The sequence below is a fragment of the Maricaulis virginensis genome (genome assembly GCF_027922185.1).
Classification (GTDB): Bacteria; Pseudomonadota; Alphaproteobacteria; order Caulobacterales; family Maricaulaceae; genus Maricaulis; species Maricaulis virginensis.
The window spans coordinates 278219-389663 of sequence record NZ_BSFE01000002.1 but is presented as its reverse complement, the minus strand read 5'-3'; the positions used below and the strand labels follow the sequence as shown (position 1 = coordinate 389663).

Annotated in this window: 115 protein-coding genes and 1 tRNA gene (2 of these 116 cut by a window edge); 50 read left to right on the top strand and 66 right to left on the bottom strand. The window is 65.6% G+C overall.

Features of this window, described 5'->3' with window-relative positions:
* From PKE71_RS05350 to PKE71_RS05340, 3 genes are all read left to right on the top strand, one after another.
* Positions 1-301, top strand: the 3' portion of a protein-coding gene (locus PKE71_RS05350) for an NADP-dependent isocitrate dehydrogenase (RefSeq protein WP_271185933.1). It extends 923 nt beyond the left edge of the window; 301 of the gene's 1224 nt are visible here — the last part of the coding sequence; its start codon lies off the left edge, out of view; it ends in the stop codon at positions 299-301.
* A 116-nt stretch (positions 302-417) separates the two neighbouring features.
* Entirely contained in the window at positions 418-807 is a 390-nt protein-coding gene (locus tag PKE71_RS05345) for a hypothetical protein (protein ID WP_271185932.1), read from the top strand.
* 86 nt (positions 808-893) lie between these two features.
* Positions 894-1304 carry a hypothetical protein gene (locus PKE71_RS05340; RefSeq protein WP_271185931.1) on the top strand — a complete coding sequence of 137 codons (411 nt, stop codon included), beginning with the start codon at positions 894-896 and terminating at the stop codon, positions 1302-1304.
* Here PKE71_RS05340 and sigJ read toward each other — a convergent pair.
* Together sigJ and PKE71_RS05330 are read right to left on the bottom strand one after the other, a co-directional pair.
* Complete coding sequence (gene sigJ / locus PKE71_RS05335; protein WP_271185930.1) at positions 1301-2176, bottom strand: RNA polymerase sigma factor SigJ; 876 nt, start codon at positions 2174-2176, stop codon at positions 1301-1303. The two genes, PKE71_RS05340 and sigJ, sit on opposite strands and share 4 nt — an antisense overlap.
* Entirely contained in the window at positions 2173-3099 is a 927-nt protein-coding gene (locus tag PKE71_RS05330) for a hypothetical protein (protein WP_271185929.1), read from the bottom strand. The genes sigJ and PKE71_RS05330 overlap by 4 nt, the downstream gene beginning before the upstream one ends.
* Positions 3100-3266: 167 nt before the next feature.
* Between PKE71_RS05330 and PKE71_RS05325 the strand changes: the two genes are divergently transcribed.
* The gene (locus tag PKE71_RS05325) at positions 3267-4250 is read left to right on the top strand and encodes a glycerophosphodiester phosphodiesterase family protein (protein ID WP_271185928.1); all 984 of its coding nucleotides are present in this window, start codon (positions 3267-3269) and stop codon (positions 4248-4250) included.
* Here the strand turns inward: PKE71_RS05325 and PKE71_RS05320 are convergent.
* The 3 genes from PKE71_RS05320 to recA all read right to left on the bottom strand — a co-directional run bounded on the left by PKE71_RS05320 (position 4247) and on the right by recA (position 8714).
* Positions 4247-4705, bottom strand: a complete 459-nt coding sequence (locus PKE71_RS05320; protein WP_271185927.1) for a nuclear transport factor 2 family protein — start codon at positions 4703-4705, stop codon at positions 4247-4249. The two genes, PKE71_RS05325 and PKE71_RS05320, sit on opposite strands and share 4 nt — an antisense overlap.
* Positions 4705-7359 carry an alanine--tRNA ligase gene (gene alaS, locus PKE71_RS05315; RefSeq protein WP_271185926.1) on the bottom strand — a complete coding sequence of 885 codons (2655 nt, stop codon included), beginning with the start codon at positions 7357-7359 and terminating at the stop codon, positions 4705-4707. The genes PKE71_RS05320 and alaS overlap by 1 nt, the downstream gene beginning before the upstream one ends.
* 278 nt (positions 7360-7637) lie before the next feature.
* On the bottom strand, positions 7638-8714 hold the full coding sequence (gene recA / locus PKE71_RS05310) for a recombinase RecA (protein ID WP_373878790.1): 1077 nt from the start codon (positions 8712-8714) through the stop codon (positions 7638-7640).
* A gap of 161 nt (positions 8715-8875) precedes the next feature.
* Here recA and mltF point away from each other — a divergent pair, with 161 nt between their 5' ends.
* Positions 8876-10246 (top strand): membrane-bound lytic murein transglycosylase MltF, encoded by a 1371-nt coding sequence (mltF, locus tag PKE71_RS05305; protein WP_271185924.1) that lies wholly within the window; start codon positions 8876-8878, stop codon positions 10244-10246.
* A gap of 9 nt (positions 10247-10255) precedes the next feature.
* Here mltF and PKE71_RS05300 read toward each other — a convergent pair whose 3' ends face one another.
* Complete coding sequence (locus PKE71_RS05300; protein ID WP_271185923.1) at positions 10256-11128, bottom strand: DUF5694 domain-containing protein; 873 nt, start codon at positions 11126-11128, stop codon at positions 10256-10258.
* Between the two features lie 116 nt (positions 11129-11244).
* On the opposite strand from PKE71_RS05300, the gene PKE71_RS05295 reads away from it, so the two are divergent.
* The 3 genes from PKE71_RS05295 to PKE71_RS05285 are packed head-to-tail and all read left to right on the top strand — an operon-like array spanning position 11245 to position 12661.
* On the top strand, positions 11245-11778 hold the full coding sequence (locus tag PKE71_RS05295; protein WP_271185922.1) for a DUF305 domain-containing protein: 534 nt from the start codon (positions 11245-11247) through the stop codon (positions 11776-11778).
* A gap of 31 nt (positions 11779-11809) precedes the next feature.
* Positions 11810-12073, top strand: a complete 264-nt coding sequence (locus PKE71_RS05290; protein WP_271185921.1) for a DUF7218 family protein — start codon at positions 11810-11812, stop codon at positions 12071-12073.
* 18 nt (positions 12074-12091) lie between these two features.
* Positions 12092-12661, top strand: coding sequence for an NADPH-dependent FMN reductase (locus PKE71_RS05285; RefSeq protein ID WP_271185920.1), 570 nt, complete (start codon positions 12092-12094; stop codon positions 12659-12661).
* A 24-nt stretch (positions 12662-12685) separates the two neighbouring features.
* Here PKE71_RS05285 and PKE71_RS05280 read toward each other — a convergent pair whose 3' ends face one another.
* The 6 genes from PKE71_RS05280 to fliQ all read right to left on the bottom strand — a co-directional run bounded on the left by PKE71_RS05280 (position 12686) and on the right by fliQ (position 18600).
* Complete coding sequence (locus PKE71_RS05280) at positions 12686-13456, bottom strand: DpnI domain-containing protein (protein ID WP_271185919.1); 771 nt, start codon at positions 13454-13456, stop codon at positions 12686-12688.
* 94 nt (positions 13457-13550) lie between these two features.
* Positions 13551-13769, bottom strand: coding sequence for a hypothetical protein (locus PKE71_RS05275; protein WP_271185918.1), 219 nt, complete (start codon positions 13767-13769; stop codon positions 13551-13553).
* 130 nt (positions 13770-13899) lie between these two features.
* Positions 13900-16440, bottom strand: a complete 2541-nt coding sequence (locus tag PKE71_RS05270; RefSeq protein ID WP_271185917.1) for a hybrid sensor histidine kinase/response regulator — start codon at positions 16438-16440, stop codon at positions 13900-13902.
* A 36-nt stretch (positions 16441-16476) separates the two neighbouring features.
* Positions 16477-17577 (bottom strand): flagellar biosynthesis protein FlhB, encoded by a 1101-nt coding sequence (gene flhB, locus PKE71_RS05265; RefSeq protein ID WP_271185916.1) that lies wholly within the window; start codon positions 17575-17577, stop codon positions 16477-16479.
* A 10-nt stretch (positions 17578-17587) separates the two neighbouring features.
* Complete coding sequence (gene fliR, locus PKE71_RS05260) at positions 17588-18340, bottom strand: flagellar biosynthetic protein FliR (protein WP_271185915.1); 753 nt, start codon at positions 18338-18340, stop codon at positions 17588-17590.
* Positions 18337-18600, bottom strand: coding sequence for a flagellar biosynthesis protein FliQ (fliQ, locus tag PKE71_RS05255; RefSeq protein ID WP_271185914.1), 264 nt, complete (start codon positions 18598-18600; stop codon positions 18337-18339). Before fliQ ends, fliR begins: the two co-directional genes overlap by 4 nt.
* Before the next feature lie 112 nt (positions 18601-18712).
* Here fliQ and PKE71_RS05250 point away from each other — a divergent pair, with 112 nt between their 5' ends.
* The 3 genes from PKE71_RS05250 (at position 18713) to PKE71_RS05240 (ending at position 24613) form a co-directional block, all read left to right on the top strand.
* Positions 18713-20626, top strand: coding sequence for a DUF885 domain-containing protein (locus PKE71_RS05250; RefSeq protein ID WP_271185913.1), 1914 nt, complete (start codon positions 18713-18715; stop codon positions 20624-20626).
* Positions 20627-20792: 166 nt separating this feature from the next.
* The gene (locus PKE71_RS05245; RefSeq protein ID WP_271185912.1) at positions 20793-22685 is read left to right on the top strand and encodes a DUF885 domain-containing protein; all 1893 of its coding nucleotides are present in this window, start codon (positions 20793-20795) and stop codon (positions 22683-22685) included.
* Positions 22686-22696: 11 nt separating this feature from the next.
* The gene (locus PKE71_RS05240) at positions 22697-24613 is read left to right on the top strand and encodes a DUF885 domain-containing protein (protein WP_271185911.1); all 1917 of its coding nucleotides are present in this window, start codon (positions 22697-22699) and stop codon (positions 24611-24613) included.
* A 76-nt stretch (positions 24614-24689) separates the two neighbouring features.
* On the opposite strand, the gene fliE is transcribed toward PKE71_RS05240, so the two are convergent.
* The 3 genes from fliE to flgB are packed head-to-tail and all read right to left on the bottom strand — an operon-like array spanning position 24690 to position 25912.
* On the bottom strand, positions 24690-25004 hold the full coding sequence (fliE, locus tag PKE71_RS05235; protein ID WP_271185910.1) for a flagellar hook-basal body complex protein FliE: 315 nt from the start codon (positions 25002-25004) through the stop codon (positions 24690-24692).
* Between the two features lie 38 nt (positions 25005-25042).
* Positions 25043-25456: a flagellar basal body rod protein FlgC gene (flgC, locus tag PKE71_RS05230; protein WP_271185909.1), complete on the bottom strand. Its 414-nt coding sequence runs from the start codon at positions 25454-25456 to the stop codon at positions 25043-25045.
* 15 nt (positions 25457-25471) lie between these two features.
* Positions 25472-25912 (bottom strand): flagellar basal body rod protein FlgB, encoded by a 441-nt coding sequence (gene flgB, locus PKE71_RS05225; protein ID WP_271185908.1) that lies wholly within the window; start codon positions 25910-25912, stop codon positions 25472-25474.
* A 106-nt stretch (positions 25913-26018) separates the two neighbouring features.
* Between flgB and PKE71_RS05220 the strand changes: the two genes are divergently transcribed.
* The gene (locus tag PKE71_RS05220) at positions 26019-26348 is read left to right on the top strand and encodes a flagellar biosynthetic protein FliO (protein ID WP_271185907.1); all 330 of its coding nucleotides are present in this window, start codon (positions 26019-26021) and stop codon (positions 26346-26348) included.
* Positions 26345-27100 (top strand): flagellar type III secretion system pore protein FliP, encoded by a 756-nt coding sequence (fliP, locus tag PKE71_RS05215; RefSeq protein WP_271185906.1) that lies wholly within the window; start codon positions 26345-26347, stop codon positions 27098-27100. Before PKE71_RS05220 ends, fliP begins: the two co-directional genes overlap by 4 nt.
* A gap of 100 nt (positions 27101-27200) precedes the next feature.
* Here the strand turns inward: fliP and PKE71_RS05210 are convergent, their stop codons facing one another.
* The 5 genes from PKE71_RS05210 to PKE71_RS05190 form a co-directional block, all read right to left on the bottom strand.
* A complete protein-coding gene (locus tag PKE71_RS05210; RefSeq protein ID WP_271185905.1) occupies positions 27201-30644 on the bottom strand; it encodes a tetratricopeptide repeat protein in 3444 nt (1147 codons plus the stop codon).
* Positions 30628-31389: a MotE family protein gene (locus PKE71_RS05205; protein WP_271185904.1), complete on the bottom strand. Its 762-nt coding sequence runs from the start codon at positions 31387-31389 to the stop codon at positions 30628-30630. The genes PKE71_RS05210 and PKE71_RS05205 overlap by 17 nt, the downstream gene beginning before the upstream one ends.
* 3 nt (positions 31390-31392) lie before the next feature.
* Complete coding sequence (locus PKE71_RS05200) at positions 31393-31794, bottom strand: DUF6468 domain-containing protein (protein WP_271185903.1); 402 nt, start codon at positions 31792-31794, stop codon at positions 31393-31395.
* Positions 31791-32876, bottom strand: a complete 1086-nt coding sequence (fliM, locus tag PKE71_RS05195) for a flagellar motor switch protein FliM (protein WP_373878794.1) — start codon at positions 32874-32876, stop codon at positions 31791-31793. Before fliM ends, PKE71_RS05200 begins: the two co-directional genes overlap by 4 nt.
* Before the next feature lie 69 nt (positions 32877-32945).
* A complete protein-coding gene (locus PKE71_RS05190) occupies positions 32946-33521 on the bottom strand; it encodes a flagellar basal body-associated FliL family protein (protein ID WP_271185901.1) in 576 nt (191 codons plus the stop codon).
* 259 nt (positions 33522-33780) lie between these two features.
* On the opposite strand from PKE71_RS05190, the gene flgF reads away from it, so the two are divergent.
* Genes flgF through flgH form a run of 4 tightly spaced genes read left to right on the top strand, consistent with a single transcriptional unit; the run spans position 33781 to position 37055 of the window.
* Positions 33781-34533, top strand: coding sequence for a flagellar basal-body rod protein FlgF (gene flgF, locus PKE71_RS05185; RefSeq protein ID WP_271185900.1), 753 nt, complete (start codon positions 33781-33783; stop codon positions 34531-34533).
* A gap of 14 nt (positions 34534-34547) precedes the next feature.
* Positions 34548-35333: a flagellar basal-body rod protein FlgG gene (gene flgG, locus PKE71_RS05180; RefSeq protein ID WP_271185899.1), complete on the top strand. Its 786-nt coding sequence runs from the start codon at positions 34548-34550 to the stop codon at positions 35331-35333.
* Positions 35334-35345: 12 nt separating this feature from the next.
* On the top strand, positions 35346-36290 hold the full coding sequence (gene flgA, locus PKE71_RS05175) for a flagellar basal body P-ring formation chaperone FlgA (protein WP_271185898.1): 945 nt from the start codon (positions 35346-35348) through the stop codon (positions 36288-36290).
* Between the two features lie 18 nt (positions 36291-36308).
* On the top strand, positions 36309-37055 hold the full coding sequence (flgH, locus tag PKE71_RS05170) for a flagellar basal body L-ring protein FlgH (protein ID WP_271185897.1): 747 nt from the start codon (positions 36309-36311) through the stop codon (positions 37053-37055).
* Positions 37056-37491: 436 nt separating this feature from the next.
* Here flgH and dksA read toward each other — a convergent pair whose 3' ends face one another.
* Together dksA and PKE71_RS05160 are read right to left on the bottom strand one after the other, a co-directional pair.
* On the bottom strand, positions 37492-37920 hold the full coding sequence (gene dksA, locus PKE71_RS05165) for an RNA polymerase-binding protein DksA (protein ID WP_271185896.1): 429 nt from the start codon (positions 37918-37920) through the stop codon (positions 37492-37494).
* A 176-nt stretch (positions 37921-38096) separates the two neighbouring features.
* Positions 38097-38516, bottom strand: coding sequence for a flagellar assembly protein FliX (locus tag PKE71_RS05160; protein WP_271185895.1), 420 nt, complete (start codon positions 38514-38516; stop codon positions 38097-38099).
* Positions 38517-38765: 249 nt separating this feature from the next.
* Here PKE71_RS05160 and PKE71_RS05155 point away from each other — a divergent pair, with 249 nt between their 5' ends.
* From PKE71_RS05155 to PKE71_RS05140, 4 genes are all read left to right on the top strand, one after another.
* Complete coding sequence (locus PKE71_RS05155; RefSeq protein WP_271185894.1) at positions 38766-39887, top strand: flagellar basal body P-ring protein FlgI; 1122 nt, start codon at positions 38766-38768, stop codon at positions 39885-39887.
* A 5-nt stretch (positions 39888-39892) separates the two neighbouring features.
* Positions 39893-40222 (top strand): rod-binding protein, encoded by a 330-nt coding sequence (locus PKE71_RS05150; protein ID WP_271185893.1) that lies wholly within the window; start codon positions 39893-39895, stop codon positions 40220-40222.
* A 1-nt stretch (position 40223) separates the two neighbouring features.
* Positions 40224-40673, top strand: coding sequence for a flagellar basal-body protein FlbY (locus tag PKE71_RS05145; protein WP_271185892.1), 450 nt, complete (start codon positions 40224-40226; stop codon positions 40671-40673).
* Positions 40674-40757: 84 nt separating this feature from the next.
* Entirely contained in the window at positions 40758-41408 is a 651-nt protein-coding gene (locus tag PKE71_RS05140; RefSeq protein WP_271185891.1) for a class I SAM-dependent methyltransferase, read from the top strand.
* A gap of 16 nt (positions 41409-41424) precedes the next feature.
* Here PKE71_RS05140 and PKE71_RS05135 read toward each other — a convergent pair whose 3' ends face one another.
* Positions 41425-44178 carry a hypothetical protein gene (locus PKE71_RS05135; protein ID WP_271185890.1) on the bottom strand — a complete coding sequence of 918 codons (2754 nt, stop codon included), beginning with the start codon at positions 44176-44178 and terminating at the stop codon, positions 41425-41427.
* A 228-nt stretch (positions 44179-44406) separates the two neighbouring features.
* On the opposite strand from PKE71_RS05135, the gene pseB reads away from it, so the two are divergent.
* A complete protein-coding gene (gene pseB, locus PKE71_RS05130; protein ID WP_271185889.1) occupies positions 44407-45480 on the top strand; it encodes a UDP-N-acetylglucosamine 4,6-dehydratase (inverting) in 1074 nt (357 codons plus the stop codon).
* Between the two features lie 154 nt (positions 45481-45634).
* Here the strand turns inward: pseB and pseC are convergent, their stop codons facing one another.
* The 7 genes from pseC to flbT all read right to left on the bottom strand — a co-directional run bounded on the left by pseC (position 45635) and on the right by flbT (position 51399).
* Entirely contained in the window at positions 45635-46801 is a 1167-nt protein-coding gene (gene pseC, locus PKE71_RS05125) for a UDP-4-amino-4,6-dideoxy-N-acetyl-beta-L-altrosamine transaminase (RefSeq protein ID WP_271185888.1), read from the bottom strand.
* A gap of 108 nt (positions 46802-46909) precedes the next feature.
* Positions 46910-47743 carry a flagellin gene (locus PKE71_RS05120; protein ID WP_271185887.1) on the bottom strand — a complete coding sequence of 278 codons (834 nt, stop codon included), beginning with the start codon at positions 47741-47743 and terminating at the stop codon, positions 46910-46912.
* A 216-nt stretch (positions 47744-47959) separates the two neighbouring features.
* Positions 47960-48289, bottom strand: coding sequence for a flagellar protein FlaG (locus tag PKE71_RS05115; RefSeq protein WP_271185886.1), 330 nt, complete (start codon positions 48287-48289; stop codon positions 47960-47962).
* 137 nt (positions 48290-48426) lie between these two features.
* Positions 48427-49251 carry a flagellin gene (locus tag PKE71_RS05110; RefSeq protein WP_271185885.1) on the bottom strand — a complete coding sequence of 275 codons (825 nt, stop codon included), beginning with the start codon at positions 49249-49251 and terminating at the stop codon, positions 48427-48429.
* A gap of 349 nt (positions 49252-49600) precedes the next feature.
* The gene (locus PKE71_RS05105) at positions 49601-50428 is read right to left on the bottom strand and encodes a flagellin (protein ID WP_271185884.1); all 828 of its coding nucleotides are present in this window, start codon (positions 50426-50428) and stop codon (positions 49601-49603) included.
* A 201-nt stretch (positions 50429-50629) separates the two neighbouring features.
* Entirely contained in the window at positions 50630-51013 is a 384-nt protein-coding gene (gene flaF, locus PKE71_RS05100) for a flagellar biosynthesis regulator FlaF (RefSeq protein ID WP_271185883.1), read from the bottom strand.
* Complete coding sequence (flbT, locus tag PKE71_RS05095; protein ID WP_271185882.1) at positions 51013-51399, bottom strand: flagellar biosynthesis repressor FlbT; 387 nt, start codon at positions 51397-51399, stop codon at positions 51013-51015. Before flbT ends, flaF begins: the two co-directional genes overlap by 1 nt.
* 172 nt (positions 51400-51571) lie before the next feature.
* Here flbT and PKE71_RS05090 point away from each other — a divergent pair, with 172 nt between their 5' ends.
* From PKE71_RS05090 to PKE71_RS05065, 6 genes are all read left to right on the top strand, one after another.
* Positions 51572-53365, top strand: a complete 1794-nt coding sequence (locus PKE71_RS05090; RefSeq protein ID WP_271185881.1) for a tetratricopeptide repeat protein — start codon at positions 51572-51574, stop codon at positions 53363-53365.
* Complete coding sequence (locus PKE71_RS05085; RefSeq protein ID WP_271185880.1) at positions 53365-54336, top strand: glycosyltransferase; 972 nt, start codon at positions 53365-53367, stop codon at positions 54334-54336. Before PKE71_RS05090 ends, PKE71_RS05085 begins: the two co-directional genes overlap by 1 nt.
* A gap of 83 nt (positions 54337-54419) precedes the next feature.
* Positions 54420-55379 carry a sulfotransferase family protein gene (locus PKE71_RS05080; RefSeq protein WP_271185879.1) on the top strand — a complete coding sequence of 320 codons (960 nt, stop codon included), beginning with the start codon at positions 54420-54422 and terminating at the stop codon, positions 55377-55379.
* Positions 55376-56425 carry a carboxylate--amine ligase gene (locus PKE71_RS05075; protein ID WP_271185878.1) on the top strand — a complete coding sequence of 350 codons (1050 nt, stop codon included), beginning with the start codon at positions 55376-55378 and terminating at the stop codon, positions 56423-56425. The genes PKE71_RS05080 and PKE71_RS05075 overlap by 4 nt, the downstream gene beginning before the upstream one ends.
* Positions 56422-57150 (top strand): cytidylyltransferase domain-containing protein, encoded by a 729-nt coding sequence (locus tag PKE71_RS05070; protein WP_271185877.1) that lies wholly within the window; start codon positions 56422-56424, stop codon positions 57148-57150. Before PKE71_RS05075 ends, PKE71_RS05070 begins: the two co-directional genes overlap by 4 nt.
* Positions 57150-58067 carry an N-acetylneuraminate synthase family protein gene (locus PKE71_RS05065; protein WP_271185876.1) on the top strand — a complete coding sequence of 306 codons (918 nt, stop codon included), beginning with the start codon at positions 57150-57152 and terminating at the stop codon, positions 58065-58067. Before PKE71_RS05070 ends, PKE71_RS05065 begins: the two co-directional genes overlap by 1 nt.
* A gap of 22 nt (positions 58068-58089) precedes the next feature.
* On the opposite strand, the gene PKE71_RS05060 is transcribed toward PKE71_RS05065, so the two are convergent.
* From PKE71_RS05060 to PKE71_RS05050, 3 genes are all read right to left on the bottom strand, one after another.
* The gene (locus PKE71_RS05060) at positions 58090-58398 is read right to left on the bottom strand and encodes a GIY-YIG nuclease family protein (RefSeq protein ID WP_271185875.1); all 309 of its coding nucleotides are present in this window, start codon (positions 58396-58398) and stop codon (positions 58090-58092) included.
* Positions 58399-59187: 789 nt separating this feature from the next.
* On the bottom strand, positions 59188-59901 hold the full coding sequence (locus PKE71_RS05055) for a cupin domain-containing protein (RefSeq protein WP_271185874.1): 714 nt from the start codon (positions 59899-59901) through the stop codon (positions 59188-59190).
* Positions 59902-60000: 99 nt separating this feature from the next.
* A complete protein-coding gene (locus PKE71_RS05050) occupies positions 60001-60795 on the bottom strand; it encodes a glycosyltransferase family protein (protein ID WP_271185873.1) in 795 nt (264 codons plus the stop codon).
* A 100-nt stretch (positions 60796-60895) separates the two neighbouring features.
* Here PKE71_RS05050 and pseG point away from each other — a divergent pair, with 100 nt between their 5' ends.
* The 8 genes from pseG (at position 60896) to PKE71_RS05010 (ending at position 67481) form a co-directional block, all read left to right on the top strand.
* Positions 60896-61972, top strand: coding sequence for a UDP-2,4-diacetamido-2,4,6-trideoxy-beta-L-altropyranose hydrolase (gene pseG, locus PKE71_RS05045; RefSeq protein ID WP_271185872.1), 1077 nt, complete (start codon positions 60896-60898; stop codon positions 61970-61972).
* Positions 61959-62534, top strand: coding sequence for a UDP-4-amino-4,6-dideoxy-N-acetyl-beta-L-altrosamine N-acetyltransferase (gene pseH / locus PKE71_RS05040; RefSeq protein WP_271185871.1), 576 nt, complete (start codon positions 61959-61961; stop codon positions 62532-62534). Before pseG ends, pseH begins: the two co-directional genes overlap by 14 nt.
* 4 nt (positions 62535-62538) lie before the next feature.
* Positions 62539-63618 (top strand): pseudaminic acid synthase, encoded by a 1080-nt coding sequence (gene pseI, locus PKE71_RS05035; protein WP_271185870.1) that lies wholly within the window; start codon positions 62539-62541, stop codon positions 63616-63618.
* 51 nt (positions 63619-63669) lie between these two features.
* Complete coding sequence (locus PKE71_RS05030) at positions 63670-64551, top strand: AAA family ATPase (RefSeq protein WP_271185869.1); 882 nt, start codon at positions 63670-63672, stop codon at positions 64549-64551.
* A gap of 77 nt (positions 64552-64628) precedes the next feature.
* Positions 64629-65087 carry a hemerythrin domain-containing protein gene (locus PKE71_RS05025; protein ID WP_271185868.1) on the top strand — a complete coding sequence of 153 codons (459 nt, stop codon included), beginning with the start codon at positions 64629-64631 and terminating at the stop codon, positions 65085-65087.
* A 91-nt stretch (positions 65088-65178) separates the two neighbouring features.
* Positions 65179-66354, top strand: coding sequence for a vWA domain-containing protein (locus tag PKE71_RS05020; protein WP_271185867.1), 1176 nt, complete (start codon positions 65179-65181; stop codon positions 66352-66354).
* Positions 66355-66423: 69 nt separating this feature from the next.
* Entirely contained in the window at positions 66424-66981 is a 558-nt protein-coding gene (locus PKE71_RS05015) for a DUF1131 family protein (protein ID WP_271185866.1), read from the top strand.
* Positions 66978-67481 carry a hypothetical protein gene (locus PKE71_RS05010; protein WP_271185865.1) on the top strand — a complete coding sequence of 168 codons (504 nt, stop codon included), beginning with the start codon at positions 66978-66980 and terminating at the stop codon, positions 67479-67481. The genes PKE71_RS05015 and PKE71_RS05010 overlap by 4 nt, the downstream gene beginning before the upstream one ends.
* Positions 67482-67639: 158 nt before the next feature.
* On the opposite strand, the gene PKE71_RS05005 is transcribed toward PKE71_RS05010, so the two are convergent.
* Positions 67640-68263 (bottom strand): glutathione S-transferase family protein, encoded by a 624-nt coding sequence (locus PKE71_RS05005; protein WP_271185864.1) that lies wholly within the window; start codon positions 68261-68263, stop codon positions 67640-67642.
* A 151-nt stretch (positions 68264-68414) separates the two neighbouring features.
* Between PKE71_RS05005 and PKE71_RS05000 the strand changes: the two genes are divergently transcribed.
* The gene (locus PKE71_RS05000) at positions 68415-68732 is read left to right on the top strand and encodes a chorismate mutase (RefSeq protein ID WP_271185863.1); all 318 of its coding nucleotides are present in this window, start codon (positions 68415-68417) and stop codon (positions 68730-68732) included.
* On the opposite strand, the gene PKE71_RS04995 is transcribed toward PKE71_RS05000, so the two are convergent.
* Positions 68729-69067: an Hpt domain-containing protein gene (locus PKE71_RS04995; protein ID WP_271185862.1), complete on the bottom strand. Its 339-nt coding sequence runs from the start codon at positions 69065-69067 to the stop codon at positions 68729-68731. The two genes, PKE71_RS05000 and PKE71_RS04995, sit on opposite strands and share 4 nt — an antisense overlap.
* Positions 69068-69258: 191 nt before the next feature.
* Here PKE71_RS04995 and PKE71_RS04990 point away from each other — a divergent pair, with 191 nt between their 5' ends.
* From PKE71_RS04990 to PKE71_RS04980, 3 genes are all read left to right on the top strand, one after another.
* The gene (locus PKE71_RS04990) at positions 69259-70359 is read left to right on the top strand and encodes a Vgb family protein (protein ID WP_271185861.1); all 1101 of its coding nucleotides are present in this window, start codon (positions 69259-69261) and stop codon (positions 70357-70359) included.
* A 110-nt stretch (positions 70360-70469) separates the two neighbouring features.
* A tRNA-Lys gene (locus PKE71_RS04985) sits at positions 70470-70545 on the top strand.
* Between the two features lie 129 nt (positions 70546-70674).
* Positions 70675-71811 (top strand): alpha/beta hydrolase, encoded by a 1137-nt coding sequence (locus PKE71_RS04980; RefSeq protein ID WP_271185860.1) that lies wholly within the window; start codon positions 70675-70677, stop codon positions 71809-71811.
* An 84-nt stretch (positions 71812-71895) separates the two neighbouring features.
* Here PKE71_RS04980 and PKE71_RS04975 read toward each other — a convergent pair whose 3' ends face one another.
* From PKE71_RS04975 to PKE71_RS04960, 4 genes are all read right to left on the bottom strand, one after another.
* On the bottom strand, positions 71896-73593 hold the full coding sequence (locus tag PKE71_RS04975) for a methyl-accepting chemotaxis protein (RefSeq protein ID WP_271185859.1): 1698 nt from the start codon (positions 73591-73593) through the stop codon (positions 71896-71898).
* Between the two features lie 73 nt (positions 73594-73666).
* Positions 73667-75682 carry a TonB-dependent receptor plug domain-containing protein gene (locus PKE71_RS04970; protein WP_271185858.1) on the bottom strand — a complete coding sequence of 672 codons (2016 nt, stop codon included), beginning with the start codon at positions 75680-75682 and terminating at the stop codon, positions 73667-73669.
* A 29-nt stretch (positions 75683-75711) separates the two neighbouring features.
* On the bottom strand, positions 75712-76221 hold the full coding sequence (locus tag PKE71_RS04965; protein WP_271185857.1) for a hypothetical protein: 510 nt from the start codon (positions 76219-76221) through the stop codon (positions 75712-75714).
* A gap of 225 nt (positions 76222-76446) precedes the next feature.
* Entirely contained in the window at positions 76447-76920 is a 474-nt protein-coding gene (locus tag PKE71_RS04960) for a MarR family winged helix-turn-helix transcriptional regulator (RefSeq protein ID WP_271185856.1), read from the bottom strand.
* Between the two features lie 84 nt (positions 76921-77004).
* Here PKE71_RS04960 and PKE71_RS04955 point away from each other — a divergent pair, with 84 nt between their 5' ends.
* Together PKE71_RS04955 and maiA are read left to right on the top strand one after the other, a co-directional pair.
* Positions 77005-77652 carry a fumarylacetoacetate hydrolase family protein gene (locus PKE71_RS04955; protein WP_271185855.1) on the top strand — a complete coding sequence of 216 codons (648 nt, stop codon included), beginning with the start codon at positions 77005-77007 and terminating at the stop codon, positions 77650-77652.
* Positions 77649-78296: a maleylacetoacetate isomerase gene (maiA, locus tag PKE71_RS04950; RefSeq protein WP_271185854.1), complete on the top strand. Its 648-nt coding sequence runs from the start codon at positions 77649-77651 to the stop codon at positions 78294-78296. Before PKE71_RS04955 ends, maiA begins: the two co-directional genes overlap by 4 nt.
* Before the next feature lie 90 nt (positions 78297-78386).
* On the opposite strand, the gene PKE71_RS04945 is transcribed toward maiA, so the two are convergent.
* Positions 78387-79559, bottom strand: coding sequence for a DUF418 domain-containing protein (locus PKE71_RS04945; protein WP_271185853.1), 1173 nt, complete (start codon positions 79557-79559; stop codon positions 78387-78389).
* 140 nt (positions 79560-79699) lie between these two features.
* On the opposite strand from PKE71_RS04945, the gene PKE71_RS04940 reads away from it, so the two are divergent.
* Positions 79700-79975 carry a hypothetical protein gene (locus tag PKE71_RS04940; protein WP_271185852.1) on the top strand — a complete coding sequence of 92 codons (276 nt, stop codon included), beginning with the start codon at positions 79700-79702 and terminating at the stop codon, positions 79973-79975.
* A gap of 159 nt (positions 79976-80134) precedes the next feature.
* The gene (locus PKE71_RS04935; RefSeq protein ID WP_271185851.1) at positions 80135-82150 is read left to right on the top strand and encodes a coiled-coil domain-containing protein; all 2016 of its coding nucleotides are present in this window, start codon (positions 80135-80137) and stop codon (positions 82148-82150) included.
* 12 nt (positions 82151-82162) lie between these two features.
* Here PKE71_RS04935 and PKE71_RS04930 read toward each other — a convergent pair whose 3' ends face one another.
* Genes PKE71_RS04930 through PKE71_RS04910 form a run of 5 tightly spaced genes read right to left on the bottom strand, consistent with a single transcriptional unit; the run spans position 82163 to position 86873 of the window.
* Positions 82163-82813 carry an ABC-type transport auxiliary lipoprotein family protein gene (locus PKE71_RS04930; protein WP_271185850.1) on the bottom strand — a complete coding sequence of 217 codons (651 nt, stop codon included), beginning with the start codon at positions 82811-82813 and terminating at the stop codon, positions 82163-82165.
* Entirely contained in the window at positions 82810-83760 is a 951-nt protein-coding gene (locus PKE71_RS04925; RefSeq protein ID WP_271185849.1) for an MlaD family protein, read from the bottom strand. The genes PKE71_RS04930 and PKE71_RS04925 overlap by 4 nt, the downstream gene beginning before the upstream one ends.
* A gap of 2 nt (positions 83761-83762) precedes the next feature.
* Positions 83763-84539, bottom strand: a complete 777-nt coding sequence (locus tag PKE71_RS04920; protein ID WP_271185848.1) for an ABC transporter ATP-binding protein — start codon at positions 84537-84539, stop codon at positions 83763-83765.
* Positions 84536-85690, bottom strand: a complete 1155-nt coding sequence (locus PKE71_RS04915) for an MlaE family lipid ABC transporter permease subunit (protein ID WP_271185847.1) — start codon at positions 85688-85690, stop codon at positions 84536-84538. Before PKE71_RS04915 ends, PKE71_RS04920 begins: the two co-directional genes overlap by 4 nt.
* Positions 85691-85700: 10 nt before the next feature.
* Positions 85701-86873 (bottom strand): MFS transporter, encoded by a 1173-nt coding sequence (locus PKE71_RS04910; protein WP_271185846.1) that lies wholly within the window; start codon positions 86871-86873, stop codon positions 85701-85703.
* Positions 86874-86994: 121 nt separating this feature from the next.
* Between PKE71_RS04910 and PKE71_RS04905 the strand changes: the two genes are divergently transcribed.
* From PKE71_RS04905 to PKE71_RS04895, 3 genes are read left to right on the top strand one after another with little or no spacing between them, the layout of a single operon-like run.
* Positions 86995-88299, top strand: a complete 1305-nt coding sequence (locus tag PKE71_RS04905; protein ID WP_271185845.1) for a glycosyltransferase family 4 protein — start codon at positions 86995-86997, stop codon at positions 88297-88299.
* A complete protein-coding gene (locus tag PKE71_RS04900; protein ID WP_271185844.1) occupies positions 88293-89012 on the top strand; it encodes a class I SAM-dependent methyltransferase in 720 nt (239 codons plus the stop codon). Before PKE71_RS04905 ends, PKE71_RS04900 begins: the two co-directional genes overlap by 7 nt.
* Positions 89012-90109 (top strand): prenyltransferase/squalene oxidase repeat-containing protein, encoded by a 1098-nt coding sequence (locus PKE71_RS04895; RefSeq protein WP_271185843.1) that lies wholly within the window; start codon positions 89012-89014, stop codon positions 90107-90109. The genes PKE71_RS04900 and PKE71_RS04895 overlap by 1 nt, the downstream gene beginning before the upstream one ends.
* Here the strand turns inward: PKE71_RS04895 and PKE71_RS04890 are convergent.
* A complete protein-coding gene (locus PKE71_RS04890) occupies positions 90066-90671 on the bottom strand; it encodes a class I SAM-dependent methyltransferase (protein WP_271185842.1) in 606 nt (201 codons plus the stop codon). The two genes, PKE71_RS04895 and PKE71_RS04890, sit on opposite strands and share 44 nt — an antisense overlap.
* Complete coding sequence (locus tag PKE71_RS04885) at positions 90671-91336, bottom strand: hypothetical protein (protein ID WP_271185841.1); 666 nt, start codon at positions 91334-91336, stop codon at positions 90671-90673. The genes PKE71_RS04890 and PKE71_RS04885 overlap by 1 nt, the downstream gene beginning before the upstream one ends.
* A gap of 117 nt (positions 91337-91453) precedes the next feature.
* On the opposite strand from PKE71_RS04885, the gene pip reads away from it, so the two are divergent.
* Entirely contained in the window at positions 91454-92419 is a 966-nt protein-coding gene (gene pip, locus PKE71_RS04880; RefSeq protein ID WP_271185840.1) for a prolyl aminopeptidase, read from the top strand.
* 72 nt (positions 92420-92491) lie between these two features.
* On the opposite strand, the gene PKE71_RS04875 is transcribed toward pip, so the two are convergent.
* From PKE71_RS04875 to PKE71_RS04790, 18 genes are all read right to left on the bottom strand, one after another.
* Entirely contained in the window at positions 92492-93844 is a 1353-nt protein-coding gene (locus PKE71_RS04875; protein WP_271185839.1) for a sodium-dependent transporter, read from the bottom strand.
* 142 nt (positions 93845-93986) lie between these two features.
* Positions 93987-95132 (bottom strand): rod shape-determining protein RodA, encoded by a 1146-nt coding sequence (gene rodA / locus PKE71_RS04870; protein ID WP_271185838.1) that lies wholly within the window; start codon positions 95130-95132, stop codon positions 93987-93989.
* Positions 95132-97009 (bottom strand): penicillin-binding protein 2, encoded by a 1878-nt coding sequence (mrdA, locus tag PKE71_RS04865; RefSeq protein WP_271185837.1) that lies wholly within the window; start codon positions 97007-97009, stop codon positions 95132-95134. Before mrdA ends, rodA begins: the two co-directional genes overlap by 1 nt.
* Positions 97010-97021: 12 nt before the next feature.
* Positions 97022-97543, bottom strand: coding sequence for a rod shape-determining protein MreD (gene mreD, locus PKE71_RS04860; protein ID WP_271185836.1), 522 nt, complete (start codon positions 97541-97543; stop codon positions 97022-97024).
* Positions 97540-98532 (bottom strand): rod shape-determining protein MreC, encoded by a 993-nt coding sequence (gene mreC, locus PKE71_RS04855; protein ID WP_271185835.1) that lies wholly within the window; start codon positions 98530-98532, stop codon positions 97540-97542. The genes mreD and mreC overlap by 4 nt, the downstream gene beginning before the upstream one ends.
* A gap of 36 nt (positions 98533-98568) precedes the next feature.
* Entirely contained in the window at positions 98569-99609 is a 1041-nt protein-coding gene (locus PKE71_RS04850; RefSeq protein WP_271185834.1) for a rod shape-determining protein, read from the bottom strand.
* A 125-nt stretch (positions 99610-99734) separates the two neighbouring features.
* On the bottom strand, positions 99735-100469 hold the full coding sequence (locus PKE71_RS04845; RefSeq protein ID WP_271185833.1) for a TVP38/TMEM64 family protein: 735 nt from the start codon (positions 100467-100469) through the stop codon (positions 99735-99737).
* A 60-nt stretch (positions 100470-100529) separates the two neighbouring features.
* Complete coding sequence (locus tag PKE71_RS04840) at positions 100530-101054, bottom strand: hypothetical protein (RefSeq protein WP_271185832.1); 525 nt, start codon at positions 101052-101054, stop codon at positions 100530-100532.
* A gap of 61 nt (positions 101055-101115) precedes the next feature.
* A complete protein-coding gene (gene ilvC, locus PKE71_RS04835) occupies positions 101116-102108 on the bottom strand; it encodes a ketol-acid reductoisomerase (RefSeq protein ID WP_271185831.1) in 993 nt (330 codons plus the stop codon).
* Positions 102101-102610 (bottom strand): YybH family protein, encoded by a 510-nt coding sequence (locus PKE71_RS04830; protein WP_271185830.1) that lies wholly within the window; start codon positions 102608-102610, stop codon positions 102101-102103. The genes ilvC and PKE71_RS04830 overlap by 8 nt, the downstream gene beginning before the upstream one ends.
* A gap of 1 nt (position 102611) precedes the next feature.
* The gene (gene miaA, locus PKE71_RS04825) at positions 102612-103547 is read right to left on the bottom strand and encodes a tRNA (adenosine(37)-N6)-dimethylallyltransferase MiaA (RefSeq protein ID WP_271185829.1); all 936 of its coding nucleotides are present in this window, start codon (positions 103545-103547) and stop codon (positions 102612-102614) included.
* On the bottom strand, positions 103544-104935 hold the full coding sequence (locus tag PKE71_RS04820; protein ID WP_271185828.1) for a Do family serine endopeptidase: 1392 nt from the start codon (positions 104933-104935) through the stop codon (positions 103544-103546). The genes miaA and PKE71_RS04820 overlap by 4 nt, the downstream gene beginning before the upstream one ends.
* A gap of 108 nt (positions 104936-105043) precedes the next feature.
* Positions 105044-105232 carry a DUF2065 domain-containing protein gene (locus PKE71_RS04815; protein WP_271185827.1) on the bottom strand — a complete coding sequence of 63 codons (189 nt, stop codon included), beginning with the start codon at positions 105230-105232 and terminating at the stop codon, positions 105044-105046.
* Positions 105232-106110, bottom strand: a complete 879-nt coding sequence (gene hflC, locus PKE71_RS04810) for a protease modulator HflC (RefSeq protein ID WP_271185826.1) — start codon at positions 106108-106110, stop codon at positions 105232-105234. Before hflC ends, PKE71_RS04815 begins: the two co-directional genes overlap by 1 nt.
* Entirely contained in the window at positions 106107-107258 is a 1152-nt protein-coding gene (hflK, locus tag PKE71_RS04805) for an FtsH protease activity modulator HflK (RefSeq protein ID WP_271185825.1), read from the bottom strand. Before hflK ends, hflC begins: the two co-directional genes overlap by 4 nt.
* 113 nt (positions 107259-107371) lie before the next feature.
* Positions 107372-107929 (bottom strand): dihydrofolate reductase, encoded by a 558-nt coding sequence (locus tag PKE71_RS04800; protein ID WP_271185824.1) that lies wholly within the window; start codon positions 107927-107929, stop codon positions 107372-107374.
* Positions 107893-108213, bottom strand: coding sequence for a nucleoside triphosphate pyrophosphohydrolase family protein (locus PKE71_RS04795; RefSeq protein ID WP_271185823.1), 321 nt, complete (start codon positions 108211-108213; stop codon positions 107893-107895). Before PKE71_RS04795 ends, PKE71_RS04800 begins: the two co-directional genes overlap by 37 nt.
* Positions 108214-108224: 11 nt before the next feature.
* Positions 108225-109091, bottom strand: a complete 867-nt coding sequence (locus PKE71_RS04790) for a thymidylate synthase (RefSeq protein ID WP_271185822.1) — start codon at positions 109089-109091, stop codon at positions 108225-108227.
* Positions 109092-109378: 287 nt separating this feature from the next.
* Here PKE71_RS04790 and PKE71_RS04785 point away from each other — a divergent pair, with 287 nt between their 5' ends.
* On the top strand, positions 109379-109831 hold the full coding sequence (locus PKE71_RS04785) for a helix-turn-helix domain-containing protein (protein ID WP_271185821.1): 453 nt from the start codon (positions 109379-109381) through the stop codon (positions 109829-109831).
* Between the two features lie 142 nt (positions 109832-109973).
* Positions 109974-110342 carry a VOC family protein gene (locus PKE71_RS04780; protein WP_271185820.1) on the top strand — a complete coding sequence of 123 codons (369 nt, stop codon included), beginning with the start codon at positions 109974-109976 and terminating at the stop codon, positions 110340-110342.
* A gap of 109 nt (positions 110343-110451) precedes the next feature.
* Here the strand turns inward: PKE71_RS04780 and PKE71_RS04775 are convergent, their stop codons facing one another.
* Positions 110452-111445, bottom strand: the 3' portion of a protein-coding gene (locus PKE71_RS04775) for a DUF1254 domain-containing protein (RefSeq protein ID WP_271185819.1). It continues 413 nt past the right edge of the window; only the last 994 of its 1407 coding nucleotides appear in the window; the start codon falls outside the window, past its right edge; its stop codon occupies positions 110452-110454.

Genomic DNA, 111445 nt, shown 5'->3' with positions numbered 1-111445 from the left:
CGGCACCGTCACCCGCCACTACCGCCAGCACCAGCGCGGCGAGCAGACCTCGACCAACTCCATCGCCTCCATCTTCGCCTGGACGCAGGGCCTGACCCATCGCGGCCGCATGGACGGCAATGAAGATCTGCAGAAATTCGCCAAGACGCTGGAAGACACGATCATCAAGACCGTCGAGGCCGGCTACATGACCAAGGACCTCGCACTTCTGGTCGGCGAGCAGCAGGGCTGGCTGTCCACCGAGGGCTTCCTGGACAAGGTCGACGAGAACTTCCAGAAGGCCATGGCCAACTGGGGCTGATCCTTCGATCGGACGAACCTCAAGAGGGGCGGAGCCGGCGGCTTCGCCCTTTTTTGTGTCCTCCCCTTGACGGGTGCGGTCTCAAACGACACCACTGGGCCGTGCAAGGGACCAGGATGACAAACGACCTGACCGGCGTCTGGTTCGGCGAGTACGGCTATCCGCTCGGCGAAGCGCCTGTGACGTTCATCGCCAGTATCGACGATCGCGGCGGCCTGCTGACCGGCCGGACCGACGAGCCCAACACGTTCGCAATGCCCGGCGCAGCGCGTCTGTTTGCCCATGTCCAGGGCGCCTGCAGGGACGGGATCGTCTCCCTCACCAAGACGTATGACGGTACGGGCGGCGCCATTCATTCCGTGGCCTATACGGGCGAATTGAGTGCCGATGGCAACATGATCGCCGGCATATGGCGGACGCGCGGATGGTCCGGCCGCTTCTCCATGTCGCGCCCTGTTGTTCCCGCGGCAGAATTCGACGAAGCGCTGGAAACCGTCGACGAGTAACGCGCGACCTTGATTTTGAGCGCCCAGCGCCGATACTCGGAAAGTTGTCATAAAGGACAGCCCGCTGCCGGGCACGGGGACGCAGGGTGAATTTCAGCATCGACTTCGAAGCCGAGAACGGTCTGTGCGTCTACCGCATATCCGGAAAGCTCGCGCCCGACGAACTCCTGTCCGTGTTCGCCATGGCCCGGATCCAGCCCGGCTGGTCGGACGATTATGACTTCCTGACCATTCTCGATCATGTCTCGCTGAGCGATATCCGGGCCGATTCCGTGACGCGCATGATGGACACCATGCGCGAGAATGACGATGCCAGACCGTCGCACAAGCGCCGCGCCGCCATTGTCTGCAACGACCCGTTTTCCAAGGCCACGCTGACCTATTGGGAGCTGGCCAGCCGCAACAGGCTGACCACCGAGGAACGTGTCTTCCAGCACGAAACGCAGGCCCGGGCCTGGCTCGCCGCCGCCCGCACCATGAGCAATGCAGCGAATTAGAGCGGCAGTTTCAGCGGGTTTCGCATGACATAGATCCAGCCGATGCGGGACGGATTGTCCACCGCCGGCGTAACGGTCATCAGGAAATCACTCGCGCCCCCGTCGAGAATACCGATCGCCGGACGGCCGTTCATCCAGACCAGATCCGGCACCCGGTCCGGCGGTTTTCGCGTCGCCAGGGCGTGCATGACCTGCGCGGTCTCTGCCGCCCCCATGAGCGGACGCAGGGCTGCGCGCGCCTTGCCGCCGCCATCGCTGATCGCGACGACCTCCTCGGACAGAAGCGCCGCAATCTGCCGGATATCGCCCCTGGCATAGGCCGTCATGATGCCCGCCAGCAATTCCATGATGGCCTCCGGCGCGCTTCCCGGGCGTGCCGGGCCCCCGCGCGTCTTGCGCCGGGCTCGCGAGACCAGCTGGCGGCAGGCCGCCTCGGTGGTATCCAGAACCCCGGCCAGGGCCTCGTAGCCGGTGTCGAAGGCCTCGTGGAGAATGAAGGCCGCACGCTCGCGCGGTGTCAGGGCCTCCATCGCCCACAGAAGGGCGAGTTCGGCCTGCTGCGCCGTCTCGATGCGCGCCAGCAGATCGTCTGCAGGGTCATGCAGCCAGGGTTCGGGCAGCCAGGGACCGGTATAGGCCTCCCGGCGCACCCGCGCCTTGCGCAGGGCATCGATCGCCAGCCGTGTGGTGGCAGCGGTCAGCCAGGCCTGGGGATTGGCGACCTCGCCGGTATCGGCACGGTCCCAGCGCAGCCAGACATCCTGAACCACATCCTCGGCGGCCGCCCGTTCGCCCAGCATGCGATAGGCAATCGAGATCAGGCGCGGACGTTCGGCCTGGAAGGCCGACAGGTCGGTTTGAAGAGCGGTCATGCGGCTGCCACTGTTTCGGTCTGGCCGGCCACGTCAAGCCTCTGGCAGGCCGCGCCGAAGCCCGTCAGCGTCTTCATCGTCGGATAGGTCCGCGAGACCACGACCGCCAGCGCGAGTTCCGACAACGCTGCCTCGCCGTACCGTTTGACGATCTCGTCGCGCATCGCCATGGCCTCTGCTTCACCAGCCAGGACCGCGGCCGTATAGCTGAATCCGAGCGCGGACACCGGATCGGCCCGCCCGAAGTCCCGCCGGATAAGCGCGCGCACCGTTTCCGGCTCGGCACCGTCGGCACAGACCTTGTCGATCGTGATCTGTGCGCAAGGCCCGCAATCCTCGTGCAGCGATGCGGCCAGCGAGGCACCATGAAGCAGCGCGGGCGGAGCCTGCCTGGAAAGACCGGAGAGGCCCTGCAAGGCTGTCAGGAAGCGCACGCTGTCCGGCACCGTATCGACAAGCCGGTGCAGATAAGCGGCATCGTAGGACCACTGCGCCTCGAAACGCCGCAGCCCCGCATGCACCAGGCGCGGCATGCCTGTACCCAGCCCCGCAAGCGGCACCCGCAGCGCAAGAACGACAAGAACCAGCGCCGGCAGGATCACCCCGCCGGTCTCGACCACCCAGGCGGCGTGTGACACCGCGCCGTGCATGGCGAGGCCTGCCGTGTGGAAAGCGGCATGCAGGACCGGCCAGGCCAGCCCGGCCAGGATCAGGCTGCGCTGGCGCAGCCAGACGCCGGCCGCCATCGCCCCGGCGGAGACCAGAAAGGCAAATCCGATATCGACGATGAAATGCATATTGTATCCGCCGGTCGCACTGACACCCGCCGTGCCGTCGAAAAAGCCCTGCGGATCCGCGATCATTCTGACGCCATTGAGCAAATAGAAGACGGCACCGAGATAGAGAAGACTGCGCTGGATCATCTGGAACTCCCTTGCTTTCGGGTTCCAGACGGACGGATGGCCTTCTTTGTGACAGTCCGGCCCTGAAAATTCCGGCTTCAAGCCCCGGCCGTGTCCGTTTTCAGCCGCGCATTGGCCCGATTTCCGCGCCACCCTCGCATCAGGGACAGACGATCGAGGGGATTTTCATGCGATATGGCCGCCTTGCCGTTGCCGCGATCGGTGCGACGGTGCTCGCCGCTTATCTGGGCAACGCATCCTGGCTGGCGCCGGAACCGGACCAGCCCTACTTCATTTCCCATCGCGGGGTGCATCAGACATTCGACCCGACCGGCGTCGGACCGCAGGACTGCACGGCCACGCGCATCGCCCCGATCACGCACACCTTCATCGAAAACACCCTCCCCGCGATTGGCGCCGCATTCGACGCCGGCGCAGAGATCGTCGAGATCGATATCCACCCCACCACAGACAACGAGTTTGCCGTCTTTCACGACTGGACACTGGATTGCCGCACTGACGGCACCGGCATCACCCGGGAGCACAGCATGGCGGAAATCCGCTCGCTGGATGCGGGCTGGGGTTATACGGCGGATGACGGCGCGACCTACCCGCTTCGCGGTACCGGCATCGGCCTCATCCCGTCGCTCGGCGAGGTTCTCGATGCCTTTCCGGGACGCCGTTTCGTGATCAATATCAAGAGCAATGACCCGCACGAGGCCGAACGCCTCGCGGTTTATCTGGATGCGCGGAACATCGACCCCGAACGCCTGATCGTCGTGGGAGCGCCCGCACCCCTGACCCGCCTCGCTGAATTGCGGCCGGGCATTCGCCAGCTGTCCCGGCGCGGACTGAAGGATTGTGCCCTGCGCTATCTGCTGACGGGGTGGAGCGGCTTTGTCCCGCAGGCCTGCCGGAACACCGTGCTGATACTGCCGAAGAATTATGCGCGCCTCGCCTGGGGCTGGCCCCGGCGGCTCGAACAGCGCATGGCGGATGCCAACACACTTGTCTGGGTGATGGGCGATCTGGACCGGGCGACGATGAACTCCACCGGCATCGATACGCTGGATGCTCTCGATGCGTTGCCGGACGGCTATTCGGGCGGCATCTGGACCAACCGGATCGAGCGCGTGAATCCGTCCGCCCTGGGTCGGCAGGAAGTCCGCTAGCCGGCTCCGCCGGTGCGTTTCATGGTCACGAAGGTTTCCGCCTCGATGCGCCAGGCGGTGCCGTCATGGCGCCATTTGGCGAAGTAGCGGCCGGAATAGCGCACCGACATCCCGTCCATCGACCAGCTGCCCCGCCAGCGGCCGGTTTCGGCGGCCAGCAATCCATCCTCGCTGATCTCGATGCGGGCCGGTGCGCGGACATAGGCGATGTCCGGCATGCTGGCGAACACTGCTTCCCAGGCGTCCAGCTGGGCCTGGCGGCCGGTGATCAGCTGGGCCTCGTCGCCTGGCACCAGCATCGCCTCCTCGCTCAGCACGTCAGCGATCGCAGGCATGTCGCGCGCGTCGAGCGCGGTGTTGAAGGCCTCCCGCGCCGACGCGACCTGCCGCGCCAACGCCTTGTCGCCGGTTAGCTGGACATCGCGGGACGCGGATGGTCTGGCCTTGCGGGACATCAGCCGGCCAGCGCCGTGCGGATGGCATCCAGCCCGGCCGCGGCATTGGCGCCATCCGGACCGCCGGCCTGGGCGAAGTCGGCCCGGCCGCCCCCGCCCTTGCCGCCGACAGCACCGGCCCCGGCGCGCACCAGCTCGACCGCGCTGAACTGTCCGGTAAGATCATCGGTGACGCCGACCGCCAGAGCCGCCTTGCCCTCATTGACGCCGATGAAGGCGGCCACGCCCGAACCCATCGAAGCCTTCGCCTCGTCGATCAGGCCGCGCAGATCCTTGCCGCCCACGCCCTCGACCACGCGGCCGATGAATTTGGTGCCGGCGATCTCTTCCGGACCGGCCGGCGCGGCGCCGCTGCCGCCGCCCATGGCAAGCTGTTTCTTGGCTTCGGCGAGCTGGCGTTCCAGCTTCTTGCGCTCTTCCATCAGGGAGGTGACGCGCGCGGCCAGATCGGCCGGTGTGACCTTCAGCGCATCGGCCGCAGCCCGGCCGAAACCGATCTGCTCGTCGACATAGCGGCGGGCGCCCTCGCCGGTCATCGCCTCGATCCGGCGTACGCCCGACGAGACGGCACTTTCCGACACGATCTTGAACAGGGCGATATCACCGGTGCGGTCGACATGGGTACCGCCACACAATTCAACCGAATAGGCCGTGTCGGCATCGGCCAGGGCACGGCCCATGGTGAGCACACGCACCTTGTCGCCATACTTCTCGCCGAACAGGGCCAGCGCGCCGGCTTCGATGGCCGCATCCGGGCTCATCTCGCGGGTCGACACGGCAACATTCTGGCGGATCACGGCATTCACCTGCGCCTCGATCGCCGCAATCTCCTCGGCTGTCACCGACTTGTTGTGGCTGAAGTCGAAGCGAAGCCGGTCCGGACCGACATAGGAGCCCTTCTGGGTCACGTGCGGTCCGAGCACGTCGCGCAGGGCAGCGTGCAGCAGGTGCGTGGCCGAGTGGTTCGCCTTGGTCGACACGCGGCGCGGCGCATCGACCGAGAGACGCGCCGTGTCACCGGCCTTGATCGCGCCCTTCTCCAGAACGCCGATATGGGCATGCAGATCGCCGGCGCGCTTTTGCGTGTCCTCCACCCGGAACACGGCACCGTTCTCGAACAGGATGACGCCGGTATCGCCGCACTGGCCGCCGCTTTCGCCATAGAAGGGCGTGCGATCGAAGACGAGTTCTGCTGTCTCACCGTCCGCCAGGCTGCCGGCCTCGGCCCCGCCGGAGACGATGGCGGCCAGACGGCCCTCGCCTTCGGTGCCGTCATAGCCGAGGAATTGCGTCGCCCCGGCTGTGTCGCGCACGCCGAACCAGACGGCTTCGGGCGCTGCATCGCCGGAGGAGAACTTGCTGGCGCGGGCATCCGCACGCTGCTTGTCCATCGCCTTGTCGAAACCGGCCTCGTCGACCGTCATACCCTTGGCGCGAAGCGCATCCTGGGTGAGATCGAGCGGGAAGCCGTAGGTGTCATAGAGCTTGAACGCCGTCTCGCCGGGCAGCACACCGCCCTCGCCCAGACCTTCGGTGGCCTCTTCAAGCAGGGACAGGCCGCGGCCGAGGGTGCGCTGGAAACGCTCTTCCTCGACTTTCAGCGTGTCTTCGAGCAGCGCCTGGGCGCGGCCGAGTTCGGGATAGGCATCGCCCATCTCGGCCTTGAGGGCCGGCACCAGCTTCCACATCACCGGTTCGGTCGCGCCCAGCAGGTGGGCGTGGCGCATGGCGCGGCGCATGATCCGGCGCAACACATAGCCGCGCCCCTCATTCGACGGCGACACGCCATCGGCCATCATGAAACAGGTCGAGCGCAGATGGTCCGCGATGACCCGGTGGCTTGCCAGGGCATCGCCCTGCGCCTTCACACCGAGCACGTCTTCACCGGCGTGGATCAGATTGGCGAACAGGTCGACATCGTAATTATTGTGCTTGCCCTGCAGGATCGCCGCGATCCGCTCCAGCCCCATGCCGGTGTCGATGGACGGTTTGGGCAGGTCGATCCGGGTGTCGGCATCGATCTGCTCGAACTGCATGAAGACGAGGTTCCAGATCTCGATGAAGCGGTCGCCATCCTCGTCGGGCGAGCCGGGCGGGCCGCCCGGAATGTCCTCGCCATGGTCGAAGAAGATCTCCGAACACGGACCGCACGGACCGGTATCGCCCATGGACCAGAAATTGTCGGAGGTGGAGATGCCGATGATCTTCTCGTCCGGCAGGCCGGCAATCTTGCGCCACAGCGCCCGGGCCTCGTCATCCTCGGAGAAGACCGTGACGAGAAGTTTGTCCTTGGGCAGGGCGAATTCCTTCGTCACCAGCTCCCAGGCATGGCTGATCGCGCGCTCCTTGAAATAGTCGCCGAAGGAAAAATTCCCCAGCATCTCGAAGAAGGTGTGGTGGCGCGCCGTATAGCCGACATTGTCGAGGTCATTATGCTTGCCGCCGGCGCGCACGCATTTCTGCGACGAGGTCGCGCGCGGAATGGCGCGCTTTTCCTTGCCGGTGAACACATTCTTGAACGGCACCATGCCCGCATTGACAAAGAGCAGGGTCGGGTCGTCCTGCGGCACCAGCGGAGCCGATTGCACCACTTCGTGATCGTGGCTCGCGAAATAGTCGAGGAAGGTGGCACGGATGTCGCGCAGGCTGGCCATGGATTACGGTCCGTCGTGTTGCGGGCGCGGGCGAGACCATGATGGTCGCAAACCCGCCGATTTTTCTGGATATCATATAGAAACGGGTGCCCGGCCTAGCCAAGCACCCGTTTACAATCAAGCTGCGATTGCCGGAGCGGTGTGTCGCTGGAGCCTGTTCCGCGCCGGCGCTTGCCGTTCTCCGGCCCTTTTCAACCAGCCAGACTGCCAACCCGCCGGCGCCAGAGACAATCAACAAAGACCGGCTTGCGCCTCATCCTTCCGCCAGTCCGGAACGATCAACCGGCTGCGACCTCGTCGTCCGCATCGGGACCGGTGAGCATCTCGTTGGCGATCAGGCCGGCATTGGCCCGCACCTTCTTTTCGATCTCGTCGGAGATATCCGGGTTGTCGAGCAGGAATTGGCGCGCATTCTCGCGGCCCTGACCGATGCGTTCGGAATTGTAGGAGTACCAGGACCCCGACTTCTCGATCACATCGCCCTTGACGCCGAGGTCCAGCAGCTCGCCCATCTTCGAGATGCCTTCGCCATAGAGGATGTCGAACTCGACCTCGCGGAAGGGCGGCGCAACCTTGTTCTTGACCACCTTGACGCGGGTCTGGTTGCCGATCACCTCATCGCGGTTCTTGATCGCACCGATGCGGCGGATATCGAGACGGACGGACGAGTAGAATTTCAGCGCATTACCGCCGGTCGTGGTTTCCGGAGACCCGAACATCACGCCGATCTTCATGCGGATCTGGTTGATGAAAATCACCAGGCATTTCGACTTGGAAATCGAGCCCGTCAGCTTGCGCAGCGCCTGGCTCATCAGGCGCGCCTGCAGACCCGGCAGACTGTCGCCCATCTCGCCTTCCAGCTCGGCGCGTGGCGTGAGTGCCGCCACGGAGTCGATCACGAGGACGTCGACAGCACCGGAGCGCACCAGCGTATCCGCGATCTCGAGCGCCTGTTCGCCGGCGTCCGGCTGGGACACCAGAAGCTCGCTGACATCAACGCCCAGCTTGCCGGCATAGACCGGGTCGAGCGCGTGTTCGGCATCGACGAAAGCGGCGACGCCGCCGGCCTTCTGGGCCTCGGCGACGGTGTGCAGGGCGAGCGTGGTCTTGCCCGAGCTTTCCGGACCGTAGATCTCGATGATCCGGCCTTTCGGCAGGCCGCCGATGCCCAGGGCAATGTCGAGCCCCAGCGAACCTGTGGAAATCGCTTCGATATCCATCGAGGGACGCTGGCCGAGCTTCATCACGGAGCCCTTGCCGAAGGCCTTGTCGATCTGGCTCAGCGCCGCCTCGATGGCCTTCTGCTTGTCGGTGTTTTTGTCGTCCTTCACGAGTCGAATCGCGCCCTTGCTCATAGCCTTCATCCCTTATTTCACGCCCCCGGGGTGCGGGCAACCGATGTCAGGCGTACCAGTTTTGTTCCGGGAACACAAGTGGAACATTTATGGTTAACAAAACGGAACAAACGGGTACATTCCGATTGCACAACGGCGCATTCGCGCTACAGTCCGGGATCATGGGACGTCCGTTTCTGTCAGTGGCGAAGGCGGTGCTGGCCGTCATTGCCGGGCTCATTCTCGTTCAGTGCGCGCCGGACCGGCAGGGTCTGGACGACACCTCTCTGGCCGATGTCCAGGCCCGGGGCGAGCTCGTCGTGCTCACCCTGGAGGGACCGACCAGTTTCGAGGCCGGTGACAGCATGCCGACCGGCTACGAGGTCGAGCTGACGCAGGCGTTCGCGGACAGTCTGGGGGTTGCCGCCCGGTTCGAACCGCGGCGCGACATCGACAGCCTGTTCGACAGCCTGGACGCCGGCGAGGGCCATATCGCCGCCGCCAATCTCACTGTCACGCCGGCACGGCGCACACGGGTCTCGTTCGGCCCGGCCTACAAGTCTGTCACCGAGCAGCTGATCTGCCGGCGCGGCGGGCGCGAGCCGACCACGCCGGACGCTCTGCCGGGCACCACGATCCGCGTGCTGGCAGGATCGAGTTACGAGGAAACGCTGGAAACCCTGGCGCGGCAGCAGCCGGGGGTGCGCTGGAGCGCGCGAACCGCCGGCTCGGCCATGCCGCTCCTGGAAGGCGTCGATCGCGGCACGTTCGACTGTACCGTCTCGGACAGCCATCTCGCGGACTTCGCGCGCCGCCGGCATCCCGAGCTCGATGTCGCCATGACGCTGACCGAGGAACGCCCGCTCGCCTGGGCCCATACGGGCCGTATCGAAGGCCTGGACCAGGCGATGGCGGACTGGTTCGCCTCGGCGCACGAAACCGGCCTGCTCGCCGATCTGGACGAACGCTGGTTCGGCCGTTTCGGCGCTTTCGACTATGTCGATGTGGCGCGCTTCGTACGCCGTGTGCAGAGCCGTCTGCCGCAATACCGCCCGGCCTTCGAACGGGCCGCCGCAGACCTGCCCTTCGACTGGGAGCTGCTGGCGGCGCAGGCCTATCAGGAATCCCACTGGGATCCCGATGCCGTCAGTGCGACGGGCGTGCGCGGCCTGATGATGCTGACCCTGTCGACCGCGCGCCGGGTGGGCATCGAGGACCGCAACGACCCCGAACAGAGCATTGCCGGGGGCACGGCCTATCTCGCCGATCTCTATGAGCGCGTGCCGGACGGGGTGACGGGCGAGGACCGGATCTGGTTCGCCCTCGCCGCCTACAATGTCGGCATGGGGCACATGTATGATGCGCGGGCCCTCGCCGAACGCCTCGGGCGCGACAAGAACTCCTGGGACGACCTTGCCCGCACCCTCCCCCTGCTCTCGGACCCGCGCTATTACGAGACATTGCGCCATGGCTATGCCCGCGGCCACGAACCAGTGCGCTATGTGGAGAAGGTGCGGGAATACCGGGCCCTGCTGGACGCCCAAGGCATCTAGGTTACAACACTATTCCACCGCCGGTGCCGGCGGCACATCCGGCAGGTAGTCGAGCGGATCGGCCAGTGTCAGCCAGGGCGAGGCCGCCACCAGATCGCGCAGGATCGCCGCATGCCCCTGGCCGACGATCATGAGAACGCGTTCGTCCTCTCGTCCCTCCAGCTCGTAGAGCAGATTCTGCAGCATCAGGATGTTGCGCGTGTACCAGTTGCCCACCGTATAGGCGCCAGCGGGACTGCCATCGGGCTCCCAGCGGCGGATCTGGTAGGCGAGATAGAAATCCAGGTTGGCGTCGAGCGCCGCGTCGGTATTCATCCAGGCCAGCACTTCCCCGACGGTATGCGCCGCCTGCCGCGCCTCGGTCTCGGCCGTGAAGCCGCGCCCGAGCGCATTGGTCGCCGCCTCGACAGCGGCGAGGTGCGGATCCGGCTCCGATCCCGCCAGCTGCTGGTAGGCGAGCAGCAGGTCCTCATAGGCCATGAAACGATGATCGGCATCGATCGGCGCAACCCGGTCCAGCCCCATGCGATCCGCCATGCGGAAGCCGATCTGCTGGCGTTCATTGACTGACAGCTCGGCCTCGCCCGCCCGCCAGGCGGCGTAGCCCTCATTGATGGGAGATGACCGGCCGGCCTCCACGGCGACCATGGTCGGCGCGAAAACGGCAAGACCGTCAAGCAGGTCTGCGATCTCGGCCTGGCGGCGCTCCGACAGCATGTCATCAGCACGCGCATTGTACTGGTCCCGCCCCGGATTGGAGAAATGATACGTCCCCAGGATCAGCACTTCGGCGACCGGTTCGGGCCGCGGTGGCGTCTGGGCAGGTGTTGCGGACGTGGCGGCTGCAAGCGTGACCGCGGCCATGATGACTGTTCGCAGCATGAGTAGCTCCCTCTCGTCTCGAACAGGAGATGCCCGGGGGCGAGCAAACAGATGCAACGGAACTCCACCGGTCCCGCGCCCGTTGCATGGGCACAAGCCGGCACAGAGCTCGCACGATGTCCCCGACTGCCCAACGCTATCTGAAGTTTGCTGCGATGATCCTCACCTCCATGGTGGTGATGTTCGCGATCAAGTATCTCAACACCTACACGGCCGACCACGTGCATTTCTCGCGCACACGCTTCTTCATGACCTTCATGATGGGGGCGGCCATGGCCGTGGTGATGCTGTCCTTCATGCTGTCCATGTACCGCAGCTCACGGATCAATCTGGCTATCTATGCCGGTAGTGTGGTGGTGTTTCTCGCCGCGCTCTGGCTCACACGAAGCCAGACCACGATCCACGACGAAGCCTGGATGCGGGCCATGATCCCGCACCACTCGATCGCCATTCTCACCTCCGAACGCGCCGAAATATCCGATGTCCGCGTCCGCGAGCTGGCTGACGGCATCATCGAGGCCCAGCGGCGCGAGATCGACGAGATGCACTGGCTGCTCGAGGACATCGCTGCCAATGGCGAAGCGCAAACGGCCGCGGAAGCGGCTGAACGTCCGGTGCCGGAATTCTCGGCCGGCAACGGGCCGTCATGAACCCCAACACCCGCAACGGAAAGGTCCCGCCATGCCACAGAGAGATCCCGGCCCCTCGGTCAAGGATGACGAACTCTACGAAAAGCTCCGCGACGAGGGCATGAGCAAGGAAAAGGCCGCGCGTATCGCCAATGCAAAAGCGGCCGGCGACCGGCCGATGCAGGCCGGCGGCAAGTCGCCGCCCTACGAGGAGTGGACCAAGGAGGAGCTTTACGAACGTGCGCAGGAGATCGGCATCGAAGGCCGCTCCGGCATGGACAAGGCAGCGCTGATCGATGCCCTGCGCAACCACTAGAAATAGAGGAGGTGTGTCATGACCCGCCCCATCACGATTGCCGGCATTTCCGGCAGCCTGCGGCAGGATTCCTTCAACACGGCGGCCCTGCAGGCCGCGGCCGAACTGGCCCCGGACAAGGTGACAGTGAACCTGCTCACACTGCACGATATCGAACCGTTCAGCGAGGACACCGAGGCCGGAGGCTGGCCGGACGGCGTTGCCGCGCTGCGCGAGAAGATCGCCCCGGCAGACGGGGTGCTGTTCGCGACGCCGGAATACAACTACTCGATCCCGGGCGTCCTGAAGAACGCCATCGACTGGCTGTCGCGCCCGACCGGCGAGGGCCCGATCACCGGCAAGCCCGCCGCGATCATCGGCGCCTCGCCCAGCCCCTTCGGCACCGCCCGCGCCCAGGCGCATCTGCGCCAGGTCGTGTTCTACAATGCCATGCCGCTGCTGCCCTATGACGAAGTGCTGGTGATGAAGGCCGGCAGCAAGATCGAGGACGGCCGCCTCGTCGACGAGGAAAGCCGCGATTTCGTCAAGGAATTGATGGCCGACTTCGCCGACTGGGTGCGCCTGCACACGGAGAGGAAGGCGGGGTAGGGGCCGGGGCAGCACAGGCGGCCGCTATCTGCCGACAATTCTGTAGCGACCGCGTGAGACAAATTCCAGCCAGCCATTATCACGCAAGACCTGTAGCTGCTGGCGAATTTTCTCTTTCACGTGGCGGTTGTTGGGATAGATCGCCTGGAGTTCACCCGCGAACCCATAGGCATCGTCCGTCGTGAACTCCTGACGCTCCAACGCATCCACGCAGCGCATGACGTTAACGAGCCATCCCCGCGACGCTTCATTCTTGTCCGCTAAAAAAAGGCTGCGCCGCCAACGGGATATAACCTCGTCCTGCGGAAGCGGATGCCCGTCTTCGACAATCGGTATGCGCCCTGCTTTGGGGACGCGGTCGTACAGGATATTGCAGCCAACCCAGCCGGCACGCCGTGCATTGGGACCGAGCGGCCTTCGCTTTTCGATGATCCCCATTGTGAAGAAGTGTTTGGGAACCACGATCAGGTTCTTTACCGCCAAGCGGTCCCGGTCATAGGCAAGCAAAAGCAGACTTGGATTGCTCCCGCTCGACAGCCTTTCGGACATAGCCGAATAGGCACCGTCGACAACCTTCTTTCCGAATGATCGCTTCGAACTCTTTAGCTCGAATTCCTCAGCGCACCCCCCGCAATGGAGGTCGGCAACCGGCCGATTGTTCTCATACCCGGTGAGAGGACGAGACCCGCATCCTGGACAATATAGTTCCGTCGCCGCCCATTGTTCCGTCCAGACGCGAGCGGACTGGGCGCCGCTTTGGTACGGCGTCTGCGCTTCCTCGAACTTCAGCTTCAATGCGTGTCTCTACTATGGAGCGATTAATACGCGTTGAAACTAGCGATGCCCCTCTCCGGGGCAATCGAAAACTTGTTCAAATAGCGACAGGCGCTCATGCATTCCTGCGCGAGATACCCTCCACCTCATCACCACTATTGTCGATGACAGCTACCCGTACGTCATCGAATTCGGTCACGCCGTCCCGCTCCCAGTCATAGCTGCCACCATCGTCATATGCCCAGTCAACCGCTGTTTCGGCGTCTGGGGCATCAATAAAGGCAACGTAGTTCACATATGCATCGACCTGCTTGCGCACCCGGAACGTCGGCATATTCGCCTCCACAATCTACTTATAATTGCATGTTTATACAAAACAATCAATAGCGACTGCAGGGGATTTATCTGCCAAGAGAGACGATCCACCGAAGCAAGAAGCTGCCAGTGAAGTTAGGGGGTCGCCCCTACCCCGCCTGCTCTCCCAGCTCTTCCTTCACCTTCTCGGCCAGCTGCGTCAGCGTGAAAGGCTTGGGCAGGAAGCTCACATCCTGTTCCTTGGACAGCGTGTCGGAGAACTGCTCGGCGGCATAGCCGGAAATGAACACCACGCGGGTGCCTTCCAGCATGTCACGGGCCTTTTCCAGGAGGCCGGGACCGTCGAGGCCCGGCATCACGACGTCGGAGATCAGGAGGTCGAACCCTTCTTCGTCATCCTCGAGGATTTCATAGGCTTCCTCGCCGTCACAGGCTTCCACCACGTCATAGCCGCGCTTGGCGAGCGTCTTGGCCGCGATGGCCCGCACCGCGTCCTCGTCCTCGACCAGGAGGATGCGGCCACGGCCGGACAGGTCCTCGGGCGCCTTCTCGACGGTCTTCTCGGCTTCGGCTTCGCGCAGTTCGACCGTCTCTTCCTCGGTCGGTTCGTGGCCTGGCAGGTAGATGGTGAAAGTCGTGCCGACACCGACCTCGGAATCGGCGAACAGGAAGCCGCCGGACTGTTTGACGATGCCGTAGACGGTGGCGAGGCCAAGCCCCGTGCCCTTGCCCGCCTCCTTGGTGGTGAAGAAGGGCTCGAAAATCTTCTCCATCGTCGCCTTGTCCATGCCGTGGCCCTCGTCGGTGACGGCAATCGACAGCCAGTCGCCCTCGCGCGGATTGGGAGCGCCGGCATTGCGCACGACATCATCGCTGACACGGGAGGTCTTCACGGTCAGCGTGCCGCCGCCCTTCTCGCGCATCGCGTCGCGGGCATTGGCGGCCAGGTTGATGATGGCCGTTTCCAGCTGGCCCTTGTCGGCCTTGATCATCGGCAGGTCACGGCCATGGATGATGTCGAGCCTTACGGTCTCCTCGACGATCTGCCGCAGGAGAACGGAAACGTCGGACAGGAGATCGCCGATATCCAGCGTCTCCATGCGGAAGGTCTGCTTGCGCGAGAAAGCCAGCAGCTTGCGCACCAGGCCGGCAGCGCGGGCGACGGTCTGGTTGATCGCCTGCAGCTCGGAATAGTCCGGATCGCCGACCGGATGACGATTGAGCAGCTCGTCGGTATTCAGCCGGACGGCGGTGAGCAGGTTGTTGAAGTCGTGGGCCACCCCCCCGGCCAGCTGGCCGACTGCCTGCATCTTGTTGGACTGGGAGAGCTGGCGCTCCATCTCCTTCCACGCCGTCACGTCGATAACGTAGGCAACGCGCTTGCCGCCACGGGCGGGCGCAAAGGCGAGATGGACATAGAGTTGACCGTCCGGCGTCACCAGCCGGGCTTCGGCCGGATCGCCACTGCCGGCCATGGCGGCTGAGAAGGCATCGACCGGCGAACGGCCGTCATCCCAGTTGAACAGGTCGCAGAAACGCGTGCCGGGGATGGCGCGGCCGCCGGTGAGCTGCATCAGCGCCGGATTGGTATCCTCGATGATGGCGGTTTCCGGATCGGCACCGTCCAGGCGCACCACGCCGAACGGCGTGGTGGCGAACATGTCTTCCATGGCCGTACCCGCCGCCGTGCAGCTCTCGGCCATGGACTGGGCCACGCCCGGAGGCGCACCGGTCCGCGACAGGCCGTACATCACGGCCCGCCCCAGCGCGCCCTCGCCGGGCAGCCATTCGACCACGATCGCGACCGGGCTCTCGATACCGTCGCGTGCCTTCAGGCGGGCGTCGATCCGGGCAGCGCCCTCGCCGCCGCGGCTGTAAAGCACGCTGCGCGCGCCGTCGCCGGCCAGGATATCGCGCAGCGACGGGAAAGGCGCGCCTTCAGTAAGGCCCAGCCACTCGCGGAAAGTGGCATTGCCGCCGACGATGTCGCCATTGGCGCGCAGGGAGAACAGCGCCACCGGTGCATGCAGGCTCCAGTCGGCGGACACCGGCTCCGCGCCGGCTTCGCCACCGCGTTCACCGGCGCCGACGAGACGCCACAGGATCAGCCCGTCGGCCTGTGGCGAAGCCTCCAGGTGGAAACGCCGGATATCGCCCTCGCCCAGATCGAGCGGCGGCATCCTCTCGCAGGCCCCCTCGCCACGGGCCGCGGCCCGCGCCAGACGGTAGACCGTGCCGTCGCCGCCACCGGCTCCGGCCCAGAGGCGGTCAATGGTCGGCAGACCGAAACTCTGGCCGAAACCGCCCGCCTTGCGTGCCAGCGCATGATAAGCCGCATTGCCCCAGCGCGGCGCGCCACGCCGGTCGGAAATCAGCACGGGCTCGGGAAAGGTCTCGATCGCCCGGAAAGCCAGCGCCGCGGGCGTGGGAGCACGATTCTTCTCGATCTTGCGGCGCAGATTGCGCCCCGCCGTCTCGCCGGCGGCGATGGCGTACAGCACCAGGAAACCGACCGCAGCCAGGCCCGACAGATAGACAAAGCCCTGCCAGCCATCCTCGCCCGCAGCAACGACCGCCGCCCCGAAGGCGACCACGGCGATGGCGCCGCAGACCCAGAAGGCCACCCGGCCGATCGGCCGCGACCAGAGCGGCTTGCGGGATTTGGGTTCGGGGGCAGACGTCTCGGCCATGGGATGCTCCGGCACGGATCGGTGGAAGGCGTGAGCCTATTCGGTCGACTCGCTCGGACGATAGCGTGCGCGGCGTCCCTGTGCGAGCGAGAGAACATAACCGATCACCTTGGCGACTGCCTGGAAGTGCTCGGTGGGGATTTCCGTATCGAGGTCGGCTGTCGCATGCAGGGCGCGCGCCAGCGGCGGATCCTCGACGATGGGAATGGAGTGCTCGGTAGCGATCTCGCGGATACGCAGGGCCACGGCATCGACGCCCTTGGCGACACAGATCGGTGCCGGGGTCACCCCCTGCTCGTATTTCAGCGCGATGGCATAGTGGGTCGGGTTGGTGACGATCACCGTCGCGTCCGGCACCTGGGCCATCATGCGGCGCTGTGAGCGTTCCTGGCGGATCTGGCGCAGCTTGGCGCGCACCATGGGATCGCCTTCGGACTGCTTCAGCTCGTCCTTGATCTCGCGCTTGGACATGCGGTTGCGCTTCATGAAGCTCTGCCGCTGGAACATGTAGTCGAGCCCGGCAATGATCGCGTAGACGATCAGCGCGGCCAGCATCAGCTCGATCGCCGACTGGCGAACGATGGCGAGTACCGAGGCGATGTCGAGCGCCGGCAGGCCGGCCAGCATTTCGCGCTTGGGATAGAGCACGACGAAGGCTGCCGCCGCGACCAGCGCCATCTTGCCGATACCCTTGAGAAAGTTGGCGATGCCCTGGGGACCGAAATTGCGCTTGAAGCCCTCGATCGGGTTCAGCTTGTCCAGCTTGGGCTGGATCTTCTCGGTGGTGAACAGCATGCCCTGCTGGACGTAGTGACCGGCGAAACCGGCGACTGCCAGAAGCGCGATCGGCAGACCGACAATGCCTGTCACATGCCAGGCCGTATCGCGCATCATCCGCATGACGGCATTGGGATCGACATCGAAATTGTGCGGCTCGGCGAAAAAGACCTGCATGTCCGCCGCGAGCGCGCGGGCCATGGGCGGGAAAGCAAAACTGATCAGGGCCAGGCCGGAGGCCAGCACGAACCAGCCCGGGATTTCCTGGGATTTGGCAACATCGCCCTTCTCGCGGGCGTCATCGAGACGCCGCTGTGTCGGTTCTTCCGTTTTCTGGCTGTCGTCTTCGCCTTCCGCCACACCAGCCTCCCTAGTTCATGTCCGTCGCGAAGCGCTGCATGCGCTCCAGCCAGACAGCACTCATCGCCCCGAGGGATATGGCGAGGATGAACAGGCCGACGATGATATTCGACGGCATGGCGATAAAAAAGATCTGCGCCTGGGGCATCAGCCGCGAGAGCACCCCCAGCGCCAGATAGAAGACCAGGCCGAACACGATCAGCGGCGCGGCCAGCTGGACGCCGATATTGAAGGCATCGATGAAGGCGTTGAGTGCCCATTGCGCGCCGTCCGCCATCGACGGCATCTGGCCAGGATCGAACACGTCGTAGGAATTCACCATCATCGCGAGCAGGAGATGATGGGTATTCGTGGCGAAGAGCAGCAACAGGAAGGTGAGATTGAGGAAGGTCGCGACCAGCGCGCCCTGCTGGCCCTGCGACGGGTCGAAGCTCTGCGCCATGGCCAGGCCGGACTGCATGCCGATCACCTGGCCTGCTACGGCTGCAGCCGACATGAAGATGCGCGCCACGGCACCGATCATCAGCCCGGTCACCACCTCACCCATCACCAGACCGGCCAGCATCAGCGGCTGGTCCGGCAGGGCCGGCAGGCGCGGCGCGATCAGCGGTCCGATAACCACGCACACCAGGAGCGCGAAGGACAGGCGGATGCGCATCGGAATGCTCGGCTCGCCGAAACCCGGCATCAGCATCAGGATCGCACCGATCCGTGCAAACACGAGACCGCCGGCAAAGACGAGTTCGGGCGCCTGCGGGATCATGGCGTGGAGATCCGGTCGAAGATCACCGTCATGAAGCCGGACATCAGACCACCCATCAGCGGCAGGAAGATCAGCAGCGCAATGAAGATGGCGATGATCTTCGGCACGAAGACGAGCGTCATCTCCTGCACCTGGGTCAGCGCCTGGAACAGGGCAATGGTGACGCCGACAGCCAGACCGACCAGCATGATCGGGGCCGACATGGCCAGCATCAGCCAGATCGCTTCGCGCGCAAAATCGAGGACTTCCGGTCCGGTCACGCCTCGCCTCACCTTCTGCGGGGAGAATCGGGTTTACGGTTAATTATGTTTACGAATGCGCGCCGCGCGTTAAGAAAGAGTCAATTCAGCTTAATCGGGGGAGTTATCCACTATGCGTCTTCGCAGCTTTCTGATCGGTACGTCCTGCCTGGCCCTTCTGGCCGCCTGCGCACCGACCGACGACACCGCCGAAACCGCGACGCCGGCCAGCGAAACGGCTGCAGCCGGGACCACAGCGCCGGACACGCAATCCGCCGAACAGGCCGATGCCGGCGAGCAGACCGAGACCGAGCGTCTCTTTGCCTGGTTCGACGAACAGTTCCAGGAAGAGCTCGACCGCTCGCCCCTGTTCAAGACCTATCTGGGCATGATCGACGATGTCGAGGCCTATGGCGAATGGGACGACGTGTCGGAAGAGGCCTTCCGTGACACCCTCTCCCGCGAGGCTGCCCGCACCCGCTACATGCGCGAGAATTTCGACTATGACGCCCTCACCCATGAGGGCCAGGTCGCCTGGCGCTTTGCCGAATTCATCGCTGCCAACAACGCCCAGCAGGGTGAGTTCTGGGATCACGGCTACATCTTCACCCAGTTCTTCGGCCCCCACACCCAGCTTCCGACCATCCTGATCGGCTATCACCGTGTCGATACGGTCGAACATGCCGAGGCCTATATCAGCCGCCTCAACGGTCTGGGCGATGTGATCGAGACCTATACCGCCCAGGCCGATGCCCGCGCGCAGGACGGCGTGCTGGCCCCGGCCTTCGCCTATCCGATCGTGGTCACCGCCGCCCGGCGCTTCATCACCGGCGCGCCCTTCGACGACAGCGGCGAGGACAGCCCGCTGCTGGCCGACTTCCGCAGCAAGGTGGAGGCGCTTGAGATCGACCAGGCCGAGAAGGACCGCCTGATCGCCGAAGCCGAAGCGGCCCTGATGGCCGAGATCGGCCCGGCCTACACGGCGCTGGTCGAGACGATGGAGCGTCATGGCGAGATGGCCGACGGCCGCAACCAGGGTGCCTGGGCACTGCCGGAAGGCGAGAGCTTCTATCGCAGCCAGCTGAACAACTACACGACCCGTACCGACCTCTCGGCGGCCGATATCCACCAGACCGGTCTGGACGAGGTTGCCCGTATCCACGACGAGATGCGCGCCATCATGGAAGAAGTCGGTTTCGAAGGCACGCTGCAGGACTTCTTCGTCCACCTGCGCACCGACGACCGGTTCTACTATCCGGACACCGAGGAAGGCCGTCAGCAGTATCTCGACCAGGCCACCGCCTATGTCGATCACGTGATGGAGATCGCGCCGCAATACTTCAACACGCTGCCGGAAGCGGATCTGGAAGTCCGCGCGGTCGAGGAATACCGCATCGAGACGGCCACCGGCGCCTTCTATGAGTCCGGCGCCCTCGATGGCTCCCGTCCCGGCGCCTACTACGTCAATCTCGCCCACATGCGCGACAATCCGAACTATCTGATCGAGACTCTGTCGTATCACGAGGGTGCGCCGGGCCATCACTTCCAGATCGCTCTCGCCCAGGAGCTCGAAGGCGTGCCGATGTTCCAGCGGCTGCAAGGCTATTCGGCCTTCTCCGAAGGTTGGGGCCTCTATGCGGAAAACCTCGGCAAGACGATGGGCGGCTTCACCGATCCCTACCAGGATTTCGGCCGCCTCTCCTACGAGGTCTTCCGGGCCGCGCGCCTGGTCGTCGATACCGGCATCCACGCGATGGAATGGAGCGAGCAGGACGCGATCGACTACATGGTCGCCAATACGCCGATGCCGGAAGGCGATATCGTCAATGAAGTGCGCCGCTACATGGTCTGGCCGGGCCAGGCCGTCTCCTACAAGGTCGGCATGCTCACCATCCTGGAACTACGCCAGCGCGCCATGGATGCCCTGGGCGATGATTTCGACATGGGCGAGTTCCACGATGTGGTCCTAACCAATGGCTCGATCCCGCTCACCCTGCTGGAACAGCTGGTCGACGACTATATTGCGGCGAACCAGGCCGCCGAATAGACGAACCGCGTTTGACAGGCAGGGCCCACACGGGGCTATGCTGCCGGACAGGACGTGACAGGGGTCAGCCGCTGCCGGCGCAGCGGCTGACGTCTGTTTGATCGTAGCCAATTCGGATAATGGCGCCGGCCTGCGACCCAGCCGCCGCCGGTCTGGGGAGACCGACATGAAGTATTCGATCCGCACACCGCTTGCTGTCTCGCTCGTCGCCCTGCTGGCGGCCTGTTCCCAGCCCGACGACAGCGCCACGCCGCATAACGAGCTGTCCGGCGCCGCCGTTGAAGCGGCCCGGGCCGCCCAGGCCGAACAGAGCGAAAGCGAACGCCTCTATGCCTGGTTCGACGAGCTGTTCGAGGCCGATCTCGTCCGTTCGCCACAAACCCAGACCCAGCTCGGCCGGATCGGCAATCTGGACGCCTATGGCCGCTGGGACGCGGTGACCGACGAGGCCGCCGCCGCCGACCAGCAACGCCGCATCGACCGCCTGGCCTATCTGCGTGACAGTTTCGACTATGACGCGCTCGACGCGGATGCCCGCGTCTCCTATCGCGTTTTCGAATACCTGCAGGAAACCGGCATCCGGCAGTATGAGTTCCGGGACCAGAACTATGTCTTCACCCAGATGTTCGGTCCGCACACCGGTATGCCGACCCTGCTGATCAGCCAGCACCGGATCGAGAATGCCGATCACGCCGAGGCCTATATCCGCCGCCTGGAAGGACTGGGCCCGGTTCTCGACACGCTGATCGTGCGCGCCGACGAACGCGCCGAGGCCGGCGTCCTGCCGCCGCGCTTCGCCTTCGACTACCTCATCGGCAACACACAGGCCCTGATCACCGGCGCGCCCTTTGACGACAGCGGCGAGGACAGTCCGCTGCTGGCCGACTTCCGAAGCAAGGTCGAGGCACTGGATATCGACCAGGAGGCAAAGGACGACCTCATCGCCCGCGCAACCTGGACGCTGGAGAGCTCTGTCAGCCTGGCCTATCGCCGCCTGATCGACATGTTCGAACGCCATGCCGGGATGACGGATACGCGCGACGGTGCCTGGAAGCTGCCGCGCGGCGAAGCCTATTACGAAAGCCAGCTGGCCAGCTTCACCACCCTGCCCGACCTGTCGCCCCAGGAGGTCCATGATATCGGCCTTGCCGAGATCGACCGCATCCATGGCGAGATGCGCGCCATCATGGATCAGGTGGGTTTCGAAGGCTCGCTGCAGGACTTCTTCGAATTCATGCGCACCGACGAGCAGTTCTACCTGCCGAACACGGATGAGGGCCGCGCCGAATACATCGCCGGTGCCAATGCCATTTTCGATCGCGTGCGCACCGTGCTGCCGGACTATTTCGACACCATGCCGGAAGCGCCGCTCGTCGTCCGGGAAGTCGAGGCCTTCCGCGCCGCCGGTTCACCCAGCGCCTTCTACAACTCGCCGGCGCTCGACGGCTCTCGCCCCGGCATCTACTACGCCAACACGCTGAACATGCGGAACCTGCCGACCTACCAGATGGAAACGCTGGCTTATCACGAGGGCATTCCCGGCCACCATTTCCAGCTGGCCCTGGCCCAGGAACGTGAAGGCACGCCGATGTTCCAGCGCCTGCTCTACCTGTCGGCGTTCGGCGAGGGCTGGGCGCTCTATGCCGAAAGCCTGGGCAAGGAGATGGGCCTGTTCACCGACCCCTATCAGGACTTTGGCCGCCTCGCCTACGAGCTCTGGCGCGCCGGACGCCTCGTGGTCGATACGGGCATCCACTACCTGCAATGGTCGCGCGAGGACGCCATCGAGTATCTCATGGCGAACACCTCCTTCACCGAGGAGGAGATCGTCCGTGAGGTCGAGCGCTACATCGTCTGGCCGGGCCAGGCGACCTCCTACAAGATCGGCCAGATGCGTATCCGCGATCTGCGCGACTATGCCCGCGAAGAGCTGGGCGATGATTTCGACTGGGGCGAGTTCCACGATGTGGTGCTGACCAACGGATCGCTGCCGCTGCCCGTGCTGACCGAACTGGTCAATGACTACGTCGCCGGGAAACGCGGCGACGGCCAAGAGTGAGGGGAAGAGTTATGACGAAGACCGCAATGACCTGGCTGGCCGGGGCGTCGGCGCTGGCCCTGCTGGCCGCCTGTTCGCAACCCGCCGGGGATCATTCCGCCGCAGGACAGACGCCAGCCGGCGCCGACCGTCCGGAGTCCGGCTCCACGAACGCTGAAGCCGCTGGCGAGACGTCGCAGACGGCCGATGCCGCCGAAACCGAAAGCGAGCGCCTGAACGCCTGGTTCGACGAGGTGTTCGAGGCGAATCTGGCCCGCAGCCCGATGTACCAGACCTATCTGGGCCGCAAGACGGATTACGAACGCTGGAACGATGCCTCGCCGGAATTCGAGGCCGAGAGCTATGAGATCGGCCAGGCCAATCTCGCCCATATGCGCGAGAATTTCGATTTTGACGCGCTGGACGAGAGCGCACAACTCTCCTGGCGCCTGTTCGAATATGATGCCGAGCGAAGCGAAGCCGGCTGGCGCTGGCGCGATCACGGCTACACATTCACGCCGCGCTCGGGCCCGCACATGAACACGCCCACCTTCCTGATCAACAATCACCGGGTGGACACGCTTTCGGATGCGGAAGCCTATGTCGCACGGCTGGAAGGCATGGGTGACTATCTCGACCAGAATATCGCCAATTCGCGCCGCTCGGCCGAGCTGGGCATTCTCACGCCGCGCTGGACCTACGAGCCGATGATCGCCACCGCGCGCAATGTCATCACGGGCGCGCCCTTCGATGACAGCGGCGAGGACAGCCCGCTGATGGCCGATTTCCGTGGCAAGGTCGAGGCGCTGGACATCGACCAGGCCGAGAAGGACCGCCTGATCGCCGAAGCCGAGGCGGCCCTGACGAGCGTCGTCGAACCCGCGTATCAGCGGATCATCGCCCTGTTCGAGGAACAGGCCGAGATCGCCACCGACGATGACGGTGTGTGGAAACACCCCGACGGCGGCGAGTTCTACAACTACCTCCTGAACAACTACACGACGATGGATCTGTCGGCCGAAGAGATCCACCAGCTCGGCCTCGCCGAGGTCGAGCGCATCCATGGCGAGATGCGCGCCATCATGGACGAGGTCGGCTTCGAAGGCTCCCTGCAGGACTTCTTCGAGTTCATGCGCACCGACGAGCAGTTCTACTATCCCAACACCGATGAAGGTCGGGCCGACTATCTCGCCGACGCCACCGCGCTGATCGACACGATGCGCGAGACGCTGCCGCAGATGTTCAACACCTTCCCGGAAGCCGAGCTGGAAGTACGCCGCGTCGAGCCCTTCCGCGAGAACGCGGCCGGCAAGGCCTTCTACCAGCGCCCGGCCCCGAACGGCACGCGTCCCGGCGTCTACTACGCCAATCTGCGCGACATGGCCGACATGCCGACCTACCAGATGGAAGCGCTGGCCTATCACGAGGGCATTCCGGGCCATCACATGCAGCTGGCCATCATGCAGGAACTGGACGGCGTGCCGGCCTTCCGGCGCTTTGGCGGCTACACCGCCTATACCGAAGGCTGGGGGCTCTACACCGAATACCTGCCCAAGGAATTCGGCTTCTATTCCGACCCCTATTCCGACTTCGGCCGGCTGGCGATGGAGTTGTGGCGGGCCTGCCGCCTCGTGGTCGATACCGGCCTGCACTATCACCAGTGGACGCGCCAGGAAGCGGTCGACTACCTGCTGGAAAACACGCCCAATCCGGAAGGCGATGTGCGCAATGCCATCGACCGCTACATCGTCTATCCGGGCCAGGCCAATGCCTACAAGGTCGGCATGCTGGAAATCCTGCGCCTGCGCGGCGTAGCCGAAGAGGCCCTCGGCGAGGCCTATGACATCCGCGACTTCCACGATGTCGTTCTGACCCAGGGCGCCATGCCTCTGGCCGTGCTGGAAGAACGCGTGAACAACTGGATCGCGGAGACCCGAGCGGCGGAATAGACCACTTCGGCATCGGAACAAAAAAGGCCTCCCGGTCAACCGGGAGGCCTTTTTCTGTTGCGGCAACAAACCGAAATCAGATCGGCATGCGCAGGATTTCCTGATAGGCGCGGACCACCTCGTCGCGCACGGCGACGACGGTCTCCAGCGAGATCTCGGCGGCGGACACGGCCGTGACCACGTCCAGCAGCTCGGCTTCGCCGGCGGCAGCGGCGGCGGTCATCTGTTCGGCATTGGCCAGGGCACCGGACGTATCGGCAATGGCCGAGGAGACCATATTGCCGAAGTCGAGCAACGGCGTCGCTTCGGCTTCCTTGGCGCCACCCACCGATTGCTGGGCGGCACGGACCGCAGCCTGATAGGCCTGGACGGCGGAAAGATCGGCAGCCATGGGCTCACTTCCTCATTCTGAGAGCGGCGCGCGCAGTTCTAGCGGCGCAGCAGGTCCAGCGTACGCTCCTGCATGCGCCGGCTGTTTTCGATCATGTTCAGATTGGCTTCGTAGGAGCGCATCGCCTCGCGCATATCCATCATCTCGACCAGGGTCTCGACATTGGAGGTGCGCACATAGCCGGCTTCGTCCGCGGCCGGATGGCCCGGATCGAATTCCAGCGTGAACTCGGTCTGGTCGTAAGCGACATCATTCATGCGGACATGGTTCAGCCCCGTCACGCGATCCAGCTCGGCCTCGAAGACCGGGATCTGGCGGCGATAGGGATCCCCGCCCGGCTCGCGCGCCGTCGAGTCGGCATTGGCCAGGTTCTCCGAGATGATGCGCATGCGCGCTGCCTGGGCCCGAAGGCCGGCTGCAGAGATCGACATGGCGTCAGATGCGTCGCTCATCCTCTAGCTCCTCACTTAGCGCCCGGCCGGCTTGATCGCCATGCGGATCAGCCCCAGGCTCTTCTGGTACAGGGTCAGCGCGCTCTCGTACTGCATGCGCGTTTCCTGGGCCCGGACCATCTGTTCTTCCAGCACGACCGAATTGCCGTTGACCGTGGTTTCGGAGTCCGGCGCGTCGGTCGTTTCCCAATTGCGCGATGCCGAACCGCCGGCAGAACCGGACATGTGCCCGGCCTCGCTGGTCAGCATGCGCACGCGCGACGGGCCATTGCCGGCCTCGTGGCCGCGCATCTGGCGCTGTACCGCGCGATTGAATTCGCTCTCGTCGAGATCCTTCGCGGTGTAGCCAGGCGTGTTCGCATTGGCCACATTCTCCGAGATCACCCGCTGGCGCTCGGTGTTGAAGCTCATCGACTGTCGAAGAAGTGCCAGAACCGACACGTCGTCGGGCCGCATCCGCGAATCCCCTTTTCTACCGTTAACGAAGGTGCGCCGTCACAGTTAACGCGCACTTAACCGCATCACCGGACAAGCGGGTAATCTCTTATGAGGCAAAGGCCCGATGACCGATATCGTCGACTGGACCCACTATTTCTTCGCCGTTTCGGTGCTTGCCGTGCTCGTCGGCGCGCTCGGCCTGTTCGGCTATGCCGTGCGCCGCGGCTGGATCCTGCAGGGCATGACCGGCCTGCGCGGCTTCGGCGCCGGCATGGAGCGCCGGCTGAACCTCAAGGAAACCCTGGTGATCGACCCGCGCCGCCGCGTGGTCATCGTGCAGGCTGACGACACCGAACATGTGGTCCTTCTGGGCGCGGAAGCGGAAACCGTGCTGGCCAGCCGGCCGGCCGCTGCGCCCCGGACATCCGACATCGAAACGGAGGATGCGGCATGAAAAAGGGCTTCTGGTTCTGCGCCGCGCTCTTCGTCCTGGGCATCATCACCCTTCTGGGTGCGGGCGCCGAGGCACAGAGCATCACGATCGATACCGGCACCGAGGGCGATCTGACCGAGCGCGTGCTGCAGCTGGTCGCCCTGCTCACCGTCCTGTCGCTGGCGCCTTCCATCGTCATCATGACGACCAGCTTTGTGCGGATCATCGTCGTTCTGTCCCTGCTGCGCACCGGGCTGGGCCTGCAGCAGAGCCCGCCGAACGCCGTTCTCGTCTCGCTGGCCATCTTCCTGACCGGCTTCATCATGGCGCCGGTCTTCACCCAGTCCTACGAACAGGGCATCCAGCCGCTGATGGAAGACGAGATCGAGCTGACCGAGGCTTTCGACCTGTCGACCGGCCCGCTGAAGACCTTCATGCTGGCCCACACGCGCGAGGACGATCTGGCGCTGTTCATCGAGATGTCGGAACAGCCCCTGCCCGACACGCCGGAAGCGACCTCATTCTGGATCGTCGCGCCGGCCTTCATGATCTCAGAACTGCGCCGCGCCTTCGAGATCGGCTTCCTGCTCTTCATTCCCTTCCTGATCATCGACCTCGTCGTCTCCTCCATCCTCATGTCGATGGGTATGATGATGCTGCCGCCGATCGTGATCTCCCTGCCCTTCAAGCTGATCTTCTTCGTCCTGATCGACGGCTGGCGCCTCGTCACCGGCTCGCTGATGCAGAGTTTCGGGACGATAGGCGGGGGCTGACCCGAGCCGGTCGCCCACGACGCATCACGCTCCGCGGCTCGTCCGCGCAGGCCAGTGTCGTTCCGATGAGAGATATGTCAGCGCAGCCGGAGCAACAGCCCTAGCTCGGACCGCCGCTGTTTGTGAAGCGGTCGCGGAAGGGCTCCATGAAAGCGTCCAGCGTGTCGATGCTGGCGATCCGCGTGGCGAGATCGGAGAAGCGGGCATTGCCCGCCGGCGCGCTCTCGTCGGTCAGCAGCTCGAACGCTGCGGCCTGTTCCGTCCCGGCCATGGCATCGCCATAACGCTCGCCCAGCCGCACGGCGGCTTCGGTGTCGCGGGCCAGCGAATAGGCAATCGCCGCACGCATGACATCGGCCTGTTCGGACGCATCCAGCGGCTCGGTATCGGCAAAGCGGTTGCCCAGCAGGGCCTCGAGCCGCCGGCCGGCCATCGGCCAGTCGCGCTGGGTCCAGGCAATATCGGCACGCAGCCGGTTGGCGGGGGCCGAGCGATCGGACGCGATCAGTTCCAGCGCCTGCTCGTGGCGGCCCAGCTCGGAATAGGCACGGGCTTCGAGCAGATAGCGCTCATTGCGCAGCTCTTCGGACAGGCCGGCTATGCGGGATGTCCGCAAAGCGTTGATCGCGTCCTCATAGCGCCGGTCCATCAGATAGACGACCGCGAGATCGGTCGCGACACGAGCCCGGGCGAGCGGCTCACGCAGGCGGTATTCCACCTGGTGCTGCAGCAGTTCGGAGGCCGGATCGAGCAGGTCGAAGGCGATCAGGCGTTCGGCCAGGCGGCGCACCATGCGGTCGCCATCGGCCCCGATCGGCACGAGGTGCTGGTATTCGTAGAAGATGGCGACGGATTCGACCGGATCCATACGATCCGCTTCGCCGTCGAGGAAGAGACGGCGGAAGATCGCATCCATGTCTTCACCGATCCGGCGGCCGGCTTCGGTATCCGGGAAACGCGCCTGGGCGGTGTCCATCGTTTCCAGCCCGCGCGCATATTCGCCGGCGCTGACATAGAGCTCGCCCAGCGCACGCACCGTATCCAGTTCGATCGTGTCGCCACGCCAGCGGAAGCGCAGGTTTTCCAGCGCGTCGATCGCCTCGGTGCGGGTGATCTGCCCCGCGGCCAGCTGCAGGCGATAAAGGTCGGACAGCGCCTTGGCTTCCATCTGCGCATCGCCGGAATCCGACAGATCCTGCAGCAGCGCGATCGCCTGCTCAATCTGGCCGTCGGCCTCGGCCAGGCGTGCCTGGATGTACTGTGCCTCCCGACGCGTCCGCGCGTCCGGTTCACCGGCCTCGGCACGGTAGAGCAGGTCCTGGGCGGCCGCATAGTCTCGCAATTCCATCGCGGCCCGGGCATGCGCGACCTGGAAGCGCGACTGCCAGACCGGCGGATAATAATAGATCGTGCTGTCACCGGACGCGAAACGGCGGCGGGCATCGGCCCAGCGCTCCTCGCCGACGGCCGTCATCGCACGCCACAGATCGGCTGCCGGATCAACGGCCAGCGCGGGGTGCGAGAAATAGGTCTGGGCGTCCGTCAGCCGGTCCATCATGTAGCTGGCCACACCCTGCAGCGAGCGCACATGGGGATCGTTTGCCAGCGAGGCGTCCTGCTGGATCGCAAGGTCCAGCATGCCCAGCGCTTCCGGTGCGAGCTCGTTGGCCAGAAGAAAGCGCGCCAGCGCGACCTTGCCGTCCGTGCCCTCTTCCAGCGCCGCACGGCGCAGACGCGCATTCCAGTCGCGGCGGAAATACCCGTCGCCATCCCAGGCGTCGAAATAGACCAGAGCCGGCGAGGAAATATTCGCGAGGACCGAGCTTTCCGCGCCCGCGGCAGCGGCATCCGATGCCGGCGACAGGTTGAGCCCTTCCGGACGGCTGATCGCCACGCCCGAGGTGATGAGGCTGATCTCGATATCCTCGGCGATGGCTTCCACGGCGCCGCCCTGGGCGCTGGGCAACAGCGCACCGCCGACAAAGTCGCGCCGGGCGGTCAGGCCCTGTACCGGCGCACCGGCCGTGACCACGCCGATCCGGTCTCCCACAACGGGGTCCTCGATCCAGCGGATGGCGCGCGGATCGGCGATATCCATCAGGATCCGCCCCGGCCGGGTGCGGCGGGCATCGCGGCGGACATTGATCGGGCGCGGCGGCGAGTCGATCCGTTCGGAGAACACCACCGTCCAGCGCGCGCCTTCGATCCGTGCCTCGGCCTGCGAGGTCGAGGGCACGGCGATGCGCGCGGCCGACCAGTCCTCGCCGCGCACGGCCGTGTAGTCGCGCACATGGCGGCGATTGGCCATTTCCATCTCGCGCAGGTCGATATCGGCAGCAGCGTCAAAGACAATCCAGACCGCCTCGCCGCGGCGGAAGACGGCCGCTCCGAGCGGCGCTGCCCAGTCGAACTCGACCCGCAGATCGCCGTTGAACTCGGAGACATTCGCGCGCACCCGGCCATCGGCCGGCACGGGGTCGCCGCCTTCAGCGACAATCGGGGCGTCGGCCGAGACGTACCGGGTGTCTGCAACCGGCTCGTCTTCAGCGGGCTCGTCTTCTGCGGGCCGGGGCTCGGACGCCGGTTCCGGTTGCAGCTGTGCAGGACCGCGAGCGGGCGTCTCTGCAGCATCCGCGACGGACACTGTATCGGCCCCCTCTTCCGGTACGGTCTCTTCCGGCTCGGCTTCGCCACCCGTTTCGGCTGACAGATCGCCGAGCTGGGCCAGCAGGGCGGCCGCGCTGGCCACATCCGGATCGGGCAGATCCACAACGACCCGTCCGCCCTCATTCCAGGCCCGCACCTCGACCCCGTCCATCACGTCCAGCGTGAGAACCCAGTCATTCACATCGCGTTCGCCGCGGACGTTTTCCAGGAAGCGCGGCGGCGATCCGCGCAGACGGCCCAGCTCGATATCGGCCGGGGCGTCAAAACGGATGGTCGCGATATTGCCGGTCTGCGCGAGTTCGAAACCGACCTCGCGAGGCCAGAGAAACTCGATGCGTGTGTATTCGGTCGCCTGCCCGACGCGGTATTGCACCGGCAGTGCGTCAACCAGCGGCACGGGGGGCGGATTGGCCGCGCGCTCGGCAGCCAGGCGCGCCTCTTCGCGCTCACGCGCCTCGCGCGGCGACACGATGGGTGCAGGCGCCGGCGCGCCGACGGGAACGATATCGATCGCCACCTGGTCATAGCTCGACGACACATGGGCGTCGGCGGTCTGGTTGAGGGCGATACGCAGGGTCGAACCGTCGCGGTCAAGACGCGCACGGGCCGCCAGATTGCCAAGCTGGTCGGCCAGACCGGCGACATCCGCCTCCAGCGGTTCGCTCAGGCGGACGATCAGGACTGTGTGTTCGACATCAGCAGCGGCAGACGGGCGCGCATTCGCGATCGCATCGTCATAGTCAATGACGATGCGCGCGCCCGCACCCGTGCGCTCGACGACAAACGCCCCGGCCGTCTGGGCCAGGGCTGTCGAACCGAGCAAGGCGAGGGTCAGCCCGCCGGTCAGGGAGGCGATATGTCTAGCCGCCTTCGGCAAGCCGGGCCTCCAGCTCCGCAACGGTATCGGGCAGGTCGCTGCGGGTCGCCATGCGCTGGGTCACGGCGGCGGCGGCGTCCGGCGTCATCTCGGCCAGGATCGGCCCGAATTTGCGCTGCGACATCCGCGAGGCGATCTGGATCTGGGTTTCCATATCCAGGCTGGCGATCCGCTCGGCGGCATCGCCCGGATCCATGGCGCCATACCAGTCGACGATCACCTGCATGTCCTGACCTTCGCGTTCGGACAGGCTGTCGGTGAGCTCCATGATCTGCGTGCGCAGCGTGTTGAGCTCCTCGATCTTGCCGTCGACGCGCTGTTCCATGGCCAGCATCAGGGCTTCGCGGGTTTCCAGTTCCTGTTCGCGGCGATCCAGTTCGGCAGAGCGTTCGCGCAGGCGATAGAAGACGCGGTCTTCCTCGGCCGTGCGCATGCCGCTGGCAATGCGTTCGGCGAAGGCGGCAGACACGTCACCGGCCGGCTCGAACGCCGTGTCCGGAACAGGCGATGCGGCCGGCGTCTCCGCCGCATGCTCGCCCTCTTCGGCATCATGTGCGGCCTCCGCATCGGCAGGCGCGTCATGGCCGTCACCGCTTTCCTGCGGCGCCGTCTCTTCGGCGATCAGGGTGGCGGCATGGGCTTCCCACCAGTCGGCGGCGCCATTGGCGACCGACAGGGCTTTCAGACCGAACAGGCCGCCCATCAGGACGGCGAGAACGGCGAGCAGACGAACCGGTTCGCGCATGACCTATCTCACATCCTTCAGATCGTTGATGACGCGCGAGCCGGCGCCTTCGGGAAAAATCTCGCTGGCGCGGCGGCGGCCCGGAGCCGGCGCCCGCCGCGACGACAGGCTGTCCGCCCGGCGATCGGCCTCGCCGGTGATCAGCCGCAGCTCGTCGGCCAGCTTGCGGGCCTCGGCGACGCGGGTCTCGAGCACATCGCCGGACTGGCTGGTGGCGCGCTCGAGGGCAGCCAGGCTGGCCCGGGCTCGGTCAGTTGCCTCATTCAGGGCGATCACAGACGCCTGCACACCGTCCTGCCCCTTCTTCAGGGCATTCAGGCGGCGGTCGACACGCCAGCACATCACGACGGCAACGACGAGAAGCGCGGCCACCAGGCCTTCGAAAACCAGAGCTGCGAGCGTCATGCGAACCTCATCATCGCTTTCTTGGCCCCCGGCGAGAGCGGTCCGCTCAGGCGCAGGGCAACACTGTGTCCGATACGGCCCATACGGCCGCGGGTGAGCGGCACCTGGCCGCAGCGCAACTCCACCTCGCTGTTCGGGGTGGCGTCGAGGAAAAGCGTGTCGCCGACCTTGAGATCGGCAACCTTGCCGAGCGGCAGGCGCTGTTCGTCCAGAACGGCCTGGACTTCCATATTCGTCGACCACAGCTCGGTGGCCAGGTGGCCTTCCCAGATATTGTCGCGGCCGAACTTCTCGCCCATGAACTGCTGCAGCAGCATCTTCCGGATCGGTTCCAGCGTAGCATAGGGCAGCAGCAATTCGATGCGGCCGCCGCGATCTTCCATGTCGATGCGCAGCTTGACGAGGATGGCGGCGTTGGCCGGACGGGCAATCGCGGCAAAGCGCGGATTGGTCTCCACACGCTCCAGATCGAAATCCACCTCGGTGAGCGGCTGGAAAGCCTGTTTGGCATCGCCCAGCACAACCTCGATCATGCGCTGCACCAGCATGCGCTCGATCGTGGTGTAGGGACGGCCCTCGATGCGCATGGCCGAGGTGCCCCGGCGGCCGCCGAGCAGTACGTCCACGATCGAGTAGATCAGGTTGGAGTCGACCGTCAGCAGACCGTAATTGTCCAGCTGCTGGGCGCGGAACACGGCCAGGATCGCCGGCAGCGGGATCGAGTTGAGGTAGTCGCCGAAGCGGATGGATGAAATATTGTCCAGCGACACCTCGACATTGTCCGAGGTGAAATTGCGCAGGCTGGTCGTCATCAGCCGCACCAGGCGGTCGAAGACAATCTCCAGCATCGGCAGGCGCTCATAACTTACAAGCGCCGAATTGATGATCGCGCGGATGCCGGACTTGTCGGCCGCATCGTCATCGGTCAGCGAGAAGCCGAGCAGGCTGTCGATCTCGTCCTGGTTGAGGATGCGCTCGGGTCCGCCGCCAACGGTCGGCAGATCGTTGTCGTCATCGTCGCCGCCGCCGACCATCGCCTCCCATTCGGACGCCAGGTCGAGGTCGTCACCGTCCTCGGCCATTGCCTCCCATTCGGCGGCCAGCGCGTCTTGATCCAAGTCGTCAGACATCGGTATCCGTCCAGTTAAGCGTTAGTCGACAATCAGGAATTCCTGGATGAGCACGGCATCCACCTGGGCCGGCTCGATCGCCAGATTCACCCGGCGCAGCAATTCCAGCCGCACGCGGTGCATGCCCGCCGACCCGTAGAGATCGTCCTCGCGCAACTCGCGCAGGAACATGATGAACTGGTCCATGATCGGGTCCACATGGGACTGAAGAATGCTCTCCATCTCCGGATTCGTGGACTCGAAGGACAGTTTCAGCTGCACCAGCACCGGCCGGCCATCCGACGACCGGATGTTGGTGGTGATCGTCTCCACCTCGCCATCGCCCTCGCGCAGGTCGAAATAATGCGGTTCGGCATGCTGTTCGGCGGCGGCATGCGTATCGCCGCCATGCCCGTCGCCACCTGATTCGCCGTGCAACGAATCGGCTTGCTCGGCCGCATCGTCGCCGCCACCGGAGAACAGAAGAAAGCCGCCGACACCCGCGAGCAGCAGGATCAGCACAGGCAAGCCAATGAAAAGAATGAGCTTTAGCGGGCTTTTCTTGGCCTTCTCTTCGCCTTCGGCGCCGTCTTCGGTTTCGGTTTCTTCGTCGGCCATTGCGGGCTCCAAACGGGGGAATCGTCCTGACGCTATTAACGGTCACTGCGGTTAACGTTTCGTAGTGCTCCCCCCGCCCCGGCAACTTCTTCCCACCCGCCCGGACAGGATTGCCGGACCCGGCAGGCCTGCCCCCCAAGGCGGTCCGGCCAAGTGGCTGATAACCAACAAAATTAACCTTGGCACGCTGCGTGCACCTTGTCGGGCAATCGCTGCGACACGACGGCGAACACCAGGTATCCAGAAAGGAAACCGCCCGATGGACAACGCAATCATGATCGGCCTGACGCGCCAGATGACCCTTCGCCGGGACATGGACGTCATCGCCAACAACATCGCGAACGCGAACACGGCCGGCTTCAAGGTCGAGTCGCTGCTTCTCGAAAACCAGCCCGCCCGCACCGCCGAACACGCCGACGGACCGTCAGAGCTTCAGTACGTGACGAACTGGGGCATGGGCCGCGACTTCAGCCAGGGCGCGCTGGACTTCACCGGCCGCCAGTTCGACGTGGCGATCGAGGGCGAAGGCTTCTTCGCCGTCGATTTCAACGGCACCGAGCAATATACCCGTGACGGCCGCTTCCGCACCGATGCCGACGGCCAGCTGGTCGCCACCGACGGTGCCCCGGTGCTCGACGCCGATACCCGCGCCCCGATCCTGCTCGATCCCAACGCGACCGAGACCGTCATCGTCGACGGCGGCGTGATCATGCAGGACGGCCAGGCCGTCGGCCGCATCGGCGTGTTCGAAGTGCCCAACCGCTCGCTGATGACCAAGGAAGGCAATGGCCGCTACACGGTCGCCAATGCCGACGATCCGGAAAACCAGCCCCAGCCGGCCTTCGATCCGGTCGTGCGCCAGGGCTATGTCGAGCGCTCCAATGTCGAGTCGATCACCGAACTGACCGACATGATGAGCATCATGCGGACCTACCAGTCCGTGTCCAAATTCCTGAACGATGCCGAAGATCTGAACAAGCGCGCCATCGAGCGCCTCGGCCGCGTCTCTTAAGGAGGAGTTGAACCATGCGCTCCCTCACCACCGCCGCCACCGGCATGCAGGCCCAGCAGCTGAATGTCGAAGTGATCTCGAACAATCTGGCCAACATGAACACGACGGCCTTCCAGCGCCAGCGTGCCCAGTTCCAGGACCTGCTCTACCAGAACGTCCAGGCCATGGGGATGAACTCCTCCGATGCCGGCACCATCGTGCCGACAGGCGTCCAGGTCGGTCTCGGCGTGCAGGCCGACTCCATCTACCGGATCACCGAACAGGGTCCGCTGTCGAACACCGGCAATACCTACGACCTGGCGATCTCGGGCCGCGGCTATTTCCGCGTCCAGCTGCCTGACGGTTCCGACGCCTATACCCGCGCCGGCAATTTTGCCCTGAGCCCGGAAGGCGAGATCGTCACCTCCGACGGCTATACTGTCGCACCGGGTATCGCCATCCCGCAGGGCGCCCGCGAAGTCTCGATCAACGCCCAGGGCCAGGTCCAGGCGCTCATCGACGGCCAGACCGAACCGTCCACCGTGGGCCAGCTGGAACTGGTGACCTTCTTCAACGAGGCCGGCCTCGAGGCCACGGGCGACAATCTCTATCTGGAGAGCGCCGCTTCCGGCACCGCCTCTGTCGGCACGCCGGGCTCGCCGGGCTACGGCATCATCCGCCAGGGCTTCGTGGAAGGCTCCAACGTCAACTCGGTCGCCGAGATCACCGCCCTGATCCAGGCGCAGCGCGCCTACGAGATGAATGCCCGCGTCATCACGGCATCCGACGAGATGCTCGCTGCTTCCTCGAACCTGCGCTAACGGAGCGAATAGATGACCCGCACGTCTCTCCTCGCCCTCACCTGCCTGGCCGCCTCGGCGCTGATTGCGCCGCAGGCCCTGGCCAGCGACGCGGTGGTGCTGCGCGAAACCCTCCTGGTCGATGGCGCACACATCACGCTCGGCGACCTGTTCACGGTCGAGGGCGAAGCCGCCGGCGTCGTGGTCGCCCGCGCCCCGGAACCGGGCGGCCGCACCTCGCTGACGGTGGAATATGTCCGCCGCATCGCCGCCGACAACGGTCTGGACTGGGCCAATGCCGCCAGCGTCCGCCGCATCACGGTGGCCCGCGACAGCCAGGTGATCGACGCCGCCACGCTGACCGATCTTCTGGAAGGCGAGCTGTTCGCCGAAGAAGGCCGCGTCCACGAAGTGCGCCTGTCGAACACCGCGATGGCGCTGCACGCCCCGGTCGATGCGACCGGCGGTCTGCAGATCGAATCCCTGAATTTCGACCCGCGCTCGGGCATGCTCGTCGCCGACATCACGCCCTATGACGGTGCCCAGCCGGTGCGCATCACCGGCCGCGCCTACGTCACGGTCGACGTTCCGGTCCTGGCCCGCGCCATTCCGGCCGGTACCGAGATCTCCGACGCCGATATCGAATGGGTGTCGCTGCGTTCGGACCGCCTGCGTCCGGACTCGCTGCTGGATCCGGACTCCATCATCGGCCTGGAAACCCGCCGTGCCCTGCGCCCGGGCGAGCCGCTGCGCGGCTATGATCTGCAGCGTCCGCTGATGATCGAACGCGGTGAACTCGTCACCCTCGTCTTCGAAGCCCCGGGCATCCAGCTCTCCGTGCGCGCCCGCGCCATGGAAAACGCTGCCGACGGCGAGGTGGCCCGCTTCGTCAATCTGCAATCCAGCCGCACGGTGGAGGCCCTCGTCGACGGGCCGGGCCGGGCCCGCGTCGGTGCCTCGCCGGCTGCCAGCTTCTGATATCCAGGGAGAACCCCCATGATCCGCAAAATCGCAATCCTCATCATCGGCGCGGCCACCCTGCAGGCCTGTGCAGCCACCGACCGCCTGTCCTATGTCGGCCAGACGCCGCCCATGACACCGATCGAGAACCCGGCCGTCCTCGCCGGCGCCGGTCCGCAGCAGATCCCGATGCCGCCGGTCTATGCGACGCCGCGTCAGCACACCTCGCAGACCAACTCGCTGTGGAACGCCAACTCGCCGACTTTCTTCGGCGATCCGCGCGCCGCCCGCGTCGGGGACATCGTCACGGTCAATATCGACATTTCCGACCGCGCCCAGCTGCAGAACTCGACCAACCGGACGCGCTCCTCGGCGGAAGATGCCGACCTGACGCAATTCTTCGGCGCCGACCTGACCGGCTTCTTCAACGACAATATCGACCCGTCCTCGCTCGCCAGCCTCGGTTCGTCCTCCTCGACGCAGGGCGCCGGCTCGGTCAACCGGACGGAAAGCATCTCCCTGACCGTGGCCGCCCTGGTCACCTCGGTTCTGCCGAACGGCAATCTGGTGATCGCCGGCCGTCAGGAAGTGCGTGTGAACAATGAAGTGCGCGAACTGCTGATCACCGGCATCGCGCGCCCGCAGGACATCGCTTCGGACAATACGATCGCCCACACCCAGATCGCCGAAGCCCGTATTTCCTATGGCGGCCGCGGACATCTCACCGACGTCCAGCGCCCCCGCTACGGCCAGGAGATCTACGACCTCCTGATGCCGTTCTAGGACCAAAGACCCCGCCACCATCGGGTTCCACTGAGGCCGTCGCGTTCACTCGCGGCGGCCTATTTTTTTGTGCGAGAAGATACGCCCTTCTCCCCTCGCGGGGAGAAGGCGCCCGCGGAAACCGCTACACCCCCCAAACACCACCCCGCATTTCTCCCGGCCGGAAGCCCGGCCTTGAGCCGGGCGGAGTGCCGGGACCTGCCGGAAACTCATCGCTTGAAATGACCCTCGGCAGATCCCGGATCAGCAGCCTGCCTGCGCAGGCCTCCGTCCGGGAGAAATTGAGAAGTTGGAATGAATAGTCGCACTTTCCCCGGATTTATTCCGGGGCCTGGCGGCGGTTCAGACGCACACTCCACCAGCCCCCGGCACAAGGCCGGGGAAAGCGATGCAAAAAGGAAAACAGAAGCCTGCAGATACGCGTCCGCGAGGAATCCTACTCGTCGCGGTGGACGCGTTCCTTGCGCTCGTGGCGCTCCTGGGCTTCCAGGCTGAGGGTTGCCACGGGGCGGGCGTCGAGGCGGGCGAGCGAGATCGGTTCGCCGGTCTCTTCGCAATAGCCGTAATTGTCTTCCTCGATGCGGCGCAGGGCGCTGTCGATCTTGGAGATCAGCTTGCGCTGGCGATCGCGGGCCCGCAGCTCCAGGGAGCGGTCGGTCTCGGTCGAGGCACGGTCGGCCAGATCGGGCAGCGAGCCCATGTCTTCCTGGAGATTGGAGATGGTCGAGCGGCTCTCGCGGAGGATCTCCTCCTTCCAGGCCATAAGCTTGCGCCGGAAATACTCTTTCTGCCGGTCATTCATGAACGGCTCGTCGTCCGACGGGAAATAGTTCTTGGGCAGTTCGATGCGTTCGGATTCACTCATCGCTTTCCACTCACCACAATACGGTTTCCCACGCTCCCCTGAAAGCGGGCCGGAGAATATGCGCCGATCCCCGCAAGTCAACGCGCAGGCGCTGTTGGCAGCACTGCAATTCAGCGGCCGCACCGGAAAGCATCAGAAATAGTGTGAGTTTTCAGGCCCGCGCGAGGCGGTCACGATCAGGAGAACTTGGCCAGTTCCACAGCCGCACGCGTCTCGACCTCGTCCAGCGCGGCTTCCAGCCGGGCATCGTGAGTCTGGTCGCGGCGGGTCTGAAGGAGGTTCATCAGGGCCACCAGCTTGGCGCGCGGCAGGCCGCCTTCGAGCAGGGCAAGCTTCAGCTCATCGAGCACATCGAGCAGATCCATCGCCCGCTCGGTCGCCTTTTTCCTGGCCTGGGTCGCGTCTTCCACGCCCTGCAGGGCGAGGATCGCATCGACCGACTGGACCGCCGAGGTCGCACCCGCGGCACCGGTCGAGGCCGTGCGGCCCGCCGGGCTGCCTGTATCGACCGAGAATCCCTGGGAGGACGCGCCGGACGTGGTCTTGCGCTTGCCGGCCGAAACGGCGGAGTTCGAGCTGGGTCCCTGGATCTTCATGGCGAGAATCGATGCCTCTCTGCGATGCGTTAATGGATGAACCGGGCCACTTAATAGAGGCTTAACCGACGCGATTTGCCCGGCAATTTATGCCCGGCAATCGGCCGCACGGGCCAGGTTTTCCGCCCCCGGCGACGCCAACCCGGCGTCAAAGCCTATATTTTTCAGTGTTTTATTATATTAACCAAGTTTGCCAGACTGGCACGGTCTTCGCAAGGACGTGTGCGAACCCGTTCCGGAGACCGCAAAATGCGCATCTTGACCGCCCTGATCGCCGCCCTCGCCCTGGCCACCCCGGCCCTGGCCAATTCGCGCATCAAGGACATGGTGGACGTCGAAGACGTTCGCGAAAACCCGCTGGTCGGCTACGGCCTGGTCGTCGGCCTCGACGGCTCGGGCGACAGCCTGCGCAACTCGGCCTTCACCAACCAGTCGCTGAACGCGATGCTGGAACACTTCAACGTCAACACCCGCGACGCGAACCTGAACACGCGCAATGTCGCCGCCGTGATGGTCACCGCCAGCCTGCCGGCTTTCTCCGGCCAGGGCTCGCGCATCGATGTGACGGTCTCCGCCATCGGCGATGCCGACAGCCTGCAGGGCGGCACGCTGATCGCCACGCCGCTGTTCGACAGCCATGGCCGCGCCTGGGCCGTCGCCCAGGGCTCGCTGACCGTGGGCGGTTTCGAGGCTGGCGGCGACGCCGCGACGATCACCCGCGGCGTGCCGACCTCCGGCCGGATCGCCAATGGCGGCATCGTGGAAAACCCGTTCGACGGCACCGGGATCGACCCGTGGGCAGAAATCGCCAATCGCGACAGCCTGCGCCTGTCCCTGCGCAATCCGGATTTCACCACGGCGCGCCGCATGGCCGACGCCATCAATGCCTATATCGGCCGCGGTGCCGCCCGGGCGGAAAACCCGTCCACGGTGCGCCTGAACCGCACGGCCAGCTATGACGGCGACATGATCGACCTGCTGGCCGAAGTCGAGCAGTTGCGTGTGCAGCCGGACCTGCCGGCGCGCATCGTGATCGACGAGAATACCGGCACCATCGTGATGGGCGAGCATGTGCGCGTCTCCACCGTCGCCATCGCCCAGGGCAATCTGACCATCACCGTCTCGGAAACACCGGTCGCCAGCCAGCCCTCACCCTTCGCCGAGAATGGCGAGACGGTCGTGCTGCCGCGCACGAATGTCACCGCCGAGGAAGACACGATGCAGCTGGGCGTGCTGGACCGCGGCAGCGTCTCGCTGCGCGAGCTGGTCGACGGCCTGAACGCGATGGGTGTCAGCCCGCGCGACATGATCACCATTCTCCAGGCGATCAAGGCCGCCGGCGCCCTGCAGGCCGATATCGAGGTCCTGTAAGCACAATGGACAATCTGTTCGAACTCCAGATGGCCAATGCCGCCGCGGCGGGACGCTCCCAGGGCGCCCCGAACACCGCCGCTGCGCGCACCGAGACCGAGGCCCGCGCGGCCGCGGAAGAGTTCGAAGCCTTCTTCCTCTCCCAGATGCTCGAACAGATGTTCTCGGGCGTGGGCGAGGACAATCCGTTTGGCGGCGGCCCGGGCGAAAAGGCCTTCAAGGGACTGCTGCACGAGGAATACGCAAAAGTGATGGCGCAATCGGGCGGGCTGGGCCTGGCCGACCGGCTGACGGCCGAGATCCTGCGCTATCAGGAAGCCGGAGGAGGGAATTGACATGACGGAACTGGCAGCCGCAAACGGGTCGGAACGCACCCAGGCCCTGCTCAAGCTGACCCAGCGCCTGACCGCGCTGATCCAGGAAGAGACGCGCCTGTTCAAGGCCCGCCGTCCCCATGAGGCGATCGAGCTGCAGACCGAAAAGTCCGAGCTGGCCAATATCTACCGCGCCGAAGTCGCCCGTGCCCGCCAGGAGCCGGGCCGTTTCTCCGGCGCTTCCGAGCAGGCCAAGGCCTTGCTGCGCGAGGCGACGAAGGCCTTCCACACCGCGCTCGACGAGAACGGCCGCGTGGTCAACGCCATGAAAGTGCTGACAGAAGGCGTGGTGAAGGCCATCGCCGACGAGGCCGCCCGCCAGCGTCACGCCGGCTCGGGCTATGGCGCCAATGGCAACCGCCCGTCCGCCCCCACCGGCAGCTTCGCGATGGCGGTGAACCACACGGCCTGACCCCGGAAGATCCGCCGCGCCCCGGCCCGGCCTTTACTTGCCGGGCCAATCGCGGCAAGCGGTCATACGGTGAAGGAGCCGATCATGACCGAGCCGATTCCGACCCGCGACGCCTATTCTGAATGGGCGAAGGTCTATGACAGCAACGAGAACCGTACCCGCGATCTCGATGCCCTGGTCCTGCGCACCACCGAACTCCCGCTCGACGGCGCCGATGTGATCGAGCTCGGTGCCGGCACCGGCAAGAATACCGAGTATCTCGCCTCACGCGCCGCCTCGGTGCTCGCCCTCGATCTGTCGCCCGCCATGCTGGAACGCGCCCGGGCCCGCGGGCTGGGCGATCATGTACGCTTTACCGAACACGACATCACCCGCCCCTGGCCCTGCGCCGATGCGGTGGCGGACCTTGTCGTCGGCAATCTCGTGCTGGAGCATGTCGACGACCTCGCACCGGTCTATGCCGAGATCGGCCGCGCCCTGAAGCCCGGCGGCCTGCTCTTCATCTGCGAACTTCATCCGGACCGCCAGATGCGGGGCAGCCGGGCGCAGTTCGAGCGCAATGGCAAAGCCGCCTTCGTGGAGGCCTATGTGCATTCCGTGTCTGATTATGTGGCGGGCGCCGAGGCTGCAGGCCTGGTGCTGACCGGGCTCAACGAGGCCATCGAGGCAGGCGCCGAGGTCGACGAGGACACCCCGCCGCGCCTGCTGGCCCTCACCTTTTCGAAACCGCTTTGACCGTGACCGGTCAGGACTAGAGGAAGAGACCGCCGCCCTGCGGGCCGGCGCTCAGACGTGACAGGCCGGCCTGGTAATTGGCCAGCTGGGCGCTGTAATAGGCCGGAACCGTGCCGCCCTTCTTGCCCGCCTGCGGACCTTCCAGCAGCGCCTTCAGCGCCGGATCCATGGTGATCTCGCGATAGGCGCGCTGCACCTTGGACATGGCATCCTGGATCGCCTCGAAGGCAGATTCCGCGGATTTCTCGTCAGCCAGCGACATCGACACCGGCAATTCCAGCGCGAAGAGCGGCGGCGCGTCGGAGGTCTTTTCGTCATCGTCCAGCAGGGAGCCGGTATTGACGATGGCGCCCGGCTGGATGCCCAGCGATTCCAGCAGATCGCGGCCATCGGCGCCGGCGAACAGCTCGATCGTCTTGCCTTCGGCCGCCTTGATCCGCAGCTGGTCGCCATCGGAGGAGCGGCGCACGTCCGCCGTGCCGTTGAGCACCAGGGCCGCATTGATCTTGAAGGTCAGCGATCGCATCGTGTCGTCGCCGTCGATGCTGATCTTCTTGCGGCGACCGCCATCGACGGACACGTAGAAATGATCGCCCTCGCGCGCCGAGCTGCGGTCGGTCACCACGCGCGTGTCGGAATAGGTCAGCGTGCCGGACGGCAGGCCCAGCGCGTCCAGCACCGAGTCGTCGCCCGCCCCGATCGCCAGGCCCGTGGCCTGGGACAGCCCGTTGCGGCCGGACATCTGGTGCGACCAGTCGAGCGCGCCGGTCGCCGCATCCAGCTGCGCCGCGAAGGCATCGCGCTCGCCGTTCAGCGTGTCGCCATTGATCCCGCCCAGCGTCTTGCCGGCGATATAGACCTTGCCGTTGAACACCTCGATATCGGCCGCGCCGTCATCGGAGTCGGAGCCGACAAAGGTTGTGTAGTCGACACTGGCACTGGCGCCATCGGTCAGCTTGACAACGAAGGCATCGCGAACGCCACCATTATGGGCGCCCACCGGCGCGCTCGGCGCAAAGGCGCTGCCGGCCGCGCCGGTGATGTAGACATTGGTGCCGTCGACCGCGATACCGCCGATCGAACCGTCGTCCAGATCGCCCAGCGACTGTTCCCACAGGGCCGGCGCCGTATTGTCGGACGCATCGAACTTGCGCAGCACGGCCGTGCCGCCTTCATTGCTGGCGACCAGGATATTGCCGTCATCGGCGACCGCGATCGCGGACACCGTCTCGTCGCCGGCATCGCCGATACGGCGGGTCCACAGCGTCTGGCCATCGGTGCCGATAGCGCGCAGATAGCCGTCGCTGACCCCGCCCTGGTGCGGCTGATTGCCGAAGGCCGAGGCCGCCTTGCCGGCGACATAGACCGTGCCGTCATCGCCGACCGCAACGGCCGTGCCCTTGTCGTCGCCGGTGCCGCCGAAACGCTGCACCCATTGCTCGACACCGGCCGCATTATACTTGGCCACGAAGCTGTCGGAGCCGCCGATATCGGTCGTGTCGCCCAGACCGCCGGTCACCTGGCCGGTCACGACGACATTGCCGTCCGCATCGACGGCGACGCTGGCGCCCTCGGCATCGTCGGCCGCGCCGAGCACACGGCTCCAGACACGGTTGCCGGCGGAGTCATACCTGGCCAGGACCAGGTCCTGCTCGCCTTTCAGCGTCTGCCCGTCGGTCGAAGCCGTCGTCTTGCCGACCACGAAGATACCGCCATCAATCGCCGCAGCGGTCGCCTGGATCTCGAGCGGATTGTCGACCAGCTTGGTGCGGGTCTCACCCTCCTCGCCGCCGACAATATCGACCTCGCTCTTGGTCGGGTCGGCCGAGAAGCGGGTGGAATAGCCGATCGACGGGTCGCCGCTGGCCAGATCCGTCAGCTTGACGATCTGGCCGCCGGCCGTCTCGTTGATGCCGGACACGCCGGCAAAATAGAGCGCAGGCTGGGCCGCCGGGGCGGAGAAGGAAATCTGTTCCGTCGATACACCGCGCACCAGGAAGCCGTGATCGTTTCCGGGGATGACGCCGATATCGTTCTTCTCGCCGATCTTGGTGCGCTCGAAGCGCGTCACCATGCCGGCCGCTTCCAGCTCGGTATTGATGTGCGCGACGATGTTGTCGAGATTGCGCGTCTGGCCGCCCATATCGGCGAGATTGATGGCGACATCTGTCGTCACGCCATTCTTCTTCACCGAGATATTGAACTGAACGTCACCGGTCAGGCCGGGCACTTCGGCATCGAACTCGCCTGTATGGATGATGCCGGACTTGAATTGCGACAGACCGCGCGACACGGCAACACCGCTCTCGACCTTGCGCAGCTCCTCGCCCTTCAGCAGGGTCAGCTCTTCCAGGCGCATGTCCTGGAAGTATTCGTCAAGCTGGCCCAGACCGTTCTGGAAAGCTTTCTCCAGGATCATCCGGCGCGCATCATTGGTGGTCTTGTCACGGGCTTCCTCGGCCAGCGAGACCAGGCGCTTGAGGCCCTGGTGCAGGGAGAACAGGGTCTTGTGATCGTCCGGCGCATCGACATCGGAGAATTCCCGGCCCGGATCGAGGAAGAAATCCTGCGTCGCCATCACGCGGCGCCGCATCTCCTCGAGGGTCTGCAGGTTTTCGGACTCCAGCTCCCAGGGCGCAGCCACATCCTCGCCCGCCTGGCTGCGGCCGGCAGCCGACTGGGCAAGCGGCGACGAGCCCACCGTGGCGGTGGTGACCCGAGCCGAATACCAGCTGGTCAGCAGTGACTGGTTGATCCCGACGATCGCCACGATCCGATACCCTTTTATCCTGGTTGCAGAGTGTCGCCGCAGAACGCAAACAAAGTGTTGCCACACAGCGTAAACAACTTGCTCCCAAACACTTTTTTCGGCGCCGGACACCGGTTTTCCGGCCCGCGAGGCGAAAACCTGCTAGGATCGCCGCTCCGGCAGGGCCTAACGCGCCGTTAACCCTGTCGGCGCAGCGTCGGTCATCGAAATCGAATCGCGAGGCCATGCATGTCTGACAGGACTGCGCCCGAGACGCCCCTGGAGAAGCTGCTGCCCCAGCGCAGCTTCCTCGAGCCGCGCATGCCGCTGGACGGCAAGACCATCCTGATCACCGGCGGGACCGGCTCCTTCGGGCGCCAGATTACCGCGGCGATCTGCGACGAGTTCAAGCCGAAGAAGCTGATCATCTTCTCGCGCGACGAACTGAAACAGTATGAAATGGCTCAGGATTTTTCGCCCGGCGACTATCCCTTCCTGCGCTATTTCATCGGCGATGTGCGCGACGAGTCACGGCTGGACCAGGCGATGCGCGATGTCGACATCGTCATCCACGCGGCCGCGCTGAAGCATGTGCCGATCGCCGAATACAACCCGTTCGAATGCATCAAGACGAATGTCATGGGCGCGGAAAACGTGGTCCGCGCGGCGATCAAACGCGGCGTCTCGAATGTCTGCGCCCTGTCCACGGACAAGGCGGCGAACCCGATCAATCTCTACGGCGCCTCGAAACTGGCCGCGGATAAAATATTCACGGCGGCCCAGCACATGGGCGGCGATGGCGGACCGGTCTTCTCGGTCGTGCGCTACGGCAATGTCGTCGGCTCGCGCGGCTCGGTCATTCCCTATTTCCGCAAGCTCCTGAAGGACGGCGCCCGCGAACTGCCGATCACGGATCCGCGCATGACGCGTTTCTGGATCACGCTGGAGCAGGGTGTGAACTTCGTCATGTCCAGCCTGGCGATGGCGCGCGGCGGTGAAGTCTTCGTGCCGAAAATCCCCTCGATGAGCACGGCCGACCTGGCCCGCGCCATGGCGCCGGACCTGCCCCATCGCATCATCGGCATCCGCCCGGGCGAGAAGCTGCACGAGATCATGATCCCCGAGGACGACTCGCGCACCACGGTGGAGCTGGAAGACCGCTATGCCATCCTGCCCGCGCACAGCGCCAAGCTGATGGCCCGCTATCTGGCCACCGGTGCGCATCTCGTGCCCGACGGGTTCAGCTATGCCTCGAACACCAATCCGGAGCAGCTGGACGGCAAGGCCCTGCGCCGCCTGATCGGACAGGCCGAAGCCGCCTGAAGCGCGATCAGGTGAAGTGGGAACCGGTTCACCGGTTCGATCACGCGACCGCTCAAGTCGAGCGTGATCAGGTGAAGTGGAACCCGGTTCACCGGTTCGATCACGCGACCGCTCAAGTGAAGCGCGATCAGGTTCCGCAGGAAAGAATCCTGTTCTAGAGCCCCAGCACCTGCGCCAGCCGGTCCACGACCCGTTGCGGGTCGTCGTCCGCCATGCCCACGAACAGCGGCAGCGACAGCGTGCGCTCGTAATAACGGCGCGCGCCGGGCAGGTCCTGCCGGCCATAGCGGTCCTGGTAATAGGGCTGCTCGTTGACCGGGATGTAGTGCACCTGGGTACCGATACCGTGTGCCCGCAGCCGGTCCATCACGGCGCTGCGCGAGCGCCCGGCCGCCTCGAAATCGATCCGCACCGGATAAAGATGGAGACAGGGATTGCAGGCGCGCGTGCGCGCCAGCGGGCGCACCGTATCCGGCAGGTCCTGCAGCGCCGTGTCATAGGCCCGCGCCAGCGCCTGGCGCCGTTCGATGAAGGCCGGCAGGCGTTTCAGCTGGGAATGCGCCAGCGCCGCATGGATGTCGCTCAGCCGGTAATTCCAGCCCAGTGCGTGCATTTCGTGCCACCAGGGCTCGCCCTCCTGCCGGCGATGCCGGGCCGGATCGCGCTCGATGCCATGGCTGCGCAGAAGACGAAGCCGTGCGGCGACCGCATCGTCATTTGTCGTCACCGCCCCGCCCTCGCCGGCCGCGATCGTCTTGACCGGGTGGAAGGAGAAGGTGGCCGCGGCCGAATAGCGGCCATTGCCCACCGGTTCGCCCCGGTAGAAGGAGCCCGCCGCGTGGCTGGCATCCTCGACCAGAACCGCACCGGCCAGCGTCGCCGCATGGGCCAGCTCGTCCAGCGCGCCGCACTGGCCGGCCAGATGCACCGGCAGCACCACCCGGGCCGTGCCCTCGGCCCGCGCCAGCGCCGCATCGAGCGTTTCCGGCGTCATCAACCCCGTATCCGGATCGACATCGGCGAAGGCCACTTCCGCACCGCAATAGCGCGCGGCATTGGCCGTCGCCATGAAGGTGATGGCCGGCACCACGCAGGTATCGCCCTCTTTCACACCCAGCGCCGCCAGCGCCAGATGCAGCGCCGCCGTACCGTTCGAGCAGGACACCGAATGCCGCGCACCGACGGCTTCGGCAAAGGCTGCGTCGAAGGCATCGACGGCCGGACCCGTTGTCAGCCAGTCGCCGCGCAGCACCTCCGCAACGGCCTCGATATCGCTTTCGTCAATGGCCTGGCGGCCATAGGGCAGGAAGGTTGCGGACATCGGCGGGCCTCCTTGAAGCCGCGATCATGAAATGAGTCGCCCGAACGGAAACGGCCCCCGGAAATCCGGAGGCCGCGCCGTGGTGGTGGAGAGTGTTGCCAGAGCGGGTTAGCCCTGGAAGAGGCTGAGAATGGTCTGCGGCTGGGAGTTGGCGATCGACAGCGCCTGCACACCCAGTTGCTGTTTCACCTGCAAGGCCTGCAGCCGCGCGCTTTCCCGGGCGAGATCCGCATCGACGAGATTGCCGACGCCCTCGGTCAGGCTGTCGCGCAGCTTGTCGACGAAGCCGGAATGGGCTTCCAGCTTCTTGACGTCCGAGCCGAGATTGGCGAGCGCCTGGTTGACGTTTTCCAGGCTGGTCTTGATCGCGGTCACCGCGGCCGTGGCCAGGGTCACCGAGGTCAGGCTGGCCGTCGCGGCGAGCGTGATGATCGTGCCGCCAACGCTCAGATCCTGGGATTTCAGCGTAACCGTGCGGGCTGCGTCGGCGTCGGCGAGGAATTCGATGCCGCCGGTAATCGAACCGTTGAGGATGTTGGCGCCGTCGAACTCGGCGTTCTGGATGATCACCTGGACCTGGTCGAGCAGGGCCTTGAAGTCAGAGTCATAAGCCTGGCGGGAGAAGGCATCGAGCGAGGGGTCCATCGCCGCCGTCGCCTTTTCGCGCATCTCGACCAGCAGGTCCGAGATCGACTCGCCGGCCGCCAGGGCGACGTCACCGATGGTGGACGCCCGGTCGAGACCGTTCTTGACTGCATCCAGTGCGCCGATATCCGAGCGCATACCCTGGGCCACGGCGTAGATCGCCGAATTGTCCTTGGCACCCGAAATCTTCAGACCCGTATTGATGCGGTTCTGGACGTCCTGCATCTCGTAGGAGGTCTTGTTCAGGTTCTGCAGGGCGATCATGGCCCCGGTATTGGTGTGGACGCTCATCGTCATGCGACATTCTCCCGCGTATCCAATTCGCCACCTTCAGCGGCGGTTCGAACACACAAGCGCAAATGCCGTGCCGGTTATGGTTAAACCGGCAAGACAATAAAAATCAGCAGGTTACAAAAAGGCCTGCCGGTGAGTGTTTTTCGATTTGCGGAATTTGCCCAGCAAGGTCGGCCGGACCGGTCAGTTTTTGCCGGGTCGCCGACCTGCCGTTCAGGCTCAGGCGAGACGGTCGATCAGACCGGCCTGGCGGGTGCGGAGGTATTCGAGAAGGTCGCCATGCTTTTCCGGCGGCCAGCGGCGGACGGTCTCTCCGGTGTCCTGGTCGACCATCAGATAGATATACTCGCCATCGGCTTCATCCTGGAGGATTTTCAGGCGCGAATTGCTCAGCGCCGATTCCACCATGCGCGCGATCTCCTCGGCGCGCTGTTCCTGGCCGATATCGGCCTCGGCCGGCTTGTCGGCTTGCTCAAGCGGTTCGACCCGCCGCACGCCTTCACGTGGACGGTCGATGCTGAAGTCCCTGTTTTCGGTGTAGCCGGACACCGGAACAGTTCTTGGATTGAACCCCGTTTCTGCCATTGTCCTAATCGTCGACGCGGAGGCGCCGACGCCTCCTAATCCCTCACGTCAACCGCGGACGTGGATGGCGGAGCGAGGCTCCGCCATCCCAGTTCCCGCGATTAACGGAAGTAGCCCAGGATCGTGCTGGGTGCCGAGTTGGCGATCGAGAGCGCCTGCACACCCAGCTGCTGCTTGACCTGCAGCGACTGAAGACGGGCACTTTCTTTGGCCAGGTCCGCGTCGACCAGGTTGCCGATACCCTTTTCCAGGGCGTCAGACAGCTTGCCGACGAAACCCTTGTGAACTTCCAGAGACTTCGACGCCGTGCCGAGCTTGGCCAGCGAAGCGTTCAGGTTGTCCAGCGAAGTTTCGATCGTGGTGACCATCGTCGCCGCATCGCCTGCAGACGAGAAGGACGCCGTCGCGGCGACCGTCACGGTACCGCCGCCGAGCGTCAGGTTCGCGTCGGAGATGGTGATCGTGTTGGAGCCGTCAGCATTGGCCAGGGCCGAGATCGAGGTCACGGTACCGTTGATCAGGTTCGTGCCGTTGAATTCGGCGTTCGACGTGATCGTGGAGATCTGGTCGCGGAGCGCCTTGAAGTCTTCGTTCAGGGCGGTGCGCGAAGCCGTGTCGAGCGAGGTGTCGGAAGCGGCCAGGGCCTTTTCCTTCATCTCGACCAGCAGGTCGGAGATGGCTTCACCGGCGGCGAGGGCCACGTCAGTCGTCGACTGCGCGAGGTCCAGCGAGTTGCGGACAGCGCCGTAGCCGGCAACGTCCGAACGCATTTTCTGGGCGATCGCGTAGATACCGCCATTGTCCTTGGCGGAGGAAATCGCCAGACCGGTGTTGATGCGGCTCTGGACAGTTTCCAGGTCACGGTTGGTCTGGTTCAGGTTCTGCAGCGCAACCATGGCGCCGGCATTGGTATTGATGGTAGCCATTTCTTGGCCCTCTCCATTCTAGTGATGTAACGAGCGTTTTGCTCGCCAGGTCTTCTGACCCATCAACGTAGAGAGCAAGGCCGGGGCCAGTTTTCCCTTGCTATATCTGGTTAATGCGGCCGCCCCTGATTCGGCTGGCGCTTTTCACCCGGCAAGGCCTGCCGCGGTAACCATTCACCGGGAAAAATCTGCCGGGCAAACCGGCAAAAATGACCGGCAAATTTTGCCGATCGGCAAGAATTTATGCTTAAAAATGAGTTAATTCCGGAATTCGGGCACGCGAATGCGCCAGCGCCGGCGATGCAGAAAAAAAGTCGGGACCGCCAGAAGGCGGTCCCGACGGGCGAACTTAGCCGAAGAACGACAGAATGGTCTGCGGGGCCTGATTGGCGATCGAGAGCGCCTGGACACCCAGCTGCTGCTTGACCTGCAGCGACTGGAGCCGGGCGCTTTCCTTCGCCAGGTCCGCATCGACCAGATTGCCAATGCCCTTTTCCAGCGAGTCGGACAGCTTGGACGTGAAGGTCTTGTGGACCTCCAGCGACTTGGACGCCGTACCGAGTTTCGCCAGCGAGGCATTCAGGTTGTCGAGCGAGGTCTCGATGGTGGTCACCATCGTGGACGCGTCGCCAGCCGAAGCGAAGGAGGCCGTGGCCGCCACCGTCACGATACCGCCGCCGAGCGTAAGGTTCGCATCGGAGACCGTGATGGTGTTGGAGCCATCGGCATTGGCCAGAGCGGAGATCGAGGTGACGGACCCGTTGATCAGGTTCGTACCGTTGAACTCGGCATTGCTGGTGATGGTCGTGATCTGGTCCCGCAGGGCCTTGAAATCTTCATTCAGGGCTGTGCGCGAGGCCGAGTCGAGCGACGCATCGGCTGCAGCAAGAGCCTTTTCCTTCATTTCGACGAGCAGGTCCGAAATCGCCTCACCGGCAGCCAGGCCCACATCGGTCACGGAAATCGCCAGGTCGAGCGAGTTGCTCACCGCACCATAGCCGGCGACCTGCGAGCGCATACGCTGGGCGATGGCGTAGATGCCGCCATTGTCCTTCGCGCTCGAGACCTCGAGGCCGGTATTGATACGGTTCTGGACCATTCCCAATTCCGAGTTCGTCTTGTTCAGGTTCTGCAGGGCCACCATGGCCCCAGCGTTGGTGTTGACAGAAAGTGCCATTTTGTCAGTCCTCCATTCTGGAAGTATCCAAACCGAATTTTTCGGCCGTGGACGTTTTGTCCTGCGCACGGCTTCGCAAGCGGCGTGCCGCGCAGGCCTGACAAATCACCTCGAAATTTCAGTGGGTTGAAAAAGAAAAAGGGCACCTCCTCACCGGAGACGCCCTTTCCTGCCTGTCGTTTTTTGCCGGGGCGGCAATTCCTACCCGACGGCCTGGCCCTCGGCGCCGGCATTGGCCTGGGGCATCAGCCCCTGCATCACGGTGCGATTGATATCGACCAGGTCGTCGACCGCGTCCGGACTGCGCAGCGCCACGCTGGCATGCTTGGACACGAAGATGGAGAGCGAGATGATCGCGGCGCGCAGGCTCTCCGGCAGCTTGTTGTCCTGGCTGGCGCAGTCGATCGCCAGATTGCTCCAGACGCGTCGGTTCCAGTCGAGCGCCTCGGCCCGGCCCTTCACGTCTTCCTTGGGAAGCGACTTGGACGCCATCAGCGCCCGCGTGACCTGGGCGAACAACCGGTATTCGGTCGCCCGCGGGTCCTCGCTGCGCTGGCTCGCCTGCTGGTAAGCTTGAAGTGACATCAGGCCAGTCTCTCGGCTTCGTAGGTCATCAGTTTGCGGCAGCCCATCAGGGCCTTGTAGTGCTCGCCCGCCATGACATCGCGGCTGACCGATACACAGATCGACAGCACGCCCGGATCCGACACGACGCCCATGAACTCGTTCATGCGCAGCACGAACTCGTCATAAAGGGAGTCATCCTTCCTGTCGGACAGGTACATCATCATGATGGGGAAATAGATGCGGCGGACCGGCGTGGTGACGTCGCCTTCCTGGAGGATGTCCTTTTCGCGCAGGACGGCGGCCTTGTTCTTGAGCACCAGATTGGCACGCCGGTCACCGTTTTCGATGACGGCCCCGTTGAGGACAAACTTCTCGCCGGGTTTGAGCGAGATCTTCAGGGGCATGAGCAAACTCCGTTGCGCAGGACGGCGGTCACAGCCGATCTGGCGGCAGGTTGGCAAGTCCGGGTGAAGAAATCGTTTCCGCCCTCAAAGCCTGCCGCGCCGGCATCGTTAGCAACTTCTTAAAGCGAATCCCGGCCCTGATGCGAGGAAAACAAGGACAGGTTTGTTGATCATGACCCACGCGCCCGCGCTGGATCTGGATGCGGAACTCGCCGCAGACGCCGAAGTCGAGAAGAACGAGGCCCGCGATGCCGTCCCGCTGGACGCCACGTCCCTGCAGCTCGACAAGACCGCCCTGCGCATCCCGGCGAGCCGCCGCCGCGACTATCAGAAGGTCGTCGCCCAGGCGAAGCGGGCCCTGAAACTCTCCGCCGAGAACCAGCATTCCGAAGCGGCGCGTATCGCCTACAAGGCGGTCACGCTCGCGCCCGACCTCGCCCTGACCAATCACGTCATGGGTCTGATGCTCTACCGGCTGGGCCGCCTGTCGCGCTCGCTCGATTTCTTCGAGGCCGCCTGGAAGATCGACCCCCAGGATGCGGAAATCTACCAGAAGCTCGGCCTGGTCGCCTGGAAGCTGGACATGCTGCCGGCCGCCGAGAAATTCTACCGCCTCGAATGCCAGCTCGCGCCGGGCAATCCCAACGCGATCATCAACCTGGCCGGCGTGCTGCGCGACCAGGGCAAGTTCGAGGAAGCCATCGAACTCCTGCGCACCGCGATCTATGCGCACCAGGAGAATTACGAGCTGTGGAACTCGATGGGCACAGTGCTCAACGATGCCGGACGGCCGCTCGAGTCCATCACCTTCTATGAAGAAGCGCTGCGCCTGAACCCGGGCTATGGCCGCTCCCACAACAATATGGCGAACGTCTACGAGCTGCTGGGCGAGCCGGAAAAATCCCTGCCGCACTACGAGATGGCGCTGAAGGATCCGGCCGACGAGATGGAAGAGGCCTCGATGCGCCACTCCCGCTCCATGGTGCTCTTGGCCTGCGGCAGGCTGGAGGAAGGCTGGGCCGCCAATGCCGCCCGTCTCGACCCGAACCGTGCCCAGGCGACACTCTTCACCATCGACGCGCCCATGTGGGACGGCGTCGACCCGGCGCAGATCCGCGGCAAGACCCTCGTCCTGGTGGGCGAACAGGGTCTGGGCGACGAAGTCCTGTTCATGAACACGGTGAAGGACCTGATCGAGGCCATCGGCCCGGATGGCGAGCTGCGCATCGCCTGCGAATACCGCCTGATGCCGATCGTCAAACGCTCCTTCCCGCAGGCCGTCGTCGGTCACCACATGTCGGCCACCGTCGAGGGCCGCGAAGTGCGGGCCGTCCCGAAGATCGGCGACGGTGCCGATTTCTGGACGCCGATGGCGACGCCTCTGCGCGCCTTCCGCAACCGTATCGAGGATTTCCCGTCCGAGCCCGGCTTCCTGAAGGCCGATCCGGCCGACCAGGCTGCCTTCCGCAAACAGCTCGACAGTTTCGGCGAGGGCCTCAAGGTCGGCATTCTCTGGAAGTCGCTGAAAATGGATCCGCGCCGCTCGCGCTTCTTCTCGGCCTTCGATGCCTGGGAAGGCGTGCTGCGGGTGCCGGGCGTGCAGTTCGTCAACCTGCAATACGGCGAGGTCGAGGACGAGCTCGAACTGGCCGGCAAGCGCTTCGGCATCACCATCCACCAGCCGCGCGATATCGATCTGAAGATGGACCTCGACAAGGTCGCCGCCCTGTCCAGCGTCTGCGATCTGGTGATCGCACCGATGAACGCCACCTCGAACCTCGCCGCCGCTTGCGGCGGCAAGGTGTGGTTCGTCCATGCCCGCTCCAGCGCCTGGACCCTGCTCGGCACCGGCCAGCAGCACTGGTATCCGCAAAGCCGCTCCTTCTTCGGCACCGGCTTCCAGGACTGGGACAACACCATGCGCAAGGTCGAACAGGCCCTTGCCGAAGAGGCAGGAGCCCGCTGATGAACCCGTCCCTCCCAGGCCGCACCGCAATTCGCGCCGATGGCGGCGGGGAGATCGGCCTGGGTCATGTCATGCGCTGCAGCGCGCTGGCCGGGGCCTTCAACGCACTGGGCCAGCGCCCGCTCTTCATCACCGCCACACCGGAATACCTGCCGGCCGGGCTCGACGCCGTCGCCGATATCCGCTGCCTGGACGGCGATGAGACCGGGGCCAGCCTGACCGGCTATCTCGCCAGCGCGGGCACCGCGCTGCTCGTCGGCGACTGGCAGCAGGTCGATGCCGCCCTCGTCGCGGCCGTGCGGGCATCCGGCATCCTGACCGTTCTGGTCGGCGGCCGCACCGATGGCGCCACGCCCGACCTCCTGATCCGCCAGACCCTGGTCGCAAGCGCCTCCGGGCCGGCCATCCCCGTGCTCGACGGTCCCGAAGTCCTGCTGCTGCATCCCGATTATGCCGGCCTGCCGCCGCGCGAGATCGCGCCGCAGGCGCGGCGCGTCCTGGTCAGCCTGGGCGGCACCGACACGCCGCTTCTCGGCACGATCGAACACGTGCTCGACCGCCTGTCGATCGCGCACGGCCTGCAGGTGGAAATCCGCCGCCCTGCCGCGCGGCCCGGCATGCCGCCGCGTCTGCGGCCGGCGCTGGAGAAGGCCGATATTGGCATTCTTGCCGGCGGCACCACGCTGCACGAGGCGGCCGCCACCGGCCTGCCGGTGATCTGCGTGCCCATTGCCGGCAACCAGGCAGAGCGCGCAGGCCAGGTCGAACCGCTGGGCCTGGGTCTCACCATCGCGCCGGGCGAGGCTTTCGACGAACGCCTGTCGGCGGCGCTGGAGGCCCTGATCCCCGATGCGGAGCGCCGCGGCGCCATGGCACGCGCCGGTCAGGCGCTCGTCGACGGACGGGGGGCCGAGCGCGTGGCACGCCAGCTGATCGAACGCGTCCTGCCGGCCGGTGCGGCGATGCAGTAGTTTCTCAAGATCCGACGGGCGCTCCCGTGCCCGGTTCCACCCCTGATCCGACCGTCCTGACCAAGCCCATCGAAGAGCCCCGCGTGACCGACCCGAGCGATAATCAGACCGACAAGCCCCGCGAGGTGTGGCCGAACTTCCTGGTGATCGGCGCGCCGAAATCCGGCACGACCTCGCTCTACCACTATCTCAGCCAGCACCCGGACATCTTCCTGTCCAGGGTCCGCAAGGAAGGCCGTTTCTTCTCCGGCGTCGGCGACGGTTCGGTCTACTGGCCCGGCTTCTATCATTTCGACACCGCGCCGACGGTCGAGGCCTACCAGGCCCTGTTCGCGGACTATGACGGCGCGGCGCGCATCGGCGACGTCTCGCCGGACTATTACGCCTACGCCCCCATCGCGGCACCGCGGGTGATGAGCTATTGCGGCCCCGCCACGAAGATCATCGCCATCCTGCGCAACCCGGTCGACCGGGCCTATTCCCACTATCTCCAGAATGTCCGCCGCGACGCGGAATTCCTGTCCTTCGCGAAGACGCTGGAGGTCGAGCCTCAGCGCGTGGCGCAAAACTGGGGCTTCCAGTGGCTCTACACCGGGACCGGCCGCTATGCCGGCCGCCTGCGCCATTATGCCGGCCGGTTCGACACGCTGATCCTGCTGCAGGACGAACTCGACCGCGACGGCGAGGCCGTCATGAAACGCATCTTCCGCTTTCTGGAACTCGATCCCGTGCCGGTGGCGATGGAGAAGCGCTATAATACCGGAGGCATCCCCGCCTCGAAAATCCCGATCCTCGAGGGCCTCTGCGACGATCGCGCGGACACGCCGTTCGAAACCCTGCACGCCGAACTCGTCGCGCCGGTCAGCGGCATTTCGGGCGCGACCTCGGCCGATGGCGTCTATCCGCCCATCCAGCAGGACAAGGTCACCGTGCCGCCCATGGCCCCGGCCATCCGCGCAATGCTGGAAGACCGTTTCGCGCCGGAAATCGCCGCCCTGGAAGACCTGATCGGCCGGGACATCCCGGACTGGCGGCGCGCATGAAACTGTCCGAACTCTCCACCGGCGTGCTGGTCACCGGGGTCGGCGCACCGCCGGGTCTGGGCACGCTGCGCTCGCTGCGCCAGGCCGATGCGGATCTCAAACTCGTCGCTGCCGACATCAATCCGCTCGCCGGCGGGCTCTACGAGCCCGGCGCCGGGCGCTGCGTCCTGCCGTCGGCCGGCAATCGCGAGGCCTATCTGCACGCCGTTCGCGAATTGTGCGCCCTGCAGGGCCTGGACACGATCATTCCCGGCTCCGAGGCCGAAGCCGCCGCCCTCGCCCCCGTCGCCCGCCAGTGGGAAGCCGAGGGTCTGCGCGTGCCCGTGCCCGATCCGGACGTGCTCGAATTCGGCATCGACAAGGGCAAGCTGCTGGCACGCGCTGCCGAAGCCGGCCTGCCCTGCCCCGTCACCCTGCAGCCGGAAGGCCCGGCCGATCTGGACGCCTGGACCGGCGGTTTTCCCTGTGTGGTCAAGCCGCGCTGCTCGCGCGGGGCCCGCGGCGTCTCCTATCCGCAGGATATGGACGCATTGCGCCGGATCTGGGCCGATACCGCTGAGGAACACGGGTCCTGTGTGGTCCAGACCTATATCCCCGGCGGCGCCGACACGGTCTACACGATCGGCTCGCTGTGGGATCGCGGCGAACTGATCGTGTCCACCCTGCACCGAAAACTTCAGACCAACCCGCCCACGGGCGGCGTCGCTGTCGCGGGCGAAACCGTGGTCGACGAGGCGCTGCGCGATGCCGGCCTCGCCGTGCTGCGTGCCAGCGGACCCTGGCACGGGCTCGCCGCCGTCGAGCTGAAACGCCCGGCGCCGGGCGAACCGGCCTTCCTGCTGGAGATCAATCCGCGCATGTGGGGCTTCGGCTATCTGATGACCCTGGCCGGGCTGAACGTGCCGGCCCTGCTCGTGCGCATGCTGGCCGGCCGGGAACACCTGGCAGGCCATATCCCGTCAACCTTTCCGCCCTACGCTCCCGCGCGTATGGTTCGTACCTGGCAGGACATTGCGCTCCCGCCGCTCCAGGAGGGTGATACGTGACCCGTACCGTCGCCGTCATTCAGGCCCGCACCGGCTCCAACCGGCTGCCGGGCAAGGTCCTCGAACCGATCGAGGGCGCAACCTCGCTGCTCGCCTATCAATGCCGCCGCCTGCGCCATATTCCCGGCATTGACGAGCTGGTGATCGCCACTACGGAAAACCCGGATGACGACGCCCTGGTCGCGCTGGGCGAGGCCGAAGGCCTGCGCGTCTTCCGCGGCTCCGAGCATGATGTGCTCAGCCGCTTTCTCACCGTCGCCGACGCCACGCTGGCCACCACGCTGGTGCGCATTACCTCCGACAGCCCGTTCCGCGATCCGGCGGTGATCGAGGCCTGTGTCGCCGCGCATCGCGCCCACGGCGCGGAATATACCCGCCCGGCCGACGGGCATCTGCCCAAAGGGCTGCGCGCCGAAGTGGTCGAGACCGCCGTGCTGCGCCAGATCGCCGACGATCCGGCGACCACCGACCGCGACCGCGAACACGTCACCCTTCGCATCCGGGAAAACCGCGAGGCCTACCGCATTCACACCGTCACCTTCCCGGAAAACCTTCATCGTCCGGAGATCGACCTGTCGGTCGACACGCCCGCCGATCTGGCCAGTGCCCGCGCGGTCCTGGCCGAACTCAACGCCCGCAACTGGCCCGTCGACACGGTGCATATCTGCCGCCTGATGGACGAGAAGCGCGGTCCGAACGCCAGCCTGGAAAGCCTCGCCTCCTGATGCCCCATATCGATATCATTGCGGAAATCGGCTCCAATCATGGCGGCGATCTCGACACGGCCAGACGCTATATCGAGGCCGCCGCCCGCGCCGGCGCCGATGTCGCCAAATTCCAGACCCTCACCCGCGACGGGTTGATCGCCCGCTTCGTGCGCGATCCGCAAAGCGGCGAGATCGTCGCCAATCCCAGGCATGCCGCTTTCTCCAATGCCGGCCTGCCGGACGCGTGGCACGCCCCGCTGAAGGCCTGCTGCGAGGACAATGGCATCGAATTCATGTCGACGCCCTTCTCGCTGGAGGCCGTCGATCTGATGGAGGGTATCGGGGTCAAGCGCTACAAGGTGGCCTCGGGCGACCTCACCTTTGTCCCGTTGCTGGAGAAGCTCGGCCGCACCGGCAAACCGGTCATCCTGTCGACCGGCGCCGCCTATCTCGACGAGGTCGAGGACGCCGTCGCCACGCTCAAGCATGCCGGTTGTCACGACATCACCGTGCTGCATTGCGCCGCCAGCTATCCGCCCGGCTGGGACGACATGAACCTGTCCGCCATCACCAAGCTGAAAACCGCGCTGGGCCGTCCGGTCGGCCTGTCCGATCACTCGCCCGGCCACACCGCCCCCATCGCCGCCGCCGCGCTGGGCGCCACGGTGATCGAGAAACACGTCACCTTCGACCGCTCGCTCGACGGGCCGGATCATCCTTTCGCGATGGAATTCGACGAACTCGCCGCCATGATCGCCGATCTGCGCATCCTGGAAGCCGCCCTCGGCGATGGCGAGAAAAAGCCCGCCCCCGGCGAAATCAACCGCCGCCGCAACCTCCGCCGCGGCCGCTACGGTTCCGACGGCAAGCCCGACGCCGAAGGTGATGTCTGGCTGCGCCCCCAATGGGAGCCGGACGAGCGGGCGGGGAAGTAGGCCCAGACCTCGCCAATCCCCCTCAATCGATGGGCGCCCACATCTGGATGCTCTCGTAGATATCCTCCCAGTCGGGATTGCTCGCTTCGATGAGATTGATTTTCCAGGCCCTGTGCCAGTTCTTCAGGCGCTTCTCGCGCTCGATGGCGCACCCGAAGTCCTGGTGGAACTCGCACCAGACCAGGCGATGGACCTTGTACTTGCGAACGAAGGCCGAGCCCTTGCCCTGCTTGTGCAGCATGACCCGCGTCGCGATGTCGCCCGTCACGCCGACATAGAGCGTCCCGTTGCGCTGGCTGGCCATCATGTAGACACACGGATGTCTGGCCATGCCCCGTTTGCTCCCGGTGATCGTTGTTACGATGGTAGGGGGTGGCGAACGGCACCGGCGTGACCGGCATCATACTGACCCCGCTATTTTTCCGTCATCCCGACGCCCGCCTTCGCGGGCGCAGGCTTCCGTCGGGACCCAGTTCATAAAGCGAGCTGGAGCCAGGTCTGGCGCTATCCCGCCTTTCGATCTGGGCCCTGACCTTCGTCAGGGTGACGCTCTTTGGGGGCGAGGTTCAACACGGTTGCGGCAGTCGCTGCGGCTTCAGGATCAGCGAGACCGCCCCCCCACACACCGTCATCCCGATGAAGATCGGGACCCAGTTCACAAAGCGAGCTGGAGCCAGGTCTGGCGCTATCCCGCCTTTCGACCTGGGCCCTGACCTTCGTCAGGGTGACGCTCTTTGGGGGCGAGGTTCAACACGGTTGCGGCAGTCGCTGCGGCTTCAGGATCAGCGAGACCGCCCCCCACACACCGTCATCCCGATGAAGATCGGGACCCAGTTCACAAAGCGAGCTGGAGCCAGGTCTGGCGCTATCCCGCCTTTCGATCTGGGCCCTGACCTTCGTCAGGGTGACGGACGTTGAGGGCGAGGTTCAACACGGTTGCGGCAGTCGCTGCGGCTTCAAGATCAGCGAGACCGCCCCCCCCACACACCGTCATCCCGATGAAGATCGGGACCCAGTTCATAAAGCGAGCTGGAGCAAGGTCTGGCGCGACCCCGCCTTTCGACCTGGGCCCTGACCTTCGTCAGGGTGACGAAAGAAGAAAGGTGAGGATCAATGCCCCCTACTTCGTGCGGATCGCGTCGATCTTTGAAGCAGACACACCCTCGACCATGGTGCGGTTGATCATGGGGTGGTTTTCGTCCTGCGGACCGAAATCGCTGTCGGGGTGGTAGGCGATGACGCGCATCTCGCTGCCGGCGGTGCGGAATTTGTGGTGGCCTTCATAGGGGATGCGGAACATCACGCCGGGTTTCAGCGGGATGATGCCTTCCGGGGTCTCGCATTCGCCCTCGCCGGAGAACACCACGCCGATCCGGTCGGACGGGTGGGTGTGCGAGGTCTGGTCGATGCCCGGCGGGAAGTAGAGAAGATTGAGGCAGGGATCGCCCATCTTCACCGGCGCGATCAGCAGGCTGTCCGTGCAGCCATCGATGTATTTCAGACGCCCCTGCGGCTCGACCGGACCGCCGACCATGAAGAAGGCCTGGTGGTGCTCGCGCGCCATCACGATGCCCTGGCCGCCTTTGACCGAGAGCACATTGTTGGCTGAGAAATACATGCCCGTGCCCAGCGTGAAGGTGCCGGACGCCGTCGTCAGCTCGGCCGGGCCTTGCTGGACGAAGCCGAAGAAGGCCGTATCCGTCGCATCGAGCGCCAGCCTTTCACCGTCCCAGGCATAAAGCGTGGTCGGGAAATTGGGATCGCAATCGGCGACCTTGCCGGTCGTCCACTCGAAGGCGAAGAAATTCCGGGTCCGGGCCATCCCGTCAGCCATCGCTGCACCTCGTCGGTTCGGCACCCCGAATCACCTGGCGCCATATCTAGAATTGCCAGCAGGGTCGGGTGTGTCGGTGAACAAATCCTTTCGCCCATGCTAGCGCACAGGCGGCGTCGCACCAGCGGGCAGATAGTCGCGGACAATGGCGGCAGGACGCCGGATATCCGGGCGCGCCGGATCGGCATGCACGGCATTGATCGCCACCAGGTCCGGCGCCTTGCGGCAAAGCTCTGAAAGCGCGGGAAAATCCAGCTCTGCCGCCGCCTCGCCCGCCCGTTCGAACACGGCCCGGCAAAAGGCGAGATCGGCCGGATAGTCCAGCGTCCAGCGCCAGTTCGCGGCCTCGCCGCCAGGCCCTTCCAGACAGGCGAGTTTCAGGCCCGGCCGGTTGCGGATCCAGGCCGTCACATGTTCACGGTCGGCCGGATCGGTCGCTTCCGCATCGGCCCGCTCCAGCCAGGCCGTGGAGACGATCTCGCAATCCAGCCCGCGCGGAAACCCGGGCAGCAGCGTGTTGTTGGCATAATCCGCCCCGCTCTCGCGATAGAGCGCGATCAGCTGGCCGGCCATGTCCGGATCGATGAAGGGGCAGTCGCTGGTGATCCGAACCACCGCGTCCGCATCGACCATTTTCGCGGCCCCCAGATAGCGCGCCAGCACGTCCTGCTCGGAGCCGCGGAACACCGCGACACCGGCCCGGCGCGCCGCATCGGCGACGGGATCGTCGGCCTCGCCTTCGGGAATAGCACAAATCACATGATCGGCAGCCGCGATACGCCGGCAGCGGTCGAGCACCCGGTCCAGCACGCACTTGTCACCCAGCGGTTCGAGCACTTTGCGCGGCAGCCGGGACGAGCCGGCGCGGGCCTGGACGATGACGGCGAGCGTCATGGCTTATCCTCCATCCGGACCACCCAATCTTCGCGCCTGCACCTAACGGCGCATTAACGCGTCCGCCCCCATTCTGCACCATGGTATTATCGGGCTCATCATGACACGCCACGCCCCCCGCATCCTGTTTCGCGCCGACGCCTCGCCCAGCCTGGGCGGCGGACACGTGATGCGTTGCCTGGCACTGGCGCGCGCCCTGTGTCACCCGATGTCGCACGAATGGGGCACCAATGTTGCCTTTGCGTGTTGCGAAGGGACGCTGGATGCAGCACCTGCGCTGGCCCGTTCGAACCTTCCCGTCACTACCGCACGAAGCGAAGCGGACTTCGATTTTCCGGCCGACTGGGGCGGCCGTGCCGACGCGATTTTCGTCGATCTCTACACCTCGACCCGGGCCGACGAGACCCGCATGCGCGACCGCGCCGGTATCATCGCCGTGATCGAGGACCTGCCCGAACGCACGCATGATTGCGACCTTCTGGTCGACCCCATGCCCGGCGGCAGCCCGTTCGACTATGCCGGACGCGTCCCCGGCGATTGCAACATCATGGCCGGCGGCGCCTTTGCCCTGGTGCGCAGCGAGTTCGCCGAGCAGCGCCAGCGCGCCCTCGACCGCCACTTCAACCCGGGCCCGGTCAAACGCATCCTGGTCTCGATGGGCCTGACCGATCTGGGCGGCATCTCCGAACCGGTTGCCCGCCTCGCTCTGGACACCCTGCCCGAAGCGTCCGTCGAGGTGATCCTGGGGCCTCGCGCGCCCAGCCGGGCGGCGCTGGAAGCCCTGTGCCGCACCGAGCCGCGCCTGACGGTTCATGTCGATATCGACGATATGGCGCAGCGCATGGCGAAGGCCGATCTCGCCATCGGCGCAGGCGGCGGCACGGCGCTCGAGCGCTGCGTCGTCGGCCTGCCCAGCATCGCTGTCGTGCTGGCCGGCAACCAGCAGGAGATGACCGGTCTCTTGGATACCGACGGCGCCCTGGCCGCCATTGCCAGTCCGGAAGACGTGCTTGCCGAACTGCCCGGTCTTATCCGCCGGCTGGAACGCCCGGCCGCGCGGGCCCGCATGGCCGAACGCGCCGCCGCCGTCTGCGACGGGCGCGGCGCGCAGCGGGTCGCCCGGGCCCTGGTCGAACGGATCGAACGCCAGCGGGAGGCCGGTCATGAACCCGTTTGATCCGCTGCCGGAAAAGCCTGTCCTCACAGACGGCGCCATCACCCTTCGGCCCGCCACGATGACCGATATGTGGCCTGTCCATGGCTGGCGGAACGGGCCGCATGTCCGCCGCAACATGTATACCGACCATCCGATCGAGCCCTGGGAACACCAGACCTGGTACCGCATTGCCCTGGGCGACCCGGAGCGGGAAATCCGCATCATCCAGTGCGATGGCAGGGATATCGGCGTCGTGATCCTGTCCGGGATCGATCCGCGCCAGCGCTCGGCCAGCTGGGCCTTCTATATCGGCGAAGCGGACCTCACAGGACGCGGCGTCGGCAGCGCGGTGGAACGCCTGGTCATCGACCATGCCTTCACCACGCTCGGCCTGGAGACCCTGCGCTGCGAAGTGCTGGAATTCAACGCACCGGTGCTCGGCCTGCACCGCAAGTTCGGCTTTGAAGAGACAGACCGCATCGAGAACCGCGTCCGCCGCGACGGCCGTCCGGTTGCGGCGATCTGTCTGGAACTGCAACGCGACCGCTGGGCCGGTGATGCCCGGCAGCAGGCAACGGGCTGAGCCGATGAAACCCACCTCCTTCGATATCGCCGGACGCCTGGTCGGCCCCGACCATCCGCCCCTCGTCATCGCCGAAGTCTCGGCCAATCATCTCGGCCGGATCGACCGCGCGCTGGAAACGATCGAGGCGGCCGCCGCCTGCGGCGCACATGCGATCAAGATCCAGACCTATACCGCCGACACGATCACGATCGATCATGACGGCCCCGGTTTCCGCATCGAGGACGGTCTGTGGAAGGGCCGCACCCTGCACGAGCTTTACCGCGAGGCCGAGACGCCGTTCGAATGGCATGAAGCCCTGTTCGCCCGCGCTGCCGAACTGGGCGTGCCGATCTTCTCGACACCCTTCGATCACACCGCCGTCGACCTGCTCGAAAGCCTGGGCGCCCCTGCCTACAAGATCGCCAGTTTCGAGGTGACCGACCTGCCGCTGATCGCCCGCGTGGCGCAGACCGGCAAGCCGATCATCCTGTCGACGGGCATGGCAAACCTGGCCGAGATCCACGACGCGGTCCGCACTGCGCGCGAACACGGAAATACCGGCCTGGCGCTGTTGCACTGCCTGTCCGCCTATCCCGCGCCGATCGAGGAAGCCGACCTGCGCACCGTGCCGCATCTGGGCGAGAGCTTCAGCGCGATCCCGGGCCTGAGCGACCACACACCCGGCACCGCCTGCGCCGTCGCGGCCGTCGCCCTGGGTGCCCGGGTGATCGAGAAACACTTCACCCTGTCGCGCGCCGATGGCGGACCGGACAGCGCCTTCTCGCTGGAGCCGGACGAGATGAAGCGCCTGGTGGAGGATTGCACCGCCGCCTTCCAGGCCCTCGGCCGCGTGCGCTACGACCTGGCCGGCTGCGAGCGTGGCTCGGTGATCTATCGCCGCTCGCTCTACGTGGTGAAGGATATCAAGGCCGGCGAGACCCTTACGCCGGACCATGTGCGCTCGATCCGGCCCGGTCACGGGCTGGCGCCGAAATGGTATGGCGAGGTGATCGGCCGGCCGGCGACACGCGCCCTGAAGCGCGGCGAACCGCTGGCCATGGACATGGTCGACTGGAACCGATCTGCATCCGCATCAAAATAATCGGTATGGCGGGACTACACGGCGGCGCCCAGACGCGCTAAGTCGGCAGTCATGCGTTTCGAAGGTACAGATCAATACGTCGCTGACGACGAACTGAGCGCTGCGGTCAACGCTGCAGTGGCTCTCGAGCGTCCGCTGCTCGTCAAGGGCGAGCCGGGCACGGGCAAGACCGAGCTGGCCAAACAGGTCGCGCGCGCCATGGGCATGCCGCTGATCGAATGGCACATCAAGTCGACCACCAAGGCCCGCCAGGGCCTCTATGAGTACGACGCCGTCGCCCGCCTGCGCGACAGCCAGCTGGGCGACGACCGCGTCCACGACATCAACAACTACATCCGCCGCGGCAAGCTGTGGGAAGCCTTCACCGCGCCGGAGCGCTCGGTGCTGCTGATCGACGAGATCGACAAGGCCGATATCGAATTCCCCAACGACCTCCTGCAGGAACTCGACAAGATGGAGTTCCATGTCTACGAGACCGGCGAGACGGTGAAGGCGGAGACCCGCCCCGTCGTCATCATCACCTCGAACAACGAAAAGGAATTGCCGGACGCCTTCCTGCGCCGCTGCTTCTTCCACTTCATCGCCTTCCCGGACGAGGAAACGATGAAGAAGATCGTCGAGGTCCACTTCCCCGGCCTGAAGGGCCGTCTGCTCGCCGACGCGCTGAAACTCTTCTACGACATCCGCGACGTGCCGGGCGTGAAGAAGAAGCCGTCCACCTCGGAATTGCTGGACTGGCTGAAACTCCTCCTCGTCGAGGATGTCGACCCGGCCGTGCTGACCGAACGCGATCCGCGCAAGCTGATCCCGCCACTCCACGGCGCGCTCCTGAAGAACGAGCAGGACGTCATGCTGTTCGAAAAGCTCGCCTTCATGGCCCGCCGCGGCCCGGGTGGCGCCGGCGGCGGCCCGCGGGGTCCGGGCGCGGCTTAGACCGTACGGCCAAACGGAACGCCTCCCCCTCGCGCGCGTTGCTTGCATATCGATCAACACGCGCGAGGAGGTTTTTCATGACCGATATTTTCGACCGGATCAAACAGGACCACGACAAGGCCCGTGAGCTGATCGGCCAGATCGAGGACACGACCGACCGCGCGGCCAAGACGCGCCAGGAGCTGTTCGACCGGTTCAAGCTGGAACTGTGGACACACAACAAGGTCGAGGAAGCCACCTTCTACGCCAGGCTGGAGCAGAAGGGTGACGAGGACGAGAGCCTCGAGGCCAAGAACGAGCACCACATGATCAACTCGCTGATCGAGGAGCTCGATACCATGCCCAAGGACAATACCGAGTGGGGCCAGAAGTTCCACGCCCTCGCCGAACTGCTCGACCACCACATGGAGGAAGAGGAAGGCGAGTTCTTCACGCTTGCCCGCAAGGACCTCTCCGACAAGGAAGCCGAGGATCTCGGCCAGCGCTTCGACAGCCGCAAGAAGGTCGTGAAGCCGGCCCTCACGCCGGTCGACTAGGCTTGGACTGGCGGGCGGAGGAAGACGCCGGACGCGCGGCCTCCGCCCTTGCCTATTGAGCCTGCCCCGGCGCGCGCCTAGTTTGCACGGTATGTTGCATCACTTCTTCACCGAACTGCGCTCTGCCCGGATTCCCGTCACCACACGGGAATATCTCACCCTGCTCGAAGCGCTCGACAAGGGCGTGATCGAGCCGGAGATCGGCCATTTCTATTCCGTCAGCCGCGCCGCGCTGGTGAAGGACGAGAAGGATTTCGACAAGTTCGACATGGTCTTCTCGCACGTCTTCCAGGGCGTGGAGACGCTGACCCAGATGTTCGGCGAGAAGGAAATCCCCGACGAGTGGCTGGAAGCCATGATGCAGCGCCTTCTGACCGAGGAGGAAATGGCCGAGCTGAAGGCCATGGATTTCGACGAGCTGATGGAGACGCTGAAGAAGCGGCTCGAGGAGCAGGAAGAGCGTCACGAGGGCGGCTCCAAGTGGATCGGTACGGGCGGCACCTCGCCCTTCGGCCATTCCGGCTATAATCCGGCCGGCGTGCGGATCGGCGGCAAGAGCCAGCACAGGCGCGCCACGAAAGTCTGGGAGCAGCGCCGCTACAAGGATCTGGACGGCGACCGGGAGATCGGCACCCGCAATCTGAAAGTCGCCCTGCGCCGGCTGCGCAAGTTTGCCCGCGACGGCGCCCATGAAGAGCTGGACCTGGACAACACGATCAGCGCCACCGCCCGCCAGGGCTGGCTGGATGTCGTCATGCGTCCGGAACGGCGCAATGCGATCAAGGTGCTCGCCCTGTTCGACGTCGGCGGCTCGATGGATCCCCATGTGAAGCTGTGCGAGGAGCTGTTCTCGGCGGCGCGCTCGACCTTCAAGAACCTGGAATATTTCTACTTCCACAACTGCCCCTATGAGGGCGTGTGGCGCTCCAACCTGCGCCGGCGCACCGAGACCGTGCCGACCATGGATGTGATGCACAAATACCCGCACGACTGGAAGGTGATCATTGTCGGCGACGCCGCCATGGCGCCCTACGAGATCACCCATGAAGGCGGTTCGGTGGAACACTGGAACGAGGAAGCCGGCGCCACCTGGCTGCAGCGTATCGTCGACACCTGGCCCCACCTGATCTGGATCAATCCGACGCCGCAGAAATGGTGGGAGCATTCCTACTCCACGCGTCTGGTACAGGAAATCATCGGGGCCGACCGCATGTTCCCGCTGACGCTGGAAGGCGTCGACGAAGCCATGAAGGAACTGGCGCGCTAGGCCTGCGCTTGATGCCGTGGCTCCCCTGTGCAATCCAGACCGCTGCCTACAGCGCAAGGGGGGCGCTTCATGACGATCTCAATCATCCGCATCCTGCCCGCACTCGCGGTCACGGCATTTGCCGCTGCAGCCTGCAGCAGCGGTGAAGCCGCGGAACGCTGGAGCGTATCCAACAGCCAGATCGGCCCGGTGACAGCGCGCACCGCGTTTGACCGCGACACGCTGGCCGGCCTCCTGCCCGGCTTCGACGTGGCCGAGGCGGAAGCCTGGTCGGAAGGCATGGCCTATCCGGTCATCGAGGCCCGGCGCAGCACCGGCGGCGAGGCCGAGATCGTCTTCGACGGTGAAGGCGAGCGCCTGCTGGCTGTACGCATACGCGCCGGCGGGCTGGTAGAGGCCTCAGCCGATATCGGCGATACCGCCGGCGAAGCGGGCCTTGTCGGCCCACTCTGCGTGGCCGGCATGGAAGAGCGGTCCGGCGATGTGCATTGCGACGACCCGGACATGGCAGGCCTGTCCTACTGGATATCGGTGGACTATGCCGGGCCCGACGGAACGCTGCCGCCGGCCGACATCATCGCCGGCGGGAGCGTCTACGAGATTGTCTGGCGGACAGTCGGGAAATGACGGCCGATACGTGGATGTGGTCGCGCGCGGCGCTGGGCCCCTTCACGTATGAGACGCCCTTCCGCGAAGAGCGCTTCGCGGCACATTTGCCGGGCTACACCTTCCGGACCGTCGATCCCGAACCCGGCAGTCCGCCCGGCGCGCGCCGGATTGCGGCCACCCCGCCCGGTGAAGAAGCTCCGACCATCGACTTCCTCGGCCATGACGATGTGCCCGGCCTCGTCTCCATCCGCGTCCGGGAACCGGGACGCATCGCCAATGCCTGGCATGTCGGCAGCCGCTTCGGTGACACGCTTCTGCGTCCGGACGACTGCTTCGCGACCCATGAGATCCCCGGCCGTGAAGCCGACCTTTTCTGCAAGCAGGCCGGCGAACCGGACGGGCCGGTCTACTGGTTTCGCACCCGCATAAGCGATCTGGAGGGTCTCGTTCCCGACGAGGCCGTCATACGGGACAGCACCCTGTATGAAATCGGCTGGGTCGCCTTCGGTCCCGGCTGATCTCTGTTGACTTTGAAAGTCATTCGCATAAAAGAGGCACACTGAATGTCGCCTGTTGAGCGCGCGTGGATTTTCCGGACCTGCCCCCAGACAGGGCCGGAACGGGTGCCGGACCGCGTCCGAGTCCGGTCCGGCACCCGCAAATCCGGCATTCCAGCCTAGCCCAGCGGGCTCATGCGGCCGTCATCCATATCAATGCCGATTTCCTGCTCGACCCGCGCCACCCAGGAGCGGACGCCGAGGAATTCGTCCAGATCGAAGCCGCCCTCATCCGCCACCCGGGTGTAGGCAACCAGGGCAATATCGGCGAGGGTCACCTGGTCGCGCACGATGAAGTCGCGCGACAAGAGACGCATTTCCATGACGCCCAGGGCCCGCCGGCCCTTCGCCATGAGATCGGGATCGATCTCTTCGTCGGGCGTGTTCATGAAGGCCTTGCGGAAGCGGCGGACCGCGATGAAGGGCTCGTGGCTGTACTGTTCCCAGAACATCCATTCCAGCATCTTCGCCTGGTCGAACTCATCGTCCGGGATCAGCGCCGAGCCGCGTGCGAGGTGGAAGATGATCGCGTTCGACTGGGCGAGGATACGCCCGTCGGACCGCTCGAGGCAGGGCACCTGCCCGGCCGGATTGATGGCAAGAAAGTCGTCGGACCGGGTCTCGCCCTTCACGACGTCGATCTCGTGCCAGTCATAGTCCAGACCGAGATAATCCGCGGTCCATTTCACCTTGAGACAATTGCCGCTGCGCCGGTCGCCATAGATCCGAACGGGTTGAGACATGACAGGGACTCCCTCGTGCTGGATGGCACCATAGCGCCACCGACGGCGATGGCGAGCCCTGCCGGGACGGTTTTCACCACCTCTGACAGCTGACGGCTTGGGACTGGCGGCGCGCCCGCCTATAAGGAACGAAACTTCGCAGGGTTGCCCGATGAGCTCAGTGTCGACCTCTCCCCTTTCTCCGGAAGACTGCCGCACCATGGCCGAAGTCCGCGACGGCGTGGATGCGCTCGACCGGGAGCTGGTCGGCCTGATCGCAAAACGCGCCCGCTACATGGAAGCAGCAGCCCGCATCAAGCCGGACCGCAACGCCGTGCGCGATGAATGGCGGATCGAGGATGTGGTGTCGAAAGTGAAGGCCGAAGCGAGCCGCGTCGGCCTGTCGCTCGACATTGCCGAGCCGGTCTGGCGCGAACTGGTCGAGCGCTCGATCGCCTACGAGTTCCAGATCTGGGACAAGACGCGCTAGCGCGGCACGCGGAACGCCGTCTCGGTCTCCTGGAAGCAGCGTTCAATCGCCAGACGCGCGCCTGGCCAGGCCGATTGGGGCTGGTGTTCGGCGGCTTCGCACACATCCGCCAGCGCAAACGCGCCAACGCCGCGCGCGGCCCCTTTCAGCGTATGCGTCGCTGCCTGCCAGGCCGTCTCGTCACGTGCATCGGCCATCAGGCTGATACAGCGGACCGCCTGTTCGCACATCAGCCCCAGCAGTTCGGCCGTCAGCGCCTCGTCACCGCCGGTATAGCGGTCGAGATGGGCCTGGTCGAACAAGGGCCGGTCGGAGAGTTTCCTGTCAGCAAGCATGCGGACCTTGTAGCCGGCCAGTCTTAACAACGGCCTTCATTGCCAGACAGTGCGGTCCGCGAATTGCGGTCACGGTGAACAGCGCGTTGAGGTTCGCGCCGGACGCGAATTTTCCGCCCTTGCCAGGAGCGATTCGCCTTGCAGCCAACACCCTCCCGCTTTTAGTGTTCGCCGCAAACGGGAGAAGACCTATGCGCCACACACTCACGCCGCTTGCCGTCCTCGCCAGCCTGACCCTGATGGCCTGCTCCCAGGATGCGCCCGCGCCAGCGGATGACGACGCCGCCGGAAGCCTGCAGGAGAGCCGGTCTGCAGAAGATCCCACACCGGTCGAACCCGCCGCCGAGGAGGCGGCCGGGGAAGAGACGGCGACCGCCAGCATCGATATCGAGGAATGGGACGTGCCGTGGGAGGGCCGCCCGCGCGATCCCTACACGCTGGACGGCCAGACCGTCTGGTTCGTCGGCCAGCAGAATTCCTACATTGGACGTCTTGATGTCGCCTCCGGCGAGATGGAGCGGATCGATCTGCGCGAGGGCGCGGGGCCGCACAATCTGATCGTCGCGCCGGACGGTGACGTCTGGTATGCCGGCAATCGCGACGCGCATATCGGCCGCTATGATGCCGAGACCGGCGAATTCGAGATCATCGACACGCCGGCGGACACGGCCCGTGACCCGCACACCCTCGTCTGGGACGCCAACGGCGATATCTGGTTCTCCAGCCAGCAAGCCAATTCGGTCGGCTTCCTCGACGTGTCGGAGCGCACGGTTGAGATCCTGCCGGTACCGACCGAGGGCGCCCGCCCCTACGGCATCAAGATCGCGCCGGACGGCACGGTCTGGGTCGCCCTGTTCGGCACCCACAAGCTGGCCTCGATCGATCCGCAGACCATGGGGCTGACCGAGCATGACCTGCCGCGCGAGGACAGCCGCCCGCGCCGCATCGGCATCACCTCGGACGGCCGCATCTGGTATGGCGATTACAATGGCGGCTATCTCGGCGTCTACGATCCGCAGAGCGACAGCGCGACCGAGTGGGAAATGCCCTCGGGCGAAAACGCCCGCCCCTACGCCCTCGCCGTCGATGGCCAGGACCGGATCTGGTTCGTCGAAACGGGTGTCGATCCCAACTGGTTCGTCGGCTTCGATCCGGCCAGCGAGAATTTCTTCTCGGTGACGGCCGTCCCGTCCGGCGGCGGTGTCGTGCGCCACATGCAATACCTGCCGCAGACCGGTGAAATCTGGTTCGGTTCGGACATGGGAACGATCGGGCGCGCTCAGGTCGAATAGTCGGCAGTTCACACAGCCCTGCACCTCGCGCATGCCTGCCATGTGCGGAGCGCGCAAGGAGTGACTTGATTTTGTCACGATCCTGCGTATTTTCCGCGCTCCCGACCGGCGCGCCTATAGCTCAGTTGGTAGAGCAGCTGACTCTTAATCAGCGGGTCCAAGGTTCGAATCCTTGTGGGCGCACCAACACTCTTCCTCGTTTTCCCGGAAAAGCGGGTTATCCCGTCCCCGCGCGGTCCGGCTTGACGTTGCCACGGCGCGCGCAAATGCCTAGGGATGCGGCTTCGCCTGCTCTGCCCCCGAGGAAAGTCCCGCATGCCCTCCCTTGCATCGCCAGCCCGCCTGCTCGGCATCGTGCTTGCCGTCCTGACGATGACAACCGCCTGTGCCTCCAATCCGGCACGCCTGCCGGTGGTCGACCCGGGCGAAGCCAAGGGTAGCGACCAAACCGTTTTTGTCGCCACGACCCGCACCCCGTCAGACGATGCGGCGATCCGCTTCGGCCCCGGCCGCGGCAACGACCTCTACTTTGCCGAAGCCGGCGTGTGGGTGCCGCACAATCGCGAACCCGGCAGCGTCAACCTGCCCTCCCGTCACGTCAATCCGGCCCGGGAATTTGCGCTGACGGGGTTCGAGACCCTCGCCGACGGGAGCGACTTTGTCGGCCGGATCGACGAAGCCCTCGCCCCGATCGCGCTGGACGAACGGCGCATCTTCCTGTTCGTGCACGGCTTCAACACACCGTTCTCCGACGGGCTGTATCTCAATGCCCAGGTGCTCAATGATTTCGGGATCCCCGGCGTCGGCGTCCACTATGCCTGGCCCTCGGCCGGACGTTTGCCCGCCTATCTCTATGACCGCGACAGTGCGCAGTTTGCGCGCGACGGACTGGCCGAAACGCTGACCATGCTGGCCGATACGCAGGCCATGGGCATTACCATCCTGGCGCATTCCATGGGGTCTCTGGTGACGATGGAGGCCCTGCGCGAACTCAGCCTGCGCGGCCGCAGCGATGTACTGGAAAAGATAGACCCGGTCATGCTCGCTTCCCCTGACATCGACTTCGATGTCTTCCGCATGCAGCTCGCCTCGCTCGACCCGCCGCCCCGGCACCTGGCCGTGTTTTCCTCCAGCCGCGACCGCGCGCTCTTCCTGTCGCAGCAGCTTCGCGGCGGCGGCCATCCGCGCATCGGATCCGGCGCCTACCGCGATGAACTCAACGCGCTGGGCGTAGCCGTGATCGACCTGTCGCCCATCGCCGATGGCCGCGGTTTCATCAACCACACCACCTTCGCCAGCTCACCGACCCTGATGCGTCTGTCCTCGAGCGGCGTTCTCAACGACGCGCTGATGGGCGAGTCGACCCATGTGCGCTCGACCGGTATCGGCGTGCTGACCGATCTGGCCGCCCGGATCATCTACCTGCCCGCCCGCGCCCTCGGCGAGCGCTGAGCCCGTAAAACAAGAAGGCCCGGACCGGGAGGGGAGCCGGTGCCGGGCCTTCAGCGTTGCAAGGCGACTTCAGGAGGGGGGAGATCAGCCGGCCTTGCGAACCTCCGTCAGGAAGCTTTCCACGGTCTTGTTGAGGCGCTCGGCGCGCTCGGACACGGTCTGCACGGCCTGCAGCACGTCCTGCGACGCCTCGCCGGTCTGACGGGCCGAACGCGACACCGCGTCAACATTTTCCGACACCGAGCGGGCGCTGGTGGCGGCCTGTGACACGGAAGACGAGATTTCCCGCGTCGAGGCACTCTGCTCTTCCGCGGCTGCCGCGATGGCAGCCGAAGTCTGGCTGATTTCGCCGACCGCGCGGGTCACGTCCTCGATCGAGGCCGACGAGGTTGCCGCCGCATCCTGGATCGCCTGGATCCGCTCGCGGATATCGTCCGTGGCCTGGGCGGTCTGCGCCGCCAGCGACTTCACTTCCGACGCCACGACAGCAAAGCCCTTGCCGGCCTCGCCCGCACGGGCGGCCTCGATGGTCGCATTGAGCGCGAGCAGATTGGTCTGCTCGGAGATGTCGTTGATCAGCTGGACGACCTGGCCGATCTCCTGTGCCGCGGTGCCGAGATTGCCGACCACGGTGCGCACGCTCTTGGCGCGCTCATCGGCCTGCGACGCCATCGTCGAGGAGCCCTGGATCTGCTGGGTCACTTCCGCGATGGAGGCTGACAATTCTTCTGCCGCAGCCGCCACGGATTCCACGTTGGACGAGGCTTCCGAGGCGTAGGACGCCATCTGGTCGCTCTGCTGCGAACCTTCAGATGCGGCCTGCGACAATTGCTGGGCGATCGCCGCCATGCCGCTGCAGGCTTCGCTGACTTCACGCAGCATCGCCCGGACATCGGCATCGAAACCGTGCGCCAGCTCGTTCAGGCGGGCGGCACGGCGCTCATTGGCTTCCGCCTGGGCGCGCGTATCCGCTTCCAGCTGCTCGGCTTTCAGGCCGTTGTCACGGAAGCGTTTGAGGCTTTCCACCACGGCCCCCAGCTCGTCCGAGCGCTGCAGCGCATTGATGTCGAGCGAGTAGTCGCCGGTCGCCAGGACTTCCGTTGCGTCCGCAATCGTCCGCACGGATTTCGCGGTCCGGCGGCCGAAGAGAACGGAAACCGCAATCAGGCCCGCACCGGCAATCACGACCAGCGAAAGGAAGATCGCGATCGAGGTGTTCGATGTGCGCTGAGCAGCGGCGACATCCTGCCCGGAGAGTTCGGCCGCGTGTTCGGCGAGTGCCGTGAGATCGGCATTGATACCGTCGAACACCTCGTCGAAAGGCTGCAGGAAGGCCACCGAGCTGGCAAAGTCGAGTTCCAGCATCTGGCCGACGAAGTCCAGCGCGTCCTTGTAGAGCGCGAGCTGTTCGACCAGTTCGTTGATCGTATCGCCGCGCCCCGCCTCTTCGGCGAAAGGACGCAGGGTCTCGATGCTGTCGGACAGACTGTCCACCCGTCCGGCCACGGCCTCGAAGCCGGCCAGGACATCGACACTGTCGCCGGCAGCCTGCCGCGTGACAATGCTCAGAACGTCGGCATTGATGGCTTCCAGCCGGGCCTGGAATTCGGTCAGCCGCAGCCCGGCACTCATGTCGCCGATGACGGCGTCCTGGGTGTGCGACGCATTCATAAGCGCCCAGGTCCCCAGACCCGCAACGCCGGTCAGCGCCAGAATGGCCGCGATCGGTGCAACCGCAAACGATTGCGCGATCGAAAGACTGAAACGAGATGCCTTGCCCATATTCCCTCTCCTCTTCCGGTGCCCACCGGATGGCCGTCCCGCCGCACACCCGTGCGGCGGGACGCAGTCACCGCTAGAAACCTGCGCGGAGTGACAACCAGAAACGCGATTCAGTTAACGTATTGGCATTGGTCTGTTCACCATCGCCAAAATTCGCGTTCTGGGCGTTCAGCGCGACCGACAGGTGGTCGTTGATGACGTATTCGCCGCGGAAGGAGGCGGAGATCACGTCGTCAACAGACACGCGCGACACGGCTCCGAAAGCCGGCTGCATCGGCACATCGGTGCTGGAGACATAATTGACCAGCACATCGGCGCGGAAACGCTCGCCGGTCCAGCCGACACGGGCATTCGCCAGATGGCTCGGCGTGGCGCCCTCATAGTCGCGCACCGTGTTGACGCCGAAGGGCGAAAGATCGTCCTCGACGGACTGGAGCGTGTAGTTCACCGACCAGTTCCACGGACCTTCCGGATTGCCGTTGAGCGTTACCTCTGCACCCGTCGTCGCCGTGTCGCCACGGTTTCCGAACAGGAAGACCGGCGCATTCACGGCCGGCGGGAAGAGATCCGGCACCGGACCGAAGGCACCGCGGTCCTTCTCGGTCTCGTGGTAGAAGAGCGCTGCGCGCAGATCGACGGCGGGCGACAGAGACCGGTCATAGGCGATCTCGTAATTGGTCACGATGGCAGGTTCGATATTCGGGTCGCCGGAGATGACCAGCGTATTGCCGCCCACCGTTACCGGCAGGCCGAAACCGATGTCGAACATCGTCGGCGCCAGCACGCCGCGGCCCGTCGAGAAGCGCATCGTGCCGCCGAATTCCGGACGCCAGACGAGCGCGGCATTGTAGCTGAACTCCTCGATCGTGACGTCATAGTCCTCCTGCGAGAACGGGTAGAGCGCCGGATCGAGATCGCCGTCACGGCTCCAGTCCACATGGTCGTAGCGGCCGGCCAGGGTCAGCTCGATGCTGTCGGAGAACTTGCGGCTCCACATCGCCGATGCGGCAAGGGTCTCATAGCCGAAATCGCCATTGCCCGGAGCCGGGAAGGAGTTGGACTCGCCGTCGCGATACTCGGCCGACAGACGGATGGTGTTGCGCGTTCCGACCTTGAACAGGTCTTCGATCGCAAAGGCCGTCAGCGAGGTCTCGTTCAGGCCGAAGCTGTAGAGCACCTCGACCTCGTTGCGGAAGCCGGAGACCGTCAGGAAGCCCAGATCGGTATCGGCTTCGACACCGGCGCGATAGGAGGTGATCTCGTATTCGCTCTCGGCGGCCAGCGCGATGCTGGTGCTTTCCACCTGGTTCACTTCGGAATGCGTGAATTCGGTGATGAGGTTCACCTTGTTCGTCAGGGCGAAGCGGCCTTCCAGAGCCAGCGTGTCGCGGGAGAACTCGACATCGCCGAAGCCGGCCGCACCGGTATTGCCCGGATAGCCGGCGAACTCGTCGGCGCGGGTCGAGCCCAGGCTGAAGCGGACCGAGGCACGCTCGCCCAAGCCGTAGGCGGCAACCAGCGACAGGTCGGTATAACTGTCCGTGCCGCCATCGACGTGCGCGGTGGCGTAGTTGCCGAGTTCGGGGTTGCGCGTGATGATGTTGACGACGCCGGACACGGCGTTGAAGCCGTAAAGCGCCGACTGGGCGCCCTTCACCACCTCGATCTGCTGGATCTCGTCCAGCTGGACCGGCAGGGTCGCCCAGGCGGTGTAGCCATAGCTGTCCAGATAGACTTCACGGCCGTTCACCAGCACCAGAAGGCGCGGCGTATAGCCCGTCGCGGCACCGCGGATATTGACCTGGCCGTCGCCGAAGCCGTAGCGGGTCACGTCCATGCCGGCATAGTGGCGCAGGATGCCCGGAATATCGCGTTCCGGGAAACGGCGGATGTCCTCGCCGGTGATGATCACCATCGTGGCGGGAACGTCGGAAGCGCGCTGCGGTGCGCCCGTGGCACCGGCCGTGACCGGCTCGCCGAACAGCTCGCTCATCGCCGTGTAGTCGAGGGTTTGAGCCGAAGCGCCGGCCTGCCAGGCGAGACCGGCCACCAGTGCAGAAATGGAAGTGGTAAGAATTTGCTTTTTCATGGTCGTAACTCTTCTGGATCCTGTCCGGTCTAGATTTCTTCAATCATCATCGCGAAGGCGGCCGCGAAGGAGACCGACGAGGCATCGGCGGCACCGCGATTGACAACGATGCGGACCGACGGGGCGCTCTGGACGCCCATCACGCACTGGCCGCTCTCGACGCAGCCCATATCGGTGGAAACGGTCATCACGCCGGCCGAGCTGGCGGCGGAGAAGACGCCGGCATCGCCGGACGCCGAGCCCAGGAGGACCGCGGCGTGGGCGCCGGACAGGCTGCCCGCATCGGCCATCGGAACGAGGCGCGCATTCAGCGTGACCCGGCCAGCTGACAGGCCGCCGGACATGGCGCCGGCGAGAGCCTGCGCTTCGGCTTCACTGGCGCCGTCATAGACGATCGCGACCGTACGCTCGGATCCCGAGACGCCTTCCATGAAGCCCAGCGCACGGCCGATCACTTCGAGATCGCGCTGGGAAGTCTCGGCAAAAACCGGAGATGAAATGAGAGCGCCGGCGAGTGCCGGCAGAATCAGAAAACGCATTAAGGCCCCTACCCTGTTCTATGGGGGACGCCACGCGGCGCCGCTTGAGGGCCAGACCTAGAGCCGGCTTCTTAACAGAAGGATGTCAGCCGCTCATAGGTTATTACAGTTTTCAATAATTGCGTTTCTAATTCTCGAAGTCACATCAGGCAAAACAAGCATAGATGGTCAATGATAACCAAAACGTGCGTCCAGCATTTGGTTACCATAAAAACCGGTTTCGATTCAGGACCGGGACAGAGCGTCGGAGCGCTGACGCAACCGATCCAGCAATCCTGCCAGAACCTCGATCTCGCGTTGGGAAAACTCCGACAGCAAGGCCGCTTCCTGCGCCAGCGCGACCGGTGCGATTTCATCATAGACACGCCACCCGTCGGCCGTCAGATGCAACATCCGTGACCGCCGGTCGGCGGCGTGGTTCTCGCGCTCCACCAGTCCGCGCCCTTCCAGGCTGCGCACAGCCCGTGACACCGACACCTTGTCCATGGCCGCACTGTCGCTGATCGCCTGGGCCGTCATCGGCACGCCCTCACCCAGGATCGCGATCACGCGCCATTCCCAGATCGTCACACCGAACTGGTCCTGGTAGGCGCGGGCAACAAGCCGGCTGACGAGATTGGATGTGACGGCGAGGCGATAGGGCAGATAGTCCTGCAGGCGCAGGTGCGACGGGGTATCGGGCACGGTCGGACGGGTCATGCAGCAGTCCTGCAACACAGGGCCGTGAGCCGCAAGCGATTGTTGTCTCGACGACCGGGCACGGCTCGCGCTATTTCAAGCGCCATGACCGACTTCGTGACGCCGCCTGCCCGGCCCCGCCTTGCCATCGACGGCGACAGCCGTTCCTTCCCGGTTGCCCGTGTCTTCTGCATCGGCCGCAATTATGCCGATCACGCAAAGGAGATGGGGGCGAAGGCCGAAGCGATCTTCTTCATGAAGCCCGCCGACGCCGTGACACCGGACAGCACCATCGCCTATCCGGCCGAGACCGCGGATCTGCACCATGAAGTCGAACTGGTGCTGGCCCTGGGCGAAGGAGGTGCCATCGTCGCCAGCGGCGTCGGGGTCGATCTGACCAAGCGCGACCTGCAGGCCCGGCTGAAGGAAAAGTCCGCACCCTGGGAAATCGCCAAGGCGTTCCGCAACAGCGCGCCCGTCGGCACCCTGCGCGCCGGACCGCCGCCGGCGTCCGGTGCGATCGGCCTGTCGGTCAATGGCGAGACCCGGCAATCGGGCGATCTGGACCAGATGATCCTGGCGCCGGATGCGCTTCTGGCCGAGCTGGGCCGCTTCTTCACGCTCGGCGCCGGAGACCTCGTCTTCACCGGCACGCCGGCCGGCGTCGGCCCGCTCAAGGCGGGCGACACGGTGAAGGCAGAGATCGCCGGCCTGCCGGTGCTGGAATTCTCCATCCCGGAGGCCCGCTCATGACCACGACGCTTTATGGCTACTGGCGCTCAAGCGCCGCCTATCGCCTGCGCATCGCCCTCAATCTCAAGGGCGTTGCCTATGAGCAGGTCTCGATCAATCTGAAAGACGGCGAACAGAATGGCGAGGACTGGCGGCGCATCCAGCCGCAGGGTCTGGTGCCTGTGCTGGAGCATGACGGCCAGCGCCTGCTGCAATCGCCGGCCATCCTGGAATGGATCGAGGAGACCTGGCCGCAGCCGGCGCTGCTGCCCTCATCCGCGCAAGCGCGCTGCCTCGTGCGCGGCTGGGCGTCGGTGATCGCCTGCGACATCCATCCGGTGCAGAACCTGCGCATCCTGAAGGCCATTGCCGGCGATCTGGGCCAGGGCCCGGAGGGCATGAAGGCCTGGGCCCAGCGCTGGATCGGTTCCGGTCTGCAATCGCTGGAGACCATGGTCGCCGCACACCCGCGCACCACCCCCTTCCTGCACGGCGATGAACCCGGTCTCGCTGAAGTGTATCTGGTGCCACAGATGTACAATGCCCGCCGGTGGGGCGCCGACATCTCGAACTGCCCTACCCTGCTGGCGGCGGACGAAGCGGCACGGGCTCTGCCCGCCTTCCGGGACGCCGAACCGGAAAACCAGCCGGACGCCGAAGTTTAGAGCAGGCCCCTTTCCTGCGGAAACGATCCTGCTCCGGAATCTTGAACGGTCGCGTGATCGAACCGGTGAACCGCTACCCACTTCACCTGATCACGCTCCGGGTCCGCGGCGCAGCGGGCCGAACCGCCGGCGGGACAGCCCGTCCAGCAGCCACTCCACGGGACCGGTCCGGAAAGAGCGGCTCCAGGCCCAGACGGCGAGCGCCTGCACGACGCACAGAAGAAAACCGGTCAGCGCCAGACCGGCCGGTCCCAATCGTCCGTAGAGCGACAGGCCTGGCAGGAGAGAGAACAGGGCAAGCCCGATCAGAAGCTGGCCGGTATAGAGGCTGAGCCAGATCTCACCGGCCTGTTCGAGCAGACGCGTAACCGGCACGAGACGGGCCTGGTTGCCCGCCAGGCTGATCAGCGCCGCGAAGCCGGCCGCGCACAGCAAGGCGCCGGTCGCGTGGGCGCCATTGCTTTGCCACAGGCCGGACGGGGCGAAGTCCCGCGCCAGAGCCGCCGCAGCCGCCCATCCGGTCAGCGGCAGGCCGAGGCCCAGGCAGACGGCCGCGACCAGGACATAGTGCATCGCCGGCCACCGCCCGCCGGCAAATCCGGTTTCCAGGGCGAGCATGCCGATCATTGCCAGCCCCAGAACGCCGCCGCCGAGAAAAACGACCTCCATGAGATGCCATTGCAGCGCCGTTGCCATATTGCGGGGCAATTGCGCGAAATAGCCCGCCCGGTGTGCCGCTTCAGCTTCGGTGGCCTGTTCGGCGCCGAAACCCAGCAGCTGGCCGGGCTCCATCGTATCGGGCAGAAGCGCGGTCACGGCCGATCCCGCCACCACGATCAGCAGCGTCCCGCCGACCAGGACCAGCGCCGTAACGAGGCGCGATGCCGGCTGCATGGCCCGCAGCGGCAAGGCAATCATGCTTGCGATCGCCAGGATCGAGATCAGCTCTCCGAACCAGACGAAATAGGCCAGAACCAGGCCCAGCAGGAGCATCCAGCCCAGCGGCACACGCAAGCCCCGGTCCTGTTGCCAGGCCAGCCAGCCCCCGAACGCCGCGATCAGCACGATATTGAATGTCCAGGACACAAGCGTCTGGCCGGTCCACCAGGCCAAGGCATCGGCAGCACCCAGCGTCCGGCCGCCGATCTCCGGCAGGTCGGCGGAGGGCCACACGCCCGCCATGCCCGGCAGGTTGGCCAGCAGAAGGCCGAAGGCGCAAAGCCCGAGAAGCCGGCGCAGCCCTGCCCCGTCGCGCTCATCCATGATCGTGCTGCCCCTGCCGCATTTCCGCCACCTTGCTTACAAACAATTCACAAAATTCCCATCTTCCATGAACGTGTCTTGGATATAACGCGTCATACCCTCGTGAGGGGTTGAATCGGATCGTAGGGTGCACGTTTGGGATGATCCAGTTTCTCGCTTCGCTGATTGAATGGCTCGCGCTGGCGGCCTTGTCGTCCGTCGGGATCGAGGTCGAGGCGGTCGATTGCGCCGCTGTCGGTCCGGCCGAGTACCGGACCATCTCTGCCGTCTATGTGACCGGTCAGGATTATGCCTTCCAGGGCGTGGGTTACAACGCGACATCCCTGAGCGATTGCGCGGATGCGGCGGGCAGCCTGTTCCGGATCGACGAGACGCCGCGCCTGGTGTCCGAACCGCCGTACAGCTACCGCAGCTGATCCCCGCCATCGACCGCAGGTTTTCCCGGCAAATACCGGTTCCGCATAGATTATCTGTGTGTCCGGCGCGCATTTGCGCCTATTCTCTGCCATAATGAACAATCCGGCGCGCGCAGGGCTTGATCCGGCGCCGGATGAAGGCAGCCAATCGGGCGCGGAATGACCAGATACACCCAGGACCAGACAATCGAACTGGCGGAGATGAATATGGCGGATGACGCTCAGGATTCACCGGTCGCCACGGCACAGTCGCATGCGCTGTCCACCCAGGCTTCCCGGAACCCGCAATGGGACGATGCCGGCGGCAAGTCCAGCGGCAACTGGATGGTCTGGCTGGGCAACACGTTCGCGCTGCTGTGGATCGGCGCCGCGGGCGCCTTCATCTGGGGATATCTGGGTATCCAGTCGCTGGACGCGCTGGCGCAATACGGTTTCGGCCAGCTGACCGGTCTTTCGGTGTTCGCCATCGCGCCGGCCCTGCTCTTCATCATGAGCGGCCTGATGGCGCGGGAAGTCGTCCGCAGCGGCCGCAATACACGGCGCGTCGAGATCGCCCTGCGCAAGCTGGTCGAGCCCGCCCGCTATGCCGAACATGAAGTCCAGAGCCTGTCCGATGCCGTGTCCGACGAGGTCGAGCGGATCAATGCGGCGCTGGAAAGCGCGCTGGCCCGTCTCGCCGCCATGGAAGAAGTCATCGCGCACCATGCGGACACGCTGGAACAGTCGGCGACCGATGCGCGCGACCGCGCCGAAGGCCTGCTGAAGGATCTGCGCAGCGAACGCCTGCGCCTCGGCGAGGTGTCGGAATCCCTCGACGACAAGGCCGCCCTGATCGCCGCCGCGATTTCAGACCAGTCGAAAATGGTTGCCGCAGCAGCCGAACTCGCCGCCTCCCAGGCCAGCGACAGCGAAAAGCGCATCCGCGCCAGCCTGAGCGATCTGGATGCTGCCGGCACGGCGATCGTCGAGCGCAGCGACCAGGCTGCGACCGTCATCACCGAACGCGCCGATCACCTGCGCGACCTGTCCAACGGTCTCAAGGAACGCTCCGAAAACCTCGACGCAGCCTATGTGAAACACCGCCAGCGCCTGAGCGAGGCCAGCGAGGCGCTGCGTCAGGAGCAGGAAAAGATCGCCGCTGCGCTGGACTTCCACAAGGCCGAACTGGAAGTCATGGCCAGGACCGCCCAGGAAGGCGCCGGTGCGCTGAAATCGGCGGCGTCCTCCGGTGCCGAGGCGTTCCGCGAGGCGGTCGATGCCGCTCTGGCGCGGGCCGACGACATGGCCGGCCGGGTCCGTTCGGAAACCGAACACGCCGCCAGCGAGCACGAGGCCGCGCTGGCCCGCCTGATCGCTTCCGCGCAGGAGGCCAAGGAGGTCTCCGAAGCCGCGATCGAGGCGATCGAGAAACAGGCGGATATCGTCTCCTCCAAGGTCGAGAAAACCAACGAGACGGCCTATGAAGCCGCCCGCCGTTCGGACGAGGCCTTCGAGGCCCGCCTGGCCGAGGCCGAGAAACTCACCCAGCGCGCATCGCGGGCCGCCGACGAGGCCGCCGACTCGGTGCGCCGCCGTCTCGAGGCCGTTCTGGAAACCGCGCGCACCGAGAGCCAGTCGGTCGAACGCCAGATCGAGGCCATGACACAGCGTCTGGCGGAAATGCCCGTCATGGCGCGCGACCGGGCCCAGGAAGCCGCCGACGCCCTGCGCCGCGGTCTGGACGGGTTGAATGCCGCCGCCATGGCGGCTGCCGAGGAAGCGCAGGAGATCGACGCGGCCTTCCAGTCGCGCATCCGCCAGAATTATGAACTGCTCAGCGACTTCATGCTGCGCATGGGCAGTGTGGCCGGCGGCCGGCGCGTGCCCGATCTCGGTGCGAACGAACTGCCGGACCCGCTGCAGCGGCGGCGCTCGTCGCCCGCACAATCACCGGATTCCTCAGCCGCCGGTCCGGACGCGAAAGACACTTCGGACCGGGATGGCGAGACGCCGGCAGCACCGGCCGAGGAGCGTCCGCGCAGCGACAACAGTGTCGGCTTCCCCGAACGCGGCGGACGCCGGGGTCAGGGCGATCCGGGCTGGCGCTGGAAGGACTTGCTGTCCAACATGCCGCAGGACGAGGACGGCGCGCCGTCACCGTCTGACCGCAAGAAGCGCTCCGACGACCAGACCTGACCCCGGCGGGGGCTATTCGCCGCCGGCTTCGCTGTCCTGCATCTCCGTCGCCATGGCGGTCCAGCCGGCGATATCGCGGCTGATCGAGATCGCAGCCGCATCGAAGGCATCGACGATGGCCCCGGTCCGGTTGTCCGCCGCCCGGCGTTCCGCGGAAAACACCCGCGCCCCGACAAAGCGGCGGCCGTGTTCGGCCACCAGCCGCGCTGCAATGCGCACATGGACGGTCGGCGCAGCACTGTCGCCATGATCATAGTCCGCCTCGAACTGGCGCAGATCGAGATGCAGCTCGTAATCGGCCCGCACCCCGTCTTCCGGCCGGGCCGGTGCCAGGCGCGCCTGATCGGCGTTGAACGTGTCGATCACCAGGCTCTGCAGCAGGCCCGGTGCCGGTGCGATCCAGCGCGCGCCATGGACATAGGCCAGGCTCTGTCCGTCGCGGACCAGTGCGATCTGGTCGCCGGACAGGCCGCGCGGCGCCTGCGGCATCTCGATCTCGATGATCGTCCAGTTCTCGCTATTGCCGCTCCATTCGCGCGGTTCCGGCGAGGACAGGCGGTAGACCGAGACCGGATCGCTCTCGGGCAGCAGCGAGACACAGGCTGCCACCGGCAGCAGGCCCAGCGCGATCAGCGCCGGCTTCAGGAAACGTGTTCCGCTCATTGCGGGACCTCCACGGTTTCACGGGGCGAGCCGGCGACGAAGGCACCGGGATTGCTCTCGATTTCCAGGGCGATGCGTTCGAGCGTCGCGATCAGGCGGCGCAGGTCGGACGAAGCCCGGTTGAGATCCTGCAGCCCGCTGTCTGCAAAATCTTCCAGCGGCGGCGTGATCGTGCGGATCATGGTGTCGGTATTCACGGCCGCCTGGTTGACCGCCTGGGCTGCCAGCGTGGTCTCGTTGACGGCCGGCGTCAGATCATTGACCAGGAAGCGCTCGGCCGTCGTGCCGAACCGCTCCAGCGAACTGGCCGCGGCCGAGATGTCGCCGGCCGCCGTATCGATCCGGCCGATCGCCTGGCGCATGTCGGCGATCAGGGCATCCTCGGCACTCAGCCGCTCGGTCAGGGCGCGCAGGTTGGACAGGGTTTCCGACACCTCGTCGACATTCTGCTCGCTGAGCAGGGCCGACAGGCGGAACAGCGCCGTCTGGGCGGCGTCCAGCACATCTTCGGAGCCTTCGAACAGCCCCTCCAGCTGGGCGCGCCGGGCGAAGATTTTCGGAGGCTGGCGGCCCGGCGGGCTGAGCAGGCGCTGGGCATTCGGCGAACCGCCGGAGATCAGGATATAGGACAGGCCGGTCAGACCCTGCGGTTCGAGCTGGGCGAAACTGTCCACCCTGACCGGCGTCTGGGCGAGCACGCGGACCCGGGCGATGACCCGGCTCTGCTCGTCCAGTTCCAGCTCGATCACCTCGCCGACCTGGATACCGTTGAACCGCACCTCGCCACTTTCACGCAGCCCGCGGACAGGCCCGTCGAACACAATGTCGTAGAGGGCATAATCCTCGTCGAAGGAGACCTTGCCCAGCCAGAGGGCGAAGAAGCCGAGAGCAGCGGCGAGCAGGACGGTGAACAGGCCGACCAGCGCGTGATGGGCTTTGGTTTCCATGCCTAAATCTCCTTTCCGGCCAGCGCGGCGCGGCCGCGCGGACCGTGGAAGTATTCCTGGATCCACGGATGCGGATGGTCCAGCAGTTCGCGGAGCGGAGCGACAACCTCCACCCGCTTGTCGGCGAGTACGGCCACCCGGTCGCAGATCGCGTAGAGACTGTCGAGATCGTGCGTGATCATCATGATGGTCAGGCCCAGCGCCCGCGACAATTCCAGCACCAGGCTGTCGAAAGCGGCCGCACCGATCGGATCGAGCCCCGCAGTGGGCTCGTCGAGAAACAGGATTTCCGGATCCAGCGCCAGGGCCCGCGCCAGGGCGACGCGCTTGCGCATGCCGCCGGACAGTTCCGCGGGGAAGCGTGTCGCGGCTTCCGGCTGCAGGCCGGCGAGGCCGATCTTCATGCCGGCGATCTCCTCCATCAGGGAGATCGGCATGTCGACATGCTCGCGCAGCGGCGCCATGACGTTTTCCAGCACGTTGAGCGAGGTGAACAGGGCCCCGTTCTGGAACAGCACGCCCCAGCGGCTGTCCACGCGCCGCCGCTCGGCCGCGCTCATCTCGCTGAACAGCCGGCCATTCAGCCGGATCTCGCCCGCTGCCGGCGTCATGAGGCCGAGAATGGCGTTCATCATCACCGTCTTGCCGGTGCCCGAACCGCCGACCACGCCGAGAATCTCGCCCCGGCGGATGTCCAGGTCGAGATCGTCGTGCACCACGTGATCGCCGAACTGGGTACGAAGGCCCCGCACGGAGATGAGAATGTCCTCCGCGCTCATATGCCCAGCTCCAGATACATCATGGCGAACAGTGCCTCGAGCACGATGACGGCAAAGATCGACTGCACCACGGATGCCGTCACCCGGCGCCCGAGCGACTCCACATCGCCGCGCACTTCCATACCCTGGCGGCAGCCGATGATCGCCACGACAAGCCCGAAGACCGGCGCCTTGGACATGCCGACCCAGAAATGGCTCCAGTCGAGTTCCGAATGGAAGCGGGTGATGAACAGTGTGGGCGAGATGTCCTGGGCGGACCAGGCGACCAGCATGCCGCCAAAAATTCCGGAAATCATCGCCCCGAAAGTCAGGAGCGGCGCCATCAGTACGCAGGCGACCACGCGCGGCATCACCAGTGCCTCGTAGGGGTCGAGGCCGAGCACACGCATGGCATCGATTTCCTGCTGCATCTTCATCGCCCCGATCGAGGCAGTGAAGGCACTGTCGGAACGGCCGGCCAGCATGATCGCGGTGATCAGCACGCCGAACTCACGCAGAACGGCGATACCGACAAGCTCCACGGTAAAGACCGAGAAGCCGACACTGCGCAGCAGGTTGGCGCCCATATAGGCCACGACCGCGCCGATGAAGAAGGACAGGACGGCGATGATGGGCAGGGCATTCACCCCCACCTCTTCCATCGCCCAGACCGTCGGTGTCAGCCGGAAGCGCCAGGGCTGGGCCGCCATGCGAAGCCCCGTTGTCACGGTACGGCCGAAGAAGGCCATCGTGCTGACCGCTTCCAGCCAGGCTGCCTCGAGGCCCGCCCCGATCCGCGCCATCGCACCCATGAAGCCGAAGGCGGGTTCGCGTTCGGGCTGGCAGATCGTGGTGCGCGAGCGTACCTCCTCGATCAGCCGCCGGGCCGTGGGATGATCGCCGCGATAGTGAATGTCGCCGTCGGGCTCGCTGCACCGCCGCGTTGCCCGGCCGAGCAGATAGGCGCCGGCCGTGTCGATCCGGCCCAGCCCGTCCAGGTCGATGACGATATCGCCCGGCTCGCTGTTCTCCTCGACGGCGCGAATGGCGGCATCCTGCACACCGACGGTATCGACCAGCCAGTCGCCGCTCGGCGCCAGCACGGTGCGTCCCCCGTCCTCCCGGACGGTCAGGCCCGCCGGGTCAGCAGTGATGACAGTTTCTCCTCTCATGCCCCTGACCCTAGTCGAATTTCTCCGCCCGCGGGAGTGCCTGGAAGCGGTGCAGCAAAACTGCGGCAGCCAGGCCACACAAGGCCGGAATCACCATCAATGCAAACCCGCCCGCGCCGATCCGGGCATAGAAATATCCCGACACCGCCGAGGCCGCGGCCATCACAACTCCGCCGGACAGGGCCGAGTTGAGTGCCTGAGCCAGCGCCGCGTGTTCGTCGGGAACATGGTCGGACGCGAACCGCAGGAACCCGACATAGGTGGCGGCGAAGGTGAGCGCATGCAAGGATTGCAGTGCAAACAGCGCCCAGAGCGGCGGGGAAAACGCGGTCAGCCCCCAGCGCAGGATGGATGCGACGGCCCCGGCCCCGATCAGCATGGCCGGGCTTGCACGTCCCAGAAGACCGCGCCCGGACAGCCAGAGAAAGCCGATCTCGACGGCAACGCCCGTCGCCCACAGCGCGCCGATTGCGGTGCCCGACAGCCCCTGCTCGCTCCAGGCCTTGGCGGAGAACGCGTAGTAGAAGCCATGCCCCGCCTGCACCATGGCCGAGGCCAGAAGGGCGATCCCCAGCGGGCCGCCCAGCATCACCAGGATATGGCCCAGCCGGGCATGATCGGCGCTGTGCGTGTCCGGCCGGCGCCCCTCGGGCAGCCAGGACGCAGCCAGTGCCAGCAGGCCCGCCCCCAGGATCAGCCAGGCGAGAATGCTCTCCGTGCCGAAACGGTCGATCAGCGCGCCGGCCGAGAAATTGGCGACGATGAACATCGCCGAACCGAAAGCCCGCACCGGGCCGAAGGCGAAGCGCTCGTCGCGCGCCGCGCGCATGGCGAAGGCATCGATCACCGGGATCTGTCCGAACAGCAGCGCGCCGGACAGGAAGGACAGGACCAGCAGCACCCAGGGCAGGGATGACGGGCCGTGCAGCCCGAACACCACGACACAGCCAATGGCAAAGACCAGGATCGGATCGCGGCGGCGCACCGCGCGATCCGACCATCGCGCACCCACCGGCGAGACCAGTGTGCGCCCGGCCATGCCGGCCGCCACGATCCAGCCGATCCATTCCGGCGACAGTCCGCGCCCGTCCAGCCATTGCGGGAAATAGGGCAGGAAACAGCCCAGTGTCAGGTAGAAGGCGCCGTAATAGGCGGCAAAGCGGAATGCGGGCGTGCGGATCATCTTGCCTTCCTGGCGTGGCGTTGCGGATCCTGCAATGCAGCAGGCTGGCACGGCATGCTTGGCGAACAATGTTCACTTCTATAGGTTCGCGGTTCGAACACCACCGCCGGAATCACGCGTCATGGGCCGAGATACCCTTGTTTCCACACAGCTGGAAGACACACCGGACGCGGATCCCGTCCGGCCGCTGCGTGTGCTCGTCACCGGCTATCGCTCGCACCCGCATGTCGGCGGCCAGGGCGTCTATATCCGCGAGCTGACGCGCTGGCTGGCCGCGCTGGGCCACAAGGTCACCGTCGCCTCCGGCCCGCCCTATCCCGAACTCGATCCCGGCATCGATCTGGTGCGCCTGCCCTCGCTCGACCTGTTTGCCGAAGACAATGCCTTCATGGCGCTGCGTGCGAAGCATCTGGCCTCCTGGGCCGATCTGTCGGAATGGCTGGCGCACAATTCCGGCGCCTTCGGCGAGCTCTATGCCTTCGGCCGCCGCCTCGAGCGCTATCTCGCCGGCAATGCCGGCGAATACGATGTCGTGCACGACAACCAGACGCTCTCGACACCCTTCCTGCGGATCGAGCGCCGCCTGCCGGTGATCACCACCCTGCACCACCCCATCGCGATCGATCACGACTACGCCCTCGCCGCCAGCGATGCCTGGTGGAAGGCGCTGCTGACCCGGCGCTGGTACCGGTTTGTCGGGATGCAGGCCCGCACCGCGCGCCGCCTGCAGCGGCATCTCGCCGTCTCCGAAGCCGCGCGCGACACCCATGCCGAACGCTATGGCGTCGCCCCGGACCGCGTGCGCGTCGCCTATAACGGTATCGACCACGACGTCTTCCGGCCGGATCCGTCCATTCCGCGCGAGACCGGGCTGATCGTGACAACGGCCAGTGCCGACGTGCCGATCAAGGGCCTGGACGTGCTGATCGATGCACTTGCACGGGTCGCAGCCGCACGGCCCAAGGCCCGGCTTCACATTGTCGGCCAGCTGCGCGACGGACCGGCCAAGCGCCGGCTGGCCGCACACGGCCTGTCGCAACGCGTCTCGACTTCCAGCGACCTCACCCGCGAGGAGATCGCGGACCTCTATCGCCGCGCCCACATCGTCGCCTGCCCGGCGCGGTTCGAAGGCTTCGGCTTTCCAGCCGCGGAAGCCATGGCCTGCGGCGCGGCTGTGGTTTCCAGCGATGGCGGTGCCCTGCCCGAAGTGGTCGGCGATGCCGGTCTCGTCTCGCCGGCCGGCGATGCCGAGGCGATGGCCGCCAATCTCGCCCGCCTGCTGGATGCGCCCGCCGAAGCGGCACAGCTGGGCGAGCGGGCCAGTGCCCGCGCTCGCACCGAGTTCAACTGGTCGTCCCACGCCCTGGCCGCCTCGCGGCTCTATGCCGAAGCGCTCGCCGAACGGGGGAAAGCCCGCGCATGCTGACTGTCCGCCTCGAAGCGCTTGACCTGGATGCAGGCCAGCGCGTGCTCGACCTTGGCTGCGGCCAGGGGCGCCACCTGCACGGCCTCTACTGGGACAAGACGCCGGTCACCGCCGTGGGCGTGGACCTGTGCCATGACGATGTCGTCATCGCGCTCGACAAATTCTTCGAACTGCCGCCGCCCGAACCGGCCTCGCCGCTGCGCCATGCCGTGCTGGCGACCGCCAACGGGGAGGCCCTGCCCTTCCCCGACAGGAGTTTCGACCGGATCATCTGTTCCGAAGTCCTCGAACACGTGCCCGATCCGGACCGCTTCCTGTCGGAGATTTCGCGCCTTCTGAAACCCGGCGGCATTTTCGTCGCCTCGGTACCACGCTACTGGCCGGAGGCGATCTGCTGGTGGCTGGCGCCGGGCTATCCGCGCACACCGGGCGGCCATGTGCGCATCTTCCGGCCGGACGCGCTGAAGGCCCAGGTCGAGAAACACGGCTTCCGGCGCTATCTGCGGCACTGGGCGCACAGCCTGCACAGCCCCTATTGGTGGCTGCAATGCGCGCTGTGGGACGGCCGCGAGACCAGCACGCTGGTCCGCATCTACCGCAAATTCCTGGAGTGGGACCTGCTGGACCGGCCCCGGCTGACGCGGGCGATGGAAGCTTTGCTCGACCCGGTGATGGGCAAGTCGGTCGTGATGTATTTCCGGAAGACGGCGTGATGGCGGGCCTGGTCGACATCCGCGCCTGTGCCCGTCACATCGAGGCGCTGCAGCGCCCCGGCGGCGACATTCCCTGGATCGAGGCAGGTATCTGGGATGCCTGGAATCATGGCGAAGGCGCCATGGGGCTGGCCATCGCCGGCCGGGAAACGGCCGCGCGCCGCGCCCTCGACCATCTCGCCGAACGCCAGGAGGCCGATGGCGGCTGGACCGGCGATCTGGGGGCCTCGGTGCCGCTGGACGACACCAATCGCCATCTCGTCCCCGGCACGCCGGACACCGCCCGCGACACGAACTTCACCGGCTATGCCGCCGTCACCGTGCTGCGCTCCCTGCTCGCGCTGGGCGCCCTGTCGGACCTGCCGCGCTACTGGCCGATGGTGCAGCGCGCGATGGACTTCATCCTCGCCCACCAGACCCTGCAGGGCGATATCGTCTGGCGTGCCCGCGATGGCGACGAGCCGCTGGAGACGATCGACTCGCTGCGCGCCGGCAATGCCTCGCTCTACAAATCGCTGGAATGCGCCATCCTGATGGGCCGCCTGATGGAGGCCCCCGTCGATCACTGGGCCCAGGCCCGGCGCAAGCTGGGCGCAGTGCTGCGCGAGAATGATGCCCGCTTCGACCGCAAGGGTACGGATCGCCGCCGCTATGCGATGGACTGGTATTATCCGGTTCTGGCCGGTGTGCTGACCGGCGAGGCCGCCCGCGCGCGTCTCTATGCCCGCTGGACGGACTTCGTGAAGCCGGGGCTGGGCTGCCGCTGCGTTTCGGACGAGCCCTGGGTCACGGCGGCCGAAACCGCCGAGCTGGCCCTGGCCTGCCTCGCCGCCGGCAAGCGCGACCAGGCCCGCACGCTGATCGCCGATCTCGCGCCGCTGAAAGCCAGGTCCGGCGGTTACTGGATGGGCTGGCAATTCGTCGAGGAAGTCGTCTGGCCCTACGAGCGCCCCAGCTGGACTGCCGGCGCGCTGATCATGGCGGCCGACGCGCTGGACGGCCTCACTCCGGGCTCCGGCCTGCTGGTGCGCAACTGGGTGGTGGAATATCCGGTCAGGCCAGACGCCGAAGCACTTCCAGCGTTCCTGTCCGCCTGACCGGTTCGAACAGGCCGGAGGCACAGGCCAGCTTCCAGATTTCGTAGGGCGGACGGCCGCCATCCTCCGGGTTCGGGAAGACGTCGTGAATGGCCAGCAATCCACCCGGCAGGATGCGTCCGCTCCAGCCGCGATAATCGGCCAGCGCCGCCTCCATGGAATGCCCGCCATCGATGAAGACCATGCCCAGCGGCGTGGTCCAGTGGGCAGCCACCGTCGCCGACTTGCCGATGACCGGGATCACACAGTCTTCCAGGCCGGCGCGGAACAGCGTCTCGCGCAGGGCCGGCAGTGTTTCCACCGCGCCCAGCTCGGCATTGTAGAGGTCGGGGTCGTGATACTCTTCGCCCTTCTGGTGTTCTTCCGAACCGCGATGATGGTCGAGCGTGAACAGCACCGTGCCCGCCTCACGCACGGCCGGTCCCAGATAGAGGGCCGACTTGCCGCAATAGCTGCCGATCTCCAGCACCGGCCCGAGCCGGCCGGCCTCGCGTGCACAGGCGGCGAGATCCGCGCCTTCCTCGGGAGCGAGAAAGCCCTTTACGCTATCGGGATCGAGCATCAGGACAGGCTGTCGCCGGACGCGTTGCTGCGGCGCAGATCGACCAGTTCGTCGACGCGCTCGCGCAGGCTGTCAGTGCGGACCGCGAAGAGGTCCCGCTCGGACACCAGCTGGCTGGCGAGTTCGTCGTCGCCGGGAACCGGCATTTCCGCCAGAACGGCATCGAACAGGGCCAGCGTGTCGCGGGCGCGGGCGGTGACGGTCTCGACATCGCCGATGCTGCGGCTGAGGGCGCTGCGGGAGACACCGCCGCCCTGGGCGATCAGCTCGGCAGCGGCATTGTCGACCGCGCCGGCCAGTTCCCAGGCCAGGGTCATGTCGGTCAGGAAATGGGCAGCAAAGCCGGGCGCATCCAGCGTGGTCTCGTTGGCTTCAAGATAGCGGGCAACCGGTGCGCGGCCGGCCGAGGCGTCATCGTCGCCGGACTGGCCAGCGAGGCGGCCCATCCAGGACATGGCGGTTTCCATCGATCCGGCTTCGCGGATCCAGCCGCGCGCCCGGGCGACATCCTCGAAATCGGCGGCCGTCCGGCTGACGCTGGCCTGCTGCGGCGAGGCTTCACCGGCTCCGGCAAAGCGGGACGAGACGGAAATCGGGGCACTGGCACAGCCCGCGACGAAGGAACACGCGGCCAATGCCACAAGGAAGCGCCGAAGTCCGGTCATTACGCGGTGGTTTCCCAACAGTCTCTGATTAGCCCCGAGGTGAAAGATGATATAGGGACATGAGGGTCTAGGCTATGGTTTATTGCGTTTACGCCGCGCTAACAGGACAGGACTGGAATGGACGCCGCCTACTCCCGCCGACTGCTGTATCCGCCGATCCATGCAACGCAGACATTCCGCCTGCCGGTGAGCGGTGGACACGAGCTTCATGTCGAGGAATGCGGCCGTCCCGACGGCCTGCCCGTCATCACCCTGCATGGCGGTCCCGGCGGCGGCGTCTCACCCGCCCTGCGCCGTTTTTTTGACCCGCGCCGCTATCGCATCATCCTGTTCGACCAGCGCGGCTGTGGCCGCTCCACGCCGCATGGCGGGCTGGAGAACAACACCACCGCCGACCTGATCGACGACATCGAGCGCATCCGCGAACGCATGGGTGTCGACAAGTGGCTGGTCTTCGGCGGCTCCTGGGGTGCGACCCTGGCCATCGCCTATGCCCGCCAGCACCCGGACCGCTGCCTCGGCCTGATCCTGCGCGGTGTCTTCCTGTGTACCGAGCTGGAGCTGAACTGGTTCTACCGCCAGGGCGCGAACATGCTGTTCCCGGACGCCTGGGAACGCCTGGTCGATCCCCTCGCCCCGGAAGAACGCGGCGATATCGTGCGCGCCTACTACGAGCGTCTGGCCGAACCGGACATTGTCCGCCGCCGCCCGGACGCCCTCGCCTGGGCGCGCTGGGAGAGTGCGCTGATCTCGATGACCGGCGACCCGTCCGCCCCGCTCGCCGACCCGATCCGCTCCGACGCGCTGGCCCGGCTGGAGACGCATTATTTCGTCCACAAGGGCTTCCTGGAACACGATGGCGTGCTGCTGGAGGATGTCGGCCGTTTCAGCCACCTGCCCGGCGTCATCGTGCAGGGCCGCTATGACATGGTGACCCCGCCGCGCTCGGCCTGGTCGCTGGCCCGGGCCTGGCCGCGGGCACGGCTGCAGATGATCGGCGATGCCGGCCATGCTGCAGGCGAGCCGGGGGTCGTCGATGCGCTGGTGCGCGCGACCGACGCCTTTGCCGACCGCATGAGCTGATCCGGACAAGAAAACGGGGCCGCACCGGATGGATGCGACCCCGTGTTACTTCAATGATGCCGTTATGAGGCTCTAGCTGAGCCCCAACATCGCACCAATGGCACCATTGTTGAACTGGGCGTCCAGGCCCAGCGCCAGGATCACGAAGATCGCCGGCGGCACAATCCAGCGCACCGCAAAGTGGAAGAACTCGAACAACCCCTTACCGGTGTGCGAGAGCTCGTCGCGCAGCAGCGCCTTCGGGATCACCCAGCCGGCAAACACCGCCACCAGGAAACCGCCCAGTGGCAGCAGCAGGCTGCCCGAGAGCCAGTCGACGAAATTGCCACCGAACTCCGGTGAATAGACGGCGCCCGCACCGATCATGAAGGCGAAGAAGCCGACCAGAACCGCCGTCTGCGCACGGCCGAAATTTGCGTGCTCGTCGACGAAGGCCACGACGCCTTCCAGCAGCGAGATAGACGAGGTCACGGCCGCGATCAGCGCCAGCGCAAAGAAGGAGCCGCCGATGATATTGCCCGCCGGCATGTCGGCGAAGACGGCCGGCAGTGCCGAGAAGATCAGGCCCAGGCCTTCACCGGGGTCGATGCCCACCATGAACACGATCGGGAAGATCATCAGGCCGGCCACAAGGGCGACCAGCGTGTCGGCCGACGCAATCGTCAGCGACGAGGAACCGATATTGGCATCCTTGGACAGATAGGAGCCATAGGTGATCATGATCGCCGAGGCGACCGAGACCGAGAAGAAGGCCTGGCCGAGCGCCTGTACGAAAGTCTGGCCTGAAACAGCCGAGAAGTCCGGCCGGAACAGGTAGGCGACGGCTTCAGCCGCGTGACCATTGACCAGCGAGTAGATCGTCAGGCCCAGCAGGACAACGAAGAAGAGCGGCATGAGCAGCGTGGCGACGCGTTCAATCCCGCCCTTGAGACCCTGGGCCACGATACCAACCGTCAGGCCCATGAACAGGACGTGCCAGAACAACTGAATGCCCTGACCATTGTAGAACATGGTCGCGCCTTCATCCGTCCCGAAACCACCGGCGAAACCGGCGACCGAGAACGCCATGACCTGGCCGGCGATCACCGAATAGGTCGTCAGGATCAGGAAGCCGGCCGCGGTACACACCCAGCCCACGATGGACCAGTTGCCGGATTTTCCCGCCTCAAGCGCCATCTTGCGCGTCGAGGAGATTGCCGATTGCTGGGCGTGGCGGCCGATGGCGATTTCCGCCATCAGCACCGGCAGCGCGAACAGGATCACGCAACCGATATAGATCAGCACGAAGGCCGAGCCGCCATTCTGTCCCGTCATGAACGGGAAGCGCCAGAGATTGCCGAGACCGACCGCGGACCCGACCGCTGCCATGATGAATGCAAAGCGCGACGACCAGTGCGCATGCGTCCCCGTGGGCGTAACCGCCATGAAAACTCTCCCCTGCCTGGGCGCGGCCCCCCGCGCCCGAATTGCGTAAAATTGTCGCGCACACTTCCCCAACGGCCCGATCAGGTCAAGCTGGCTTCGCCAGCGCAAACATCGTGCCCGCAGCGCGGCGGGGAGTCTCACCCTAGCCGAACAGTCCCGCGCCCCGCGGCGGTTCGGCATTGCGGTGAATGTGCGCGCCCAGGATCAGACCGAAGCCGGCCAGCACGGCCATCATCACCGTCCCGCCGTAGGAGATGAGCGGCAAGGGCACCCCGACGACCGGCAGGGCCCCCATCACCATGCCGACATTGATGATCACGTAGAGCGCAAAGGTTGTCGCCACGCCCATGCTCAACAGGCGCAGGAAGGTGGACTTGCAGCTGATCGCGATGGCGATGGTGTTGGCCAGAACGAGCGCGTAGATCGACAGGACGACCAGCCCGCCGACAAAGCCGAATTCCTCGCCCAGGATGGTGAAGATGAAGTCGGTCTGCTTTTCCGGCAGGTATTCCAGCTGGGACTGGGTGCCCTCCATGAAGCCCTTTCCGGTGAACCCGCCGGACCCCAGCGCGATCTTGGACTGCAGGATCTGGTAGCCCGCCCCCAGCGGATCGGCGTCCGGATTGAACATCGTCATGATCCGTTCGCGCTGGTAGTCGTGCAGGCCGTAGCGGAAAAAGCCAACCGCGCCGGCAAGACCGGCGATGGCGCCCGGCAAGATGATCTTCCAGCTCAGCCCGGCCAGGAAGACGATCGCCCCGCCCGTTGCAATGAGAAGCAGCGTCGTGCCCAGGTCCGGCTGTTTCGCGATCAGCAGTGCCGGCAGACCGATCAGCGCGGCAGGAACCAGCAGGCCGCCAAGGCTGGAGACCTTCTCGGTTGGCAGGTCGTGATAGAAGCGCGCCAGCGCGAACACGAGGGCCAGCTTCATGACTTCGGAGGGCTGTACCCGTATCGGTCCGATATCCAGCCAGCGCTGTGACCCATTGATCGTGACACCGGCGATCTCGACACCCGCGAGCAGGACAAGCGCCACGACATAGATCGGATAGGCCACGCCCATCCAGAAGCGCGGCGGAAACATCGCGATCACCATCATGCCGCCGAAAGCCGCCGAAAAGCGGATGGCATGATTGACCGCCCAGGGTGTCCAGCTGCCTCCGGCCACCGAATAGAGCATGCCGACACCGGCTCCACCGAGCAGGACCAGCAACAGGACCAGCGTCCAGTTCAACTCCATCAGCTTGCCGCGCAGATCGCGCGGCACGCTCTCGCGAAAAACCGCCATCAGGCGCCCCCGCGCCGGTCATTGCCGGCAAGATCGGCAAACACGCCGGCGCGGCTGGAGGGGTCACGCGCGACAACGCGGCGCAGGATGTCGCGGGCCGGGCGTGTCGCGGCACTCGATCCGCCACCATGTTCCACAACAACGACCACGGCATATTTCGGATCGTCGGCGGGAGCATAGCACATGAAGAGGCCGTGATCGCGCAGCCGCCAGGGCAGGTCGTCCTGGTCGCGAACGCCGGACGCGCGCTCTTCGGCGGTGATGGAGTAGACCTGTGCCGTACCGGTCTTGCCGGCCATCGCGACGCCTTCGATGCCCAGCCCGCCCAGCGAATAGGACGTGCCGCCCGGTTCCTCGACCACGCCGCGAAGGCCGGCCCGCACGCGGGCCAGTGCCGGTTCGGACACGCCGATATGCGGCGCCGGACGGGCCAGCGCATTGCGATAGAGCGTCGGCTCGACAGCCCGGCCGGAAGCGACACGGGCCGTCATCACCGCCAGTTGCAGCGGTGACATCAGTACCGCGCCCTGGCCAATGCCGACATTGTAGGTGTGCCCCGTCGTCCAGGGCTCGTTGCTGCGGGCGCGCAGCCAGGCCGGGTTCGGCATATTGCCCGAACGCACGCCGGAAATGCCGATGTCGAACTGTTCACCGACACCGAAACGGACCGCCATGTCGTGGAGCCGGTCGATCCCCAGACGGTCGGCCATTTCATAGAAGAAGATATCGCAGGACGTCTTCACCGCTTCGTGCAGATTTACGCGCCCATGGCCCTGGCGGCGCCAGCAGTGAAACTCGCGCCGGCCCAGCATGGTGGATCCGTTGCAGAAAATTGTCTCGTTCGGATCGACCAGACCGTGTTCCAGCGCCGCCGCAGCGACAACTGCCTTGAACGTCGAGCCGGGCGGGTAGGTCCCCATGATCGACTTGTGGAAGAGCGGATTGTGATCGTTTGCCCGCAGGGCTGCGTAGTCCGACGAGGAAATGCCGCCAACGAACAGGTTCGGATCGAAGCTGGGCGTGGACACAAGCGCGATGAGTTCGCCCGTATTCACGTCGATCACTACGGCCGAAGCGGACTCCTGGCCCAGCCGTTCATGCGCGTAGCGCTGGATGTCGGCGTCGAGGGTCAGGACCACATCCCGGCCGGGCTGGGGCGCCGTGGACTGTTCGGGCAGTTCGCGGATCACCCGGCCACGCGCGTTGACCTCGGTCTTCAGCGCACCGGCGGCGCCACGCAGATCATGCTCGCGCGAGACCTCCACCCCGGTCTTGCCGACCCGGAAACCCGGATGGAGCAGCAGCCCCTCCTCCTCGCGCGGACTGGCGGCGATATCGTCCTCGTTCGGCGTCTGCACATAACCGATCACATGGGCAAAGGCCGCGCCATAGGGGTAGGACCGCACCTCGCCCACATCGGGCCGTACACCGCCCAGATCCGGCGCATTGAGATTGATGGCCGAGAAAGTCTGCCAGTCCAGATCGTCCGCCACGGTGACCGGGCGATAGCGCGACTGGCGCCGAACCGCGCGCAACACCCGCTCACGATCGGCGTCGGACAGGGGCATGAAGCGCGACAGCCGGTCCAGGGCCGCCCCGATATCGCCGGCCTGCTCCGGCACCAGCAGCACCCGGTAGCTGTCCCGATTATCGGCGACCGCGACGCCGAAGCGATCGAGAATGCGGCCTCGCGACGGCGGCAGGAGGTCGAAATTGAACTGGTTGTCTTCGGACAGCAGCCGGTAGCGCTCGCCTTCCAGCATCTGCAGCGAGTACAGGCGCGCACCCAGCCCGATGAAGGCCAGCCCGCCAAGGCCCGACATGATGAGGGCCCTGCGGGTGAATTTCAGATCCTGTTCCTGGCGGTCAGCGCGCATCTTGCCTCGCGATCAGCCCCCGATGAACCCGGACCGGCCCGGGCGGCGATTACGCAGCGCCAGAAAGGCCAGAAGCGGGAACATCAGCATCGTGGCTGCCAGTTCGATGATCAAGAGCTGCAGGTCGGCCATCTGCTCCAGGGCGAAACTTCCGGCGGCAAAGGCGATACCGTGCGCCAGCAGGAGCGTTGCCCCGAAACGCAGCAGGACCGGCGGCAGATCGCGCGGCATGCCGTCCTCGCCACGGAAGCGGCAGACCGCCAGCGCAACCAGGTAGGACAGGGCCCAGACCCCCATTGGCGCGCCGGTCAGGAGGTCCTGGGCGAGACCGATGGCAAAAATCACGATCGGCGGCATGAAGTGCGGGCGCAGTCCCGACCACAGGAAAATCACCATCAGCGGCCAGGTCGGCATGACCGATATGCCGTCGACCAGGCGTGTCGGTGCCGCCTGGATGACCAGGGCCAGCAGGACGGTGAAAACGCACAGGGCAACAGAGGTCCAGATCGAGCTGCGGTCGGTCGGCTTTCTCATGGCTGGGCCTCCGGATCCGCAGCAGCACCGCTTTCTCCATCGCCGCTGTCCGCGCCCGCAGGCGCCGCCTCGGCGACGGGCGCCGCTGTCGCCGGGCCAGCCTCGTCGGGGTCGAGCAGTCCGGCCTCGTCGGCGCTGACCTCCTCGTCCGGCGGCGTCACCCGGCGGTAGGGCCATACCCAGACAAAATCGATCGGCGCCTGGTCCGAATAGAGCCGGACCCGCCATCCGCCTTCGCGCGTCGCCACCGCTTCGCCGACCGGCAGGCCGCGCGGCAGAATGCCGTCATCACCTGACGAGACAATACGGTCGCCCGGCTGGATATCCGGCGCCCGGCCGACATATTCCAGTCGCGGATAGGGGGAGTTGTCGCCGACCAGAATGGCCCGCGCATTCGACCGGTCCGCCATGACGGGAATCCGGCTGTTGAGGTCGGTCAGAAGCAGCACGCGTGCAGACTGGCGGCCAGTCTCGTAGACGCGGCCCACCAGGCCGTAGAGATTGATGACCGGATAGCCGTCCTCGATACCCGACAGAGACCCGCGGCCAATGAGGCGAGCGCGCACGAACGGTCCGCGCGGGTCGGCTACGGTCCAGGCACCGATCCGGTCCTGTGTGGCGGGCGTGTCGACGTTCAGCGCATCCTCGTAGATCTCGATCCGGTCGCGCTGGCGATAGGCGAGATCTTCCCAGTAGCGCGCCTCGATCAATTGCTGGCGCAGGTCGGCATTTTCCTGGGCAAGCTCGCCCTGCCGGCGGAAATAGGGGCCGATATTCTTGATGGCGCGAAGCGGCTGGGCGGCCAGTTCCAGAACGGGAGCCGTCAGGTCGGTGAAGCCGGCACGGATACGGGCGAAAGTATCGGATCGCGATTGCGGGCGATCGAAGGCGATCAGTGCACAGGACAGAACAAGAAGCGCAATGAAGACAGTCCGCGAGAAGCGGACACCCTGCTCGCCATCATGTCGTGTCGAGCGCCTTGTGGCCACCGCGACTCACTCCTTCTCCACCCGCGGGGGCGGAGGTTACACGGCTTCGGAGAGAATGGGGCGCCAAATCCGCAAGTCTTCGACGGCCTTTCCGCAGCCGAGCACGACGCAGGACAGGGCCTCGTCCGCCAGGCTCACCGGCAGACCGGTGCGTTCACGCAGCTCGGTGTCGAGATTGCGCAGCAAGGCGCCGCCGCCGGTCAGCACGATCCCCTTGTCGACGATATCGGCCGCCAGTTCCGGCGGTGTCGCCTCGAGGGCCTGCTTGACGGCTTCGACGATCTGCTCGACCGGCTCGGAGAGGCTGTCGGCGATCATGGCTTCGGTGACGGCGATCTCGCGCGGCACGCCATTCATCAGGTCGCGGCCCTTGATGTCCAGCGACAGGCCCTCGCCCTTCACCGGCGGCATGGCCGAACCGATTTCCTTCTTGATCCGCTCGGCCGAGGTCTCGCCGATCAGAAGGTTCGCCGAGCGGCGGATATAGTTGATGATCGCCTCGTCCATCTTGTCACCGCCGACGCGGACGGAGCGCGAGTAGACGATGCCGGACAGCGACATCACGGCCACTTCGGTCGTGCCACCGCCGATATCGACGATCATCGAACCGGTCGGCTCGTCGATCGGCAGGCCGGCACCGACGGCAGCCGCCATCGGCTCGTCGATCAGATAGACCTTGCGGGCACCGGCACCCAGAGCGCTCTCATGGATGGCGCGGCGTTCGACCGCCGTCGCGCCCGACGGCACGCAGATCACGACCTGCGGCGAGACCATGGCGCGGCGATTGTGCACTTTCTGGATGAAGTGCTTGATCATTTCCTCGGCGACATCGAAGTCGGCGATCACACCGTCGCGCATCGGACGGATGGCTTCGACATTGCCCGGCGTCTTGCCCAGCATCAGCTTCGCCTCGGCGCCGACCGCCTGCACATGCTTGCGGCCCTTCTCGATCTTGTAGGCGACAACGGACGGCTCGTTCAGGACGACGCCGCGCCCCTTGACGTAAACGAGCGTGTTCGCGGTACCCAGGTCGATGGCGATATCCGCGGAGAGCAAACCGAAAAGGCTGTTGAGCATGAGCGTGGCGCGTTCAGACGTGTGGCGGCAAAGCCGCGGTGCAACTTGTTTTCTTGTGCGATGCTCCGCGATAGATTGCAAGGGGTGCGACCGTACGGACACACATGTCATGGCAGGTGTGCCTGCTATTCGGGCGTCGCTGCCTCGGTCTCGGCTGCCGCTTCGGGCCGGTTCCGGCGCAGCCATTTGCGCGCCGCCAGCATGATCCCGAACCAGGCCCCGACAGCCCCGAACAGCGCCAGTCCGACCAGCACCCGCCCTTCACCCAGCATGGCCAGGATGCCCTGCCCCGCTAGGCCGACCACAATGATCTTGGGACCGGTTCCCAGAGCCGTACCCAGCAGGAAGGCCCAATAGGGTGTGCGGGCAATGCCGAAGCCCATATTGACGACAATGAAGGGCCCCGACGGCACCCAGCGCACCACCATGGACGCAACAAGCCCGTTGCGGCCGATGAAACTCGAGATCCGGTTGGCCCAGTCGCCGCCATAGCGTTTGAGGATGCGCGCACCGAAAACACGCCCCATCCAGAAGTTCACCGATGCCGCCGTCAGCGTCGCGATCCAGGCGTACAATGCCCCCGTCACCGGACCGAAGGCGACAATCGCCGCAGCCATCAGTCCGAATTGCGGCGCGCCGAGGAAAGACAGGGCGATAAAGACACCGATCGTGACGGGCAGTGCATACCAGCGGTCCCGCAGCGAACCGAACCAGCTGCCGGCAGCACCGGGTTCGATATCCAGTACGAAACGGCCGATCAGGAAGATGACGGCGACAACGACAAACAGGGCCGCCGATACACCGATGGCCCGCGCTGCACGCGCATCCATACGCAGGATGAAGTTGAAAATCCGGTTCATGCTCGGCCGTTCCGTATGGCGCGGTTCGTCTGACAGGTCACAGGTCGGGCCGTGCGCAAATCAGTTGGAACCCGCCTCACCGTCTGACATTTCGGCGTCCATGTCGACGGCTTCGCCCGAAGCGATGGCCACCAGCTTGGCGCGCTGGATGGCCAGCACGGCGAGCTGTTCGTCCAGAACCTTGAGAATGCCGCGAGCCTCGTCCTGATCGACCCGGCCGGGCGAGCGCTCGGTCTCGCTCAGCGACTCCATCAGTGCAGAGATATTGCGCGCATTCGAGCGGCTGGCATCGCCGGCCAGCGCCAGCCAGTTGGCATCGTCCGCCTTCTCGATCGGCAGGAAGATACCGCCCGCCAGCGCTGCAAGGTGCTGGGCCGCGGCCGTCGCACCGTTTTCGGTCAGCGTGGCCATGCGGGTGTAGGAGATCTCATTGCTGGAATCGGGATCCGCCAGCGCATAGACTCGCGTGCGGCTCAGATCGAGCAATTCCATGACTTTCGGGATGCCGCCCACTTCTTCGAAGACGCGCGCCACCACTTCCTTGGGTTCACCATATCGCCGGATCTTGACCGGATTGAATGACATGTCCTGCCCCCGCAGTGAGAAACAACAATAGCCGCTTAATACAGCCCCATCGGCGGCTTGGCTATTTCGCGTCACCGTAGATGCGGCTGCGAAGCTCAGCACCGGCCGCCTCGACCGGCAGTTCGCGGTCGCGGGCGCGGTCCGCTGTCATGGCATTGCCGGCCTCGTAGGTCTCGACCCAGCGCCTGGCAAAACTGCCATCTTCGATCGCGGTCATGGCGCGGTCGAAGGTTCGCCGGAGCTCCGGGCCGGCAATAGCATCCTCGATCTGGCGCGCGCCATATTCGGCCGTGTCGGAGATCGCTTCATACATGCCGGCAATCCCGCGTGCCTGGATCAGGTCGGCGAGATATTTGATCTCGTGAACGCAGTCGATATAGGCCATGCGCGGCGACACGCCAGCGGCGACCAGCCGGTCGAAACTGGCCTTGGCCAGCGCAACCATCCCGCCCACGAGAACGACCTGTTCGCCGAACAGGTCGGAGACAGTTTCCTCGCGGAATGTCGTCGGGAAGATGCCGACCTCACCGGATCCGATGCCGGCGAGATAGGCCAGGGCGAGCTCGCGGGCGTGGCCGGAGGCGTCCTGGTGCACCGCCCAGAAACCGATCAGCCCCTTGCCCTTCTCGAATTCCTGGCGCACCGCCCCGCCCGGCCCCTTCGCCGCGGCCAGGATGATGTCGGCATCGGCGGGTGGCTCGATCAGCCCGTAGTGGATCGAGAAGCCGTGGCACAGGATCAGCGCCTGGCCGGGCTTGCGGTGCGGGGCGATGTGCTGGTCCCAGATCTGACGATGGGCCTCGTCGGCGGCGAGCAGCGCGATGGCATCGGCCCAGCGCGCCGCCTCGTCCAGGCCGATCACCTCGAACCCGTCCGCCTCGGCCTTGCTGCGCGACGGCGAGCCATCCCGCAGCGCGATCCGGATATCCCGCACACCGCTGTCACGCAGGCAGAGCGCGTGCGAGCGGCCGTGATTGCCATAGCCCAGAATGGCCAGGCGGCACTTGCGGATCGGGTCGAGATCGATGTCTTTCGTATAAAGCGGGTCAGTCATCCTCGGGGGCGCTTTGCGAATCGGCTTCCGGTGCTTCGGGCCGATAGGACGGATCATTCGTCCCCATGTCCAGCAAACCGCGCCAATTCCCCGCCTCGTCCTGCCGCCATACGGTGACATAGGTGCCACGGCCGGCCGGCGCACTGGCACGATCGCCGTCCGGATGCAGCGACCACAGGCCCCAGGTGACACCGAAATCACCGCCCTCGGAGGCGAAGCCTTCCAGCGGCTCCCAATGCAGCAGGATGCCCTCGGGCCAGGCGTCGAACGCCCCCCGGATCTCTGCGGAACCGACCAGCGCATCCGCCGTGCCGCGGATCAGCCGCCCGTCGACATCGTCCATATAGGCCTCGAAGGCCGGCCCGGGCCCGGTCTCGGCGGCCATCGCCGCGAAATCGCGATCGGCCTGCAGGATGGCCTCGACAGCCGTTTCCTGAGCCATCGCCGGTGTCGCCGTCAGGGTCAGAGCCGTCAGCGCGTTCATCAGTGTGCCTGGATGCATGTCAGTCCCCCTCGTCCAGAATGCCGGCGAGTTCGGCCTGCGCCGCTGCCGGATCGAGCGAGACTATCCGCGGCCAGCTGGCCGTTTGATTACGGAACCATGTCAGTTGCCGTTTGGCATAGCGGCGGCTGTCGCGCTTTGCCGTCTCTATCGCCGCGTCGAAATCCAGCTCGCCGTGCAGATGCGCGATCAGTGGCGGCACGCCCAGCGCTTTCATGGCGGGCAGATCCGGATCGAGATTGCGGGCCGCGAACGCTTCGACCTCGGCCAGCGCACCGGCCTCCATCATCTTGTCGAAACGCCTGCCGATACGGTCGTAGAGCGCGGCCCGGTCCGGCTCGATCACGAGCCCGTGCCAGCTGCCGGGCGGCAGAAGCGGTTGTGTGTCGGCCTGGAAGTCCGAGAGGGCCCGGCCGGTTTCCAGGCCGACCTCCACCACGCGCAGCAGGCGCTGGCGGTCGCCCTGCCCGATCCGCGCCTCGGAGGCCGGATCGAGACGGCGAGCCTCATCGCGCAGCGCCTCAAGCCCACCCGCATCGAACAGCGCCGCGGCCTTTGCCCGGGCCGCCGGTCCGATCTCCGGCACAGGTGCCAGACCGGCCGTCAATGTGTGGAAATAGAGCCCCGTCCCGCCGGCAAGGATGGGCGTGCGTCCCCGGGCCCGGATCTCTTTACACGCCGCCAGGGCGGCTTCGGCCCAGCGCCCGGCCGACCAGCGCTCGGCCGGGTCGGCCACGCCGAAGAGGTGATGGGGAATACGCGCAACTTCCCCGGGTGAAGGCCGGGCGGTGATCAGATGCAGACCGTTATAGATCTGCATGGAATCCGCATTGACGATTTCGCCGTCCAGCCGTTCGGCCGCGGCAATGGCCAAGGCGGTCTTGCCCGCCGCTGTCGGTCCCGCAATCAGCAGGGCCCGGTTGGCCGGCGCCGTCACGGCCGGATGGAATGCAGCACGTACTGGCCGCCGCGATTGACCTGGAAGCGGATCGGTCCGCCGGAATGACCGGAAACGATCTCGCGGATATCGGCGATGGTCGCAACGCGCGTGAATTCCACTTCCTCGATTACGTCGCCGGGGCGGATCTTGCCGGCCGCATCGCTGGACGCGTCGACATCGGTGACCAGCACGCCCTGGGCATCGGGATCGACGCGGTATCGGCGGCGCGAAGGCGCATCGAGCGCGGCCAGCGTCATGCCGAGGACTTCATTGGCATTGCCCTGGGAGGGATCGACCACGCCGCCGGCGGAACCGCTGCCCGCCGCCGCATCTTCATCGCCCTCGCGCTCAAGTTCGCCGACCGTGATGTCCAGCGTCATGCGGCGATCGCGGCGGATGATCTCGACCTCGACCTCGCGGCCGATCTCGCTTTCCGCGACCATGCGCGGGAAAGTGCGGCTCTCCTGAACACGCTCGCCATCGAAGCTCAGGATCAGATCGCCCTGGCGCAGGCCGGCCGCCTCGCCGGGACCGTCTTCCTCTATCCGCGAGACGATGGCGCCGTAAGGCGTGTTCAGACCGAAGCTCTCGGCCAGTTCCGGGGTGACGCGATGCACGCTCACACCCAGCCAGCCGCGGCGGGTCTCGCCGAACTCGATCAGCTGATCGACCACGCGGCGCGCCAGATTGGACGGGATGGACAGCGAGATGCCGACGCTGGCACCGGTGGGCGACAGGATCAGCGTGTTCACACCGACCACATTGCCCGCCATGTCGAACAGCGGCCCGCCGGAATTGCCCGTATTGATGGCCACATCGGTCTGGATATAGTCGTCATACTGGCCGCCGGCATCGCGGCCGCGCGCCGAAACCACACCGGCCGTCAGCGTACCGCCCAGGCCGAAGGGATTGCCGATCGCGATCACCCAGTCGCCGACGCGCGCCGTGTCGCTGTCGCCGAAATCGACATGCGGCAGCGCCTCGTTCACCTCCATGCGCAGGACGGCCAGGTCGGTGACGGGATCGATCCCCACGACTTCCGCCGCAAAGACCCGTCCGTCAGGCAGGGCCACCTCGACCTCGTCGGCCCCGTCGATGACGTGATTGTTCGTCACCACCAGGCCTTCGGGATCGATGATGAAGCCTGAACCGAGCGAATTCGCGATGCGCGGTGCATCGCCGAAAATGTCGTTGAAACGCTCCAGCGGCGAGCCCTCGGGGAATTCCGGCAAGCCATCTTCGCTGTCCAGCCGCTGGGCGGCGGAGATGTTCACCACGGCCGGCGAGAGCCGCTCGGCCAGGTCGGCAAAACCGTCGGGCGCCGGGTGCGCCAGCACTGCCGGGGTGACCAGAAGAACCAGGAAGGCAACAAGAAAACGCCGCATTGCAAATATCCGTTCGATTTCGGGAACCGGAATACAGAACAAGGTGAATACCGCTTCGCGGCACCCCGCTGCAACCGCAGTGATGCAGGCGTAAGGTTTGCGGCGTTCTCAGCGTACCGCCAGGGCCACGATGGCGACGCCCAGACACAAGGCCGTGAGCCCGGCCAGGCGAAGCTGGTCCGGGCTCATCGCGCCAATTCTGGCGATCACGTCTTTCATGGCGCCGGGGGCCAGGGCGTAGACCGCGCCTTCAAGCGCGATCGCCACCCCGAGCCCGGCGATCAGCACAGTCCACACTATTCGCCGGTTTCCGACCGGAAGTAGTTGAAGAACTCGCTGTCCGGCGGAATCACGATCGGCGTGCCATCGCCCATCGCCTGCTGGTAGGCCAGCATCGAGCGATAGAAGGCGAAGAATTCCTCGTCGCGGCTGTAGGCCTCGGCGAAGATCTGGTTCTGGCGGGCATCGCCCTCACCGCGGATCCGTTCGGACTCGGCGCGCGCCTCGGCCTCGATGATCGCCGCCTGGCGATCGGCATTGGCGCGGATCTCCGCTGCCCGTTGTTCGCCTTCGGCGCGGATGCGGGCCGCTTCCTGGTCACGTTCCGAGCGCATGCGCTGGAAGACGTTCTCGGCGATCTGCTGCGGCAGGTCGGCCCGCAGGATACGCACATCGATCACCTCGATGCCGAAACTGCCGGTGCGCACCTGGTCTTCCACCGCCGTCTGGACGCGGTCCATCAATGCGGCACGCTGGCCGGAGATGACCTCGGAGGACGGGATCGACGCGATGACGCCGCGCAGGCTGTCATCCATGATCTGCTGCAGGCGAACGCGGGCGCCGCGCTCGTCGCGGAAGGTCTGGTAGAAGCGCAGCGGATCGGTGATGCGATAACGCAGGAAGGCGTCGACGATGAGACGCTCCTGGTCCGAGGCCAGGATTTCTTCCGGATCGAGATCGAGCTCGATATTGCGCTTGTCGAAGGTCAGCACCTCCATGATGAAGGGCGGCTTGAAGTGCAGGCCCGGATCGGGCTCGCCGACCTCGTTGACCGCATCGAGGGGCTCGCCGAGGCGCAGGATCAGAGCCTGCTCGGTTTCCGAGACCGTGTAGACACTCTGCAGGCCGATGAAGACGGCAACCGCAAGAATGATAATGCCGAGCGTGCGGATCATTGATTGCCTCCTTGCGTACGGTTGCGGTTCTGGCCGAGCTCGTTGAGCGGCAGATAGGGCACGGCGCCGGCCTGGTCATCGAGCACGATCAGGTCCGACCGGCGGAAAATTTCCTCGATCGTCTCGAGATACATGCGGCGGCGCGTGACATTCGGCGCGAGACGGTACTGGTCGTAGATGGCCACGAAGCGGTCGGCCTGGCCCTGGGCTTCGGCAATCACCGAGTCCCGGTAGGCTTGGGCCTGCTGCGTCACCTGGGCGGCACGGCCGCGAGCCTGGGGGATGACGCTGTTGGCGTGGGCGGTCGCATCGAGCTGTGCGCGCTCGGCTTCCTGCTGGGCGACGTCCACGCCGCGGAAGGCGTCGATCACCCGCTCCGGCGGCTGGGCGTTGCGCAGGTTGACCTGCAGGACCTCGATACCGGCATTGTACTCGTTCAGGGTTTCCTGCAGCAGGGCCCGCGTCCTGTGAGACACTTCGGTCCGGCCCTCGGTGATGATGAATTGCAGGTCCGACGTACCGACGACTTCGCGCATGGCGCTCTCCGCCACGGCCCGGACGGTGGCTTCAGGCTCGCGCACGTTGAACAGGTAGTCGCGCACGCCGTCGGGATAGCTCAGATCGACGCGCCACTGCACGGCGAAATCGATGTCGACGATATTCTCGTCGCGGGTGAGCATCTGGCCTTCATTGCCCTGGCCGATGGTGATCGTGTTCGTTGTCGTCACTTCCGGCAGCGTCACCGTCTCGATCGGCGTGGGCAGCTTGAAGTGGAAACCCGGCGAGGAGGTCCGGGAATATTCGCCGAAGCGCAGCACGACGCCAGCCTCGTTCGGGCCGACCTGGTACCAGCCGGAGCCCGGCATGACAAACCAGACGCCGACGATCACCAGCAGGATGAAGCCGAAGCCGAAGGCACTGGCGCCACCGCCACCCTTCTTGCCGCCGCCATTGCCGCCGCTCCCGCCGCCGCCGAACAGGCCGCGCAGCTTGCGCTGCATGTCGCGAACGACCTCGTCGAGATCGGGGCCTTCATCGCCACCGCCAGAGCCCTGGGGACGCCGCCCCCATGGATTCTGGTTGTTGTTTCCGCCGCCGGAGCCCCAAGGGCCTCCGCCGCCTCCACCCTGATTGTCGTTCCACGGCATGAGCTGGATCGATCCTCTTGCTAGTCTTGTGCCCTACATGAACGCATGCGCGCCGGGGTTCAAGAGCGGGCAAGCGGGACACGCAGACGCAGCGTCCCTCATTTCCGCGCGTATCAGATGCGATCGAGACGCCGGAAGACGAAGGCATGGTCATCCCCCTCGCCCGCCGGATGGGCCTCGCGGCGGACCTCTGTCCAGGCGGTTTCGTCGACATCGGGGAAGCGGGTATCGCCGTCCGGCGCCGCATCCACATCGGTCAGATACAACCGGCCGGCCCGTTCCAGCGCGGCGGTGTAGATCTGCGCGCCGCCGATGACGCACACCTCGTCGACACCATCCTCATTGGCCTTTGCAAACGCCGCAGCCAGCGCATCGCCGAAATTGCCGGCCACCGTGGCGCCTTCGGCCTGATAGCCGGACTGGCGAGTGATCACGATGTTGAGGCGCCCTGGCAGCGGCCGCCGCGGCAGGCTCTCCCACGTCTTGCGTCCCATGATCACCGGCTTGCCGCGCGTCGTGTCGCGGAACAGCTTCATGTCGGACGACAGGCGCCAGGGCAGATCGCCATCGGCACCGATCACCCCATTGCGGCCGCGCGCCGCGACCAGGCAGACTTTCGGGACGATCGTGCCGGTCATGCCGACACCGGCTTGTCGAGCCAGCTGAGCCATTTTTCCTGCACCGCCGCGTCCAGGTCGACGCCTTCGGAGCGCGCCAGCAGGAGCAGCATGCCCAGCGCATCGGCCATTTCCCGGCGCAGTGCCGTACGGGCCTCCTCGTCGGCCGGGCGGCGTGAACGGCCGGTCGCGTCGAGATAGGCCTGGGTCAGCTCGCCCATCTCTTCCTGCAGCTTGAGCAGATACCAGTCGCCCGACCGGTCGATACCGTAATTTCGCGCATAGATGTCGCAGACCTGTGCGATCTGCGCGCCCAGATCGGTCAGCGGACCGGACATCCCGCCCCCCCCTAGACCGCGACCGGCGCAGCGATGCGCGGGTGCGGGTCATAACCCTCCAGGGTGATGTCGTCGTATTCGAAGGCGAACAGGTCCTTTGCCTCCGGATTGAGCGACAGGCGCGGCAGCGGACGCGGCGTGCGCGACAACTGTTCCTCCACCTGGTCCATGTGATTGGAATAGATGTGGGCGTCGCCGAATGTGTGAATGTACTCGCCCGGCTCCAGCCCGCAGACCTGCGCCACCATGGCAGTCAGCAGCGCATAGGAGGCGATGTTGAACGGCACGCCCAGGAACATGTCGGCCGAGCGCTGGTAGAGCTGGCAGGAGAGTTTCCCGTTGGCGACATTGAACTGGTAGAGCGTGTGGCAGGGCGGCAGCGCCATGTTGGGCACATCGGCCGGATTCCAGCCCGACACGATCAGCCGGCGCGAGGACGGATTGTTGCGGATCTGTTCGAGGATATTGGACAACTGGTCGATTTCAGTGCCGTCCGGGCCTTCCCAGCGGCGCCACTGCTTGCCGTAGACCGGTCCGAGATCGCCGTTCTCGTCGGCCCACTCGTCCCAGATCGTCACGCCGCGCTCCTGCAGCCAGCGCACATTCGTCTCGCCGCGCAGGAACCAGAGCAGCTCGATCGCGATCGACTTGAAATGCACCTTCTTGGTCGTCAGCAACGGAAAGCCTTCCGACAGGTCGCAGCGCAGCTGGCGACCGAAGACCGAGCGCGTGCCGACACCGGTCCGGTCATTCTGCTCGGCGCCCGTTTCCAGGATATCGCGCAGAAGATCGAGGTAGGCGCGCTCCGCGGCCGAGCCGGGCAGGCTGCCCGCACCCGCCGCTTCCGGCCGGCTATCCGCAAAGGCCAGGTCCGCCATGAATTCCTCCTGCGATCCGCGCAACTCGACTGATTCGATCCCCCCAAGTCTAACCGCTTGAGGCACTGCCGTGAGCCTGCCTGCAGCGACGCGCCGGGGATAACCGGCCAAGCCTCAAGACTTCCCGCCGCTTCGGTGCCCGCCGGCCCCGTACGCCCTGCAGCGCGCAACTGGCGGGCCGGTGGCGGGCATCTGGCGGGGCCGTGACACAAGGCAGGCGTGGCGCTTTGGCCGCCGCTCTGGTCAATCCCGCTCATCCGATTACAACAGGTCTCAAGGAGAATGACATGGCTTTCAAGGCAGACGCAGCAAAGATCAAGCGCTGGCGCGAAGAGCGGCACTGGTCGCAGGAACATCTGGCCGAACTGGCCGGGATCGGACTTCGCACCGTGCAGCGGATCGAGAATGGCGAGCAGGCATCCCGCGATTCCCTCACCGCCCTGGCCGCGGCCTTCCAGGTCGATGCCCTGGCGCTGTGCGTCGATCCGGAAGAGGAAGCGGCCCGCACGATACGGACCAAGAACGCCAGGGTGACGGCCGGCTTGCGGCTCTCCCTGTGGATCCACCTGGCCAGCTATGTGCTCGGCATGATCATTTTCACCGGGATCAATATCGGCACCGGCACCTCCGTCATGCTGTGGGCGTCGATCTGGTGGACGGTGGGCGCAGCGGCCCACATTGCCACCACCGTCATCGTCGAACTCGCAACCCGCTACCAGAACCAGCATGCGGCCGGCTGAACCGGCTGGCCGGCGCTCCGGACACCGTACTGGCAGGAGTAATCCCGCAGCCTGCCGTTTCCGGCTTGCCAAGGCACCGTGTTGCGATAGCCTGCCGGGCGGAACAATCGGGGAACAACCCCCGTAATGGAGGACCATCGACATGTTGGGTTATGTTACACTGGGGACAAATGACCTGCCCCGCGCCGCCGCCTTCTATGACAAGCTCTGCGCCGAATTCGGCGCCGGCCGCTTCATGGAGGAAGACACTTTCATCGCCTGGGGCACGGCCGATGGCGGTTGCGGCATTGCGCTGACCAAGCCGTTCGACGGCAATACGGCCACGGTCGGAAACGGCGTCATGGCCGCCTTCCAGGCCAAGGACCGCGCCCAGGTCGACAAGGTCTACAAGCTGGCGATCGAGCTCGGTGCCCAGGACGAGGGCCCGGCCGGCCCGCGCGGCGAAAGCGGCTTCTATGCCGGCTATTTCCGCGACCCGGACGGCAACAAGCTCAATGTCTTCTGCATGTAGTTTGCAGTGCTTTGACCGGAACGGCCCCGGTGATCGGATCGATCACCGGGGGTTTTCCCGCCGCGTTGCAGCGCCAGGGGCATGTCACCGCCTCACTGGCAGGAAATCCTCACTGGCGGGAAATCGCCGGCGCGGACCATCGACCGTCCAGAATAGCGTCGTTCGGCCAGTACATTCGCAAGGTCACTTCGAACGGCCCGTCCGGTACCGGCAGCCAGTTCTCGACAGGAACATCGTCGGGCCTTTCCCTCGCGAAAGTGATGACCACATCGCCGTTCGCATCGGCCTGGAGATCGGAATTGCTTCCAAGGGCATACCGGTCCAGGGCGTTCGCAACCAGAAAGCCCTCACCGTCATACACAGTCACTGACCAGAACGCCCCCACGGGCGGCGTATTTCCGTTGTCGAAGACGAGCCGATAGACGCCTTCACGGCCGTCCAGCGCACCGCCCCGCGCTGTACGTCTTGCATTCTGGTAGACGGCAAATTCATTGCGGTTCGCGCCAAACCCGATTTGCGATACGATACCGCGGACCAGGAATTGATCGCCGTAATCGCCCAGAGGCACACGCTCGGGGTCCGGCGTCCATGTCCCGCGGCTGGCGAAGGAAAATCCTGCATCCATCGCGCTTTGCCCGCGCTCGACGCCACGATCCAGAGCTTCGAGGTTGTTTTCGGACAGATCGTCAATCCTGCCATTGGCGTAGGGGCCGACATTGATCTGGCCGAGCGTCTCGAGCTTGCCTGTGTCCGCCGCCGGAGGCGGGTAGCGCGCGATCAGCGCATCCAGCCGCTGGAAGAATTCGGCCCCCGAGAGCGCGCGTATCGTGTCCTCGGGAGACACCCTGTCCAGGATCGGCTGGCAGGCTTCCTCGGAACGGACCGGCTCCGGCCCGTTCAACGGCCTCAGCCTGAACGATTGCTGAACCCGATTGGCCGCTTCAAGATCGTCCGGTCCCTTCAATTCGGTACGCCCGATGATCCAGACCATATCGGTCGGGGCTTCGATGTGCTGCATACCGGCGGGAACGTCTCCCGCCCAGTCGGGCCCGGTGATGAGATAGCGTGTCGCTTCGCCGCCATTCATCTGGCTGCCCGGTCCG

Coding starts and splice junctions, on each gene's coding strand:
- PKE71_RS05345 (WP_271185932.1), top strand. CDS start 418: ATGACAAACGACCTGACCGGCGTCTGGTTCGGCGAGTACGGCTATCCG.
- sigJ (WP_271185930.1), bottom strand. CDS start 2,176: ATGACCGCTCTTCAAACCGACCTGTCGGCCTTCCAGGCCGAACGTCCG.
- PKE71_RS05330 (WP_271185929.1), bottom strand. CDS start 3,099: ATGATCCAGCGCAGTCTTCTCTATCTCGGTGCCGTCTTCTATTTGCTC.
- PKE71_RS05325 (WP_271185928.1), top strand. CDS start 3,267: ATGCGATATGGCCGCCTTGCCGTTGCCGCGATCGGTGCGACGGTGCTC.
- PKE71_RS05320 (WP_271185927.1), bottom strand. CDS start 4,705: ATGTCCCGCAAGGCCAGACCATCCGCGTCCCGCGATGTCCAGCTAACC.
- alaS (WP_271185926.1), bottom strand. CDS start 7,359: ATGGCCAGCCTGCGCGACATCCGTGCCACCTTCCTCGACTATTTCGCG.
- recA (WP_373878790.1), bottom strand. CDS start 8,714: ATGAGCAAGGGCGCGATTCGACTCGTGAAGGACGACAAAAACACCGAC.
- mltF (WP_271185924.1), top strand. CDS start 8,876: ATGGGACGTCCGTTTCTGTCAGTGGCGAAGGCGGTGCTGGCCGTCATT.
- PKE71_RS05300 (WP_271185923.1), bottom strand. CDS start 11,128: ATGCTGCGAACAGTCATCATGGCCGCGGTCACGCTTGCAGCCGCCACG.
- PKE71_RS05295 (WP_271185922.1), top strand. CDS start 11,245: ATGTCCCCGACTGCCCAACGCTATCTGAAGTTTGCTGCGATGATCCTC.
- PKE71_RS05290 (WP_271185921.1), top strand. CDS start 11,810: ATGCCACAGAGAGATCCCGGCCCCTCGGTCAAGGATGACGAACTCTAC.
- PKE71_RS05285 (WP_271185920.1), top strand. CDS start 12,092: ATGACCCGCCCCATCACGATTGCCGGCATTTCCGGCAGCCTGCGGCAG.
- PKE71_RS05275 (WP_271185918.1), bottom strand. CDS start 13,769: ATGCCGACGTTCCGGGTGCGCAAGCAGGTCGATGCATATGTGAACTAC.
- PKE71_RS05270 (WP_271185917.1), bottom strand. CDS start 16,440: ATGGCCGAGACGTCTGCCCCCGAACCCAAATCCCGCAAGCCGCTCTGG.
- fliR (WP_271185915.1), bottom strand. CDS start 18,340: ATGATCCCGCAGGCGCCCGAACTCGTCTTTGCCGGCGGTCTCGTGTTT.
- PKE71_RS05250 (WP_271185913.1), top strand. CDS start 18,713: ATGCGTCTTCGCAGCTTTCTGATCGGTACGTCCTGCCTGGCCCTTCTG.
- PKE71_RS05245 (WP_271185912.1), top strand. CDS start 20,793: ATGAAGTATTCGATCCGCACACCGCTTGCTGTCTCGCTCGTCGCCCTG.
- PKE71_RS05240 (WP_271185911.1), top strand. CDS start 22,697: ATGACGAAGACCGCAATGACCTGGCTGGCCGGGGCGTCGGCGCTGGCC.
- fliE (WP_271185910.1), bottom strand. CDS start 25,004: ATGGCTGCCGATCTTTCCGCCGTCCAGGCCTATCAGGCTGCGGTCCGT.
- flgC (WP_271185909.1), bottom strand. CDS start 25,456: ATGAGCGACGCATCTGACGCCATGTCGATCTCTGCAGCCGGCCTTCGG.
- flgB (WP_271185908.1), bottom strand. CDS start 25,912: ATGCGGCCCGACGACGTGTCGGTTCTGGCACTTCTTCGACAGTCGATG.
- PKE71_RS05220 (WP_271185907.1), top strand. CDS start 26,019: ATGACCGATATCGTCGACTGGACCCACTATTTCTTCGCCGTTTCGGTG.
- fliP (WP_271185906.1), top strand. CDS start 26,345: ATGAAAAAGGGCTTCTGGTTCTGCGCCGCGCTCTTCGTCCTGGGCATC.
- PKE71_RS05205 (WP_271185904.1), bottom strand. CDS start 31,389: ATGCGCGAACCGGTTCGTCTGCTCGCCGTTCTCGCCGTCCTGATGGGC.
- PKE71_RS05200 (WP_271185903.1), bottom strand. CDS start 31,794: ATGACGCTCGCAGCTCTGGTTTTCGAAGGCCTGGTGGCCGCGCTTCTC.
- fliM (WP_373878794.1), bottom strand. CDS start 32,876: ATGGCCGAGGACGGTGACGACCTCGACCTGGCGTCCGAATGGGAGGCG.
- PKE71_RS05190 (WP_271185901.1), bottom strand. CDS start 33,521: ATGGCCGACGAAGAAACCGAAACCGAAGACGGCGCCGAAGGCGAAGAG.
- flgF (WP_271185900.1), top strand. CDS start 33,781: ATGGACAACGCAATCATGATCGGCCTGACGCGCCAGATGACCCTTCGC.
- flgG (WP_271185899.1), top strand. CDS start 34,548: ATGCGCTCCCTCACCACCGCCGCCACCGGCATGCAGGCCCAGCAGCTG.
- flgA (WP_271185898.1), top strand. CDS start 35,346: ATGACCCGCACGTCTCTCCTCGCCCTCACCTGCCTGGCCGCCTCGGCG.
- flgH (WP_271185897.1), top strand. CDS start 36,309: ATGATCCGCAAAATCGCAATCCTCATCATCGGCGCGGCCACCCTGCAG.
- dksA (WP_271185896.1), bottom strand. CDS start 37,920: ATGAGTGAATCCGAACGCATCGAACTGCCCAAGAACTATTTCCCGTCG.
- PKE71_RS05160 (WP_271185895.1), bottom strand. CDS start 38,516: ATGAAGATCCAGGGACCCAGCTCGAACTCCGCCGTTTCGGCCGGCAAG.
- PKE71_RS05155 (WP_271185894.1), top strand. CDS start 38,766: ATGCGCATCTTGACCGCCCTGATCGCCGCCCTCGCCCTGGCCACCCCG.
- PKE71_RS05150 (WP_271185893.1), top strand. CDS start 39,893: ATGGACAATCTGTTCGAACTCCAGATGGCCAATGCCGCCGCGGCGGGA.
- PKE71_RS05145 (WP_271185892.1), top strand. CDS start 40,224: ATGACGGAACTGGCAGCCGCAAACGGGTCGGAACGCACCCAGGCCCTG.
- PKE71_RS05140 (WP_271185891.1), top strand. CDS start 40,758: ATGACCGAGCCGATTCCGACCCGCGACGCCTATTCTGAATGGGCGAAG.
- pseB (WP_271185889.1), top strand. CDS start 44,407: ATGTCTGACAGGACTGCGCCCGAGACGCCCCTGGAGAAGCTGCTGCCC.
- pseC (WP_271185888.1), bottom strand. CDS start 46,801: ATGTCCGCAACCTTCCTGCCCTATGGCCGCCAGGCCATTGACGAAAGC.
- PKE71_RS05120 (WP_271185887.1), bottom strand. CDS start 47,743: ATGACGATGAGCGTCCACACCAATACCGGGGCCATGATCGCCCTGCAG.
- PKE71_RS05110 (WP_271185885.1), bottom strand. CDS start 49,251: ATGGCTACCATCAATACCAATGCCGGCGCCATGGTTGCGCTGCAGAAC.
- PKE71_RS05105 (WP_271185884.1), bottom strand. CDS start 50,428: ATGGCACTTTCTGTCAACACCAACGCTGGGGCCATGGTGGCCCTGCAG.
- flaF (WP_271185883.1), bottom strand. CDS start 51,013: ATGTCACTTCAAGCTTACCAGCAGGCGAGCCAGCGCAGCGAGGACCCG.
- flbT (WP_271185882.1), bottom strand. CDS start 51,399: ATGCCCCTGAAGATCTCGCTCAAACCCGGCGAGAAGTTTGTCCTCAAC.
- PKE71_RS05090 (WP_271185881.1), top strand. CDS start 51,572: ATGACCCACGCGCCCGCGCTGGATCTGGATGCGGAACTCGCCGCAGAC.
- PKE71_RS05085 (WP_271185880.1), top strand. CDS start 53,365: ATGAACCCGTCCCTCCCAGGCCGCACCGCAATTCGCGCCGATGGCGGC.
- PKE71_RS05075 (WP_271185878.1), top strand. CDS start 55,376: ATGAAACTGTCCGAACTCTCCACCGGCGTGCTGGTCACCGGGGTCGGC.
- PKE71_RS05065 (WP_271185876.1), top strand. CDS start 57,150: ATGCCCCATATCGATATCATTGCGGAAATCGGCTCCAATCATGGCGGC.
- PKE71_RS05060 (WP_271185875.1), bottom strand. CDS start 58,398: ATGGCCAGACATCCGTGTGTCTACATGATGGCCAGCCAGCGCAACGGG.
- PKE71_RS05055 (WP_271185874.1), bottom strand. CDS start 59,901: ATGGCTGACGGGATGGCCCGGACCCGGAATTTCTTCGCCTTCGAGTGG.
- PKE71_RS05050 (WP_271185873.1), bottom strand. CDS start 60,795: ATGACGCTCGCCGTCATCGTCCAGGCCCGCGCCGGCTCGTCCCGGCTG.
- pseG (WP_271185872.1), top strand. CDS start 60,896: ATGACACGCCACGCCCCCCGCATCCTGTTTCGCGCCGACGCCTCGCCC.
- pseH (WP_271185871.1), top strand. CDS start 61,959: ATGAACCCGTTTGATCCGCTGCCGGAAAAGCCTGTCCTCACAGACGGC.
- pseI (WP_271185870.1), top strand. CDS start 62,539: ATGAAACCCACCTCCTTCGATATCGCCGGACGCCTGGTCGGCCCCGAC.
- PKE71_RS05030 (WP_271185869.1), top strand. CDS start 63,670: ATGCGTTTCGAAGGTACAGATCAATACGTCGCTGACGACGAACTGAGC.
- PKE71_RS05025 (WP_271185868.1), top strand. CDS start 64,629: ATGACCGATATTTTCGACCGGATCAAACAGGACCACGACAAGGCCCGT.
- PKE71_RS05020 (WP_271185867.1), top strand. CDS start 65,179: ATGTTGCATCACTTCTTCACCGAACTGCGCTCTGCCCGGATTCCCGTC.
- PKE71_RS05015 (WP_271185866.1), top strand. CDS start 66,424: ATGACGATCTCAATCATCCGCATCCTGCCCGCACTCGCGGTCACGGCA.
- PKE71_RS05010 (WP_271185865.1), top strand. CDS start 66,978: ATGACGGCCGATACGTGGATGTGGTCGCGCGCGGCGCTGGGCCCCTTC.
- PKE71_RS05005 (WP_271185864.1), bottom strand. CDS start 68,263: ATGTCTCAACCCGTTCGGATCTATGGCGACCGGCGCAGCGGCAATTGT.
- PKE71_RS05000 (WP_271185863.1), top strand. CDS start 68,415: ATGAGCTCAGTGTCGACCTCTCCCCTTTCTCCGGAAGACTGCCGCACC.
- PKE71_RS04995 (WP_271185862.1), bottom strand. CDS start 69,067: ATGCTTGCTGACAGGAAACTCTCCGACCGGCCCTTGTTCGACCAGGCC.
- PKE71_RS04990 (WP_271185861.1), top strand. CDS start 69,259: ATGCGCCACACACTCACGCCGCTTGCCGTCCTCGCCAGCCTGACCCTG.
- PKE71_RS04980 (WP_271185860.1), top strand. CDS start 70,675: ATGCCCTCCCTTGCATCGCCAGCCCGCCTGCTCGGCATCGTGCTTGCC.
- PKE71_RS04975 (WP_271185859.1), bottom strand. CDS start 73,593: ATGGGCAAGGCATCTCGTTTCAGTCTTTCGATCGCGCAATCGTTTGCG.
- PKE71_RS04970 (WP_271185858.1), bottom strand. CDS start 75,682: ATGAAAAAGCAAATTCTTACCACTTCCATTTCTGCACTGGTGGCCGGT.
- PKE71_RS04965 (WP_271185857.1), bottom strand. CDS start 76,221: ATGCGTTTTCTGATTCTGCCGGCACTCGCCGGCGCTCTCATTTCATCT.
- PKE71_RS04960 (WP_271185856.1), bottom strand. CDS start 76,920: ATGACCCGTCCGACCGTGCCCGATACCCCGTCGCACCTGCGCCTGCAG.
- PKE71_RS04955 (WP_271185855.1), top strand. CDS start 77,005: ATGACCGACTTCGTGACGCCGCCTGCCCGGCCCCGCCTTGCCATCGAC.
- maiA (WP_271185854.1), top strand. CDS start 77,649: ATGACCACGACGCTTTATGGCTACTGGCGCTCAAGCGCCGCCTATCGC.
- PKE71_RS04945 (WP_271185853.1), bottom strand. CDS start 79,559: ATGGATGAGCGCGACGGGGCAGGGCTGCGCCGGCTTCTCGGGCTTTGC.
- PKE71_RS04940 (WP_271185852.1), top strand. CDS start 79,700: ATGATCCAGTTTCTCGCTTCGCTGATTGAATGGCTCGCGCTGGCGGCC.
- PKE71_RS04935 (WP_271185851.1), top strand. CDS start 80,135: ATGACCAGATACACCCAGGACCAGACAATCGAACTGGCGGAGATGAAT.
- PKE71_RS04930 (WP_271185850.1), bottom strand. CDS start 82,813: ATGAGCGGAACACGTTTCCTGAAGCCGGCGCTGATCGCGCTGGGCCTG.
- PKE71_RS04925 (WP_271185849.1), bottom strand. CDS start 83,760: ATGGAAACCAAAGCCCATCACGCGCTGGTCGGCCTGTTCACCGTCCTG.
- PKE71_RS04920 (WP_271185848.1), bottom strand. CDS start 84,539: ATGAGCGCGGAGGACATTCTCATCTCCGTGCGGGGCCTTCGTACCCAG.
- PKE71_RS04915 (WP_271185847.1), bottom strand. CDS start 85,690: ATGAGAGGAGAAACTGTCATCACTGCTGACCCGGCGGGCCTGACCGTC.
- PKE71_RS04910 (WP_271185846.1), bottom strand. CDS start 86,873: ATGATCCGCACGCCCGCATTCCGCTTTGCCGCCTATTACGGCGCCTTC.
- PKE71_RS04905 (WP_271185845.1), top strand. CDS start 86,995: ATGGGCCGAGATACCCTTGTTTCCACACAGCTGGAAGACACACCGGAC.
- PKE71_RS04900 (WP_271185844.1), top strand. CDS start 88,293: ATGCTGACTGTCCGCCTCGAAGCGCTTGACCTGGATGCAGGCCAGCGC.
- PKE71_RS04895 (WP_271185843.1), top strand. CDS start 89,012: ATGGCGGGCCTGGTCGACATCCGCGCCTGTGCCCGTCACATCGAGGCG.
- PKE71_RS04890 (WP_271185842.1), bottom strand. CDS start 90,671: ATGCTCGATCCCGATAGCGTAAAGGGCTTTCTCGCTCCCGAGGAAGGC.
- PKE71_RS04885 (WP_271185841.1), bottom strand. CDS start 91,336: ATGACCGGACTTCGGCGCTTCCTTGTGGCATTGGCCGCGTGTTCCTTC.
- pip (WP_271185840.1), top strand. CDS start 91,454: ATGGACGCCGCCTACTCCCGCCGACTGCTGTATCCGCCGATCCATGCA.
- PKE71_RS04875 (WP_271185839.1), bottom strand. CDS start 93,844: ATGGCGGTTACGCCCACGGGGACGCATGCGCACTGGTCGTCGCGCTTT.
- rodA (WP_271185838.1), bottom strand. CDS start 95,132: ATGGCGGTTTTTCGCGAGAGCGTGCCGCGCGATCTGCGCGGCAAGCTG.
- mrdA (WP_271185837.1), bottom strand. CDS start 97,009: ATGCGCGCTGACCGCCAGGAACAGGATCTGAAATTCACCCGCAGGGCC.
- mreD (WP_271185836.1), bottom strand. CDS start 97,543: ATGAGAAAGCCGACCGACCGCAGCTCGATCTGGACCTCTGTTGCCCTG.
- PKE71_RS04850 (WP_271185834.1), bottom strand. CDS start 99,609: ATGCTCAACAGCCTTTTCGGTTTGCTCTCCGCGGATATCGCCATCGAC.
- PKE71_RS04845 (WP_271185833.1), bottom strand. CDS start 100,469: ATGAACCGGATTTTCAACTTCATCCTGCGTATGGATGCGCGTGCAGCG.
- PKE71_RS04840 (WP_271185832.1), bottom strand. CDS start 101,054: ATGTCATTCAATCCGGTCAAGATCCGGCGATATGGTGAACCCAAGGAA.
- ilvC (WP_271185831.1), bottom strand. CDS start 102,108: ATGACTGACCCGCTTTATACGAAAGACATCGATCTCGACCCGATCCGC.
- PKE71_RS04830 (WP_271185830.1), bottom strand. CDS start 102,610: ATGCATCCAGGCACACTGATGAACGCGCTGACGGCTCTGACCCTGACG.
- PKE71_RS04820 (WP_271185828.1), bottom strand. CDS start 104,935: ATGCGGCGTTTTCTTGTTGCCTTCCTGGTTCTTCTGGTCACCCCGGCA.
- hflC (WP_271185826.1), bottom strand. CDS start 106,110: ATGATCCGCACGCTCGGCATTATCATTCTTGCGGTTGCCGTCTTCATC.
- hflK (WP_271185825.1), bottom strand. CDS start 107,258: ATGCCGTGGAACGACAATCAGGGTGGAGGCGGCGGAGGCCCTTGGGGC.
- PKE71_RS04800 (WP_271185824.1), bottom strand. CDS start 107,929: ATGGCTCAGCTGGCTCGACAAGCCGGTGTCGGCATGACCGGCACGATC.
- PKE71_RS04795 (WP_271185823.1), bottom strand. CDS start 108,213: ATGTCCGGTCCGCTGACCGATCTGGGCGCGCAGATCGCACAGGTCTGC.
- PKE71_RS04790 (WP_271185822.1), bottom strand. CDS start 109,091: ATGGCGGACCTGGCCTTTGCGGATAGCCGGCCGGAAGCGGCGGGTGCG.
- PKE71_RS04785 (WP_271185821.1), top strand. CDS start 109,379: ATGGCTTTCAAGGCAGACGCAGCAAAGATCAAGCGCTGGCGCGAAGAG.
- PKE71_RS04780 (WP_271185820.1), top strand. CDS start 109,974: ATGTTGGGTTATGTTACACTGGGGACAAATGACCTGCCCCGCGCCGCC.